This window comes from Delftia sp., from assembly GCF_059499305.1.
Window position 1 is genome coordinate 55,011 of sequence record NZ_JCABYI010000004.1, and the last position, 113,194, is coordinate 168,204.

Below are 113,194 nucleotides of genomic sequence, written 5' to 3' on the forward strand. Positions count from 1 at the left end.
CATGCCTAGCATGGCGGCATGCGAGAGAAGCCCTGTTATGCCTGAAGTTTGCCTCAGGAAGATGCAAAGCCATTTCATTGGCGGTGCGCAGCGCACGGTGCGGGATCTGCCGATCCAGCACAGGGAAGTGGTGCGCAACGGCGGCGAGCGGCCGCTGGACATGAATGGCAGCTACGCCGTGGGCCAGATGTACGCCATGGAGTACCGGCTGGCGCGTCCGCGCAGCCCCCTGCCGGTGCTGCTGTGGCATGGCGGCGGCATGACCGGGGCGCAGTGGGAGTCCACGCCCGATGGCCGCCAGGGCTGGCTGTGGCGGCTGCTGGAGGCCGGCCATGACGTGGTGGTCTGCGATGCCGTGGAGCGCGGCCGCGCGGGCTGGGCGATGTTCCCCGAGATCTATGCCGAGGCGCCCGTGTTCCGCAGTGCCGAGGAGGCGTGGCAGCTGTTTCGCATAGGCCATGGCGCGCCTTCGGGCGACGGTGTGGGCGAGCCCTTCGTTGGCCAGCGGTTTCCACATGAGAATTTTGATGCCCTGGTGCGTCAGATGGTGCCGCGCTGGCTGGGGCATGAGGCCATGGCCATGGCGGCCTATGACGCGCTGCTGGAGCAGTTCGGCCCCTGTGTGGTGATAGGCCACAGCCAGGGCGGCGGCTTTGCCGCGCATGCGGCCGTCCGCAAGCCGCACCTGGTGCGCGCCGTGGTGGGGGTGGAGCCTACGGGCATGCCGGTGGTGCAAGAAGGGCAGCAGGGGCAGGAGGGGCAGGAGGGGGCGGATGCCTTCGCGCCTGCCTCGGCCATCCCCCATCTGGCGGTGTGGGGCGACCATTTCGCGCACAGCCCGCAGTGGCAGAAGTACCGCGCGCAGACCGATGTGTATTGGCAGCTGCTGCGCCGCCTGGGCGGCCGTGCCGAGGTGCTGGACCTGCCGGCCGCAGGCATTACCGGCAATTCGCATTTCTGCATGCTGGACACCAATGGCGACGAGGTGCTGGGCCGGGTGCTGGCCTGGCTGGAGCGCCTGGGCCGATGACTGGCCGGTGACTGGCCGGTGCTGGTCCCGAAGAATTTCAACGAGGAGAAAAATCTCATGCAACGCCGCAATTTCATGATCCGCAGCCTGTCTGCAACCACGGCGGCCCTGGCCCTGGGCGCCCTGGCGCCCGCGCAGTCGGCCCTGGCGGCCGATGCCGGCTGGCCCACGGCCGAGCCCATCCGCCTGATCGTGCCGTTTCCGCCCGGCGGCACGGCCGATGTGGTGAACCGCCTGTTCGCGCAGCAGCTGGGCAAGGTGCTGGGCGCCTCGGTGATCGTGGAGAACAAGGCCGGTGCCGGTGGCTCGCTGGGCACGCGCTTCGTGGCCGATGCCAAGCCGGATGGCTATACGCTGCTGGGCGCCACGTCCAGCACGCACGGCACGAATCCGGCCGTCTACACCAAGCTGCCCTATGACGCGGTGAAGGATTTCACGCCCATCACCCAGGTGATCACGGTGCCGGGCGTGCTCAGCGTGCATCCCTCGGTCAAGGCGGCCAATCTGAAGGAGCTGGTTGCGCTGGCCAAGGCGCAGCCGGGCCATCTGTCGTATGCGTCCTCGGGCGCGGGCGGTCTGGGTCATCTGGCCATGGAGCTTTTCAAGGCCAAGGCGGGCGTGCAGATCATGCATGTGCCCTACCGTGGCGCTGGCCCGGCCTTCACCGATCTGATCGGCGGCCAGGTGTCCATGCTGTGGGAGCCGCTGCCGGCCTCGCTGCCGCACATCAAGTCCGGCAAGATCCGCCCGCTGGCCGTCGCCACGGCCCAGCGCAGCAGCGAGCTGCCCGATGTGCCGACCTTTGCAGAGTCCGGCGTGCCCGGCTACGCCGTGCAGGCCTGGAACGGCCTGCTGGCGCCCAAGGACCTGCCCAAGGACATCCGCGACAAGCTGCACAAGGCCAGCGTGCAGGCCCTGGCCGACCCGCAACTGCGCCAGCGCCTGGCGGAGCTGGGCGGCACGGTGGTGGCCAATACGCCGGAGCAGTTCGGCGCGGTGATCCTCAAGGATGTGACGACCTGGAAGCAGGTGGCCTCTTCGTCGCAGATCAGCCTGGACTGATGCGGCGGGCACCGGGGAAAGCCCTGTGTCCCGGTGCCCACGGGTGGCGGGGCCAGGCGTCGTGACGGTGCCATAGTCCGGGGGTGGCGGTCCGGGCGCGTTGCCTGCGGCCGCGAACAAGGCGGACCGCCTGACCTGCCGCTCTCAAGCCATGGACATCAACCTCATCCGCAATTTCGTAGAGATCGTGGACGCGCGCAGCCTCAGCGCTGCGGCGCGCAAGCGCGACATCACGCGCTCCAAGGTGAGCAAGGAGCTCAAGGCGCTGGAGACGGCGCTGGGCGTGACCCTGCTGCACCGCACGACGCGCAGCTTTTTGCTGACGGCGGCGGGCGAGGTGCTGTACGAGCACGGGCGCAGCATCATCCAGGAGGTGGAGGCGGCGCAGGGCGCCATCGACGCGCTGCAGCATGTGGTGACGGGCTCGGTGCGGCTGAGCATTCCCACGGGCCTGGGCGAGCTGTACCTGGCCGACATGCTGCTGGCGTTCCAGAAGCGGCACCCGCAGGTGCGCATCCGCGTGCTGTTCTCCAACCGGGTCAGCGATCCCATGAGCGCCCAGGTGGATGTGGCCGTGCGCGTGGCGCGCGACGTGCAGGAGCACCTGGTGGCGCGCGATCTGGGGCCGGTGGGCTTTGGCCTGTATGCCAGCAGCGCCTATGCCAAGGCGCGGCCGTTCCACGACCCCGCCGAAATTCCCCACGGCGTGCTGCTGACGCCACCCGGCGACGGCAAGACCTATGCCGTCTCGGTAAAAAAGGGGCAGCAGGAGATTGCGCTCAAGTGCGAGCCCTGCATCACCAGCGAGCATTTCCCCTTCCTCAAGCAGTCCATGCTCCGGGGCAGCGGCGTGGCCACCTTGCCCAACTACATGGTGATGGACGAGCTGCGATCGGGCGCGGTGCAGCGCGTGTGCCCGGACTGGACGGTGTCCGGCCTGGGCGACCGGCTGTACATCATCACGGCCGAGGACCGTCGGCCCTCGCATGCCGTCAAGGTGATGACCGAGTTCCTCAGGGCCAGCCTGCTGCGCTTCGTGGAGCAGGCCGAGGTGTCCGATCCTTAGGCACTTAGTTCATCACCTTTTCGGTCTTCAGTTCTCCAGCGCAATCGCGTTGTCCGCGATCACCTTGCGCCACATCTGGCCGTCAGCGGCCAGGAAGTCGTCAAGCTGGGCCTGGGTCTGGGGCTTCTTGGCGGCCAGGGTCTGGTTGCCCAGGGCACTGGCGAACTCGGGGTTGAGCATGACCTTGTTGACGGCGGCCTGCAGGGTGTTGCGCGCGTCCGCTGGCGTGCCTGCGGGCACGGCAATGCCGAACCAGGTGGAGGCCCTGAAGCCCGGCACGCCCGATTCGGCAATGGTGGGCGTCTGCGGCAGGAACTGCGAGCGCTCCGGCCCGGTGGTGGCAATGGCCACCAGCTTGCCGGCCTTGATGTGGGGCAGGGAGGTGCCGGCCACGTCCACCATGAGCTGGGTGTCGTTGGCCATGAGGGCGGTGAGGGCCGGCGCGCTGCCGTTGAAGGGAATGTGGGTGGCGGCCACGTCCAGGCGGGACTTGATCAGCTCGGTGGTCAGCTGCAACGGGTTGCCCAGGCCGACCGAGCTGTAGTTGAGCTTGCCCGCGTGGGCCTTGGAGTAGGCCTTGAGGTCGGCCACGTTTTTGATGCCGGTCTGGCTGTTGGTGACCAGCACCAGCGGGGCCTCGGCCAGGATGTTGGTGAGCTTCAGCTCCCGGTCGGGGTTGTAGCTCAGCTTCTTGTAGAGCAGGGGGTTGAGGACCATGCTGGCATTGCTGGCCAGCAGCAGGGTGTAGCCGTCGGCCGGCGAGCGCGCCACGGCCGAGGCGGCAATCATGGTGTTGGCGCCCGGCCGGTTCTCCACGACCACGGACTGCTTGAGCTCCGTGGACAGGTGCGTGGCCAGGGTGCGGGCCAGCACGTCGACCGAGCCGCCCGGCGCATACGGGGCGATGAGCTTGATGGGCTTGCTGGGGTAGTCGGACTGGGCGAACCCCGGGGCTGCGGCTGCGGTGGCCGCAGCGGCAAGCAGCAATGCAATGGCCTTGTTCATGCGTTGTCTCCTTCTCTTTCGGTGTTGGCGGGTTCAGATCTTGCGCTGCGTCGCGCCCCAGTGGGCGTCGCGCAGCTTTCTTTTGGCGATCTTTCCGTTGTCGTCGCGGGGCAGGCGCTGGAAGACGAAGCTGCGCGGCAGCTTGTAGGCCGCCAGCCGGCCGCGCAGCCATTCTTTCAGTTCGGCCTCGGGCAGTGTGCCTGACTGGCCGGGCTCGACCAGGGCCAGCAGCCGTTCGCCGTACTCGGCATCGGGCACGCCGATGACGGCGCAGTCTGCTATGCCGGGGTGCCTGAGCAGCTCGTTCTCAATCTCGGCCGGGTAGATGTTCACGCCGCCGGAGATCACCATGTCCGAGTCGCGGTCGCAGACGTAGAGAAAGCCTTCTTCGTCCAGGTAGCCCATGTCGCCCAGGGTGATGAGGCCGCCCTGGTCCATCTTGCGGCGGGCCTCTTCGTTGCCCTTGTAGGTGAAGTCGGCATAGGCGGGCTGGCGCACGTAGATCAGGCCCACCTCGCCCGTGGGCAGGGCCTGGCCCTGCCTGTCGAGGATGCGGACTTCGGCGTCCTGCAGCGGCAGGCCCGCGCTGCCCGGGTGGGTGAGGGCGTCGGCCGAGCCGATGAAGGTGACCAGGCCCGACTCGCTGGAGGCATAGGTCTCGTTGATGATGGGTCCCATCCACTCGATCATGGCCTTCTTGACCTCGGGCGCGCAGGGCGAGCCGGTGGAGGCGATGAAGCGCAGCGAGGAGATGTCGTAGCGCTCGCGCACCTCGCGCGGCAGCCTGAGCAGGCGCACGTACATGATGGGCACCATGTAGGCGGTGTCGATGCGGTGCTCCTGCACCAGCTGCAGGAAGCGCTCGGGGTCGAAGCGCTGCTCCAGCACCACCAGCTCGCTGAGCATGAGCGCGTTCTGGAAATACAGGCTGGGCGCGCTGTGGTAGATGGGCGCGGTCAGCAGGGTGCGCGCGCCGGGCTGCAGGCCGTAGGCGGTGGCGATCAGCGCCTGGTTCACGGCCAGGCGCCGGGGCAGTTCTTCCACGGGAAACGCCTTGCGCAGCACGCCCTTGGGGCGGCCCGTGGTGCCCGATGTATAGGCCATGTGGCCGCGCGGCGCGACCAGCGGGCCGTCGTAGGGTGCCTGGGCGGCCAGCCAGGTTTCGTAGTCCTGCTCCGGCTCGCGTGCGTGGGCGACGCGCCGGGGCAGGTCCGCATAGAGTTCGCCCTTGAGGCCGTCGAGCAGGTCCTGGCTGGTGATGAGGGCGCGGGCGCCGCTGTCGGCCAGGATGTAGTCGATCTCCGTGGCCGTGAAATGCCAGTTGACGGGGCAGTAGTAGATGCCCGCAATGCGGCAGGCATGGACCACGTCGGCGTATTCGATGCCGTTGCGCAGGAAGACGGCCAGCACGTCGCCTTCGGCCAGGCCCAGGCTGCGCAGGCCCTGGGCCAGCTGACGGCCGCGCTGCTGCTGGGCGGCGCCGGTCAGCGTGCGCTGTTCGAAGACCAGGGTGGAATGGGGCGTGGCGGCGGTGCTCATGTGGGCGTGGCCTCCTGCTCCCCATCGTTGACGTTGGGCTGGTTGGCGGCCTTGGCCATCTGCCGGGCGCGCGCCCAGTCGGCATCGTCCCAGGCCTGGTATTCGGTGAAGTAGGCGCCGTTGGCCAGGGCGTCGCCGCCGTCCAGCGTGATGGTCTGGCCGTTGAGCCAGGTGTTGCCCGGGGCCAGGATGAAGGCGGCCATGTTGCCGATGTCCTCGCCCGTGCCCAGGCGGCGCGTGGGGTTGTCCAGGCGGCGGCGGTCGGCCGAGTCCTCGTTGCCGTCGATCCTGGGGCGCAGGCGCTGGCTGGCGCCCTGGGTGGGGATGACGCCCGGTGCAATCGCGTTGAACCGTATGCGCTTGGGACCCCATTCCACGGCCAGCGATTTGGTCATGGCGTCCAGCCCGGCCTTGGACATGGCCGAGGGCACGACGAAGGGCGAACCCGTGTCCACCCAGGTGACGACGATGGACAGCACCGAGCCCGGCAGCCCTTCGGCGATCCAGCGGCGGCCCACGGCCTGGGTGACGTAGAAGGTGCCCCGGAAGACGATGTCCGAGATGGCATGGAAGCCGTTGATGCTCAGGTCCTCGGTGCGGCTGACGAAGTTGCCGGCCGCGTTGTTGACCAGGCTCGTCAGCGGGCCGTGTTCGGCCCAGATGCGGTCGATGACGGTGTGCACGGCCTCGGGCTGGCGAATGTCGAGTTCATGCGCAAAGGCCTGCGCGCCCGTGTCGTTGTTCAGCATCTCGCAGGCCTGCTGCACCACGGAATGCCGCCGGCCGCACAGGTGCAGCTCGGCACCCAGCTCCGCCAGCTTGGCCGCCATGGCCAGGCCCAGCCCCGTGCCGCCCCCGGTGATCAGGACGCGCTGGCCCTGGAATAGATTGGCTTCGAACATGCTTGTCTCCTTTTGCTTTCACTCTAGGGAGACAGGGGCGGCTGGCAAAGGAGGGTGGTGGAACGCGGTTGGTTCCGTGGTGGAAACAATGGGCGGGGTTTCGGGCTGTGATCACAGCCAGTTCACGAAGCAGTCCTGTCCTTCGGCAGGAATGCAACCCCGCAACCGCCGCAAGCTGCAAGACGCAGGCGGGGGCATACGGGGCAGGGTCTGCAGAACCGCCCGGGGGTTCAGGGCGCAGCCCTGTGCCCCGCCTTGCCCGCTGCGCTGCGCAGGTCGGCCACCTGGGCGGCCGTCACGTCGGCGGGCTGGCCGCCCAGGGTGGCGCGGGTGTAGTTGGCCAGGGCGGCGACTTCGCCATCGGTCAGTTCCTGCATGAAGCCGGGCATGCCGGGCAGGGGCGTGGGGCCCTGCTGGGTGGCCGGGTGCTTGGGCAGGCCGACGAGGATGGCCAGCACCAGGTTGCGGGCGTCGGCCTGGCGCACGGTGCTGTTGCCCTTGAGCGGAGGCATGGTGAGGCTGCGGCCCAGGCCCTCGCTGCCGTGGCAGCTGGCGCACAGTGCCATGTACTGGCCCCGGCCTGCGTCCAGCGTGCCCGCGCCGTTGCCGGCGCCATTGCCCGCGCTGTTGCCGGTGCCGGAGTCCGGGGGTGCGGCGGCCGGCAGGGGCTGGGGCGCGGGCGGGTTGTCGCCCAGCAGGAAGGTGGACAGCGCCGTCATGTCCTCGGCCGTGAGGTACCGGGTGCTGTTGGCGATGACCTCGTGCATTTCATCGAAGGCGCTGCCGTGGGCCGAGAAGCCCGTCTGCAGGAACTGGGCCATGCCCTCGCGCGTCCAGCCGCGTGCGGCCAGGGCTTCGGCGGTGATGCCGGGGGCCGTGAACAGCGACAGCGTGCCGCCCTGCAGCCAGCGGTCCTTCTGCATCTGGCCGAACATGCCGCGCGGCGTGTGGCATTCGGCGCAGTGGCCCATGACATTGCCCAGGTACTGCCCGCGCAGCCAGGCCGGGCTCTGGCCCTGCGAGCCCACGGGCAGCGGCGCGCTGGACAGGAACAGCGTCTTCCAGCCGAACATCAGCACGCGAAGGTTGAAGGGGAAGGGCAGGGCGGGCTTGGTGTTGGGCTGGGCCACGGGCCGGATGTTCATCAGGTAGCCGTAGATCAGGTCCGAGTCTTCGCGGCTCATCAGGTGGTAGGAGGCATAGGGCATGGCCGGGTAGAGCTGGCGCCCGCCCGGCGCCGTGCCGCGGGTGACGGCGGCGTGGAATTCCTCGGCCGTCCAGCGGCCTATGCCGTGGTCCGGGTCGGGGGTGATGTTGGTGCCGTAGAGGGTGCCGAAGGGCGTGGGCAGGGGCTTGCCGCCCGCAAAGGGCTGGCCTTCCCGGGCGCCACCTATGCCACCCACCCCGTCGTGGCAGGCCATGCAGTCGGCGGCGCGCGCCAGGTACAGGCCCTGGGCCAGCTGCTGGGGGCTGCGGTGCACGGCCTGGGGCTCGCGCTGCGGCACATGGGGCCGGTTGCCCCAGACGGCGGCAATGGCAAACAGCACGGCCAGCAGCAGGAGGACGAGCAGCAGCCCGCGCCAGCGGCGCCTGGGCCTGCGCGGTGGCGGGGGGCGGGCACCGCTGTAGTCTGCGGGTGGCGCGGCGGTGGCTGCGCTGGGGTCGGCGGCGGACATGGCGCTCATCCTTTCAAGGTCAGCCCGGGCGTGTTCAGGACCAGGTCCTTCACGGCCGCGTAGTAGCGCACATAGCCGGTGCAGCGGCACAGGTGGGGCTGCAGCGCCTCGCCCACGACCTGTTCCACATCGGCCGCGCGGATGGGCGCCTTGGCCAGGCGCTCGACCAGCACCGTGGCCGCGATGACGAAGCCCGGCGTGCAGTAGCCGCACTGGAAGCTGAAATGCTCCAGGTACTTCTGCTGCACGGGGCTGATGGCGATGACCTTGCGCGGCTGGCCCGAGGCGCCGGGCGAGGGCGGGGGCGCGGTGTCCGCGCCGGCCGGGTCGGCAATGCCTTCGATGGTGCGGACCTTGCGGCCCTGGAAGTAGTGGGCGCCGGTGATGCAGGTGCGCATCTCGCGGCTGCCCTCGGGACCGTCCACGATGACGGTGCAGGCCCGGCATTCGCCGATGCCGCAGCCCAGGCGCGAGCCGGTGAGGTTCAGGTATTCGTGCAGGAAGTCGATCATGGGCATGCCTTCGGGCACGTCCATGGGGCCGACGGCCTGGCCGTTGACGGTCAGCGACAAGGGGCGCGGGACAAGGCTCATGGTGCGAGTGCCTCCCTGATCTTTTGCGGGGTCACGGGCAGGTCGTGGAAGCGCTTGCCAATGGCGTGGTGCAGTCCGTTGACGATGGCGGCGACGATGGGAATCATCACCACCTCGGCAATGCCCTTGGGTGGATCGGTGTCCGACAGAGGTGCCAGCAGCTCGGCCGTCTGCTTCCAGACCGCCACCTCGCTGCCGCGCGGCAGGTGGTAGCGGTGGAAGTTCCAGTTGCCGTCGCCGGGGCCGCCCTCGTACAGCGGCATGGTTTCGTACAGGGCGTGGCCTATGCCCATGGCAATGCCGCCTTCGAGCTGGCCATGTACCAGCTCGGGCACGATGGGCCGCCCGCACTCCATGATGGAGTGGTGGGCCAGCAGCTCGACCGCGCCCGTGCCCGTGTCCACCGCTAGCTCTACCAGAGCCGCATTGGCGCTGTAGTAGGTGACGCCCGCGTTGTTGCGCTGCATGGGCGGATAGAACAGGTTGCGCCGCGCAATCATGCGGTAGCCGGCGGCGCTGCGCCGCGCGGTGACAGAGGCCTCGACGGGCGTGGCCGCCTGCGGCGTGTCGCTGGTGTCAGGGGCCGGCGTGACTGCGGCAGCATCGGGCGCGCTGCCCAGGCGCACGGCCAGCGCGTCCAGCGGCCGGCGCGCGCTGGTGCCCAGGATGTCGAAGTCGGCCTCGGCCCATTGCCAGCGGTTGAAGGTATGGCCCACGGCGCCCGTGACCAGCTGCATGGCATGGGCCTTCTGGGCCAGGGCCTGCAGGGACAGCGGCTGCATGCCGTTGGCCGTGAGCATGCCGTTGACCCAGCGCGCGTCCTCGCGGCGCACCACGTAGGGCGCCTTCTGGCCGCCGCCCGTGCCCTGGCTCCAGATGGCCACGGCGGCCGGCCACAGGCCGTGCTCGAAGATTACGCGCGCCGTCTCGCTGGTGGCGTGGCTGTAGTAGTAGGCCGAGTTGCTGGCGCTGGCCGGCGAGGCGTAGACCGGCGTCCACAGCGGCCGGGTGGCGAAGCGGTCCTGGTCGGCCTGGGGCATGGTGTAGTTGTCGCCCTCGGCCTTGAGCGGGAGCTCCGGCCAGTCCAGGCAGGCGGTCTGCAGCTCGTCGGCGGGCTTGCCGAACCATTGAACGCACAGCTGGGCCTGCGAGGTGCCCATGCCCGTGCCGATCTCGGTGCCCGAGTGGTGCAGCAGCACGCGGCCCTGGGGCGATATCTCGATGCGGGCGAAGGCCGCCTCGCCGCCCGTGCCGAAGTCCTTTTGCACGCAGGCAAAGCCCACGCCGTAGCGCTGGCCCGGGTGGCTGGCCTCGTAGGCGGTCTTGCGCTTGGCGCGCTCGGTCCACAGCGGATGGCGGCGGGCGCGCTCCAGCACCTCGTCGGCGCGCAGGGCGCCAGCGGCAATGGCGCCCTGGGTGTTCTTGGCGCCCGAGGTCAGCACGTTGCGCAGGCGCAGCTCGATGGGGTCGATCTGCAGCAGTTCGGCGATTTCGTCCACCATCATCTCGGTGGCCGCCATGCTCTGCAGCGTGCCGTAGCCGCGTGCCGAGCCCGCGTCCAGCGCGCGGCTGGCCAGGGCCACGGCGGTGATGTCGTTCTTGGGAAAGTAGTAGATGGACTGCGCCGCCGTGCCGCCCACCATGGCGACCGAGGGCGAGAAGTTGGCCCGGCCGCCGCCATTGGCCGTCATGTTGGCCACCAGGCTCTGGAAGAGGCCGGTCTTCCTGTCGATGGCCATGGTGTAGTCGATCTCGAAGGCATGGCGCTTGAGCGAGGACTGGAACTGCTCGAACCGGTCATTGGCCAGGCGCACGGGCTTGCCGTCCGCATACAGCGCGCAGACCAGGCCGTAGTAGGGCATGGGCGCGTGGTCCTTGGAGCCGTAGCCCACCGTGTAGCACGGGTGCACGAAAAGGCGCTTGAGCGGGAACCTGCTGGCCTGCACCATCTGCGCTGCCCATTCGGCCACTTCGTGCGGCGATTGCGTGGCCAGCACCATGTGCAGGCTTTGCGTGGCCGCGTCATACCAGCAGTTGGCGTTGTCGGGCTCCAGCGCGGCCGTGTCCACCGATTGCGTGGCGTAGTGGCGCTGCAGCACCAGCCAGTCGGCCGGCGGCGTGGCCAGTTCCTGGGCGATCTGCTCGGCCGCGCGCAGGCCGCGTGCCGTGACCGCGTCGGCCTTGGAGATCTGCGGCCAGACCAGCGGCTTGCGCTCGGCGGGGAACAGCGGGGCATCGCGCAGGCTGGAGAACACGTCGTCGTCAAAGGCCGTGGCGCCGCCCTGGCGCACATAGCGGAACACGCCCCAGGGCGGACGGTCCAGCGCGCCCGTGATGCGGCCGTAGCGGATGACGCCGGCCGTGGCCTGCAGCCTTTCCTTGGCAAAGCGAAAGCGCGCGAAGTCGTGGTAGATGAGGATGGCCACGGCCTGGCCCAGGTAGGCGGGGGTCTTGCCTGCGGGCAGCAGCATGTCTTCGCCATAGAACTCGGGAAAGGCCAGGCCGTCGTGCGCCAGGTCTTCGGCGGTGACCACGCGGTCGGGCGCCAGTTCGCCGTCCAGTGCGGAAAGGTCCATGCCGTCGAACAGCCGGTCGGCCAGCGTGGTGCGCACGATGAAGGCATGGGATTGCTGCTGGGGCCAGTGCGGCATGTCGCGTGCGCGGATGTCGCGGGCGAAGACCTTGGCGCCCATGACCTTGGAGCGGCCATCGAGCCGCATGCGCGGCAGCTGGGTGGCCGGCTCGCGGGCCACGCTGCCGAGCACGCGGTCTTCAAAGAGGGCTGCATAGGCCTGGCTGGCCAGCGGCGCCACCCAGACGCTGACGCCTGCGATGCTGGCGGCCTGCAGAAAGCCGCGCCGCGACAAGGGAGCCGTGCCGGCCTGGCTGCCGGCGCCGGAGTGTTGTTCTGGGCGCATGGCGCTCTTCTCCTGTGGGGTTGAGCCCACTGTAGGAGGGCGCATGCCGCGCGGCCTGTCAGCAAAGGCTGCTTCTGGCGTCAGCGCGGCGGCAGCGGCGGGTGCCTGCCATCGTCAAAAGCAGGAGCGGGCCAGGGCCGCCAGGCCGCGACGGCAGCGTGCCGGCCGCACTGTCAATCAGACGCCGCCGCAAGAAGGGCCTTGCCGCAGTGCTCCGTGGCGCCGCGCATAGCCCGGCAGGGCCAGGGCGTGTCCACATTCAGGCATAGTTGAGGGTTGTGCAGAAAGTAGTGAAGTCCTGGGCATAACCGGAGCTTCTTATTACTTTATTTTTTTATAGTTTGCGTTTTTATACGCACAACCTATATTTGCTCCCACTTCCCAACAATGCGCAGCGGCGTCCCCAGGCCGTCCTGCGCCGCGGCGTTTTTTCATGATCGAGATTCGGGATCTTTCCCTGACCTACAAGGGCCCCACCGGGCCCGTCCATGCCTTGCGGGGCATCAACCTGCAGATCGAGTCGGGCGAGGTGTTCGGCATCATCGGCCGCAGCGGCGCGGGCAAAAGCTCGCTGGTGCGCTGCCTGAACCTGCTCAACCGCCCGACCTCGGGCCAGGTGCTGGTGGGCGGCCGTGACCTGATGCAGCTCAGCGATGCCGAGCTGCGCACGGCGCGCCGCGACATCGGCATGGTGTTCCAGCATTTCAACCTGCTGTCCTCGCGCACGGTGTTCGACAACGCCGCGCTGCCGCTGGAGTTGGCGGGCATGTCGGCCGACGACATCAAGAAGCGCGTGGACCCGCTGCTGGACCTGGTGGGCCTGAGCGCGCTGCGCGACCGCTATCCGGCGCAGATATCGGGCGGGCAAAAGCAGCGCGTGGGCATTGCGCGCGCGCTGGCCAGCCACCCCAAGGTGCTGCTGTCGGACGAAGCCACGTCGGCCCTGGACCCCGAGACCACGCGTTCCATCCTGGACCTGCTGCGCAAGGTCAACCGCGAGCTGGGCCTGACCGTGGTGCTGATCACGCACCAGATGCAGGTGATCAAGCAGATCGCCGACCGCGTGGCCGTGATCGACGGCGGCGAGATTGCCGAGCTGGGCCCCGTGATTGACGTGTTCACGCGCCCGCAGCAGGCCATCACGCGCAGCCTGATCGACGAGATCGTGCCCCAGCAACTGCCCGAGTCGGTGGCCGTGCGCGTGAATGCGCTGGCCGCCCAGCTGGCGCCGGGCCAGCAAGGCCGGCTGCTGCGCCTGTCGTATGCGGGCGAGAGCGCCTACCAGCCCATCCTGTCGCACCTGATCCGCGAGCTGGGGCTGGACCTGTCCATCCTGCATGGCCAGATCGACGAGATCCAGGAGCAGACCTTCGGCTCGCTGGCCGTCTTCGCCAGCGGCGATGCGGCAAAGATCGATGCCGCCGTGGACCATCTGCGCGCCACCGGCGTGCAGGTGCAGATCGTTTCCACCAGGGATTGAGCGATGTTTGAGAATTTTTCGGAAATGATGCTGGAGCTGTTCGTCAGCTCGCTGTGGGAGACCATCATCATGGTCGGCGTCTCGGGCCTGGTGGGCGGCCTGATCGGCATTCCCCTGGGTGTGTTCCTGCGCCTGACCGACCACGGCGGCGTGCTGCAGAACGGCCCGGCCAACAAGATCGTGGGCTGGATCGTCAATGCCCTGCGCTCCACCCCCTTCATCATCCTTTTGGTCGCCATCATCCCGCTGACGCGTCTGATCACGGGCTCGTCCATCGGCACCTGGGCGGCCGTGGTGCCGTTGACCATTGCGGCAGCCCCCTTCGTGGCGCGCCTGGTGGAGACCGCGCTGCGCGAGGTGGACAACGGCCTGGTGGAAGCGGCCCAGTCCATGGGCGCCACCACGGGCCAGATCGTCTGGAAGATCCTGCTGCCCGAGGCGCTGCCCGGCATCGTGGCGGGCCTGACCATCAGCTTCGTGAGCCTGACCGGCTACTCGGCCATGGCCGGCGCCATTGGCGGCGGCGGCCTGGGCGACCTGGGCATCCGCTACGGCTACCAGCGCTTTTTGCCCGACGTGATGCTGGCCGTGGTCATCATCCTGATCTTCTTCGTGCAGGCCATCCAGAGCCTGGGCGACTGGGCGGTGCGCAGGCTCAGCCACCGCTGATCCACACACCCCGGCGGCCGGCGCGGCCGGGGCGGCAAGCTGCCGCGAGATTGTCTGAAAGAGGGATTCCATGAAAAAGCGCGCATTGCTTCAATCGCTGGCCCTGGCCGCCGTCCTGCCCCTGGCGGGAATGGCCGCGCTGCCGGCCCATGCGGCCGACGGCTCGGTCACCATCGGCGTGACCTCGGGCCCGCATGCCCAGATTGCCGAGGTGGCCAGGAAGGTGGCCGAGAAGAACGGCCTGAAGGTGAAGCTGGTCGAGTTCGGCGACTTCATCCAGCCCAATGCGGCGCTGTCGCAGGGTGAGCTGGATGCCAACATCTACCAGCACCAGCCCTTCATGGACGCCCAGAACAAGGACCGTGGCTACAAGCTCGTGCCCGTGGCCCGTGCGGTCAACCAGCAGATGGGCGTGTACTCCAAGAAGATCAAAAGCCTGGCCGACCTCAAGAGCGGTGCGCGCGTGGGCATCCCCAACGACCCCACCAATGGCTCGCGTGCGCTGATGGTGCTGGCCGCGCAAAAGCTGATCGAACTGAAGACCGGCGCGGGCGCCCGTGCCTCGGTGCTGGACATCACGGCCAATCCGAAGAAGCTGAGGTTCGTGGAACTGGAGGCCGCCCAACTGGCGCGCTCGCTGGACGACCTGGACGCCGCCGCCGTCAACAGCAGCTACGCCGTGGCCGCAGGCCTGTCGCCGCAAAAGGATTCGCTGGCGCTGGAAGCCACGGACACGCCCTATGTCACCGTGCTGATCGCCACGCGCGCCGGCCATGAAAAGGACGCCGGCCTGCAGGCCTTCGTCAAGGCCTACCAATCGCCCGAGGTGCGCCAGTTCATCGACACGCAGTTCAAGGGCGCCTACACGGCGGCCTGGTAAGAGCATGGGCAGCCTCGCATCGCACCAAGTTTCCGACGCGGACTTCGTGGCCGCCATCGGCGTGCAATGGCAGCACCGTCCGCTGGCGCCCGAGCCCGGCCTGGCCGCGCTGCTGGCACAGGCCCAGCTGGACGACGGCGGCAAGGCCACCGTGGTCCAGGCCGTGGGCATGCTGGTGGTCGACGAATGCGTGGCCCATGGCTACCACAGCATGGACCTGGTCGTGCTGCACCCAGGCACGCCGGGCCTGGACGAGGCGCTGGAGCGCTTCGACAAGCCCCACACCCATGCCGATGACGAGGTGCGCTACATCCTCGAAGGCGAAGGCCTGTTCGGATTTTTTGATGCCCACGGCCAAGAGCGCGTGCTGCGCGTGCAGCCCGGCGACTACCTGCGCATACCGGCCGGCGTGGAGCACCGCTTCACGCTGACCGCCACGCGGCGCATCAAGGCGCTGCGCCTGTTCGCCGACACGGCGGGCTGGGTGGCGCAATATACCCAGCGGCCCGCCGCTGCCATGGAGGTGCCTGCATGAGCCTGCCTGTCCAGACACTGTTCCAGACACTTGACGAGGCGCTGTTCACGCGCGCCCAGGACCTGCTCGACGAGGAATGGCTGCGCAGGGATGCCGACCTCGCCCCCGTGCTGCCCGTGGTGCTGGCGCGCGGCGTGGGCCAGGACTGGCACAAGGCCGGCACCTTCCGCCACCACTTGGCGGGCGTGGCCCGTTCGCTGGCGCTGTGGCGCCAGCCGCGCGACGTGCGCCTGCTGGGCCTGCTGCACAGCGTCTATGGCAACGCCTTCGTGGACCTGGTCAAGTTCGATGCGGGCAGCGAGCGCGGCCGCCTGCGCGAGCTGGTGGGCGAGGGCGCCGAGCACCTGGTCTACCTGTTCTGCACCATGAGCCGCACGCAGTTCATGCAGAAGATCCTGGCCGGCGACCTGGCCGAAGACGGCTCCATGGCGCTGGAATCCGCCGGCCGCAGCCAGCGCCTGAGCGCCTATGAGGTGGCGGCCTTCACCATCGTGAGCATGGCCGATGCCATGGAGCAGTGGTTCAGCTGGCAGGAAGACATCTACTCGCAGTTTCCGCAGGTGCAGAACCAGCGGCAGCAGGGCGTGCACTGGGCGGCCTCGCTGTGGCCCGGTCCCATGCGGCCTGCCAGCCGCATGCTCAGCCAGATCAGCGACCTGGGCCGTGCGCTGCAGCACCCGGCGCTGCGCGCCCAGCTGCCGCTGCCGCCGGTGTTCGACCATTGCAGCCGGCAGCTGTCGCCCGGCGACGAGGCCGCTGCCGTATCGCTGTACTGGTCGGTGATCCAGCTGGACCAGCCGCTGGTGGATCTGGACGCCGCCACGGCCGTGCTGGAAAGCGCCGTGCGCCTGAACCCCTGGGTGGGCGAGCCGCAGATGGTGCTGGCCCAGCTCTACCTGTCTGCCGGCCGCGCCGACGACGCCGCGCGCGCTGCCACCAGCGCGCTGCAGTGCTTCAGCGGCTGGGGCAATGCCTGGGACAAGCGCGTGCAGTGGGACGCCTGGATCGCCTGGACGCGCATCCTGCTGCAGTCGGCGCAGCAGGGAAGCTGGCCCGAGCGTCTGGACAAGCTCAACAACCTGGCCCTGAAGGGCTGAGATGCAAAAAAGCCTGGCGCGAGAGCCAGGCTTTTTTGTGATGGGAGCGCGCCCGCGCCTTATTTGGCCGGCGCCGTTCCGGCCTTGGCGGCCGGCGCAGCGCTGGCGGGCACGGCGCCATCCTCGATCGCCTCGGGGTGCATGGGCCGGCGTGCATAGCGCTGGGCCAGCACGGCGCAGACCATGAGCTGCAGCTGGTGGAAGATCATCAGCGGCAGCACGATGGCGCCCACGGCGCTGGACTCGAACAGCACCTTGGCCATGGGCACGCCGCTGACCAGGCTCTTCTTGGAGCCGCAGAACACCAGGGTGATCTCGTCCTCCTTGGAAAAGCCCAGACGGCGCGCCGTCCATGACGTGATGACCAGCACCAGGGCCAGCAGTATGGACGATAGCAGCAGCAGGCCCAGCAGCGCGGGCAGGGGCGTCTGCTGCCACAGGCCGCTGATGACGGCGGCGCTGAAGGCCGTGTACACCACCAGCAGGATGGAGCCCTGGTCCACGAACTTCACGCGCTTGGCATGGCGCGAGATGAAGCCGCCGATCACGGGCCGCAGCAGATGGCCCAGCACAAAGGGCAGCAGCAGCTGCAGCGCGATCTTGCCGATGGCCTGCAGCGCGTCGCCCCCTTCGGCGCTCTTGTGCAGCAGCATGCTGACCAGGATGGGCGTGATCACGATGCCCATCAGCGTGGAGGCCGAGGCGCTGCACACGGCAGCGGGCATGTTGCCGCGCGCCATGGCCGTGAAGGCGATGGCCGACTGCACCGTGGCCGGCAGCGTGCACAGGAAGAGCACGCCCATGTACATCTCGGGCGTGACCAGGGGCTCCAGCACGGGGCGCAGCGCCCAGCCCAGCAGGGGAAAGAGCACGAAGGTGGCGGCAAAGATGGTTAGGTGCAGGCGCCAGTGGCCTATGCCGGCAAAGATGGCCTCGCGCGAGAGCTTGGCGCCGTGCAGGAAGAACAGCAGGCTGACCATGAGCGTGGTCGCCACCTCCAGCCATTGCGATACGGCGCCCGAGGCGGGCAGGAAGCTGGCCAGTGCCACGGTGGACAGCAGCATCAGCGTGAAATTGTCAGGGGCGAAGCGGGGGCGTGCCATGGGAAAACTCTCTCCAACTAACTATCGGTTCGTGCAGCCAGGCTGCAAGGCCCCGATTGGACGCCACGGCCATTGAAAAGAGAAATGGATTTATCTGATGGTTTTATAATTTTTCCGTATGAATATCAGCCTGCGCCAGCTGCGCGCCTTCCTGGCCGTGGCGGAAAGCCGCAACTTCAGCCGCGCCGGCGAGCTGATGGCGCTGACCCAGCCCGCCGTCAGCCGCAATGTCACCGAGCTGGAACAGGCCCTGGGCGTGCAGCTTTTGCACCGTACCACGCGCGAGGTGGAGCTGACCGACGCCGGCCGCCTGCTGCAGGGCCATGCCACGCGCGTGCTGGACGCGCTGGATGAATGCCTGCTCGAAGTCAGCGGCTTGGCCACCCAGCGCCTGGGCAAGGTGCGCGTGGCCAGCAGTCCCACGCTGTCGGCCCACCTGATGCCGCGCTGCATTGCGCGCTGCCGCGAGCAGGCGCCGGGCATCGAACTGCTGCTGCTGGACCGCATCCAGAGCGATGTGCTGCAAAGCGTGCGCAGCGGCGAGGTGGACTTCGGCGTGGTCATCGACCCGCAGGGCCGCGACGACCTGCACTGCGAAACCATACTCAGCGAGCCCTTTTGCCTGGTCTGCCCGGCCACGCACCGGCTGGCCCGCAAGCGCCAGGTGGCCTGGAGCGACCTGGCCGGCCAGCCGCTGGTACTGCTGGACCACGCCTCGGGCAGCCGCCGCCTGATCGACGCCGCACTGCAGGCCCACGACGCCGAGGCCGCCGTGGTCCAGGAAGTCGGCCACACCACCACCATCTTCTGCATGCTCCAGGCGGGCCTGGGCCTGAGCGTGGTGCCGGAACTGGCCGTGCCGCAGGCATGGCGAATTCCCGCGAGTGGCGCCGCCCCCGACGCCCTTGCCAGCCGCCCCCTGCTGCCGCGCGTGCAGCGCGACATCATGCTGGTGCGCCGCCGCCAACGCGAACTGTCGCCCGTGGCGCAAAGCGTGTGGGATTTGATCAGGGGGGAGGCGGGGCAGCTGTGAGGCTGTGGTGGGCGAGGATCAATCCATGTGCCAGTTCAAGCACTGCAAGTCGGGTACACGAGAAAACTCCCGGATATTGCGGGTGACCAGCGCTGCCTGATGGCGCAATGCAGTTGCTGCGATCAAGGTGTCATGCGGTCCTATCGGCGTGCCCTTGGCCTCCAGCGCTGCGCGTATGCGGGCGGCATGAGTCGCGCATTCGCTGTCGAATACCAGCAACTGCATGGGGCGCAGGAGTTGCACCAATGCCTCAAGACGGGGCGCGGAGGCGGCTGGTGGCAAGCGTTGCAGTCCATAACGCAGCTCGTACTCCACGATGGCCGGTACGCCGATGTCGGTGGGGCGCAAAGCCTGCAGGCGAGGCACTACCTGCGGGTCTCCGCGAAAGTAGTAGCTGATGGTGTTGCTGTCGAGGATCAGCATGGCCGCATGTCAATAGCCGACTCGAGGCACATCGGTGGCAACTGGAGCGTTATGTTCGTTCGCAAGAGGGAAATCGGCGAAGCGACCTGCCAGCTCAATGCAATCCTGAGGCCATTCATGCGCTGCGTACTTGCGAATGATCTCGGCGACCCAGCGGCTCTTGGACATGCCATTGGCTCTGGCCGCCTCTTCCACCAGAGCTTGGGTGGTGTCGTCCAAATAGAGTGTGATTTGCGACATGGCAGCTACTCCTTGAGCGGGGGAACGGGTTTAAAAAGTATATGTGCAAACATAATTGCCCAGTTCAAGACCCAGTTCCCCTACGGGGCTGGCACATCACACAACACCCCCACAGGCCGCCGCATACGGCCGTATCGCCTCGCGCACGCGGTCCAGCACCAGTGCGTGGGGCGAGGGTGCCAGCCGCCCGGCGCGCACGGCCTGGTATTGGGCTGGGAGGAACTGGCTGAGCATGTTCTCGGGCAGGGCGCAGGCGGACAGGTTGTCCAGCAGCCGCGCCACGGCGGCGTTCACCGTGGGGTCGGCCCAGTAGTAGCGGATGCGGTCGCTGTAGCTGTAGATGCGCAGCAGCCTTTGGGCGCCGGGATCGGGCTGCTCGCCGCGGTAGTAGCGCTCCCAGTTGGCGGGGCGGCCCAGCATGGCGGACTCCAGCACGGCAGGCAGGTGGGAGCGCTGGGGTGCGTCCACAAGCTGCTCCTCGATGGCGGCCAGCGCGAACAGCGCCTCGCGCAGCGCAAAAGTGGCGCCGGGCCCGACCTTGAGGATGGCAAAGCCGTCCTGCACCAGCTGGCGCAGGGCCTCGGGCCGCTGGTAGTCGGTGGAGTGGGCCTCGAAGACCAGTTGCGGATGCTGGCGCAGCAACTGCCGGAGGTCGGCTGCCCCGGCTGGCGCGTAGTCCACCACGCGCGTGTGATCGAACTCCACGCCCGGCTGCACCACCAGCGCGATGATGCGCGGCCAGACAGCGTCCAGCCCCTGCTGCGCGAAGACGTCGCGGTGCACCTGCAGCGTGCGCTGGGCGTCGGCGCGCGCGGTGACTTCCACATGCTCCAGCGCATGCGCGGCGCCGCCGGGCACGGGCACTTCGGTGCCGATCACGTAGGCCGGGCCGGGCGCGGGGCAGGTGCTGGCCTGCTCGGCCGCCTGGCAGAGCAGGGCGGCGCGGCGGGCCACGGTGGCGTCGTCCAGTGCCTGGGGGTCGCCCGCGCAGGCCATGCTGGCGTCCAGGTGCAGCTTCACGAAGCCGGCCGCCGCATAGGCGCGCACCAGATCCTGCGCCAGTTCCATGGCCTCGGCGGCGGGAAGATGGGTCCACGCCGTGGGGCCCAGGTGGTCGCCGCCCAGCAGCACGCGGTCTGGCGGCAGGCCGCAGCGGTCGGCAATGGCCAGCACGAAACGGCGAAAGTCGGCGGGCTGCATGCCGGTGTAGCCGCCGAACTGGTTGACCTGGTTGGCGGTGGCCTCCACGAGCAGCGGCGTGCCGTCGTCCAGCGCCTGGTGCATGGCCGCCTCGATGACCAGGGGATGGGCCGAGCAGATGGAGTAGATGCCGAGTGCGTTGCCTGTAGCGCGCGCATCGCCTGCGGCTGCTGGCGTTTGCCCGGAGCGTGACTGCGCCAGGCGGGTGAGGTGGGTGAGATGGGCGGGCATGGTTTCAGCCCTCCATCACCGCATGCCGCAGGTGCTGCGGCCGTTGTGCCAGCAGCGCGTCGAGCCCGGCAAAGCCGGATGTGCCCTCCATCGGCCCCTTGCTGGAGACTGCCAGCGCGCCGGCCGCATTGGCGTAGCGCAGCGATTGCAGCGCGGTCTTGCCCAGGCGCCGGCAGGCGATGAAGGTGGCGCCAAAGCAGTCGCCCGCGCCCGTGGGGTCGGCCACGTCCACGGCAAGGGCGTCGAGGTCGATGCGCTCGTCGGCACTGAAGTAGCTGCAGCCGTCGGCGCCGCGCTTGACCACGATTTCGCGCACGCCGCGCGCAAAGATCTCGGCGATGGCGCCGGCCTCGTCGGCCGAGCGGGCCAGCTGCGTGACCTCGTGGCCGCTGGGCAGGAAGATGTCGGTGAACTCCAGGATGTAGGCCAGGGCCTCGCGCATTTCGGGGATGCGCAGCATCTCCTTGCGCACGTTCGGGTCGAAGGACACGGTGCCGCCCTGGGCCTTGACGATTTCGATGGCCTTCTTCATGGCATCGATGATGCGAAACGAGAACAGCGACGAGCCCATGACGTGGAAATGCGCGCAGTCCTTGAGCACGGCCTGGTTGACCTGCTCGGGCTGCAGCTGGGCCGAGGCGCTGTTGGTGATGTTGAAGATGAAGTCGCGCTCGCCGTCGTCGCGGTAGGTGACGAAGGCGCTGCCCGTGACGGCGTTCTGGCACACGGCGATGGCGCTGGTGTCCACGCCGTCGCGGCGCAGGCGGTCGATGTTGAGCCAGCCAAAATCGTCGTCGCCCACGCAGCCGATGATGGCGGCTGGATGCCCCAGCCGGGCGACCTGGTCGATGAAGATGGCGGGCGCCCCGCTGGCGTAGGGCCCGGCCAGCGGCCCCGGCGCGCGAAAGCTCTGGCCTTTTCGCTCGGCCATGATTTCGACGAGGATCTCGCCCATGGTCATGATGGATTGCATGCTCTCCCTCCCTTTGGAATCAAACCCCGTGCGCCGTTCGCTGCACCGCCGGCCCATGCGTCAGCGCCTGCGCCTGCTGTGCACATCGATGCACACGGCCACCAGAATCACGCTGCCCTTGACGATGAGCTGATAGAAGTAGGGCACGCTCATCAGGTTCATGCCGTTGTTGATGACGCCGATCATCAGCGCCCCTATCAAGGTGCCCGCAACGCTGCCGTGGCCTCCGGCCAGGCGCGTGCCGCCCAGCACGGCGGCGGCAATGGCGTCCAGCTCCCAGCCCATGGCCGCGTTGGGCTGGGCCGAGTACAGGCGGGAGGTGAGCAGCAGGCCGCCCACGGCCGCCATCAGCCCCGACAGCATGAAGATGGCGATCTTGAGCCGCCCCACCCGTATGCCCGCATAGGTGGCCGCCTCGGCATTGCCGCCTGCCAGATAGGTCTTGCGGCCAAAGACGGTACGGGCCAGCACGAAGTGGTTGGCGGCCAGCAGTGCGGCCAGGATCCAGATGGGCACGGGCATGCCCAGCCATTCGCCGTTGCCGATCCACAGAAAGGCTTCGCTGTCCACCGGCGCCGGCATGCCGCCCGAGACGATATAGGCCAGCCCCCGGAAGATGCCCATGGTCGCCACCGTCACGATGAAGGACGGCAGATGCAGCAGCGCCGACAGCGAGCCGTTGAGCGCGCCCAGCAGCAGGCCGCACAGCAGCACGGCGGGCAGCACCAGGGCAGGTGCCAGGCCCTGGCCCAGCATCAGGCCGGCCGCGCTGCCGGCCAGGGCGACCACCGACCCCACCGAGAGATCGATCTCGCCCAGCAGCAGCACATAGGTCATGCCGAAGGCCACGATGGCGATGATGGACACCTGCAGCAGCACGTTGCGCAGGTTGCCGGCCGTGAGAAAGGCGGGCGACAGCAGGGAAAACAGCGCCACCAGGCCGGCCAGGCCCATGAGCGTGCCGGCATGGCGCCGCAGCGGCTTGCAGGCATGCCGCCAGCCATGCCTGCCGTCATAACGCCGGTCGCCGGGAAGGCGTTCTTCGGGCGCGCCCGTGGCGGGGAGGCCTAGGTCGGAATGGTTCATGGCAGTCCTGCTCCGGTGGCGTGCGCCATCACGGTCTCCTGGCGCAGATGAAGGGTGTCCAGGCTCTGGACCAGGCGCTTGTTGCGCATGACCAGCAGGCGGTCGCTCAGGGCCAGTGCCTCGGGCAGCTCCGACGACACCAGGATGACGGCCGTGCCGGCCGCTGCCAGCTCGCGGATCAGGGCATAGATCTCGAACTTCGCGCCCACGTCGATGCCGCGCGTGGGCTCGTCCAGCACCAGCAGCCGGGGGCGCATGGCCAGCCACTTGGCGAACACGATCTTTTGCTGGTTGCCGCCCGACAGCTGGCGCACGGGCTGGAGCAGGCCGGCAACGCGTATCTTCAGCCGCTGCACGCAGGCGCGGGCCAGCGATTGCTCGGCCGCCTCGTCGGTGAGCAGCGCGCCGCCGCGCCCGCTGTGCACCTGCACCATGCAGATGTTGTGCTGCACGGACTGGTCCAGCACCAGGCCTTGCTCCTTGCGGTTCTCGGTCACGAAGGCCATGCCCTGGCCGATGGCGTCGGCCGGCGAGCGCAGGCGCAGCGGCCGGCCGTGCATGAGGATGCTGCCCGTGCAGCGGTGCATGCCGAACAGCGCATCCATGACATCGGACCGGCCCGAGCCGACCAGCCCGAAAAATCCCACGATCTCGCCCGCGTGGACCTCGAAGTCAATGCCTTCGAAGCGCCCGGCCAGGCCCAGGCCGCGCACCTGGAGCAGGGCGCGCGTGCTGCGGTCAGGGGCGGGGCCGCGCGGCGGATAGATGTCCTGCATCTGGCGCCCCACCATGAGCGCGATCAGCGCCCCGATGTCGGTCTCGTCCCGCGCCAGGGTGCAGATGGAGCTGCCGTCGCGCATGACGGTGATCTCGTCGGAGATGCGCATGATCTCGTCCATGCGGTGCGAGACGTAGATGATGGCGCGCCCCTCGGCCTTGAGGCGGGCGATGAGGGTGAAGAGAATCTGCGCCTCGCTGTCGCTGAGCGAGGAGGTGGGCTCGTCCATGATGACGATGCGCGCGGGCTGGGCCAGCGCCTTGGCGATCTCCACCAGCTGGCGCTGGGCCAGCGACAGTTCGGCCACCTGCGCGTTGGGGTTCAGGTCCATGCCCAGTCTGGCCAGCAGCGCGGCGGCGTCGCGGCGCAGTGCGCGGCGGTCCACGCAGCCGGCCCGCTTCGGGAGCCGCGCGGCAAACAGGTTGTCTGCCACGCTGAGGTTGGGCGCCAGGCTCAGCTCCTGGTGAACGATGGCGATGCCGTGGCGCTGCGCATCGGCGGGGCTGGCCAGCTCGGTGCCGGCACCCTCGATCAGCAGCTGGCCGCCATCGGGCCGGTGCACGCCGGCCAGGATTTTGAGCAGGGTGGATTTGCCGGCCCCGTTCTCGCCCAGCAGCGTGTGCACCGTGCCTGCGTGCAGGCGGAAGGACACGCTTTTGAGCGCCTGCACGGCGCCGAAGGATTTGGCCAGCGCCCGGGCCTCGAGCATGGGGGGCGGCGCAACGGCGTCGAGCATGGCACGGCCTGGGTGGCTGTGTGCAGTGGGGCCTGGCATGGCGGGCTCCGCAGGTCCATTTACCTGGTGGCAGCCGTGTACACGCCGGGCAGCACGGGGTGGAGTTTTTCCACCGGCTTGCCCGACAGCAATTGCGCGGCAAGGGCCACGGATTGCAGTCCCAGCTGGTCGGGGTACTGGCGGATCACGCCCACGAAGGCCGGTTCGCGGTCCACGGCTGCGCGGGCCTCGGCCATGCCGTCAAAGCCCACGATCTTCACCTGCTCCAGCTTTCTGGCGGCCTTGACGCTGGCCAGCGCGGCCAGGGCCGCATCGTCGCCAAAACCGAAGATGCCTGCCAGGTCGGGGTGGGCCTGCAGCATGTTCTGCGATGCGGACAGGGCCTCGGCGCGTGTGATGCCGGGTTGTACCGAGACGATCTTCATGCCGGGGAAGGCCGCGATGGCCGACTTGAAGCCCTCCACGCGATCGACCACGGACTGTATGGACGGGTAGTGCAGCACCCCGATCTGGCCCTTGCCACCCGTGGCGCGGGCCATGAGCTGGCCGGCGAGCACGCCGCCGGCGCGGTTGTCGGTGGCTACGTGCGAGGCCACTTCCACCCCGCTGGCCGCAATGTCCACGGTGATCACGGGTATGCGGGCGGCGGCGGCCTTGAGCACGGCGGCCTTGACGCCGCGTGAATCCACGGGCGACAGGATGATGGCATCGACCTTCTTGCTGACGAAGTCCTCCACATCGGAGATCTGCTTGCCCAGGTCCTGGTTGGCAATGCTCAGGTCCAGCTTCAGCCCCTGCCGCGCGGCTTCCTGCTGCATGGCCTGGGCCAGCTCCAGGTAGAACGGGTGCTGCTGCGTGAGCAGGGACACACCGATGGTGCGCGCGGGGCCGGGGCCCGGCTGTGCAAGCGCCGGGCTGGCCGGCAGGCCGAATGTGAATGCGCCGGCCAGCATGCGCCGGAGAAACGTGTTGCGGTCCATGGCGGTCTCCCTCCCTCTGTCGTTGTGGAAAAACTCAGCTTCTGGCGAACTCGATGCGGCCCTCGGCCTTGTGGGTGGCCTGCAGCCGGTGGCGTGCCAGCAGATCGAAGGCGCCGGGCTCCATGTCCTGGTGTGCGCACAGGCCGTCGAGTTGAGCGATGTCGCAGACCGGGTGTCCGCCCGAGGTGCTGTCCAGATCCAGTGCCAGCGCCACGGCCTTGGCGCTGTGCTCCACGGCTGCCGCGTACAGCCGTGCGGCGCCCGGGTCGCGGCACAGCAGGCGGTTGCGCTCGTCGATGCCACAGATCTCGAAAAGGCAGATGTCCAGCGGCCGGCCGCGCAGGCCCGTTTCAGCGCCGGGGCCGATGAGGCCGGGTTCGTCGCCGGCCAGCGCGCCGCCCGTGACGTGGATGGCGCAATCGAGAAACTGCCGTGCCGTCGCCACCATGGACAGGTCGTGCAGCGTCAGCGCAATGCCCTGGCGGCTGGCCAGCAGCGGCAGCACGCGGTGGGTGATGCGGCCACCGCCAAGAAAGACGGACGCATCGTCTTCAATCCAGCCCAGGGCGCCCTGGGCCACCTGGGCCTGTGCCGGGCCTTGTGCGGCGGCGTGGGCGCCGGGCAGCTCGGCCGCCGTCTTGAGCAGGGCCGGGTTGTAGCGCGCCTTGCCGAAGGCGCGCACCACATAGCCCTGCTGCTCCAGGTAGTGCAGGTCGTTGCGGATGGTGACGGTGGAGACGCCGAAGAGCATGCTCAGCGCCTCCACCCGCACCTCGTCGGTCTTGCGCGCCAGCTCCACGATCTGCAGCCTGCGCTTGAGTGAACTGTTGCCTTGTTCCTGCATGGATTCTTTCGATTCGAAAGTTTTATATTTCGTATCGAAAGTTTCCCTGCACGCAAAAGCTGCGTCAAGCGCACCCAGGGTATTCACCAGGGATTGCCTGGCCTGGAAGGTTTACCGGCTGGCCGCGCTCAGGGGCACGACCACGGGCCGCTGCAGCTGTGACGTCCAGGCCCGGTAGGTGCGGTGGGCCAGGGCGTGCAGCACGGGAATGCGCAGGTCCAGGTGGCGCAGGATCTCGCTCTCGGTCTGCGCCGCGGGGCCGCGTGCGCGCAGCAGCTCGTCATGGCCTTCGGCGCACCAGGCAGCCACGCTGGCGGCAGTCACCTCCATGTGGCCCTGGAAGGCCCAGTGCCGGCCATGTCGAAAACCCTTGTTCAGGCAATGGCTGCCGTACATGGTGCGCACGGCGCCGCGCGGGATCTCGAAGGTGTCGTAGTGCCAATGGAAGATCGTGGCCTCGCGCGGCAGGTCCATGAGCTGCTGGGCGGCGGCGGTCACCCAGATGCGGCTCCAGCCAATGTTGGGGCAGGGGTTGCGCCAGACCCTGGCGCCCATGGCGCGCGCCAGCATCTGTGCGCCGAAGCAGTGGCCGAGCACGGGAACGTCATGCCGCAGCGCGTCGGCCAGCAGGGACTGTTCATCCTCCATCCAGGGCAGGCCCTCGTTGACGCAATGGTTGCTGCCCAGCACCACGATGCCGCTGTAGTCGGCGGCATGCACAGGGGCTCTGCCATCGAGGGCGGGCTGCAACATTCGGTAGGGAATGCACTGCTGCTCCAGGTGTTCACGCAGAACGCCGGGGCCCTGGGTGGATTCGTGCTGGAGGATGGCGACAGGTCTCATGGCGGCGCGGCTTCATCGGGAAGCCATTTGTTGTGAGGCCTTGACTCTAGGGACGGCTGCCTCAAGGGCGGATTGTGTTTGCGCACAACGCCATCAAGGCCGCATCAAGGCAGCACCGGGACAGCACCACGGATGTCGCCCCCGTCCCTCTCAAGCCGTGGATGCTCCAGCCTTGCGCCGGCTCCATTTCAGCTCGCTGACCAGCACCCCGCCCACGATCAGCACTGCCCCCAGGATGGCCAGCCCCGGCAGCCGGTCGCCTGCCATGCGCCCCACGATGCCGGCCCAGACCGGCTCGCTGGCATAGATCACGGTGGCGCGCGTGGGCGACAGGGACTTCTGGGCCCAGTTCATGGTCAGCTGGATCAGGATGCTGGCGCAGGCCATGGCCACGGCGGCCGTCAGCCAGATCCACGAGAAATCCGGCACCGACTCGCCAGCCACGGGCATGGCCAGCAGCGCCATGGTGCCGGCCGCCAGCAACTGCACCGTGGTCACGCGCCGCGCATCGACCTTGCCCGCGAAATGCCCGATCAGGAGCACCTCGGCCGCAATCGCCAGCGTGCTCAGCATGGTCGCCATCTCGCCCACGTTCAACTCCATTCCCCCGGACTCGGGCCCCGCCACCAGCATCAGGCCCGTGAGGGCCAGGCCGATGCCTATCCAGCTCATCAATCGCGGCGGCTTGCCCATCACCAGCCATTGCAGCAGGGGCACGATGGGCACATACAAGGCGGTCAGAAACGCCGACTTGCTGCTGCTGATGGTCTGCAGGCCGAAGGTCTGCAGGCCATAGCCCAGAAAGATGCTGGCGCCGATGGCCGTGCCTGCGACCAGCTCGGTGCGCGTGAGCCCGGCCATAACCTTGCGGAACACCAGCAGCCCGATCAAACCCGCCGTGACAAAACGCAGGCCCACAAAGAACAGCGGTCCGCTGTGCTGCATGGCCAGGTGGACCACGAGAAAGGTGCCGCCCCAGACCATGGTGACGGCGATCAGGGCCAGCTCCTGCCGGCTGAGCAGCGGCGTGCGCGAGCTGTGAGAAGATGACGTGTGCAACATATTGCGCAGATCATATGAGAAATATATTGCACAGCGCTGGCGAGCGCTCCGATGTCCTGGCTTTCGTCAGCGAAAACCTGCGCCGCCTTCGCCAGCGTGCAGGACTGAGCCAGGCGGCCCTGGCCGAGGCCGCAGGCCTGAGCCGGCGCATGGTCGTGCAGCTGGAAGGCGGCGACACCAATATCAGCCTGTCCAGCCTGGATCGGCTGGCCGATGCGCTGGGCGCCAGCTTCATAGAAATCGTCAGCGACCCGGCCGCGCAGCGCCTGCGCATGGACGCCATGGCCTGGCGCGGCACCCGGCCCGAAAGCCAGGCCATGCTGCTGGGCAGCGTGCCCGCCACGCGCGAGGCCCAGCTGTGGTCCTGGTCCCTGGGCCCCGGCGAACGCTACCAGGCCGAACCCGACCCGGAAGGCTGGCACGAGATGATCGTCGTGGTCGAAGGCCGCCTGCTGGTGGACCTGAGCGAAGGCCCCATGACCATCGAGGCCGGCGACTACGCCATCTACGGCAGCGCCCAGGACTACGCCTACGTGAACCTGCACGAAGGCGTAACGCGGTTCATTCGGAATGTGATTTCCTGAGGGGGAGCCTTCTCCTCCCGGTCCATGCTCGCTCCAGCCCGGCCGGCTTCGGCCCGTGCGCTGCGCGCGCCAGCCGTATTGGCGGGTACCTAGAACAGGGGAGGCCGGCCCTTGTTGCACTGCGTACGCCCCACGGGCGACGGAGCCCCTTTCTGGTCGGGCACAAGCGCCTGCAGCGTGCCCACCTGCGTGGCCGACGGCTGGACGGCCATATCGGCATTGGCCGTGGGCGTGCCGCACTGGCGCCGCGCCGCAGCTCAGGAGCAGCCGGCGCATTGGGCAGGAGAGCCGTCGGCCACGATGCCGTCGTACCCATGGGACCGACGCTGCGCCCGCTGTCGCCAGTAGCACTTAAGTAACAGATATTGAAAATAGATACTATTGAATTTTTTGTTTCAATAGTTAAGATGCATCGGTTTTTTGTCAGAACAACGGCCGGTAGCGATCGGGCGTGAAATTCAAACATCGGCATCAGAGGGAGATTTGCGTGCGCCACGTTTTTGCGATTCGGGCGTGGTCGGCGCTCGCGCCTGGACTGCAGGAGCCTGCCCAGTGGCGGCAGTGGGCACGTCAACCCATCCTGCCGCAAGGGCAGGTGCATCCGGATCTTGCCCATGTTTCACCCATCGTCCGCAGGCGCTTCGGGCGATTGGCGCGATGCGTAGTCATCCCTGCCGACGCCGTTCTGGCGCAGGCTGCAGTGGCAGATTTGCCCGTGGTCTGGGCTTCGCGCTACGGCGATGCCGAAAAGTCCCTTGACTTGCTGCAAACGCAGGCCCTGGGGCAGGCTTTGTCTCCCACGGCATTCGGCCTGGCGGTGCATAACGGCATTGGCGCCCAGCATTCCATTTTGCGAGGCATGCGTGCCAATGCCTTGTGCGTGGCGTCCACCGATTGCGCGCCGGAAGCGGGCATGGTCGAAGCATTGGGCTTGCTGCACGAAGGCGCGCCGCAAGTCATGCTGGTCTGCTATGACGCGCCACTGCCTGCTCCGTATGACGGCTTCCACACAGAGCCCCAGGTGGTATTCGCCTGGGCGGTCTTGGTGCAATGGGCAGTACCCGGGGAGTCCGGTTTCCAGTTGAGCAGGCAGCCCGGCATGGACGCCGCGCAGCCGGAACCGGACCACGCGCCGCATTTGCAGCATTTACCGCACGGGTTGCAGGTGTTGCAGTTTCTGTTGCACGACGGCCAGGCATCCCTGACAGGCCCGCAGCGCCCGGCACAGCGCCGTGGCGCAGGTACATGGCGATGGGAGCGCGCTCATGGCTGAGTGGCTCAATCGTCAGTGGCGCCTGGCGGCCACCGGCCTGTGCTTTGCCGTGTTCGGCCTGGGTGGGCTGGTGGTGCGCTGCGTGGTCTATCCGGCCTTGCTGCTGACCGTGCGCCAGCCGCAGTCGCGCCAGTGGGCGGCCCAGTCGGTGATCCATCACAGCCTGCGCTGGTTCGTGGCCCTGATGGCGGGCGTCGGCGTTCTGTCCTATGAAGTGCACGGCCGTGAACGTCTGCAGCGGCGCGGCCTGCTGATTCTTGCCAATCACCCATCGCTGATCGACGTGGTGTTCCTGATCTCCTTCGTTCGCCATGCCGATTGCATCGTCAAGGCGGCGCTGGCAGGCAACCCTTTCACGCGCGGCCCCATCCGGGCGGCCGGCTTCATTGCCAACAGCCGTGGCGAGGGCCTGCTGCAGGACTGCCTGCGCTCGCTGGCATCCGGCAACAACCTGATCATCTTTCCCGAAGGCACGCGAACACCGCTGCACGGCAAAGTCCGGCTGCAGCGCGGCGCGGCCCATGTGGCGGTCAGAGGCCGCATCGATATCACGCCGGTGCACATCCATTGCAGCCTGCCCATGCTGACCAAGGGCGCGCCGTGGTGGCAGGTGCCGCCGCGCAAGCCCCACTTTTTCATCGAAGTCCGTGACGACATCGGTATCGAGGCCTTTTGCCAGGGCGCTGCCAGCGACTCCGTGGCGGCCCGACATGTCACGGACCACCTGTCCGCACAACTATTCAAGGAACCGTCCCGTGCCAGAGCTTGAGCAAGAAATCAAAGAACTCATCATCGAGTCCCTGGCGCTGGAGGACATCACGCCGCAGCAGATCGATGCGGGCGAGCCCCTGTTTGTCGAGGGCCTGGGACTGGACTCCATCGACGCGCTGGAGCTGGGCCTGGCGCTGCAAAAGCGTTTCGGCGTGAGCCTGTCCGGGGACTCGGAACAGACGCGCCAGCATTTCCGCAGCGTCCAGGCGCTTGCTGCCTTCGTGGCGGCCCAGCGCACGCACTGAGTGCGGCCCTCCGCGCAGACCGCAGCAAAGACATTTTCATGAACAAAGAAACCATCTACGAACGCATCGTCGAAATCCTGACGGAAACCTTCGATATCGAGGCGGAGCGCATCACGCCCGAAGCCCGTCTCCATGACGACCTGGACATCGACAGCATTGATGCCGTGGATCTGATCGTCCAACTGAAGCCTCTGGTCGGCAGGCGGCTCAATGCCGAGGCCTTCAAGTCGGTGCGCACCATCCAGGACGTGGTGGATGCGCTGCATCAGCTGATGCAAGAAGACAGCGCCGTCGCCTGAGGAACACGCCTGCCATGCGCAAAACCGCGACAGGCCTTGTGCTGCTGGCCACGGTGCTCTATCCGCTGGCCGTCTATGCCGCGCTGGGGCGTGTGGCTGCGCACTGGATTGCAGCCGCATTGGTGGTGCTGGCGCTGGCGCGTGCCTGCAGCAGCCGCGAAGGATTTTGGTGGGTGGTCGCTGCGGGGGCGGCGGCGCTGTCTGCCGTCTCGTGGTGGCAGGGCAATGGCCTGGCGCTCAAGTTCTATCCGGTGCTGGTCAATGCCGTGCTGCTGGCCGGCTTTGGCTGGAGCCTGTGGTTTCCGCCGTCGGTGGTGGAGCGCCTGGCCCGGCTGCGGCAGCCTGATCTGCCTGCGCCGGCCGTGCGCTACACCGCCCGGGTGACGGCCGTTTGGTGCGTCTTCTTTGTCTGCAATGGCGCAGTGGCGGCCGGTACGGCCCTGTATGGCAGCGACGAGGCCTGGGCTTTGTACAACGGTTTGATCGCCTATGGGGCCATGGGGCTGCTGATGGCGGTGGAGTGGCTGGTGCGCCAGCGTGTGCGCAGGCGCCATGGACATGTGTGAGGCAAGGATGACGGCCACAAAGAGCGAACAAGGTCTGGCACTGGCATGGGTGGCATTGGCGCAGGTGGCACTGCCGCAGTCCAGGGACGCAGGGCATGTGGTGGCAAGGCCGCAGGATGCGGCGGTCACGCACGCGCAATGGGTCGATGCTGTCCGGGCGTGGTGCGCGGCCTTCCAGCGTGTGCAAGGGGCGGAAGTGGCCTTGTACTGTGGCAATCCGCTGACCTTTGCCGCTGCGCTATGGGGTGCATGGCACGCGGGCAAGACGCCGGTGCTGGCCAGTGACCTGCATGCGCACACGCTGTCGGCGCTGCTGCCCCAGGTGGCGGCCTGCGCGGGCGAGTTGCCCCAGGCCCTGGTGCCTGATGCCGCTGGCGCGGACGGCGTGGTACTGCAGCCCCTGGACATGCAAAAGGCGCGCGTCGTGCTGTTCACGTCCGGCTCCACGGGGGTGCCCGAGCGCATTGAAAAGCGGCTGTCGCAGCTGGATGCCGAGGTGCAGGCCCTGCAGGCCGTGTTCGGTGCCGGCATGGCGCAGGAGCCGCACGTGCAGGTGCTCTCCACCGTGGCGCACCATCACATCTACGGCCTGCTGTTCCGCATTCTGTGGCCGCTGGCGGCGGGCCGCGCCATGGGCACGCATCTGGCGCACTATCCCGAGGATCTGGTGCAGCCACTGCAGCAGGCGCCGCGCAGCCTGCTGGTATCGAGCCCCGCCATGCTCGGCCGCTTGCCGACGCACCTGGACTGGTCGCAGGCGATGGAGCGGCTGGGCGGTGTGTTTTCCTCCGGCGGCCCACTGGCCGAGAGCGCCTCGCAGCACACGCTGCAACTGCTGGGCCATTCGCCCACCGAAGTCTTCGGCAGCTCTGAAACGGGCGGTATCGCCTGGCGCCGCCGCGCAGAACACGGCGAATCCTGGCAGGCCCTGCCTGGCGTGGAGCTGCGCCTGTCGGACAGCGGGCTTCTTGCCGTGCGCTCGCGCCATCTGCCTGATGCGCAGCTTTGGTGGGAGACGGCCGACCGTGCCTTGCCCGGCACCGACGGCCTGGGCTTCGTGCTGCAGGGGCGTGCAGACCGCATTGTGAAGATTGCCGAAAAGCGGGTGTCCCTGACCGCCATGGAGCGTGTTCTGGAAACCCATGGTGACGTCCGGCAGGCCAGGGCCGTGGTGCTGGAGCAGCCGCCCGGCGCCAGCGGCATCGCTGGCGGCGCGCCGCAGCGCGTGGGCATGGTGGTGGAGCTGTGCGAAGCGGGCTGGCAGGCGTTGCAGCAGCAGGGCCGTCGCGGCATGGGTCAGGCGCTGCGCTCGCTGCTGCAACCCTGCGTGGACCGCGTGGCCTTGCCGCGCCACTGGCGTTATGTGGAGCGCATGCCCATGAATGCGCAGGGAAAGACCACGCATCACAGCCTGCTGACCTTGTTCAATCCCGTGATTCCCGTGCCGGCATGGCAGGAGCGCAGCGCGCAGCGCGCCACGGCGCAACTGCTGGTGCAGCCCCGGCTGCGCGTGCTGGAGGGGCATTTTCCCGAGGCATCCCTGGTGCCCGGCGTGGCGCAACTGCATTGGGTGGTGAGCCTGGCGACCCAGGCCTTCGGTCTGGAGCACGGATTTGCCGACGCGCAACTGCTCAAATTCCAGCAGCCCATCCTGCCCGGCGATACGGTGCAGATGCAGCTGCAGTGGCAGCCCGAGAAAGGCTGCCTGCAGTTCGAATTGAGTTCCGCGCGGGGCGTGCATGCCAGTGGCCACCTGCTGGAGCGCAGGCCATGAGGGCGCCTGACTTTCGTCCCACGGCCCTGATCCCCGTCTACAACCACCCCGACACGGTGGGCGTGATGGTCCGAGGCTGCCTGCACGCCGGCCTGCCGTGCCTGCTGGTGGACGACGGCTCGGGGCCGCGCTGCGCCGCCGTGCTGGATGCGCTGGCAGAGCAGCACGCAGGGCAGGTCCAGGTGCTGCGCCTGGCAAGCAACCAGGGCAAGGGTGCCGCCGTGATGGCCGGCCTGCGCGCCGCGCTGGCCCAGGGCTGCACGCATGCGCTGCAGATCGATGCCGATGGCCAGCACGCCGTCAGTGACATTCCCGCCTTCCTGGCGCTGGCCCGTGCCCACCCGGGGAGCATGGTCTGCGGGGCACCCGCCTATGACGCCAGCGTGCCCAAGGCGCGTCTTTATGGCCGGTACCTCACCCATGTGTGGGTGTGGATCAACACCTTGTCGTTGGACATTCGCGATTCCATGTGCGGCTACCGCGTGTATCCGCTGAAGACCACGGTGGCGGTGCTGGACCGCTCCCGCATGGGGCGGCGCATGGAATTCGACACCGAAGTGCTGGTGCACCTGCACTGGCGCGGCGTGGCCTTCGTGACCTTGCCCACGCCCGTGACCTATCCCGCCGATGGGCTGTCGCACTTCAGGGTCTGGGGCGACAACCTTCGGATCTCCGGCATGCACGCGCGCCTGTTCGGCGGCATGCTGCTGCGCAGCCCGCAACTGTTGGCGCGCCGACTGCGAACGCGGGGGGCGTCATGAGCGGGCCTTCCACACGCAGCCCGCACCACTGGGCGCAGATCGGTGAAAGCACCTGCGTGGGCGGCATGTGGCTGCTCTACCAGCTTCACCGCTGGCTGGGCCGCTGGCCCTTTCTGCTGTGCCTGTATCCGGTCGTCGGCTACTACTGGCTCACGCGCCCGATGGCGCGGCGCGCTTCCCTGCAGTACCTGCAGCGCCTGCAACAGGCGCATGGCCTGTGGCCGCGCGGGCCGGGCTGGGTGCACGGCCTGCGGCACTTTGGTGTCTTTGCCCAGGTGATCCTGGACAAGCTGCTTGCCGTAACGAACAGCTACCGCACCGAGCACGTGCGTTTGGAGGGGCAACAGCCCTTGCTGGACCTGATGGACCGCGGGCAGGGGGCCGTGCTCGTGACCGCGCACATGGGCTGCGTCGAGCTGTGCCAGACCCTGGCCCGGCAATGCCCTGGCCTGCAACTGACCATCCTGGTGCATACCCGGCATGCCGAGCGTTTCAACCGCCTGCTGCGCCGCATGGCGCCGGACAGCGGGGTGCAGCTGCTGCAGGTCTTGGACTTCAACATGGCCACCGCCATGGCACTGGCCGACCGCGTGGCGCGCGGGGAGTTCATCGCCATTGCCGGTGACCGCGTTCCTGTGCATGAGAGCAAGACCACGCAGGCCCTGTTTCTGGGCCATGAGGCCGCCTTCCCCTGCGGGCCCTACATCCTGTCTGCCCTGCTCAAGTGCCCGCTGTATTTCATGGGCTGCGTGCATGAGGGGCGGGGCTATGCCGTCGAGTTCGTGCCGCTTGCCGCCCAGGTTGAACTGCCGCGCGCGCGGCGCGCGCAGGCGCTGGCCGGCTATGCCCGGCTCTATGCCCGGCAGCTTGAACGCCTGCTGTGCAAGGCGCCTTATGACTGGTTCAACTTCTTCCCGTTCTGGGAGCAGGGCATGCCTGCACCTGCACCCACGCATCCTCTCAACCATGGGTAATTTGCCCTTCACGCGGAGCCTTCATGGCCACTGACCAGGAAATCGCCTCGCGCGAGCGGCTGAGCTACGAGATCGAAGTCACGCCAGCGTTCTACGACATCGACGTGATGGAAATCGTCTACCACGGCCACTACGTGCGCTATCTCGAACTGGCTCGCAGCGCCTTGCTGGCCCACTTCGACTACGACTATCCCCGCATGCGCGACTCCGGCTACGGCTGGCCCGTGGTGGACATGCGTCTCAAATACGTGCGCCCGGCGCTGTTCGGACAAAAGCTCCGGATCAAGGCCACCATCACCGAGTGGGAAAACCGCCTGCGCATCGACTACCTGATCAGCGATGCCGCCACGGGCGAGAAAGTGAACACGGCCCACACCACCCAGGTGGCCGTGGACATGCGCACGCGCGAGATGTGCTTTGTCTGCCCTCCCGTGCTGTGGGAACGGCTGGGGGTGCAGCCATGACTGCCCGAGGGACGCGCCTGGCTGCATGGGGCATGGCCTGCGCCCTGGCCTGCACCTTGTCTCTTCCGGCTGCCTTGCAGGCCGCGCCTGCTGCCGGTGTTTCCGGCGTTGGCGACGGTTCACAGACCTCCCCGGCCTCCCAAGTGTCACAGCAGGCTCTGTTGGCCCAGGTGCGTGAGCGCGTGCAGAGCGCGCCTGTGGTGCGTGGTCAGTTCACGCAGCTCAAGACCGTGCAGGGCTTCAGGCAGCCGCTCAAATCCTCGGGCGACTTCGTCGTGGCACGTGGCAAGGGCATCGCCTGGCAGGTGCGCCAGCCCTTTGCCTCGACGCTGATCGTCAGGCCCGACAGCCTGCTGTCGCGCGGCGCCGATGGCAGCACGGCCGTGCAGATGCGCGCGCAGGACGAGCCCGTGCTGCGCACCATCAATGCCATGCTGTTTGCCGTGGTGTCGGCGGACCTGGCGCAGCTCACCCACTACTTCGATGTCAGCGGCCAGGTGCAGGGTGCCGGCTGGAGGCTCCACCTCGTGCCGCGCGACCCCGTGCTGGCCCAGTGGCTGCAGGCTGTGGACCTGAGCGGCCAGCAGTTTGTGCAGTCCGTGCAATTGCAGGAGGCGCGCGGCGACCGCAGCCAGATCCAGATGGCGAACCCCGTTGCCGAGCAGGCGCTGCGTGCGCAGGATGCCGCCCTGTTTGACTGAGCCAGCGCCATGAGCACCAGTCCATCCCCCGCGCACGACACCGGCAGCCAGGACCGTCCCGGCCTTCTGTGGCGTGCAGCCGCATTGGCCTGGCTGCTGGCCGTGCTGGTGGTGGCCGTGCACCAATGGCATTTCTGGCATGGCCAGCGCATGGACACCGATGTGCTGGCACTGCTGCCGGTCAATGAACAGGCGCCCGAGGTGACGCGCGCCACGCAGCAGCTGGCCGACCAGTTGTCGCGCCAGGTCACCGTGCTGTTGGGTACGCCCGACTGGGCCGGCAGCCGACAGGCTGCACAGCAGTTGCGGCAAAGCCTTTCACGTCAGGCGGCCGCGCCGCTGCGCGAACAGGCGCTGGCGCAGCAGGTCTCCATGCAGGCGGCCCTGGATTTCTACCAGCCCTGGCGCCAGTCCCTGCTTACGCCGCAGCAGCGCGACCGGCTGCAGCAAACGCCGGGTGGGCTCCTGGTGCAGCAGGTCCTGCAGGACCTGTACCAGCCCGGCCTGCAGGCGCGGTTGACCGACTGGATTCGTGATCCCCTGGGCCTGTGGACCCCCTGGTGGACGGCGCGCGCTGCGCAAAGCCATGCGCGGCCGCGCGACGGTGAGTTGTGGGTGTCCGGGCAGGGGCAGCAATGGGTGCTGCTGCAGTACGCGCTGTCGGGCTCGGCGTTTCGCCTGTCAGGCGAACCCGTGCTGCAGGATGCGCTGCAGCAGGCCCTGGCCGATGTGCGCCGGCAATGGCCCGATGCGCAACTGCTGGTGGCCGGCGTACCGCTGCATGCCGAGGCAGCGGCCACGCAGGCGCATGGCGAGATCAACACCATCGGCTGGGGCTCCCTTGCCGCTGTCCTGCTGCTGGCGTGGCTGGCATTTCGAGCCGTGCGTCCGATGGCCCTGGTGGGCCTGTCCCTGCTGATCGGCACGGCGGTGGCGCTGAGCGTGACGGCGGCCCTGTTCGGCCAGGTGCATTTGCTGACCCTGGTGTTCGGCGCCAGCCTGGTGGGTGTGGCCGAGGACTATGGCATTCACTACTTTGCTGCCCGGCAGGGCGCCCCACGGCGCACGCCGCATGCGCTGATGCGTTCCCTGCTGCCGGCACTGTGGCTGGCGCTGGGCACCAGCGTGATTGCCTACCTGGCACTGGGCGTCGCGGCTTTCCCGGGACTGCGGCAGATGGCCGTTTTCTCCGTGGTGGGACTGGCCGCCGCCATGTTGACCGTGGTCTGCTGGTTCCCCTGGCTGGACCGGGGCCATATGCCCGCCAGCCCCGCTGCACGGCGCATAGGCCTGAGCCTGATGGCCTGGCCGCGCTGGCGCGCAGCGCTGCCGGGTTCGGTGGTGCTGTGTGCCGCCATGGCGGCCTGGCTGGCGTGGGGTGGGCGCCTGAACATCCAGGACGATGTGCGCCAGCTGCAAAACGGCGCGCCTGCCCTGGTTGCCCAGCAGCGCCAGGTGGGTGACATGCTGGGCCTGCCCAGCCCGGCCCAGTTCTACCTGCTCGACGGGGCCAGCGACCAGGAGCTGCTGCAGCGCGAGGAGCTGCTCAAGCAGCGGCTTGATGTGCTGGTGCAGCATGGTCAGCTTGCCGGTTACACGGCTGTGTCCGACTGGGTGCCTTCCGCCCGGCGCCAGAGCGAGGATCTGGCCCTGGTGCGCCGTGTCGAGGACCAGGTGCTGCAAGGGATCAATGCCCAATTGGGCGAGTCTTTCAGTGCGCCTGCCGCCGCACCGGTGCAACCCCTGACCGTGCAGGCCTGGCTGGAGCAGTCCATCTCCGCGGCGGCCGGCCCCCTGTGGCTGGGCGAGCGCGATGGCCGTTGGCGCAGCATGCTCATGCTGCGCGGCGTGGCCGGTCAGGCCGCACTGCCGGGGCTGGCGCAGGCAGCGCATGGGCTGGAGGGCGTGGTCTGGGTGGACAAGCCCGCCGAGATCTCCGGCCTGCTGCAGCGCTACCGCCTGTCGATGACGCAACTGCTGGTGCTGGGCCACGGCCTGGTGCTGGCGGCTCTGTGGCTGCGCTTTGGCAGCCAGGCCTGGCGAGCCTGGCTGCCCACCGTGCTGGCCAGTCTGGCGGTGGCGGTGGTCCTGTCCGTCTGGGGCCAGCCCTGGCAGCTTTTCAACGTGCTGGCGCTGATGCTGTTGCTGGGCGTGGGCATCGACTACGGCATCTTCCTGCAGGAGCACGAGGACGATCCCCACGCCTGGCTGGCCGTGGTGATCGGCGCGGCCAGCACCTGGCTGTCATTCGGCCTGCTGGGCCTGTCCCAGACGCCGGCCTTGCGGGCCTTTGGCGTCACGCTGATGCTGGGCCTGCCGCTGGTGCTGGTGCTGGCGCCGCTGTTTCGCGCGCCGCCGCAGGCGCCTGCCGGCACCTCTCTCTGAAAAAGACACCGTACATGCAACGTACCGAACAGACTGAAATCCTGATCATTGGCGCCGGCCCCTCCGGCGCCGTGGCGGCGGGCCTGCTGCGCCGGCAGGGGCGCCGGGTGCTCATCCTGGAGAAGGAAGAGTTCCCGCGCTTTTCCATTGGCGAGAGCCTGCTGCCGCAAGGCATGGCCTACATCGAGCAGGCCGGCATGCTGCAGGACGTGGTGGAGGCGGGCTTCCAGCACAAGAACGGCGCGGCCTTCGCCCGGGGCGATCTGCGCACGGCCTTCGACTTCCGTGACAAGTTCTCCTGCGGATGGGGCACGACGTACCAGGTGCAGCGCGCCCATTTCGACAAGGTGCTTGCCGATGCCGCCCAGAAGGCGGGCGCCGAGATCCGCTATCGCCATACGGTGACCGGCGTGGACGTGGCAGGCGCCCAGCCGCAGGTCACGGCCCGCACGCCGCAAGGCGAGGAATATGTGGTGCAGGCCCGCCATCTGCTGGATGCCAGCGGCTTTGCGCGCATCTTGCCGCGCATGCTGGGGCTGGAGCGGCCCTCCGGTTTTCCCGTGCGTGCGGCCCTGTTCACGCATGTCGAGGATCGCATCGCGGCACAGGACATGGACCGCGACAAGATCCTGATTTCCGTGCATCCCGAGCACCGGCATGTGTGGTTCTGGACCATTCCGTTTTCCAATGGCCGCAGCTCGCAGGGCGTTGTCGCCACGCCCGAATTCCTGGAGCGCCATGCGGGCTCCGAGGTCGAGCGCCTGCGCGCCATCATTGCCGAGACGCCCAGCCTCGCGCAGGTGCTGCGCAATGCCCGGTGGGACACGCCCGGGCGTTCGCTCACGGGCTACTCGGCCAATGTGACGGCGCTGTGGGGCCCGGGCTATGCCTTGCTGGGCAATGCGGGCGAGTTTCTGGACCCGGTGTTCTCCAGCGGCGTGACCATTGCCCTGAAGTCGGCCAGCCTGGCCGCCGACTGCATCGCCCGCAGCTGGCAGGGCGAGGCGGTGGACTGGCAACAGGACTATGCCCAGCCGCTGCAGGCAGGTGTCGATACCTTCCGTGCCTTCGTGCAGGGCTGGTACGACGGCAGCTTCCAGGACGTGATCTTCCACCCGTCGCATGCGCCGGACATCCGCCGCATGATCTCGTCCATCCTCGCCGGCTACGCCTGGGATGGACGCAACCCCTATGTGGCCGAGCCGGAGCGCCGCCTGAACGTGCTGAGCCAGCTTTGCCAGCCGGGGCAGGGGGTGATGGCATGAGGCGGCTGCGTCTTTTCCCGGCCTTTGCGCGCCAGCGTGCGCCAGCCTTGTTTGCGGCGTGCGCTGCCATCATCACGGCCAGCACGCTGGCAGGCTGCTCCACCGCACCAGAGGCGCGTGCACCGCAGGGCAATGCCACGTCGCCGCGGCTGGCATTGCCGCCGGCTGCGCTGGGCTGCGCGCTGGCGCTGCAGCAGCATCTGGTGGTGCAGGCGCCTGGCCAGCCCGCGCAGGAACTGGACGCGCTGCTGGAGGTCGATGCGCAGACGGTGCGCCTGGCGCTGGTCCACCTGGGGCAGCGCGTGGGCGTGATCGTCTGGGATGGGCGGCAGCTGCAGGCCGAGCTGTCACGCTGGTGGCCGGCGCAACTGGCGCCGGCGCAGGTGCTCGGCGACATGCAGCTGGCGCTGTGGCCGGTGGATGCCATTGCGCAGGCCTTGCCTGCATCCTGGGTGTTGGAAGAGGTCGGAATGTCCGGTGGATCGGCCAGACACCTGTCTCACCAAGGGCAGACGCGCGTCGAGATCCGGCCTGCCGGCGGCGACGGGTTCGAGATCGTGTATGCCGCAGGCGCCTGGCAACTGCGCGTTGCCTCGCCCGGCGGCATGCGTCCCTGTGCCAATGCAGGGGAGGGCGCATGACCGCGATCACCCCGACGGCACAGGCCGTGTTTGTGCAAACCCTTTCAGCCACCAGCGCCCTGGGCGCCGATGCGGCCAGCCTGCGCGCCGCATTGTTCGCCACCCAGGTCCCCGACAGCCTGCAGTGCAGCGACCGCTACAGCCCGGGCCGGCACCTGCCGCTGGGCTGCCTGCCGCCCCACATGGTGCTCCCCACGCTGGACTGGGCACCGCCGCCGCAGCGATCGCGCAACAACGCCCTGGCATGGCACACCGCCCAGGGCGTGCGCGGCCCGGTGGAGCAGGCCTTGTCGCGCTGGGGCCCGGCGCGTGTGGGCGTGGTGGTGGGCACCAGCACGGCCGGCGTGCAGGAGGGCGAAGCCGCCGCCGCCCATTGGCAGGCACAGGGCCGGTTCCCGCAGGACTTTGATTACGCCTTGCAGGAAATGGGTAATGTGTCGGAGTTCCTGGCCCAGCACCTGGGCATCCAGGGGCCGGCGCACACCCTCTCCACCGCCTGCTCCTCCGGAGCCAAGGCGTTGGCATCGGCCGCGCGCTGGCTGCAGGCCGGCCTGGTCGATGCCGTGCTGGCCGGCGGGGTGGATGCGCTGTGCGCCTTCACCGTGGCCGGTTTCAGCGCGCTGCAGGCCGTGTCGGACAAGCGCTGCAACCCGCTGTCTGCCCGGCGCAGCGGCATCAACCTGGGCGAGGGCGCGGCGTTCTTCCTGCTGACGCGAGAGCCAGGCCCCGTGCGCCTGGCCGGTTGGGGCGAGACCCAGGATGCCCACCACATGTCGGCCCCCGACCCATCCGGCCAGGGCGCCATCCAGGCCATGGAGCAGGCGCTGCGGCGTGCGGCCATGCGGCCCGGTGACGTGGACTACATCAACCTGCACGGCACGGCCACGGTGCACAACGACGCCATGGAAAGCCTGGCCATACACAGCGTGTTCGGCGAAGCAACGCCCGTGAGCTCCACCAAGCCGCTGACCGGCCACACCCTGGCGGCGGCCGGGGCGCTGGAAGCGGCCATGGCCTGGCACCTGCTGCACGACAACCCGCAGGGCCGGCTTCCTGCGCACTGGTGGGATGGCGAGCAGGCGCCCGAACTGCCCGCCCTGGCCGTGGTCCGCCCGGGCATGGCGCTGGGGCGTGCGCCCCGGGCCGTGCTCAGCAATTCCTTTGCCTTTGGCGGCAGCAACTGCGCCCTGCTGCTGGCCGCTGCCTGAGGAGTCATCGAGATGAACGCATTTCTACCGATTGAAAACTACGTGCCCCATCGCGGCGTGATGCTGCTGCTGGACTGCCTGCTCGATGCATCCGCCGATAGCGCCCATGCGCAGGTCACCGTGCCGCGCGATGGCCTGTTCCTGCAGGACGCCGGCATGCCCGCCTGGGTGGGGCTGGAGTACATGGCCCAGACCGTGGCCGCCTGGGCCGGCTGGCAGGCGGTGCAGGCCGGGCGGCCCGTCAAGCTGGGTTTTTTGCTGGGCACGCGCAAGTTCCAGGCGGCCTGCGCACATTTTTCCCCGGGCAGCGTGCTGCGCGTGAGCGTGCACTGCGAACTGGTGGGCACCAATGGCCTGGGCATGTTCGATTGCCGCATCCAGCCCCTGGGCGAGGACCGCGTGCTCGCCCAGGCCCGCATATCCGTTTACGAACCAGACAATGGCAGCGCATTCATACAGGCGCTGGAGCAAGAAGGAGTTGGACAAGCATGAGTGCAATCGCCCAGCCAGCCACGGTGCTGGTGACAGGGTCGAGCCGGGGCATAGGCCGGGCCATCGCCCTGCGCCTGGCGCGCGATGGTTTCGACATCGTGGTCCATTGCCGCAGCGGCCGCGAGCAGGCCCTGCAGACGGTGGCCGACATTGCCGCGCTGGGCCGCCAGGCCCGCGTGCTGCAGTTCGATGTGGCAGACCGCGCTGCCTGCGCTCTGGCGCTTGAGGCCGACATGGAACAGCATGGCGCCTACTACGGCGTGGTCTGCAATGCCGGCATCGCCCGGGACAATGCCTTCCCTGCCATGACGGGCGAGGAGTGGGATGCCGTGGTGCATACCAACCTGGATGCGTTCTACAACGTGCTGCACCCGGTGGTCATGCCCATGGTGCGCCGCCGCAAGCCGGGGCGCATCGTGACGCTGGCTTCGGTCTCCGCCCTGATGGGCAACCGGGGCCAGGCCAACTACAGCGCGGCCAAGGCCGGGGTGATCGCTGCGACCAAGTCCCTGGCCGTGGAGCTGGCCAAGCGCGAGATCACGGTCAATTGCGTGGCGCCCGGCCTGATCGACACGGAAATGGTCAGCGAGGAAGTGCTCGAACATGCCTTGGCGCTGATTCCCATGCGCCGCATGGGCACGGTGGACGAGGTGGCAGGTGCGGTCTCCTTCCTCATGGGCGGCGAGGCCTCGTACATCACGCGCCAGGTCATCTCCGTCAATGGAGGGATGGTGGGATGAGCGCAGCAAGCAAACGGCGTGTGGTCGTCACGGGCGTGGGTGCCCTGAGTCCGCTGGGCCACGACTGGGCCACGGTGCGGGAGCGACTGCGCACCGGCAAAACCGCTATCCGGGTGATGGACGAGTGGGCTGCCTATGAGGGCCTGAGCACCCGGCTGGGCAGCACCGTGCCGCCCTTCGATCTGCCGCCGCACTACAACCGCAAGTCCATGCGCAGCATGGGCCGCGTCGCCCTGATGGCCACGCGCGCCAGCGAGCTGGCGCTGGCCGATGCCGGCCTGCTGGGCAATGCCTTCGTCAAAAGCGGGCACATGGGCGTGTCCTATGGGTCGTCCGCCGGAACGCCCTCGGCCATCGGCGACTTCGGCCGCATGATGGCCGACAAGAGCACCGAGGGCATCAACGCCAACACCTACATCAAGATGATGTCGCACACGGCGGCGGTGAACATCGGCGTGTTCTTCGGAACCACGGGCCGCGTCATCACGACGTCCAGCGCCTGCACCTCGGGCAGCCAGGGCCTGGGCTATGCCTTCGAGGCCATTCAGAGCGGCAAGCAGCTTGCCATGCTGGCCGGCGGGGCCGAGGAGCTGGATGCCACGCAGGCGGCTGTGTTCGACACCCTGTTTGCGACCAGCGTCAAGAACGACAGCCCCGAGTGCACGCCACGTCCCTTCGACGCCCGGCGCGACGGCCTGGTGCTGGGCGAGGGCGCCTGCACCTTGGTGCTCGAAGAGCTGGAGCATGCACTTGCCCGTGGCGCCTGCATCCGGGCCGAGCTGATCGGCTTTGCCAGCAACTCCGATGGCACCCATGTGACGCAGCCCAACGCCGCCACCATGGCCCAGGCCATGCGCATGGCGCTTGATGACGCGGGGATCGAACCTTCGGAGGTCGGCTACGTCAACGCCCACGGCACGGCCACGGACCAGGGGGACATTGCCGAATCGCAGGCCACCCGCGAAGTGCTCGGCAGCCAGGTGCCCATCAGCAGCCTCAAGGGCTACATGGGCCACACGCTGGGCGCCTGCGGCGCGCTGGAAGCCTGGATGAGCATCGAGATGATGCGTGAAGGCTGGTTTGCAGCCAACGCGAATCTGCAGCAACCCGATCCGCGCTGCGCCGATCTGGACTACGTCATGGGCGAGCCGCGTGCCTTGCACACCGATATCGTCATGAGCAACAACTTTGCCTTTGGCGGCATCAACACCTCATTGATTTTTCGACGTTGGAAGCAACAGGAGCCAGTGAAATGAAACAGACGAGAACCGCCGCCATTGTCCTGGTCCTTGCCCTGGCCGCAGGCAGCGCGGTGGCACGAAGCACGGACATCTATGAACCCCCGGCGGTCATGTGGACCGCCTCGCCCGAGACTACGACGCAGCAGTTGCACGATCGCATCGTGGTGGCGTCGAAGTCGCTGGGCTGGGTGGTGGTCGGCGACGAGCCGGGCCGCCTGGAGCTGCACTACGACAAGCAAGGCAAGCACCAGGTCAACATCGCGGTGCACTACAACACAGATACCTACCGGATCAGCTATCTGCACAGCGTGAATCTGAATTACTCGGAAGGCGATGGCAAGCGGGAGATCCATCCCAACTACAACCGCTGGGTCCGGAATCTGATGAAGAAAATCAGTACCCCGTAATCCATCGCTGTCCCTGTTCCATGCTTTTTTACAGAGAGGGAGTTTCCATGAGAAAGATGATCTTGGCAGCCATGGCGCTGGTGGCCGCAACGGCGGTACATGCCCGCAATGAAGCAGTGATGCTGCCGCTGGCCGACGTGGTGAAGCTCGGCCTGGACCAGGGCAAGCTCGACGGCAGCGTGAGCTTTCACCTGTCCGGTGCCAGCACGCCTGCCATCTCCGAAAAGCTGGGCGATGACGTGTCCAACAAGAAAACCAACGGCGTGGGCAAGGACGATGCCACGGCCTGCAACTGGGCAGCGCTGTCTGCCCTGATAGCCTTCGAGGCCAAGGCCAAGCAAAAGGGCGCCAACGCCGTGGTGGACCTGCACAGCTTCAACAAGAAGCAATCCACCCGGGATCCAGTCAATTTCGAATGCCGCGCAGGCAATGTGATGGCCGGCGTCACCTTCAAGGGCACCTATGCCCGCGTAGGCCGGTGATTTGAGCGCGCCGGCCGCCTGCGCCTTGCTGCTGGGGGCGCAGGCGCCCTTGTGGGCCAATGCGCAGTCGCTGGCTGCGGGCTGGCTGACGGACTCGGAGCGGGAGCGCCATGCCGGCATGCGCGAGGCGCGTCAGCGCGAATTCATCGCCTGCCGCTATGCCATGCGCCTGCTGCTGGCCGGCGGGCATGATGCCGCATCGACCTGGCGGCTGGCAGCGCCCCGCAATGCTGCACCCCACGTGGATCAAGGCGGGGAGGGCGGCATTTTTGGAGCGCAGCCCCGTTTGAGCCTCTCGCACAGCGCCGGCTGGCTGGCCTGCGCCGCCGCACAAGGCCCGGTGGGCGTGGACATTGAGCGGCGGACAGAGCGCCGCCAGCGCGACGTGCATGGCATGGCCGAGATGGTGTGCTCCTCGCCCGAACGCGCGTGGCTGCACGCGCAGGGCGGAGCCCGCCTGCAGCACAGCCTGGTGCAGCTGTGGAGCCTGAAGGAGGCCTATTTCAAGAGCCTGGGCCAGGGCCTGGACTTTGTCCGGATGCGGCAGCTTGCGTGGATACCCGTCTCCGCTGCGCTCGACATGGCTGGGCCGCCCCTGGCCCACGGCCGCCTGTGGCAAGGCCGGGATTGCGATGCACAGGCCGTGTGCCTGGCGCTTTGCATGCCTGGGCCCCTGCCCGAGGTGGCTATATCAGGAAGCGAAGAAGTGCATTGGAAGCCCGCTGTGGATTGGCGACTTGTCGTGCTGGCCTGATGGCACAAGGCACATGTCCAGCTGCAGAAATTCTGACCACTGGGGTGGTTTCGCCGTTAGCTTTGCGTGTTACGTGCTGGTAGTTATGTTGGGTGGTGGCGACAAGGCAACCCAGCAGGTGGACATTGCGGCTGCAATTGCCCTGTCCAAGACCCTGGAGAACTGACCATGACCAAGATTGCTGACCTTCCCACCTTTGACATGGCCGAGCACCTGAAAACCGATGAGGACGTGGCTGCCTATCTGTCCTTGGTGCTGGAAGAAGATGACCCCTCCGAACTGGCCCATGCCCTTGGCGTGATCGCACGCACGCGCGGCATGAGCGAGATAGCCAGTGCCAGCGGTCTGACCCGGGAGGCTTTGTACAAGGCACTGCGGCCGGGTAGCCAGCCTCGGTTTGACACCATCCGTCGCGTCTGTGGCGCTCTTGGCGTGCGTCTGGTGGCTCAGCCTATCCGCACCTGATCATTGTTGCCGGAATGCACTCAGAGTGCCCAACGAAAAAGCCCCAGACTCTTGCGAATCTGGGGCTTCTTGTTTGGTGCCGGAGAAAGGAATCGAACCCTCGACCTTCTCATTACGAATGAGCTGCTCTACCAACTGAGCTACACCGGCGACAGACAAAAATTATAACGGCAAATTTATGCCTCGGAATGGTATTGCGTCACTTTTTCGACTTCGTTCTTCGAGCCGAGGATGACGCTCACACGTTCGTGCAGCTGCGTGGGCTGGATGTCGAGGATGCGCTGCTTGCCGTTGGTGGCGGCGCCGCCGGCCTGCTCGACCAGCCAGGCCATGGGGTTGGCTTCATACATCAGGCGCAGCTTGCCGGGCTTGTTGGGCTCGCGGCGGTCCCAGGGGTACATGAAGATGCCGCCGCGGGTCATGATGCGGTGCACGTCGGCCACCATGGAGGCGATCCAGCGCATGTTGAAGTCCTTGCCGCGCGGGCCTTCCACGCCGGCCAGGCATTCGTCCACGTAGCGCTTGACGGGGGTGTCCCAGTGGCGCATGTTGGACATGTTGATGGCGAATTCCTTGGTGTCCTCTGGGATGCGGATGTTTTCCTGCACCAGCACGAAGGAGCCTTGCTCGCGGTCCAGCGTGAACATGGAGACGCCGTCGCCCACGGTCAGCACCAGGGTGGTCTGCGGGCCGTAGATGCAGTAGCCGGCGGCGACCTGCTGGGTGCCGGGCTGCATGAAGTCCTGCTCGGTCACGCCGGGGTGGCCTTCGGGCTTCTTGAGCACGCTGAAGATGGTGCCGATGGAGACGTTGACGTCGATGTTGGACGAGCCGTCCAGCGGATCGAACATCAGCAGGTACTCGCCGTGCGGGTAGCGGTTGGGCACCAGGTAGATGCCTTCCATTTCCTCGGAGGCCATGGCTGCCAGGTGGCCGCCCCATTCGTTGGCCTCGATCAGCACCTCGTTGGCGATGATGTCCAGCTTCTTCTGGACTTCGCCCTGCACGTTCTCGCTGCCGGCCGTGCCCAGCACGTCGCCGATGGCGCCCTTGTTGACGGATTGGCTGATGCGCTTGCAGGCGCGTGCCACGACTTCCAGCAGCAGGCGCAGCTGGCCGGGGATGAGGCCGTCCACGCGTTGCTGCTCGACCAGGTAGCGGGTCAGGCTGACGTTTTTCTTCATGGGTTCAACTCCTAAAAATCCGGGAGCAGATGCGGCATGGCGTATGCATCTGCTGATGAACAGCATTTCAGTGATTCCTGGCTTGCAGCATAAAACCGGCGCTGCTCAAGCCAGGGACACCGAGGAAGAGCCGCCTCGCACCGAGGGTGTCGTCCCCCTGCAAGGGGGAAGGCGCGAAGCGACTCAGGGGGTGGCTCGTCAATCCGCGAGGGCGCGGGTGACGACTTCACGCACGTCGTTGCTGAGTTCGGCGCGGGCCGCCACGCGGGCGACGGCCTCGCGTGCCGCCGTGCGGTAGGGCTCGGCCAGCTTGCTCCAGCGGTCCAGGGCACGCGCCAGGCGGGCGGCGACCTGGGGGTTGATGGCGTCCAGCTCGATGACGCGCTCGCTCCAGAACACGTAGCCCGCCGCGTCGGCGCGGTGGAAGGCGCCGGGATTGGCGCTGCAGTAGCTGAAGATCAGGCTGCGCGCGCGGTTGGGGTTCTTGATCTGGAAGTCGGGGTGCTTCATCAGCTGCTTGACGGCCGGCAGCACGTTGCCGCCACGGTCGCAGGCGCCGCCCTGCAGCGCGAACCACTTGTCCAGGACCAGTGCATCGTGCTGGAACAGCTTGTGGAAACGTGCCAGGGCCTGGGCGGCCAGCGGATGGCCGCTTTGCACCAGTGCCGTCAGGGCGCTCATGCGGTCGGTCATGTTGCCTGCGTCCTTGAAGCGCTGCAGCGCCTTGCCGGGCCAGACCGTGTCGCCCGAGGCGCGCGCGGCCAGGCACAGCATGGACAGTGCCATGCCGGACAGGGCGCGGCGGCCGGAGCTGACGGGGTCGGGGCGGTAGGCGCCGGTGTCGCTGTGCTCCTGCCAGGCCTGCTGCCAGTCGGCCTGCAGCTCGGTGGCCAGTTGCTGGCGCATGGCTTCGCGCACGGCGTGCACGCGCTGAGGATCGACCACGGCCAGTTGCTCGGCAATGTAGCTTTCGCCGGGCAGGGTCAGCATCAGTTCCTTGAAGGCCGCATCCAGCTGCGGATGGCGCAGCACGCCGCGCATGGCCTCGACGAAGGAGGCCGGCAGCAGGGCAGCAGCGATCTGGCCGCTGGCGTCTGCCGTGATGGAGGTGTCGCCAATGGCCTGCAGCGCGATGCGCAGGCCCAGGCGCTGGCCGGCTTCCCAGCGGTTGAAGGCATCGCTGTCATGGGCCAGCAGGGTCAGCAAGGCGGCATCGCTGTCGCTGTGCTGCAGCACCACGGGGGCGCTGAAGCCGCGCAGCAGCGAGGGCACGGGCTCCTGGTCCACGTCGGTGAAGACGAAGCTGTGGCTGGGTTCGGACAGCACCAGCAGGCGGCTGTCGCCGGCTGCCTGCGCGTCTTCGCCCTGCAGGCGCAGGGTCAGCGCGCGGCCGTCCTGGCCCAGCAGGCCCATCTGCACGGGGATGACGAAGGGCAGCTTCTCTGCCTGGCCGGGCGTGGGTGCGCAGCTTTGGCTCAGGGTCAGCGTGTAGGTGCGGGCGGCCGCGTCATAGCTGCCTTCGGCGCGCAGCTGGGGCGTGCCGGCCTGGCTGTACCAGCGCTTGAACTGGTCCAGGCGCCGGGCCAGTTCGCTGTCGGGGTTGGCGTCGGCCATGGCCTGGGCGAAGTCGTCGCAGGTCACTGCGTGGCCGTCATGGCGCTCGAAATACAGCTTCATGCCCTTGGCGAAGCCTTCGCGGCCCACCAGGTTGTGCTGCATGCGCACGACCTCGGCACCTTTTTCGTAGATGGTGACGGTGTAGAAGTTGTTGATCTCGATGTAGCTGTCGGGCCGCACCGGGTGGGCCATGGGGCCCGCATCCTCGGGGAACTGGGCGGTGCGCAGCACGCGCACGTCCTCGATGCGCTTGACGGCGCGCGCCGAGGGGCTGCCCGCCATGTCCATGCTGAATTCCTGGTCGCGGAAGACGGTCAGGCCTTCCTTGAGCGACAGCTGGAACCAGTCGCGGCAGGTGACGCGGTTGCCGGTCCAGTTGTGGAAGTACTCGTGGCCGACGACGGACTCGATGTTGGCGTAGTCGGTGTCGGTGGCCGTGGACTGGCTGGCCAGGACGTACTTGGTATTGAAGACGTTCAGGCCCTTGTTCTCCATGGCGCCCATGTTGAAGTCGCTGGTGGCGACGATCATGAAGCGGTCCAGGTCCAGCGACAGGCCGAAGCGGGCCTCGTCCCAGGCCACGCTGGCCATGAGGGAGTTCATGGCGTGCTCGGTCTTCTCCAGGTCGCCGGGGCGCACGAAGACCTGCAGCAGGTGGTCGCGGCCCGCGCGGCTCTTGATCTTTTGCTCGCGCGCGACCAGGTTGCCGGCCACCAGGGCGAACAGGTAGCTGGGCTTGCGGTGCGGATCGGCCCACTTGGCGAAGTGGCGGCCGTCTTCCAGCGCGCCTTGCTCGACCAGGTTGCCGTTGGACAGCAGCACCGGGTACGCGGTCTTGTCGGCGCGCAGCGTCACGGTATACATGGCCATCACGTCGGGACGGTCCAGGAAATAGGTGATGCGGCGGAAACCCTCGGCCTCGCACTGGGTGAAGAACGTGCCCTGGCTCACATACAGGCCCATGAGCTTGGTGTTCTTGGCGGGCGCGCAGGTGGTGAAGATTTCCAGATCGACGGGGTCGCCGCCCTCGGGCAGGTTCTCCAGCACGAGCTGGTCGCCGTCCATCTTGAACGAGGTGCCGCCGCCGTTGACCAGCACGCGCGCAAGGTTCAGTTCATCGCCGTCCAGGCGCAGCGGCTGCGCCGGCACCTCGGTGTTGCGGCGCACGCGCATCTTGTTGAGCACGCGGGTCTTGGCCGGATCGAGATCGAAGGTCAGGTCCACGGTGTCGATCCACCAGGCAGGAGCCTGGTAGTCGGCGCGGTGGATGGCGGTGGCAGGGGCCTGCCCGTCACGCAGTTGCAGCATACAGATTCCTTCCTATGCCAATATCAGGGGACAGAGTCCAAGCCCCTGTGCGGCGGGTGCCGCCCAGGGGCTTGGAACTCAGAGGCCTTGCTTGAGCGAGGCTTCGATGAAAGCGTCGAGGTCGCCGTCCAGCACCTTCTGGGTGGCCGAGATTTCGACGTTGGTGCGCAAATCCTTGATGCGGCTGTTGTCCAGCACGTACGAGCGGATCTGGTGGCCCCAGCCCACATCGGTCTTGGTGTCCTCCAGCTTTTGCTGCTCCACCATGCGCTTTTGCATCTCGTGCTCGTAGAGCTTGGAGCGCAGGCGCTGCCATGCGACGTCGCGGTTGCTGTGCTGGCTGCGGCCATCCTGGCATTGCACGACGATGCCGGTCGGGATGTGCGTCAGGCGCACGGCCGAATCGGTCTTGTTGATGTGCTGGCCGCCGGCGCCCGATGCGCGGTAGGTGTCGGTGCGCACGTCCGAGGGGTTGATCTCGATCTGGATCGAGTCGTCGATCTCGGGATAGACGAACAGCGAGGCAAAGCTGGTGTGGCGGCCGCCCGAGCTGTCGAAGGGCGACTTGCGCACCAGGCGGTGCACGCCGGTTTCGGTGCGCAGCAGGCCGTAGGCGTACTCGCCCTCGATGTGGATGGTCGCGCTCTTGATGCCGGCGATGTCGCCCGGCGTCTCTTCCTCGACCGTGGCCTTGAAGCCCTTGCGTTCGGCGTACTTCAGGTACTGGCGCAGCAGCATGCCGGCCCAGTCGCAGGCTTCGGTGCCGCCGGCGCCGGCCTGGATGTCCACGAAGCAGTTCAGCGGATCGGCTTCCTTGCCGAACATGCGGCGGAACTCCAGTTCCTCGATCAGGGGCTGCAGCTTGGCGGTCTCGCCCTCGATGGTGAGCAGGCCGGTCTCATCGCCTTCTTCCTTGCTCATCTCGAACAGCTCGGCGTTGTCGGCCAGCTCGGTGGTGAGCTTTTGCAGCGTCAGCACGACGCCGTCGAGCAGCTTCTTTTCCTTGCCCAGTTCCTGGGCCTTCTTGGGGTCGTTCCAGACGCTGGGATCTTCCAGCGAGGCATTTACCGTGCGCAGTCGTTCGTACTTTGCATCGTAGTCAAAGATACCTCCGTAGATCTGCCGTCCGCTGCGACAGATCTTCGAGGGTGTTGCCGATGAGGTTGATGCGTTCTGCTTCCATGATGTGTTCCGTCTTCTGATGAATGTGTTCTTGGCTGAATCGCCGATTTTCTCATGCTGGGGCACCGTGCCGGGCCAAGCGCCTGTCGCGCGGGGCTGCGGGAGGGCGGCAGACTGGCGATGGCTTTCAAAACAAGGGCTTGCAGCGGTCGATCATGGCAGATTTGAAGGGCTTGGCCATGGCAGGGGCGTGATCCGCCTGCGAGGCGCCCGGAAAAAAGGCCCGGCCAGCAGGAGCTGGTCGGGCCTTGGCCGGTGTGTCCGCCCCCGGCGGGGCGGGCGAAAACCTGGTTCAGAAGGTTTCCCAATCGTCGTCGGAGGCCGTGCTGGCCGCCTTGGCCTTGGCCCTGGCAGGTGCGGTCACGGCAGGCCGGGCCGGCTGCGCCGGCTGGGCCGGGCGCGCGGCGCCTGCCGGAGCAGGGGCTGCACCGGCCGCACCAGTTGCAGAAGGCAGGGCGGCCGATGCGCGTGCGGGCACAGCGCCTTTGGGAGCGGCAGGCGCCAGATGCGGACGGGGCGCCGCCGGTGTCTGGCGGGGCGCTGCCACGGCGGCGGCGTGGCTGACACCGCGGCTGCTGCCCAGCATGCCGGTGGACGGCGAGAGCTTGAACACGCTCACCACCTCGGCCAGCGCCTTGGCCTGGGCCTGCAGGGCGCCGGTGGCCGCCGCCGATTCCTCGACCAGGGCCGCGTTCTGCTGGGTCATCTGGTCCATCTGCGTGACGGCCTGGTTGACCTGCTCGATACCGGCCGTCTGCTCATGGCTGGCGGCCGAGATCTCGCCCATGATGTCGGTCACGCGGCGCACGCTGGCCACGATCTCCTCCATGGTCTTGCCGGCCGAATCGACCTGGGCGCTGCCTTCCTCGACCTTGCCCACCGAGTCGTCGATCAGCTGCTTGATCTCCTTGGCGGCGGCGGCCGAGCGCTGGGCCAGGGTGCGCACTTCCGAGGCGACGACGGCAAAGCCCCGGCCCTGGTCGCCGGCGCGGGCCGCTTCCACGGCGGCATTCAGCGCCAGGATGTTGGTCTGGAAGGCGATGGAGTCGATGACGCCGATGATGTCCACGATCTTGCGCGAGGCATCGTTGATGGCGGACATGGTCTGCACCACCTGGGCCACGGCCGTTCCGCCGCGCACGGCGACCTGGGACGCGGCGGCGGCCAGCTGGTTGGCCTGCTGGGCGTTGGCGCCGTTTTGCTTGACGGTGGAGGTCAGCTCCTCCATGGAGGCGGCGGTCTGCTCCAGCGAGCTGGCCTGCTCCTCGGTGCGGGCCGACAGGTCCTGGTTGCCCGATGCGATCTGGCCGCTGGCCGTGGCGATGGAGTCCGTGCCCTGGCGCACCTGGCCCACGATGCGTTGCAGGCTTTCGTTCATGTGCTGCAGGGCCAGCAGCAGCTGGCCGGTCTCGTCCTTGCCATGCACCTCGATGCGGCTGCCCAGGTCGCCTGCGGCCACGGCCTGCGCCAGGCTCACGGCCTGCTGCAGGGGGCGTGCCACGCTGCGGGCGATCAGCAGGGCCATGGCCAGGCCGAAGACCACGGCGCCCACCAGCAGGGCGATCACCCACCAGCGCGCAGCCGTGAAGATGTCGTCACCGGCCTGGTTGGCATCTTCGATGCCCTGGGCGTTGAGCTTGATCAGTTCATCGAGCTTGCTGTTGATGGCGCGGCTGGTCTTGACCGAATCGCCGCGCAGCAGCTCGGACGCCTCGTCGGTGCGCAGGGCGTGGGACAGGTCCACGATCTTTGCCGTGTGCTGCGCGTACTGGCCCAGGTCGTCCTTGATGCCGGCCATCAGCTCGCGCTCGCGAGCCGTATTGGCATAGCGCTCGAAGGCCTGCTGGTTCTTCAGCAGCTCGGACCACAGCGCGGGCATGTTCTTGTCGTAGACGGCCATCTCTTCCATGGAGGTGGCCAGCACATGCTGCATGGTCTGCGAGCGGTAGCGCTGCAGCTGGTAGCGCATCTCCAGGAGCACGCGCTCGGCAGGCATCCAGTGGTGGGCCAGGTCGGTGGCGGTCTGGTTGACGCGGTCCAGCTGGACCACGGAGAACAGGCCCAGGCCTGCGGTCAGCAGCAGCAGGGCGATGAAGGAGGCCAGCAGCTTGGGGGCCAGCTTCAGATTGCGGAAAAACATCATGGTGGGGGAGTGCCGTATGGCGAAGAGCGAAAGCGGATGAGCGGCTGGGGCTGGGAGTCGGCGGAAACGGTGGCGATCTGTGGCGATCAGCGGGGCCGACACTCAGCCGCCGCCATGCCGCAGATATCGGTCACTTGCCGGCGAGGCTTAGGGAAAAATAGGTCCAGTCCGAATATTTATTGCGGATTGTTACTTTTGCCGGCCAAGGTCTCCGCGCGCATGGCCTGGTCCGCTCACACGTCCGTCGTCAGGCCGGCCTGCGCGCTCAATGCCTGCAGCCACCGCTCCAGATCAGCGGCCGGCAGCGGGCGAGAGAACAGATAGCCCTGTGCCACCGGATAGCCCTGTTCGCGCAGGATGGTGTTCTGCGCTGCCGTCTCCACGCCCTCGGCCACCACGGTCAGGTGCAGGCTGCGGCCTATGCCCAGGATGGCGTTGCTCAGCGCCTGTGCGGCCTCGTCGTGCTCCAGGTCGGCGACGAAGCTGCGGTCCAGCTTGAGTTCGCTGACCGGCAGGCGCCGCAGGTAGCTGAGGCTGGAGTAGCCCGTGCCGAAGTCGTCCATGGACAGGCGCACGCCCTGGGAATGCACGGCCTGCAGCGTGCGCATGGTGCCCGGGTTGGTGTCCAGCAGCAGGCTTTCGGTGATCTCCAGCGTGAGGTCCTGCGGCTTGAGCGCGTTGTGCTCCAGCGTGTCGGCAATCATGCGCGGCAGGTCCAGGTTGTGAAAGCTGGTGGGCGAGAGGTTGACCGACATGGCCGGCACGTCGATGCCCCGGCTGCGCCACTCGCCCAGCTGGCGGCAGGCCTCGCGCAGTGCCCAGGTGCCCAGCTCGCCGATCAGGCCGCATTCCTCGGCCAGCGGAATGAAGCGTGCGGGCGAGATCTCGCCGAATTCCGCATGGCTCCAGCGCGCCAGGGCCTCCACGCCGTAGAGGCGCCCGTCCTTCAGGTCGAGCTGGGGCTGGTAGTGCAGGCGCAGGCCGCCGCTGCGCAGGGCGTCGCGCAGCGCCGTCTCCAGCACCAGCCGCTCCTGCGCCAGGCGGTTCATCTCGGGGCTGAAGAAGCTGTAGAGCCCGCGCCCGCCCGATTTGGCCTGGTACATGGCCATGTCGGCGCGGTGCAGCAGGGTCTCCATGTCGCGCCCGTCGGCGGGAAACACGGCAATGCCGCAACTGGCCGTGCTGGCCAGGGATACGTCGTCGATCATGCAGGGCTCGCCAAGTGCCGACTGCAGCCGCTCTATCACCTCGGCCGCCTGCGCACCGCCACAGTGTGGCAGCACGATGACGAATTCATCGCCCGACAGCCGTCCGGCAATGTCGCCCGTGCGCAGCTCCGCCTGGATGCGCTGGGCCACGCTGCACAGCAGCCGGTCGCCGGCCGGGTGGCCCAGCGAATCGTTGACCTGCTTGAAACGGTCCAGGTCGATGAAGACCACGGCCAGCTCGTGGCCCTCGTGCGAAGCCACGGACAGCGCCTGCTCGGCCTGGGCCAGCAGCAGGCTGCGGTTGGGCAGGGTGGTCAGCCCGTCGTAGAAGGCCAGCTGCCGGATGCGGCGGCGTGCCTGCTCGCGCTCCAGCGCCAGCGCGCACAGGTCGGTGCAGGCCTCCACCAGCCGCTGGTGGAAGGGATCGGGGCCGGGCCGGTTGAAATGGCGGTAGTAGAAGGCAAAGGTGCCGGCCACGCCGCCCTGCAGCCCGCAGATGGGCGTGGACCAGCAGGCCGTATACCCCAGCGGCAGGATGAGGTGCTTGTAGTCGGCCCACAGCGGGTCGGTGGCGATGTCGCCCACCAGCACGGGCCGGTTGTGAAAGGCCGCCGCGCCGCAGGAGCCGACATTGGGGCCGATGGGCACGCCGTCCAGCGCCGCCGAATAGGAGGCCGGCAGGCTGGGCGCGGCCAGCGGATGCAGGCGGTTCTGGTCATCGACTTCCAGCACCGAGACCGCGATATCGGGCGCAATGCGCTCGACCTCGCGGCACACCAGGTCCAGCACCTCGGTCAGCGGCTGGTCGCGGGCCATGGCCTCCAGGGCGCGCCGCTGCAGCACCTCATGCATCTTGGCTTCGGTAATGTCGGTGATCACCGTCACCGTGGTCTGCAGCCGCCCGTCCGGCCCCATCACGGGATTGGCCTGGGCGCTGACCCAGTAGCGCTCGCCGTCCTTGCCCACCAGGATCTCCTCGCGGTACACGGGCTTGCCCGCGTCCAGCTCGGCACGGTAGGCGGCCGTGAACTCGGGCGAGGCATGGGGCACCAGCAGGGCGATGGGCGCACGGCCCACCACTTCCTCGCTGGTCCAGCCGAACATGCGGCTGAAGCCCGCATTCACATAGCTGATGGTCCAGTTGCCATCGGCGATCACCACGGCAGCATCGGTGGCATCGGCCACCAGGGACAGGCGCCGCATGTGCTCCTGCCGCCGGCGGTCGGCCAGCATGCGGGCCGAGACATCGGTGGCAATGCACAGCACATGGCTGAGGGCGCCGGCCGCATCGAGCACGGGCGCATAGGTGGCCTCCAGCCAGCACGTGCTTCCGTCGCGGCGCCGGTGCTCTCCCACGCGCGAAACCGTCTCGCCCGCGCCCCAGCGCTGGCGCCACTGACCGTAGGCGGCCGGGTCGGCCTGGGCCTGCGTGCACAGATCGCTGTGAAGCAGACCTTCAGCGCCCGTGGCCGGATAGCCGAGGATGGCCTCGTAGTTGGCATTGGCGCGCATCAGCCGGCCTTCGGGCGTGAATTCCGCCAGCGCCATGGCCTTGTCCAGCGTGCTCCACAGCGCCTGTTGTCCTGCCGTGCCTGCTACCCGCGTTTCGAACATGGTTCGCTCTCCTGATGGATGCTGAGCTGATGATTGATTGTTTCTAAATGATACCGATCCGGCGCAGCAGCTGGATGTCAGCCACTCTGGTCGCACTTGCTCCCACTGTTCGCCTTTGGATGGTCCGCCTGATGGCACTCTTAGGCAAGTGATTCCGCTGGTTACAATAAGTTGAGAATGATTCTTGTTTGATGGTGCCTCCCGCCTTCAAGCCATCGGGTCCTACCATGCCATCCGCCCCAGCCTCCACCCCCCAGCACCGAGAAGCCGCCTCCCTGTACGCCGCCCACCATGGCTGGCTGCAGGGCTGGCTGCGCCGCAGGTTGGGCAACGGGGCGGATGCGGCCGACCTGGCGCAGGACACCTTTGTGCGCATCCTTGGCGTGCGCGACTTGGACGGTGTGCAGGAGCCGCGTGCCTACCTGACCACGGTGGCCAAGGGCGTGCTCGTCAACTGGTACAAGCGCCAGGCGCTGGAGCGCGCCTACCTCGAAGCCCTGGCCGCCTTGCCCGAGCCCGTGGCGCCGTCGCCCGAGCAACGCGCCCTGGTACTGGAGACCCTGCACGAGATAGACGCCATGCTGGACGCGCTGCCGCCCATCGTGCGGCGCACGTTTTTGCTGTCCCAGCTGGACGGCATGAAGTACGAGGACATCGCGCAGCAGCTGGAGGTCTCGCTCACCAGCGTCAAGCGCTACATGGCCCAGGCGTTTCGCCAATGCCTGGTGGCAATGGCGTGATGGAGACGCCCCTGCAAGCGCGCGTGCTCGACGAGGCCGCCGAATGGCTGATGCGCCTGCACGACAGCGGCGCCACCGACGCCGACCGCGCCGCCTGCGAACGCTGGCGCCAGGCCGACCCCCAGCATGCCCTGGCCTGGGAACGCGCCGAGCGGCTGCTGGGCAAGTTGGGCGGCCTGCCTGCAGCGCTGGCCATGCCGGCGCTGGACCGGCCCCGAAGCCACCGCGCCCAGCGCCGCGCCGCCGTGGCCCGGCTGGCCGCGCTGCTGGCCGTGGCGCCTGCAGGCTGGCTGGCCTGGCAAGCCTGGTATGCGGCGGACCAGCGCGGCTGGGGCGCCGACCTGCGCACCGCCACCGGCGAGCGCCGCACCGAGCATCTGGCCGATGGCAGCCGCCTCCTGCTGGACACGGCCAGCGCGGTGGAAATCCGGTTTGATGGCGCACTGCGCCTGCTCACCTTGCGCCAGGGCGCGATTTCCATAGAAACGGCGGCAGATACCGCCACACCACGCCGCCCCTTTGTCGTGGACACCGCCCATGGCCGGCTGCGCGCCCTGGGCACCCGCTTCACCGTGCGGCAAGAAGGGGGCAGGGCGGACGGCGGCCCCGTGCGCCTGGCCGTGACCGAGGGAGCCGTGGAAGTCACGCTGCGCGGCGCCGCCAGCCCGGCGCTGGTCGTTCAAGCCGGTCAGCAAACGGTATTGCGAGCGGGGGAGGTGACCGCGCCCCAGCCCCTGCAGCCCGAGGCCACGGCCTGGACCCACGGCATGCTGATGGCCGACGCCATGCCGCTGGCCGCGTTCTGCGCCGAACTGTCGCGCTACCGGCCCGGCCTGCTGCAGTGCGCGCCAGAGGTGCGCGCGCTGCGCGTGTCCGGCTCCTTCCCGCTGGGCGATACGGACCGGACGCTGACCATGCTGGCCTCCACCTATCCCGTCGACGTGCAGACGCGCATGCGCGGCTACTGGATCACCGTCGTCGCCAGGAACTAAAAAAATCGAGGCAGGGTGACACCTTTTCGGATCTCGGCTGGCAACGGGGAAAGAGCTTCTTTCTTCACCGCCTCCAAGGACCGATTTCCATGCCTGCCGTACCCATGCCGCATCCCGTCTTCCATCCCCTGGCGCATGCCGCCCGACTGGCCCTGCTGGGCATGGCATTGGCCGCAGGCGCCGTGCAGGCGGCCGAACCGGCCCCCGCAGCCCAGACCTACCAGATTGCGCCCGGGCCGCTGGGCCGCACGCTGGCTGGCGTGGCCACGGCGGCGGGTATTTCGCTGTCCTTCGATCCTGCGCTGACCGAAGGGCTGACCAGCCCGGCCCTGTCCGGCCACTACGCGCCGCAGCAGGCGCTGCAGCGCCTGCTGGCCGGCAGCGGGCTGGACATGTTGGCGCGCAGCGATGGCAGCTACACGCTGCGCAGGCAGGCCGCACCGGCCGGCGCTGCTGCCGGTTCCACCACGGTCCTGAACGAAGTGCAGGTGACGGCCCGCGCCGAGCGCAGCGCCACCAGCGAAGGCACGGGCAGCTACGCGGCCCGCGCGGTCACGGTGGGCAAGGGCGAGCAGGCGATCAAGGACATCCCCCAGTCCATCAGCGTGATCACGCGCCAGCGCATGGACGACCAGAACCTCCACACCGTGGACGACGTGCTGGCCAGCACCACGGGCATCACCATGTACGACAGCCCCATGGGCGGGCGCTATGTCTACTCGCGCGGCTTCCGCGTGGATACCTACCAGTTCGATGGTGTGAACCGCGCCTTCTACTACCCGCAGGCCGACAACTTCACCAGCAACGCCGCCACGCTGGACCGCGTGGAAGTGGTGCGAGGTGCCACGGGGCTGCTGCAGGGGGCGGGCTCGCCCAGCGCCGCCATCAACATGGTGCGCAAGCGCCCCCTGGCAGAGCGCCAGCTGGAGGTATCGGCCAGTGTGGGTTCCTGGAACAACCTGCGCAGCGAGATCGATGCCACGGGCCCGCTCAACGAGGCCGGCACGCTGCGCGGGCGCGTGGTCGCCAGCCTCAACAGCCGCGACTATTTCTACGACGTGGCCAGCAGCCGCACCGGCGTGCTCTACGGCGTGCTGGAGTACGACCTCAGCTCCCAGACCCGGCTGACGGTGGGCGCCACCCACGAGCGGCTGCGGTCCACGCCGTTCTTCCAGGGCCTGCCGCGCTATGCCGACGGGGCGGACTTGCGGCTGCCGCGCTCCACTTTCCTGGGCGCGGACTGGAACCGCTGGGACAGCGAGCAGACATCGCTGTTTGCCGAGTTGCAGCACCGCTTCAACGCGGACTGGACCGTTAAGGCCACGGCGGGCTACACCCGGGAAAAGCACGACATGAAGTACGCCTTTGCCCTGGGGGCCATCAATCCCGCCACGCTGGCGGGCAACGAGATGTATGCCGGCCTGTTCGATGTCACCACCGACAACAAGACCCTGGACGTGGCGGTGGACGGCAAATTCGACGCCTTCGGCCGCCGGCATTCGCTGAGCTTTGGCGCCAACACGGGCCGCATGGTCAACGACAGCGACTATTCGCTGATCCGCATGGGCCTGCCCAACAACGTGTTCGACCCGAGCGCCGCCATCCGCGAGCCGTCCCGCGCGGAATTCCTGGCCAACCGCTATCGTGGCGATGAAAGCCGCACCCGCATGACCCAGTCCGGCGCCTACGGCGTGGCGCGGCTGGGCCTCACCGATGCGCTGACCCTGATCGGCGGCGCCCGCATCACCCGCTTCACGGGCAGCAGCAACTACCGCAACACGGGCGAGGCCTACAACGACCCGTACAAGGAAAGCGGCGTCATCACGCCCTATGGCGGCCTGGTCTATGCGCTCAATGACCAGTGGTCGGCCTATGCCAGCTACTCCGACATCTTCCAGGCCCAGAACGCCGTGACGGCGGCCGGCGACCTGCTGGCTCCCATCAAGGGGCGCAATCTGGAAGTGGGCATGAAGGGCGAATTGCTGGACGGCAGGGTGAACGCGGCCGTGGCCCTGTTCCGCATCGACCAGAAGAACCGCGCCGAAGAGGACCTGGTCAACCCCTGCTCGGCCAGCACCTACTGCTATGTCTCCGTGGGCAAGGTCCGCAGCCAGGGGCTGGATGCCGAGATCAGCGGCGAGGTGGCGCGCGGCTGGCAGCTGTTTGCCGGCTACACCTTCAGCCATTTCAAGTACCTGGACAACACCTCCAATGCCGGCGTGGAGTTCGCCAGCACCTACACGCCCAAGCACATGCTGCGGGTCTGGAGCGACTACCGCCTGCCGGGCGAATGGAGCGCCTGGAACGTGGGCGGCGGCGTCAACTTCCAGACCGCCAGCTCGCGCGCGGTGGGCGCCATCACCGACGTGCAGCCAGCCTATGCCGTGTGGTCTGCCCGCCTGGGCTACCGCATCGACCGCAACTGGTCCGTGGCACTGAGCGTGGCCAACCTGTTCGACAAGACCTACTACCAGACCATAGGCGCGCCGGCCTGGGGCAATGTCTACGGCGCACCGCGCAGCGCGACGCTCACCCTGCGCGGCAAGTTCTGAAACGCGGCCAGGAGGAACGGACTGCAGCAGCAGGCGGCAGAGCAGGGCCGCAAGAGGGGCGCAGTTGCCTATAATTGAGAATTATTCTCAATCTCGGGTCGCCGCGTGTCCAGCCCATCGCCTTCCTTGTCCGCCCATGTCGAATCCCTGTACCTGGCCCACCACGGCTGGCTGCAGGGCTGGCTGCGCAAGAAGGTGGGCAATGCCTTCGACGCGGCCGATCTGGCGCAGAGTACCTTCCTCAAGGTGCTGGGCGCCAAGGGGCTGGACCAGCTCCAGGAGCCGCGCGCCTACCTGACCACCATTGCGCGCAACCTGCTGATCAACCAGGTGCGGCGCCGCGCCATCGAGCAGGCCTATCTCGATGCCCTGGCCGCCATGCCCGAGCCCGTGGCGCCGCCGCCCGAGGTCCGGCTCATGGTGCTGGAGACCCTGGTGGAGATAGACCGGCGCCTGGGCCGCCTGCCCGCGCTGGCCAAGCAGGCCTTCCTGCTGGCCCAGCTCGAAGGGCTCGGCCATGGCGAGATCGCGGCCGAGCTGGGCATCTCCATCTCCACCGTCAAGCGGCATCTGGCCAAGGCGGCCATGCGCTGCTTCTTCCCGGAGTAGGCGGCATGCAGGCGTTCCCTTCCGCTTCTTCCCCCATTTCTGCCGAAGTGGCCCGCCAGGCCGTGCAATGGTGGCTGCAGCTGAACTCCGGCCAGGCCCAGGCCCGGCAGCACGATGGCCTGCAGCGCTGGCGTGCGGCCAGCCCCGAGCATGAGGCCGCCTGGCAGCGCATCGAATCCATGGGCAGCCAGATGGCCGGCATCCCCATGCCGCTGGCGCGGGCCGCATTGGCCGCACCCGGCTCGGCCGGCAGGCGCCGTGCGGTGCAGGCGCTGGCCGTGCTGCTGGTCTCGGGCGCAGGCTCCGCAGCCGTCGTGCGCTCGCAGGCCTGGCGCGGCTGGACGGCCGATCAGGTCGCGGCCGTGGGCGAGCAGCGCCGGCTGCCGCTGCCCGATGGCGGCAGCGTGGTGCTCAACACCGGCAGCGCCCTCAACCTGCGCTACGGCGCGGCCGAGCGCGTGCTGGAGCTGGTGCGTGGCGAAATCCTCGTGCAGACCGCGCCGGACAGCCTGCACCGGCCCTTCATCGTGCAGACCGCCATGGGCGCCGTCCAGGCCCTGGGCACGCGCTTCACGGTGCGCGAGCGCGAGCCCGGCATCGAAGTGGGCGTGCTGCAAGGCGCCGTGCAACTGCGGCCCGCGCATGCCCCGCATGCCGCGCAGCGCATCAATGCGGGAGAGCAGGGCACGTTCACGGCCCAGCAGGCCGTGCACTCCGGCGCGCTGGACACGGCGGCCAGCGCCTGGGCCGAAGGCATGCTGGTGGCCTCGCGCATGCGGCTGGAGGATTTCCTGGCCGAGCTGGGCCGCTACCGGCGCGGGCGACTGGGCTGCGACCCGGCCGTGGCCGGCCTGCACGTCTCCGGCGCCTATCCGCTGGCCGACACCGACCGCGTGCTGGCCGCGCTGACTTCCTCGCTGCCCGTGGAAATCCACTCCTTCTCGCGCTACTGGGTGATGGTGCGGCCTGCCGGGGCGGGCAAGGCATGAGCGGCACGGCCGGCATGAAGGCCTTCGCACTTTCCTGAAAAAATTTGAGCTGATTTGCCGGCGATGGCTGTCAACAGAGACAGGAGCGCACCGCAGCGTGCGCCAACGCTTCTCTACAACCATTGCAACAAGGCCTTTCCATGCGCCCTCAGACCATGCGCCAGAACTCCATGCGGCAGACTGCCGCCCCCACTGTCCGCCCATCCCAGGCGGCCCCGGCGTTGCGGCCCGTGGCGCTGGCGCTGCAGGTGCTGTGCGCGGGCACGCTGGCGGGGCTGGCTGCCGCAGGCGCCCTGGCTCCGGCACAGGCCTGGGCGCAGCCGGCTGCCGGTGCTTCGCAGCAACGCCAGTACGACATTGCTGCCGGCCCGCTCGAAAGCGTGCTCAACCAGCTCGGGCGCGAGGCCGGCGTGCTGGTCACCTTCGGCTCGGCCGTCACCGAAGGCTTGCGCAGCGGCGGTGTGAGCGGGCGCTTCACCGTGGAGCAGGCGCTGGACCGCGCCTTGCTGGGCACGCCGCTGGCGGCCGTGCGCTCGGCCGGTGGCGGCTACACCTTGCGCGAGATGCCCGTGGTGCCGGCCACCTCCGGCGCGGCGGGTGCTGCGGGTGCGGCAGGCGCGCCGTCCTCCCAGACACTCAGGACCGTGCTGGTCACGGCCTCGGCCCAGGCCAGCCCCACCACCGAAGGCTCGGGCTCCTACACCACGCCGGCCACGGCGGCGGCCACGGGCCTGAGCCTGTCGCTGCGCGACACGCCGCAGTCCGTCAGCGTGCTCACGCGCCAGCAGATCGAGGACCAGGGCCTGCTCTCGCTCAACGACGCCATGCGCAGCGTCACCGGCATCCATGTCGTCAGCTCGGACAGCGACCGATCGGACTTCTACTCGCGCGGCTTCTACGTGGACAACCTGCAGTACGACGGCGTGCCCACCTCCATCGGCCTGTCGTTCTACGGCGAATCGGGCAACGACACCACCATCTATGACCGCGTCGAAGTGGTGCGCGGCGCCACGGGGCTGCTCACGGGCGCGGGCAATCCGTCGGCCTCCATCAACATGGTGCGCAAGCACGCCAACAGCAAGGTGTTCACGGGCTCGGCCTCGGCCAGCGTGGGCTCGTGGAACCACCATCGCGGCACGGTGGACCTGTCCATGCCGCTGACGCAGGACGGCCGCATCCGCGCACGCGTCGCCGGCATGGCCGAAGAGCGCGACTCCCATGTGGATCTCTACCACGCGCGCAAGCAGGTCTTCTACGGCGTGATCGATGCCGACCTCACGCCCGACACCACGCTCAGCGTGGGCGCCGACTACCAGGCCAACCGGCCCACCGGCTCGACCTGGGGCGGTCTGCCGCTGGTCTTCATGAACGGCATGCCGGCCGACTGGAGCACCTCCAAGACCACGGCCGCCAACTGGACGCGCTGGAACAGCACCAACAAAAGCATCTTCGCCAACCTGCAGCACCGCTTCGGCAACGACTGGAAGCTCAAGGCCAACTTCGTGCACCGCGACAGCGCCTACGACGCCAAGCTGCTGTACCTCATGCGCCAGCCCGACATCACCACCGGCCTGGGCATGGCGGCCCTGCCCAACTACTCCGAATACAGCTTCCAGCAAAACAGCGCCGACCTGCAGGTGACGGGCGGCTGGGAACTGGGCGGGCGCCGCCATGAGGCCGTGGTGGGCCTGACCAGCAGCCGTGCCCGCGAGCACAAGGCCGGCCATGCGCGCACCAGCCCCCTGCAGGACGTGGGCAACTACTACCAATGGGACGGCTCCTATGCCGAGCCCACCTGGGGGCCGCTGACCACCAGCAGCCTGGACCACACGCGCCAGGACGCGCTGTACGGCGCGCTGCGCCTGTCGCTGGCCGATCCGGTCAAGCTCATCGTGGGCGGGCGCCAGAGCAGCTGGAAGGTGCGCAGCCTCAGCGAGGTGCGCGACCACAACGTCTTCATCCCCTACGCAGGCCTGGTGCTGGACCTGAGCGAAGGCTTCTCGGCCTATGCCAGCTACACCGACATCTTCCAGCCCCAGAACTACCGCGACCGCGGCGGCAGCTACCTGGACCCCGTGGCAGGCAAGAGCTTCGAGATCGGCATCAAGGGCGAGCACCTCAACGGCAGGCTCAACAGCTCGCTGTCCGTCTTCCGCATCCAGCAGGACAACGTGGCCCAGCTGGACGAAGGCCAGGTCGTGCCCGGCACCACCGACTTCGCCTACTACGGCGCCAAGGGCGTGACCAGCAAGGGCTTCGAGGCCCAGGTCTCGGGCGAGCTGGCCACGGGCTGGAACCTGTCGGCCGGCATTGCCCACACCGTCGCGCGTGACGCCCAGGGCCTGTCCATCAACGCCTGGGCGCCCAAGACCCAGGCCCAGCTGTTCACTTCCTACCGCCTGCCCGGTGGATGGAATCAGCTCACCGTGGGCGGCGGCCTGCAATGGCAAAGCCGCACCCGCGCCAGCGTCTTCGTGGCGGGCAATGACCTGGTCTTCGAGCAGAAATCCTTCGCCACCGCCAGCCTCATGGCGCGCTACGCCTTCAGCCCCAGGCTTTCGCTGCAGCTGAACCTGAACAACCTCTTCAACAAGAAGTACTACGTCAACATCGACGGCCAGGGTCAGTTCGGCACGCCGCGCCAGGCCATGGCGGTGTTGAACTACAAGTGGTGAACCTGTCTCTGTGAGGATGGGGTGGAGTTGGCGCGGCAGCATCCGGGCACGGCGGTGCAGGCTGCTGGCGCCCAATTCGGAGCCAGCAGCCCTTGCAGATTCATCGCCGGGTAGGCGGCGGATGGGGGCTACACCACGCGCCGGGCCTCCACCTTCACATGGCCGGCCAGCAGGTCGGCGCTGTCGCGGATGGCACGCAGCGCATGGGCCAGGGCCTGCTGGCTGTGGTGCTCCTGCGGTGCATGCACTGCCGCCAGGGCCAGTTGCGCCAGGGCCGAGATCTCGGTGCAGTTTTCCTGCACGCTGCCGTGGATCTCGGTGATGGCGCTGGTCAACTGGTGCAGGCTGGGGGGTTGTGTCCTGAGGGTGTCCTTGTCCATGGCCATGCCTCAGCCCTGCGGGCGCACCGGCTCATGGGTGCGGCATTCGAGAAGGTGCGCCATGGCTTTGGCGGCTGCCTCGGCCGCTTCGGCGCGGCGCATCTCGGCCGCGTCTTCGAATCCGCAGCCCATGGCCTGGGCCTCGGTCCCTGCGTAGTCGGCCAGCGTCTCGGCGCTGTCGCGGATGCTTTGCAGGGCTCGGGCCACCACGTCCATGTGGCGATGGCCCTTGGGCGTCTCCAGCCATGCCAGGGCGAGCTGGGCGATGGAGGAGATCTCTGCACAGCCTTGCTGCACGAGATGGTCCACCTGGGTGAGGGCATTGGACAGCTGCCGGGTGCTGTGGCTGTCCGTGGCGGATTTGGGCTGGGCGGGGTTCATGCCTGGGCCCTCCGTGTGGAAAGGGCGGCGCCAAAAGAGGGCGCGCAGGCGAGTGCCAGAGAAACGGCAGTCATGTTTCCGTGCTCCTTACTGAGACTGAAACCACCGACTCCGCGTTTTGAAGCACGAAACAGGTGGACGGGATGTTCAAAACACACAGCAAGATGTGCGGACGCCCTTACGGGTAGCCCCATCCCGCCCGAAACCGCAGGGGCGTGGACGAGCGTCCACAGCCCGGAATCCAGACGTGATAAGGCCTCGCTTTCGGGGAGGCAGCACCGCTTACTAATGGGTGTTTTGAAGCACCGGCCCCGTGACAGGGGGCTGGTGCGGATGATAGCGCGTGCGGCGTGCGCAAAGTCGCTTTGCGGCCCGTTGCACCTTGCCATCTCGCCGTTTCAGGAATGGCCCAGGGACCGCTGAAAGAGCCCGGCATGCGTTGCGTTCATTGAGAATGATTCTTCTTTGCGCGGTTATGATCCAGCCCCATGGATTTGTCCGCCTCCTTCACCGCACTCCGCGTGCAGGGTGAGCGCCAGCCCCATGCCGGCCTGCGGGCGGGCACAGCAACACCGGGCGTAGGCCGGCAACCACCCAGGCCGCTGTCCATTGCGGCTGGCCTTTTTTTCAATCTCGTTTGTCATGTATCAGGAGGGCCGTCACGGCCATTGCTTTCGGCATTTGCATTGCCGCTTTTCTGAACAACCCACTACATGTCCCTCTCCCATTCCGGCCAATCCGGCCATTCCGCCAAACCCACCCATCCGGGCCTGCTTGTCCTGTCCCGCCTGCTGGCCGCCGTCTTCGGCGGCTATGCGCTGGCCAGCGCGCTGGCGGCCTTCCTGGCCGCTGCGTTGCCCGGCGCGCGTGTCGATGCCGTGATCGCCGGCATGCAGTGGAGCTTTGCGCTGCACGCGCTGGCGGTGATCTGGGCGTTCTCGCCGGTTTCGGCGGGCCGGGTCTGGCTGGGGTTGCTGGTGCCTGCGGCGCTGATGGGCGGCGCCGCGCTGCTGCTGGCGCGCAATGGCGCGGGAGGCTGAGATGGCAAAGGAGCAGATCAGCAAGGTCCCCGGCAGCGGCGCTGCCACGGGCGGTTTCCGCCAGGCCCAGGCCTGGCTGCATACCTGGTGCGGGCTGTGGTTTTCGTGGCTGCTGTTCGCGGTGTTCCTCACCGGTTCGCTGGCCGTTTTCCAGGAAGCCATCACGCACTGGATGACGCCCGAGCACCATGCCGAGGAGGCGGCCGAGGCGGCAGCGCGCGCCGCCGCGCCGGCCGGGCAGGGTGCGGACCTGGGCCAGCGCCTGGCCTGGGGCGCGGCCTACATGCAAAAGCACCACCAGGGCGCGCAGATGTGGGAGATCTGGCCGTCCGACGACAAGGGCGGCGGCGACCTGCGTGTCTACTGGTTCGACGCCAACCGCCAGTACGCCGATGCCGAGCTGGACACCGCCACGGGCGAGGAAATGGGGGCCGGCCACGGCCATGGCCACGGTGCCACGCGCGCCACCATGGGCGGCAACCATTTCGTGGACTTCCACTATGAACTGCATGCAGGGCAGGTGGGACTGTGGGTGATCGGCATTGCCGCCATGGCCATGCTGGTGGCCCTGGTCAGCGGCGTGATCACGCACAAGCGCATCTTCAAGGACTTCTTCACCTTTCGCGCACGCAAGGGCCAGCGCAGCTGGCTGGACGCGCACAACGCCGTGGCGGTGCTGACGCTGCCCTTCCAGTTCATGATTGCCTATACCGGCATCGCCATCTCCAGCCTGAGCTTCATGCCCGTTGGCGTCTGGACGGTCTATGGCACGGACCAGGCCGCCCGCACGGCCTTCGTCGCCGACATGAACGAGGCCGGGCCGCCCGCGCTATCCGGCAAGCCCCTGGCGGTGCCCGATCTGGAGCCCTTTGCACGGCGCGGCCAGGAGCTGATGGGCCAGGCGGTGCGCGCGGTGGTCATCGACCATCCCGGCGATGCCTCGGCACGCATCGGCGTCTACGGCTGGAACAGCGATGACCGTGCGCATCAGCGCCTGAGCCCCAATTCGGGCATGGCCATGTTCTCGGCCGCCACGGGCGAGGTGCTGCAGGTACGCCTGCCCGGCGGTGCCGACGGCGGCGCCCCCTCGCTGGCCCAGGCGGTCATGGGCGGGCTGCACATGGTCAAGTTCGGCGGGCTGGCCATGAAGTGGCTGTACTTTCTGTGCGGCCTGGCGGGCGCGGCCATGATGGCCACGGGCGCCATCCTCTTCATGGTCAAGCGCCGCAGCCGCCACCAGGGCGAGTTCGGCAGCGCCACGGCGCGCGTGTACCGGCTCATCGAGGGCCTGAACGTGGCGGCCATCGCCGGGCTGGGCCTGGGCTGCATCGGCTACCTGTGGGCCAACCGCCTGGTGCCCGTGGGCCTGGCGCACCGCGATGACTGGGAGCTGGCCGTGTTCTTCGGGCTGTGGGGCCTGGCGCTGGTGCATGCGCTGGCCTGCGCGCCAGCCACGGCCTGGCGCCAGCAGATGGGCCTGCTGGCCATGCTGTGCCTGCTGCTGCCGCTGCTCAACTGGATCACCGTGGGCGAGCCGCTGTCGGCCCACATGCTGGAGGGCGACTGGGAAAGCGCCGGGGTGGAACTGTTCTGCCTGGCCACGGGGCTGGCGGCCGCCTGGGCCTGGCGCTGGCTGGCGCGGCGCGGCGAGGGTGCCGCCACCAGGCAAAAGGCGGCCAAGGGGCAGGCCGCCGTGGCCGGCCCCTCGGAGGTGCAGGCATGAGCACGTTGCACGCATCCCTGGCCGCACTGGCCCTGGCCTTTGCAGGCATGGCGGCCCTGGCCTTTGCCATGGACCGCCACTACGAACAATTGACCGGCGCGCGCGAGCTGCCGGCCCGCCGTGGCCCGCAGTTGCGCGGCCTGGGCACGGCGCTGCTGGCGCTGGCCCTTGTGCCCGTTGTCTCGGGCTGGGGCGGCACGGTGGGCACGGTGGCCTGGCTGGGCTTTGTGTCCGCCGGCGCGCTGATGGCCGTGGCCCTGATCAGCGCCCATGCGCGCTGGGCGGCGCGGCTGGCCTGGTTGGCTGGCGTGCTTGCCGTGGCGGATTTGGCGTGGATTGTTTTCAGTTTCGGCATTACGGGGTTTTTCAGATGAGTTTCCTGCTTTCGTTCCAGTTCGGGGTGTGTGTGGTCGGGAGGCAAGCATGACGCGCACGCAGCAACGCTGGAAAGCCATCGCCGTGGCGGTGGTCCTGTTGGCGGCGGCCGGGGGCGCGGCCGCCTGGTGGTCCAGCCGGCCTGCCGTGGCCTACCAGACCGAGACCGTGGCGCGCACCGATATCGAGTCCACCGTCACGGCCATCGGCACGCTGCAGCCGCGCCGCTATGTGGACGTGGGCGCCCAGGTGTCGGGCCAGGTCACCCGGCTGCGCGTGGAGCCCGGCGCCCAGGTGGAGAAGGGCGCGCTGCTGGTGGAGATCGACCCCAGCGTGCAGCGCGCCACGGTGGATGCGGGGCGTGCCTCGCTGGCGGGCCTGCGCGCACAGCTGGCCGAGCAGCAGGCGCTGCGCAAGCTGGCCGAGCAGCAGCTCACGCGCCAGCGCCAGCTGGCCCGCGACGGGGCCACGCGCGAGGAAGACCTGCAGACCGCAGAAGCCAACCTGGCCGCCGCCGGTGCCCGCATGGAGCATCTGAAGGCCCAGATCGACCAGACCCAGGCCACGCTCAAGGCCGACGAGGCGCGCCTGGGCTATACGCGCATCTACGCGCCCATGGCGGGCACCGTGGTGTCGGTGGAGGCGCGCGAGGGCCAGACGCTGAACGCCACCTACCAGACGCCCAACATCCTGCGCATTGCCGACCTGTCGGCCATGACGGTGTGGACCGAAGTGTCCGAGGCCGACGTGCGCCGCGTGCGCGACGACATGCCGGTGTACTTCACCACGCTGGGCGGCGCCGACCAGGCCAGGCCCCGGCGCTGGTCCAGCAAGGTGCGCCAGGTGCTGCCCTCGCCCTCTACCAGCCAGACGCCGGCCGGCGGCAATGCGGGCCAGGCGCCTGCGCCCGCCACCAAGGCCGTGGCCTATACCGTGCTGTTCGATGTGGACAACGAGGACGCCGAGCTGATGCCCCAGATGACGGCCCAGGTGGTCTTCGTCACCGGCCAGGCCGCGCAGGCACTCACCGTGCCGCTGATGGCCGTGGCCGACAAGGCGGGAACGACTGGCAAGGCGGAAAAGGCAGAGAAGGCAGAGACGGCCGAGAAGGCAGGCAGCACGCAGACCGTGCGCGTGCTGGACGCCAAGGGTCAGCCCGAGCAGCGCACCGTGCGCCTGGGCGTGCGCAGCCGCCACCAGGCCGAGGTGCTGGAGGGCCTGCAGGAAGGCGAGCGCGTCATCGTCGGCGAGACGCCTCTGGACCGTGGCCCGCGGTGGCTGCAATGGTGATGGCGCAGGGCATGCAGGCCGGCGCGCCGCTCACCGCACCGTTGATAGAGCTGCGCGGCATCACCAAGCACTACGGCGGCGGCGACAGCGGCCAGCCCGCCGTCACCGTGCTGCACGGCATCGACCTGGAGATTCGCGCGGGCGAGTTCGTGGCCGTGGTGGGCAGCTCGGGCTCGGGCAAGTCCACGCTGATGAACATCCTGGGCTGCCTGGACCGGCCCAGCGAGGGCAGCTACCACTTCCAGGGCCAGGACGTGGCCACGCTGGACTCGGATGCGCTGGCCTGGCTGCGGCGCGAGGCCTTCGGCTTCGTCTTCCAGGGCTACCACCTGATAGCCAGCGAAAGCGCCAGCGAGAACGTGGAAATGCCCGCCATCTACGCGGGCCTGCCCAAGGAAGAGCGCGTGCGGCGCGCCCGTACGCTGCTGGAGCGCCTGGGCCTGGGCTCGCGCCTGGGCAACCGGCCCAACCAGCTGTCGGGCGGGCAGCAGCAGCGCGTGTCGATTGCGCGCGCGCTGATGAACGGCGGCCAGATCATCCTGGCCGACGAGCCCACGGGCGCGCTGGACTCGCACAGCGGCGCCGAGGTCATGGCCCTGCTGCGCGAGCTGGCCGACGCGGGCCACACCATCATCCTCATCACCCACGACCGCGCGGTGGCCTCCCAGGCGCGCCGCGTGATCGAGATCAGCGACGGCCGCATCACCAGCGACAGCCGGCGCGACGATGCCGCCAACGCGGTGAATGCGGCGAATGCGGGCGCCGCTGCCCTGCCGCTCACGCCGCAGCGCGGCAGCGCCGGCGCGCCCTGGCTGGCCGAGCTGTTCGAGGCCGCGCGCAGCGCCTGGCGCGGCATGCGCATGAACCGCGTGCGCACCAGCCTGACCTTGCTGGGCATCGTCATCGGCGTGGCCTCGGTGATTGTGATGCTGGCCATTGGCGAGGGCGCGCGGCGCAAGGTGGTCGAGCAGATGGGGACCATGGGAACGGCCATCCTCTACATGGGCAGCAAGCCGCCGGCCACGGGCGGGCCGGCCGGGCAGATGACCGAGGAAGACCTGGCCGCCGTGCGCGAACTGCCCGAGATACGGCGCGTCATGCCCGTGATCGGCGACCCCATCACCGTGCGCTACGGCAAGGCCGACAAGCAGATCTACGTCTTCGCTGCCAGCGAGGAGATGCCCCTGGTGCACCACTGGAAGGTGGCCCAGGGCCGCTACTACACCGAGGCCGAGGACCGCGACCTGGCGCCCCTGGTGGTCCTGGGCCACAAGGCGCACCAGCATTTCTTCCCCGACACGCCCAACCCGCTGGGGCGCCAGCTGATCATCGGAACATCGGCCTTCGAGGTCATCGGCGTGATGAGCGAGCGCGGCGCGGACTCGGGCGCGCAGAACTATGACGACATGGTCTTCATTCCCTACCGCTCGGGCCGGGCGCGCGTCTACCAGTCGCAGACCCAGCCCGACTATGTGGTGATCGAGGCCATGTCCTCCGACGTGGTGCACGAGGCGGAGGAGGCCATGCGCAAGCTGCTGCTGGCGCGCCACGGCGGGCGCGAGGACTTCGGCATCGGCAACGCGGCCGCGCGCATCCAGGCCGAGGCGGCCACGCGCCAGAGCATGGCGGTGATGCTGGGCCTGATTGCCGCCGTCTCCCTGGTGGTGGGCGGCATCGGCGTGATGAACGTGATGCTGATGACGGTGCGCGAGCGCACGCGCGAGATCGGCATCCGCATGGCCACGGGCGCGCGCCAGCGCGACATCCTGCGCCAGTTCCTGACCGAGGCCAGCCTGGTCACCTTCGTGGGCGGCACGGTGGGCCTGCTGGCCGGGCTGGCCGTGGGCGTGGTGCTCATCGTGGCGGGCGTGCCCGTGGTGTTTTCGGTGCGCGCCATGCTGGGCGCCTTTGCCTGCGCCGTGGTGACGGGCCTGGTGTTCGGCTACATGCCGGCCAAGACGGCGGCGCGGCTGGACCCGGTGCGTGCGCTGGCGGGAGAGTGAGATGAAGGACATGAACGACAAGACGCTGGGAAATGCGCGCCTGGGCTGCATGGCCCTGGCCCTCGCGGCACTGGGCGGCTGTGCCGCGCAGCAGACGATGCCGGACAGGACAGCGCCTGCGCTGGCCGCTTCGTGGAAGCAGCAGGGCGAAGCCGTCCCTGCCTCCGTCTCACCCCAGTGGTGGCAGGCCTTTGGCAGTGCGGAGCTGGGCGGCATGGTGCAGGCCGCCCAGGACCAGAGCCTGGACATGGCTGCCGCCATGGCCCGCGTGCGCCAGGCCGAGGCGGCCACGCGCCAGGCAGGCGCGGCGCTGCTGCCGTCGCTCAGCGGCGAGCTGCGCGCCCAGCGCATGAACCATGCACAGGTGGCGGGCGGGCAGGCCAGCGTCTACGGCGCCGCGCTGACGGCCTCGTATGAGGTGGACTTCTGGGGCCGCAACCGCGCCACGCGCGATGCGGCGGCGGCGGCCTGGCAGGCCAGCCGGTTCGACCAGGACACGGTGCGCCTCACGGTCACCGCCCAGGTGGCCCATGGCTGGCTGCAGGCCGTGGCGCTGCGCGAGCGCCAGGCCATTGCGGCGCGCAACGTGGCCAATGCCGAGCGGCTGCTGGGCCTGGTGGAGTCCCGCGCGCGCGCAGGCGCCGCCACCCAGCTGGAGCTGGCCCAGCAGCGCGGCCTGGTGGCCAGCCAGCGCCAGGCCCTGGCCACGCTGCGCCGCCAGGGCGAGGATGCCGATGCCACGCTGGCCGTGCTGCTGGGCCAGGCCCGCCGCCCCGCGCTGGCCACGGATTCGCTGCAGGCCCTGCAGCTGCCCGAGATCGGCGCAGGCCTGCCCACGCAGCTGCTGCAGCGCCGCCCTGACATTGCCAGTGCTGAGGCGCAACTGACCGCCGCCAGCGCCAACCTGCAGGCCGCCCGCGCGGCGCTGTGGCCCCGGCTGACCCTCACGGGCAGTGCAGGCACCAGCGCTGGGCGCGCCAGCGACTGGCTGCGCGAGCCGGTCTATTCGCTGCTGGCCGGCCTCGCCGGCCCCATCTTCGACGGCGGTCGTCTGGTGGCCGAGCGCGATGGCGCCCAGGCCCGGCGCGAGGAGCTGCTGGCCGGCTATTACAAGTCCATCGTCGCGGCCTATGGCGATGTGGACCTGGCGCTCAACGCCGTCCACGGCCTGAAGGCCCAGGCCGAGGCCCAGGCCGAGGTGCTGGCCCAGGCCCGCCAGGCCGTGTCGCTGGCCGAGCTGCGGTACAAGGCCGGGGCGGAAAGCCTGCTGTCCCTGCTGCAGGCCCAGACCACGCTGTACGCGGCCCAGGACGAGGCCGTGCTGCAGCGCCTGCTGCAGCTGCAGGCGCGCGTGGCGCTGTACCGCGCGCTGGGCGGGGGGTGGGAGACGCCTGCCATGGGCGCTGAAATGCCGGAAAGGCAGGCACAAAAAAGCCAGGAGGCATTGCCACCTGGCTGAGAGGGAAGGGCCAGGGCCGCCACCCGGTCCTGCCGGGTGTGCGGCCTGAGGCCTCAGGCTTGAAGCCTGCTCAGCTGCCGCGCGTGATGGGCACGCCGGCATCCTTGCCGTAGGCGCCGTACTTGCCCAGCTCCCACTTGGCGATGGCGTTGCGGTGCACTTCGTCCGGGCCGTCGGCAAAGCGCAGCGTGCGCGCGTGGGCGTAGGCGCTGGCCAGCGGGAAGTCGTCGCTCATGCCGCCGCCGCCGTGCACCTGCATGGCCCAGTCGATGACCTGGCAGGCCATGCTGGGGGCCACCACCTTGATCATGGCGATCTCGCTGCGTGCCACCTTGTTGCCGGCGATGTCCATCAGCCAGGCGGCCTTGAGCGTGAGCAGGCGCGCCATGTCGATGCGGCAGCGTGCCTCGGCGATGCGTTCCTGCGTCACGGTCTGCTGCGCCACGCTCTTGCCGAAGGCGATGCGCGAGCTGGCGCGCTTGCACATCAGCTCCAGCGCGCGCTCGGCCAGGCCGATCAGGCGCATGCAGTGGTGGATGCGGCCGGGGCCAAGGCGGCCCTGGGCGATCTCGAAGCCACGGCCCTCGCCCAGCAGGATGTTGCCCACGGGCACGCGCACGTTCTCGAAGTACATCTCCATGTGGCCGTGCGGCGCATCGTCATAGCCCATGACGTTGAGCGGACGCACGATGCGGATGCCGGGCGCGTCGCCGGGCACGATGATCATGCTTTGCTGCGAGTGCTTGGGCGCATCGGGGTCGGTCTTGCCCATGGTGATGAAGACCTGGCAGCGCGGATCGCCGGCACCCGAGATCCACCACTTGTGGCCGTTGATCACGTACTCGTCGCCCTGGCGCTCGATGCGGGTGCAGATGTTGGTGGCGTCGGAGGAGGCCACCTCGGGCTCGGTCATGGCGAAGGCCGAGCGGATCTTGCCGTCCAGCAGCGGCTTGAGCCAGCGCTCCTTGAGTTCGGTGCTGCCGTAGCGCGCAATGGTCTCCATGTTGCCGGTGTCGGGCGCAGAGCAGTTGAACACCTCGCTGGACCATGGCACGCGGCCCATGATCTCGGCCAGCGGCGCGTATTCCTGGTTGGTCAGGCCGCCGCCCTTGTAGCCAGCGGCCTCGGCGCTGTCCACGGGTAGGAACAGGTTCCACAGGCCTTGCTCCCGGGCCTTGACCTTGAGCTTCTCGATGGTCTGCAGCGGCGTCCAGCGCTTGCCTGCGGCGGTGTTGGCTTCCATCTCGGCGGCATAGTCCTTTTCGCCGGGATAGATGTGCTCGTCCATGAACTTCAGCAGGCGTTCCTGCAGGTCCTTGGTCTTGGGCGAATATTCAAAGTCCATGGATGCGCTCCTTCTCTTGGCTTGTCGCTTGTGGTGGAAACGGGGTGATCGGTGAGTGTTGGGGGCTGGTCTGGATGGCTCAGCTGCGCTGGGCGAAGGACCAGGCCAGCTCGGCCATGGGCCGGGCCGTGTCGCCCGAGGCCTTGGCCTGGGCGCTGGAGGCCGTGCCGGCCTCCACGCGCTTGGCGATGCCCTGCAGGATGGCCGCGATGCGGAACATGTTGTAGGCCATGTAGAAGTTCCAGTCGGCGCGCAGCGTGTCCACGTCCTTGAGGCCCGTGCGCTCGCAGTAGCGGCGGATGTATTCCTCTTCGCCGGGAATGCCCAGGGCCGCCAGGTCCTTGCCTGCGATGCCCCGGCCCAGCGTGGCCGGGATGTGCCAGCTCATGCAGTGGTAGCTGAAGTCGGCCAGCGGGTGGCCCAGGGTGGACAGCTCCCAGTCCAGCACGGCGATGACGCGCGGCTCGGTGGGGTGGAACATGAGGTTGTCCAGGCGGAAGTCGCCGTGCACGATGGACACGCGCGAGGCATCCAGCGCGCTGGCCGGCATGTGGGCGGGCAGCCACTGCATGAGCTGGTCCATCTCGGGGATGGGCTGGGTGACCGAGGCCACGTACTGCTTGCTCCAGCGGCCGATCTGGCGCTCGAAGTAGTTGCCGCTCTTGCCGTAGTCGGCCAGACCCTGGGCCGCGAAGTCCACGGTGTGCAGGGCCGAGATCACGCGGTTCATCTCGTCGTAGATGGTGGCGCGCTGGGCCGGCTCCATGCCGGGCAGGGACTGGTCCCAGAGCACGCGGCCTTCCATGCACTCCATGATGTAGAAGGCGCGGCCGATGATGGACTCGTCCTCGCACAGCGCATACATGTGGGGCACGGGCACGTCGGTGCCGGCCAGGCCCTTCATCACGCGGAACTCGCGCTCGATGGCATGGGCCGAGGGCAGCAGCTTGGCCACGGGGCCGGGCTTGGAGCGCATCACGTAGCTGCGACCCGGGGTGATCAGCTTGTAGGTGGGGTTGGACTGGCCGCCCTTGAACATCTCCACCTGCAGCGGGCCGGCAAAGCCCTGCACATGGCCCTGCATCCAGGCGGTGAGCGCGGGCACGTCGAATGCGTGCTGGTCGGAGACGGCGCGTGTGCCTACGAAATGGTCGAAAGTGCTCATGGGGCAGTCAGTCCTGTGATCGGTTCGAGAATCGGTTCAACAAACGGGAACAGCCGCGCAGCACGGGCGCGGCAAGGCACCGGCCGGCGAGAGCGTCCGGTCGGTGCAAGAAAAGGGGAGGGGGCGCGGCGCGAGCCGCGCAGGTTCAGGCGTCGGGCGCGGCGATGCGCAGCAGCGTGTCGCGGTCGCAGACCACCAGGCCGCCCGGCTCGATGCGGATGGCGTTCTCGCGTTCCATGGCCTTGAGTTCCTGGTTCACGCGCTGGCGCGAGGCGCCCAGCAACTGCGCCAGTTCCTCCTGCGCCAGGTGCAGGCCGATGCGGATCTCGCTGCCATCCGACAGGCTGGTCACGCCATAGCTGCGCACCAGGTGCAGCAGCTGCTTGGCCAGGCGCGCGCGCAGCGGCAGGGTGTTGAGGTCCTCGACCAGGCCGTAGAGCTGGCGGATGCGCCGTGCATGCAGGCGCAGCATGGCTTCCGAGAACTCCACATGCATGGACAGGATTTTCTTGAAGTCGGTCTTGGACACGCACAGCAGCGTGGTCTCGCCGTGCGCATAGGCATCGTGCGTGCGCTTGTCCCCGTCCAGGATGGCCACGTCGCCGAACCAGATGCCCGGCTCCACGTAGTCCAGCGTGATCTGCTTGCCCGTGATCGAGGTCGAGCTCACGCGCACCGCACCCCGGGCGCAGGCGATCCATTCCTCGGGCGGTTCTCCGCGTGCGCAGATGAGCGTGCCATCTTTGAACCGTTTGACGTAAGCGCATCGAAGAATGTCGTGCCGAAGCGATGGAGAAAGTGATGAAAACCAGCGACCGGAATTGATCGCTTCACGTTCTTCGATGGTAAGAATCGGGTCGTCCATGGCCTGTCTTTTGCGTGACTGATGACGGTCACATTGTCGCGTGTGGGACCGCCGCGGCGCAGCATGCCGCCGGCGGGCCTGTCACTTCGGTGTCTGGGCCTGCCGAAAACGGGGCAGGGCGGCGAAAAAAAGGCGACCCGTCGTGCATCGGGTCGCCGGCTTTGCAGGGCTTATGGCTCCTCGTGCGTGAGGCTCAGCCCCAGCGCGCCACGGCGGCGCAGCCAGGGGCTGGGGCGGTAGCGCGGATCGCCGTAGACGGTCTGCAGGTTGAACAGGACCTCCAGCATGTTGGTGGGCCCCCAGCGGTCGCCCATGGCCAGCGGGCCCATGGGATAGCCCAGGCCCAGGGTCACGGCCTTTTCCAGGTCGGCCGGGCTGCCGATGCCCTGCTGGCAGATGTCGCTGGCGATGTTGACGATGGAGCCCACCACGCGCTGCGTGACGAAGCCGCCGCTGTCGCGGATCACGCTCACGGCCTTGCCGTCGCTGGCAAAAAGCGCATGGGCGGCGTCGCGCATGTCGGTGCGCGTGGCCGGCGTGGTGGCCAGCACGCGGCGGCGCGTGTCGGCGTCGGCCAGCAGCATGTCGATGCCCATGGTGCGCGTGCAGTCCAGCCGCTCCACGGCAGCCACCGTGGTCACGTCCAGGCCCAGCGGCGCCACCAGGATCAAGGCCTGCTCGGTCGGTGCCTGCGCGGTTTCAATGCGCGCGCCCAGGCTCTTGAGCAACTGGTAGATCTCGTTGCGCCGGGCCGCGCGTGCCGACACCCAGACCGGTGGCAGCGTCTGCACCTGCGGCACGGCAGGCTCGGCAGGCTGCTCGGCGCGGCCTTCGGCATAGCGGTAAAAGCCCTGGCCGGTCTTGCGGCCCAGCAGGCCGGCCGCCACGCGCTGCGCGGCAATGGGGCTGGGGCGGTAGCGCGGCTCCTGGTAGTACTGGTGGTAGATGTGCTCCATCACGGCATGGGTGACATCCAGGCCGGTGAGATCCATCAGCTCGAACGGGCCGAGCTTGAAGCCCACCTGCTCGCGCAGGATGCGGTCGATGGTGGCGAAGTCGGCAATGCCTTCCTGCACGATGCGCAGCGCCTCGGTCACATAGCCGCGGCCCAGGTGGTTGACCAGAAAGCCCGGCGTGTCCTGCGCGCGCACGGGCGTGTGGCCGAAGCTGCGCGCGAACTGCGCCAGCGTGGCGCAGGTGGCCTCGTCCGTGGCCAGGCCGCGCACGATCTCCACCACCTTCATCAGCGGCGCCGGGTTGAAGAAGTGAAAGCCGGCAAAGCGCTGCGGGTGCTTGAGCGCCGTGGCCAGCGTGGTGATGGACAGGGCCGAGGTATTGCTGGCGATGAGGGTCCCGGGCGCAACGATGGCCTCCAGCTCGCGCAGCAGCGCCTGCTTGGCGTCCATGCGCTCGACGATGGCCTCGATCACCAGGTCGCAGTTCCTGAACGCATCGAGACCGTCCGCCACCGTCACCCGGGCCTTGCAATCTGCGGCCTGCTCACTTGTTATTTTTTGTTTCTTCTCAAGCAGGTCCCACAGCGCAAACAGCTGTTGCTGCGCTTGCGCGGCAGCGCCCGGGCGAGCGTCCTGCAGCAGCACGCCGGCGCCTGCCTGGGCGGCCAGCTGGGCAATGCCTTGCCCCATGATGCCTGCGCCTATCAATCCGACGTTCCTGATAGGAGAAATGTTGTTTTGGATCATGTACATAGAGGAGGTGTCCTACAGGTGTCTATGCAAAAATGCAAGCGTTCAAAGAAAGGCTGATGTGAGAATTTGTAGCACCATTCTCGGCGTCGCCCTGTCCTCCATGGCCTGGAACGCGTCCGCATTGTCGTTGGGCAGTCCCCGGGGCAACGTGGTGCTGGGCGCTCCGTTCGACCTGGTGGTGGGCTTGCAGCCCGATAGCGGAAATGACGCCGGCAGCTCCTGCGTGCGCGCCGAGCTGCTGGCCGGTGACAGGCCCATCGAATCCTCGCGTGTGCGCGTCAGCCCGACCACATCGGGCAAGGCCGTTCGTGTGCAGGCCAGCTACACGGTGGACGAGCCCGTGGTGACGCTCAAGCTCTGGGCCGGCTGCGAAGGCGGCGGCATCAGCCGCAGCTATACGCTGCTGGCGCAGCTGCCCGAGTCGGTGGATGCCACGGGCAATCAGCCCATCAATGTGCGGGAACTGGCGGCAGCCCAGCCGGCGCTGGCGGCCGCGGGTGCCGGTGCAGCAGGTGCTGCAGGTGCAGCGGGCGCCGCTTCCGACCCATCTTCGACTTCCTCCCGCCCGGCCGCTGGCCGCAGCGCCCGGGCCGATTCCAGGCCCGCAGCGGTGCCCGTTGCCAAGGAACCGAAACCCCAGTCCAAGCCAAAGACACAGCCAAGGCCCCAGGCCAAACCCAAGGCGGCGGCCGAGAAATCCAGGCCGCCCGTGGGCGTGACCGCCCAGGCCCAGGCCGGGCAGTTGCAGGCGGGCCTGCGCATAGAACCGCGCCTGCGCATGGAGCCGGTGGAGGAATGGCTGGGCACGGGCGGCACCCCGGGCGCCGCTGGCGCAGCCGGAACACCCGGGACACCCGAAGGCGGCGCCGCATCTGCGGCTCCCATGTTCGATGCGGGCAGCGAGCAGCTGGCCGAGGCCAACAAGCGCGTGCAGGCGCTGGAGGCCGAAATGGCGGCCTTCAAGAAGCGCGACACCGCCGACCGTGGGCAACTGGCCCAGCTACGGGCCGAACTGGAGGCCATGCGCCAGGAGTCGGGCGGCTCGTCGTGGCTGTTCAATGCGCTGCTGCTGGCGCTGATCGCCGCCGTGGCCGTGATCGCATGGATGGCCTGGAAAATGCGCTCGGGCGCCTCGCTGTTCTCGCGCGAGCCGGATGCCTGGCGGGAATCGGTGGAGCGTTCGTCGCAGGACCCCGTGCCGTCGAGCCCGCCGCATTCGCACGATGACGGGATCAACACCCTGCCGCATTCCCTGGACCCCCATCGGCCCACGCGGCCCATGGCACCCAGCCTGCGTGAACACCGGCCTGCGCCGTCGCCGGATGATCGCCGTGGCCCGGATACCCTGGCCTCGCCCTATGTGCAGCGCGGCGCGCAGATGCGCCCTGGCGTGACGTACGAGCTGCATGAGGACGTGGACCCCGGCGATTTCGGCCCGGCCACCATTCCCGTGCCTGTGTCCGTGCAGGCCGAGCTGCCCGAGCCAGAGGGCGAGAAGACCGCAGCGCGCTCGCCTGCGCCCGAGGCCATCAAGGCCCGGCGCATGGTGCAGCCCGGCGAAATGTTCGACGTGCAGCAGCAGGCGGAATTCTTCATCTCGGTGGGCGAGCACCAGCAGGCCATCGAGCTGCTGCGCTCGCACATCGCCACGCATGAGGATTCCTCGCCGCTGGCCTATCTGGAGCTGCTGCACCTGTACTACACGCTGAGCCGCCGAGACGACTTCGACCAGCTGCGCGCCCGCTTTGCCAAGCATTTCAACGCCCGCGTGCCGGCCATGCCGGGCTTCACCGACAAAGGCAGCAGCCTGCTGCAGGGCTATCCCGAGCAGCTGGCACGCATCGAGGCGCTGTGGCCTGTGGACGAAGTCGAGGACTGCCTGGCGCACTACCTGTTCAAGCAGGACGGTGCACCCGACCCCGATGCGCCAGCCCCCTTCGACCTGGCCGCTTTCGATGACCTGCTGCTGCTGCTGTCCATCGCGCGCACCTCGCCCGCCGGAACGCGCGGCGAGCCCGGCCCGCGCGAGCGCACCACGCCGCGCATGGTGGCGGGCACGGCCGCAGCCGGCGCAGCCACGGCCGGCGCAGCCGTCCTCGCATCGGCCGCGGAACCCGCTCCCGCACCGGCCGCCGCTGCCGCCTTCATGGATGTGGATTGGATGGCCGAGCTGCAACCGCCTCCGGTAGAGGCCGCACCGCAGCAGGCTGCCTCTTCCCTGTCGCCGCAGGATCCGGGCCTGGAGTTCACGCCCATGGACACACAGGCGCTGTCCACGGTCTCCGGTACAGCCGGTGAGAAGGCTGCCGACAGCCGCGCGCCGGACTCCCTGTCCGCGCCGCTGCAGTTTGAAATGCAGCCGCTGGACTTCGACCTGGATCAGGCAGGCCAGCTGCCTGCCGGCCAGGTGCGTGCCGTTCCGCTGAGCGAGACGCCGTCCTTCATCCACGATGCGGCGGCACCGCTGCTGGACATAGACCTCACCGCGCTGGGCGAGGATGAACTGCCCACGGTGGACGTGCCTTCGCGCTTTCCGCCCGTGGTGCTGTCGGCGCCCGGCTCAGGCCCCGTGGGCTTCAGCGAGCACAATCTCAAGGCGCCGCTGAGCATGGATCTGGCGCTGGAGAACTGGGAGCTGCAACCGCCCGAAACCCTTCGCGATCACCGCGGCCTGGACGAGCCCTTGAGCCGCTCGGTGGACATGCTGCTGTCGCGCGAGACCGACCCGGCCTTTCGGACCACGCCACAGGCTCCGTCGCCGCAGGGTGAAGGCAAGGAGCCGTCCAAGGACTGAGCCAGGTGCACATGCAAAAAAGGGAGCAGATGCTCCCTTTTTTGATGTGTGGTCCCGCAAAGGCTCAGTTCGCAGCCTGCATGCTGGCAAGCAACTGCTGCGCCGCCGCTTCCGGGTCCTCGGCATTGACCAGTGCCCGCACCACGGCCACCGAGCCCACGCCCGTGGCGCGCACGGCCGGGAACTGGTCGGCCGAGATGCCGCCGATGGCCACCAGCGGATAGCGCTGCATCAGCCGCACATAGGCGCCCAGGCGCGCCAGGCCCTGCGGAGCCGTGGCCATTTTCTTGAGCGTGGTGGGAAAGACGGCGCCCAGCGCGATGTAGCTGGGCTGCACGGCATGGGCGCGCACCATTTCGGCATAGCCATGCGTGCTCACGCCCAGGCGCAGGCCCGAGGCGTGGATGGCCTGCAGGTCGGCGCCGGCCAGCGCGTCCAGGTCTTCCTGGCCCACATGCACGCCATAGGCGCCGGCATCGATGGCCTCGCGCCAGTGGTCGTTGATGAAGAGCAGGGCGCCCGTGCCTTCCACGGCGGCCACGGCGGCGCGCACTTCGCGCGCGATGGCGTCGCGGTCCTCGGACTTGAAGCGCAGCTGCACGGTGGGCACACCGGCGCGGGCCATGCGGCCCACCCATTGCGCATCGGGCAGCACGCCGTAAAGGCCCAGGGACCTTGGGCACTCCGGGAAGGCCAGTGCGGGATCGGCGCCCTCCAGGCCGAAGTCGCGCGGATCGTCGGGCCATAGCGTGGCCTCGAAGCGGCCCCTGCGCAGCGTCTGCGCCTGCCAGGCGCTGGCCAGCGTCTCGGCATCGATGGCGATGAAACCCAGGGCGCTGCAGGCCTGCAGCGCCGCAAGATAGGCCGGCTCCTGGCGCTGTGCCTGCGGCACGGGCTGCGAGGGCAGGGCGGAGCCTTCAGGGGCAAAGGTGGCGCCGTGCAGGCGCACGATGGCATCTGCCCAGGATTGGATGGAGTCGTTGCTCATGGCCGGTCTCCTCAGCCGTGGTGCCAGAACGGCGTGCCCAGCACGGGCGTGCTGGGCTGGGCGGCCGATTGCTCGGCCATGGCGCCGGCGCGGTGGGCGGCGTGGCCGGCGTTCACGGCGTCGGCGAAGGCGCCGGCCATGGCGACGGGATCTTCGGACAAGGCCACGGCCGTGTTCAGCAGCACGGCGTCATAGCCCCATTCCATGACCTGGCAGGCGTGCGAGGGGCGGCCCAGGCCCGCATCCACGATCAGCGGCACCTTCAGGCGCTCGCGCAGTGTCTGCATGGCATAGGGGTTGACGGGGCCGCGGCCCGTGCCGATGGGCGCTGCCCAGGGCATGACGGCCTGGCAGCCCACATCCACCAGGCGCTGGCACAGCACCAGGTCCTCGGTGGTGTAGGGCAGGACCTGGAAGCCGTCCTTGATGAGGATGGAGGCGGCCTCGACCAGGTTCAGCGTGTCGGGCTGCAGGGTGTAGTCGTCGCCGATCAGCTCCAGCTTGATCCAGGGGGTCTCGAAGACTTCGCGTGCCATCTGGGCCGTGGTCACGGCTTCCTGCACGGTCATGCAGCCGGCCGTGTTGGGCAGCACGGGCACGGCCAGCTTCTTGAGCAATTCCCAGAAGCTGGCACCGGTCTCGGCGGCATTGCTGCCCTGGCGGCGCAGCGAGGCCGTGACCATGGCGGGGCGGGCACGCTGCACGGCAGCTTCCAGCACGGCGGGCGAGGGGTAGCGGGAGGTGCCCAGCAGCAGGCGGCTGTCAAAGCGCTGGCCGTACAGGACCAAGCTGTCGTCGGAGGAAGGGGCGGAAGTCGTCATGGCGTGAGGCAATGGGAGAGTCGGATGGGGCATCAGCCGCCGGTCACCGGCGAGATCACTTCGAGGCGGTCGCCGTCGTTCAGCGCCTGTTCGGCATAGCGGGCCTTGGGCACGAAGACGGTGTTGATGGCCACGGCAAAGGGCGGGCGCGGCGCAAGCTGGGCCAGCGCGTCGGCCACGGTGGCTCCGTCGCTCAGTTCGGTCGCTTGCTGGTTGATAGTGATGTTCATGGCGGCTGAGGGGAAACGAAAGGCGGGTACGGAGGCTTGTTCGATCTTAGGCAGGGCCGGGGCTGGCGGCCCTGCATGCATGTCCGGTCTGTTGTGCGTGAAAGTGCCGTGCGTGCCGTTCAGGCGGCTGCCTTGTGCTGCGATGGCGCATGCTCGACGGCAACATCGAAGCGGCGGGCCAGTTCGGAATCACCGCTGTCGAGCAGCTCCAGCACCACGTCCAGCATGGCCGGCGCGATCATGAAGCCATGGCGGTACAGGCCGTTGACCTCCATCACGCGCGGCGCGCTCCAGCGCACGGCCGGCAGATTGTCGGGCAGGGTGGGGCGGCACTGGGTGGCGATCTCGACGATACGGCCCTCGGCAAAACCCGGATGCACGGTGTAGGCGGCACTCAGCAGCTCCAGCGTGGAGCGCACGCTGGCCGGCGACATGTCGTCGGACTCGATCTCGGTAGCGCCGATGACGAAGAGGTGGTCCTCCTTGGGCGCAATGTAGATCGGATAGCGCGGATGGATCAGGCGCGTGGGCCGCTGCAGCGTGACCTCGGGCGCATGGATGCGCACCACCTCGCCGCGCACGCCGCGCAGCGCAGGCCACTGGCCGCGTGCGCCCAGGCCCCGGCAGTCCAGCACCCAGTCGGGCTGGCCCGGCGTGCCGGGACGGAAGTCGGCCAGCTCGCGCGGCTGGTTCCAGTGCTGCTCCACGCCCAGGCGGGTCAGCGTGGCGTGGAGCGCGGCCAGCAGCTGGCGGTTGTCGAGCTGGCCTTCGCCCTGCAGGTACATGGCCTGGGCGAAGCGCCGCTCAAGCGCGGGCTCGCAGTCGTGCAGGGCCTGGTCGGCCAGCGGCTGCAGCGCGGGAAGGCTGGGGTTGATGCGGCGGTTTTTCTCCAGCAGGCCGAAAAAGCGCTGGGCATCGCCCGCGTCCTGGCGGTGCCAGAGGATAAGGGTGCCGTTTTGCTGGAAGAACACGGGCGCATCGAGCTGGGCCAGCAGTTCGGGCCAGCGCGTCAGGCCGTGCTGGCCCATGCGCACCACGCCGGGCTCGGTGATGGCCGATTCGGCCAGGGGCGCGAGCATGGCGGCTGCCACGCGGGCCGCTGCGCCATCGCCTTCGGGGCCGTGGGCGTCGTATACGGCAATGCCGTGGCCGCGACGGGCCAGCGCCAATGCCAGCAGCCGGCCCATGAGGCCGCCGCCCAGAATGGCGATGCGGGAAGAAGCTTGTAGAACGGACATGTGCATCTGGTGGTCAAGTGCGCCCATGCCCGTGGGACTGCCGGCCGGCTGTCCGCGCACAGGGCATGTGCTGGACAAAACGCGGCGTACCACCCCGATTGATTGAAACTCCCCACGCCAGCATGACCTGGATCGGGTGCAGGGGCGCTGCGCGGCAAGGTGCCTGTGGTGCAGGCTTGTGCGGCAGGGGGCTGGTCGCCCCGGGGCCCCAGGGTGTTTCTCAGTCACGCATCGATGAGGCGGGCCAGGCCCTGTTTCACCGACGGGACACCCCTGTTTCGTCCGTCAGCAGGCATTACAGCACATCCCGCAGCTGCCGGTATTGACCATGCGCATGGGTGATAATTTTCGCCCATGACTGCCGACCACTCCCCTTCGACCGCCGCATCCCCCGAACCGGCTCCCGCCGCGCGCAAGCGCTATGCCCGCGTGCTCATCATCGCGGGCTCCGACAGCGGTGGCGGCGCCGGCATACAGGCCGACCTCAAGACCTGCAGCGCCCTGGGCTGCTACGGCATGACGGCAATCACGGCCATCACCGTGCAGAACACGCTGGGCGTCAGCGGCATCCACGGCATTCCCGTGGACATACTGCGCGGCCAGATCGACGCCGTGGTCGAGGACATCGGCGCCGACGCCGTCAAGATCGGCATGCTGGCCACGCCCGAGGTGGTGCAGGTGGTGGCCGATGCCATCCGCCGCCACCAGCTGCGCAACGTGGTGCTCGACCCCGTGATGGTGGCCACCAGCGGCGACCGGCTGATCGCGCCGGAAACCGCCTCCGTGCTGGTGCGCGAACTGTTCCCCCTGGCCACCGTGGTCACGCCCAATCTGGACGAGGCGGCGCTGCTGCTGGGCCACTCCATTGATGGCATAGACGCACTGGACGGCGCCGTGCAGGAACTCCTGGCGCTGGGCGCGCCGGCCGCATTGCTCAAGGGCGGGCATCTGTCCGGCGATCTGGTGGTAGACCTGCTGGGCCATGGCAACGGCCAGCGGCTGCGCCTGCAGTCGCAGCGCATTGCCACGCACAACGGGCACGGCACGGGCTGCACGCTGTCTTCGGCGATTGCCTCGCACCTGGCGCTGGGCCTGCCGCTGGAGACGGCCGTGGCCCAGGCGCGCGAGTACATCCTGGGCGCGATTGCGGCCGGTGCCGATGTGTTCACGGGCGCCGGCCACGGTCCGCTGAACCACGGCTATGCGCCGCGCGCGCAGGTCGTGGTCAACGGCTGAACGTCCAGCCAGACGTCCAGGTAATCAGCCCAGGTCACCAGCCCCAGGTCAGGCTGCGCGCCACCCAGCCCTTTTGGCCGTTGTCGCGCTGGACATGGGCCCAGGAGCCCTGCTTCTTGAGCGTGCGCACCACCTCCAGCTCAGCCAGCTTGCCCACCACGCGGTGTTTCTGGCCCGGGCCTGCGCGCAGATTGGCGGTGCGCCCGGTCACCACCATGTGCGGGGTCTTGCCGGTCAGCGGCGCATGCACCCAGCCCAGCGTGCTCTCGTTGTCCCTGACGCGCAGCCACTGGCCCTTGCGCTGCACCACCTGCAGCGGATAGCCCTTGCCCAGTTCCCACAGCGTGGCCGAGCGCGTGGTGGGCTGCTGCCGCACATTGACGCTGGATCCCTTGACGCTGACGAACTCGCGCGCATGGGCGGCGGCAGGGGCCAGGGTGGTGGTGAGGACGGCGAGGGCGGTGGCGGCTGTGGCCAGCCAGCGGGCGGCACGGCTTTTGTTGCAAGACACGGGAACAGGTCTCCTTTCGTTTGAGAAAGGCTGGCGCGCGGAGACTTTCCGGCGCGAGCCCGGGGAAAGCGCGTGGGATCAGGCGATGTAGCTATAGTTCCTGAATGAAACTGACGTGCGACGCCCCGGCTTCATGCGCAACCGGGCAAGCTTGCCTTACGCTTGCCGCACAACCGTGTTTTCCAGGAGGGCTTGTATGCACCATGCTGTTTCCCGATCCGGCGCCCATGTCCGGCACGCTGCAATCCTGACGGCCTGTCTTGCCGCGGGACTGGCGGATGCGCAGGGACAAGAGACGCAGGCGCAGGAGGCGCAGGCTGTGGCCACAGCCGCTGAGGGCCGCGATGCGGCCAGGGCGCAGGAGGGTGCGGTGAATCGCCCGGAATTCGGCCCCGCGCTGCTGGCGGCCGCCCAGGCCGGCGAGGCGCTGCAGGTACGCGACTGGCTCAAGCGCGGCGCACCTGTCGATGTGCGTGACCGGCAGGGCAATACGCCGCTGCTGCTGGCCGTGCGCGGCAACCATGTCGAGGTCGCGCGCTCGCTGCTGGTCCATGGGGCCAACCCCAATCTCAAGAATGACCTGCAGGACAGTGCCTATCTGCTGGCCGGTGCCCTGGGCCGCCTGGAGATACTGCGCATGACGCTGTCGTACGGCGCCGATCTGCAAAGCACCAACCGCTACGGCGGCACGGCGCTGATCCCGGCCTGCGAGCGCGGCCATGTCGATACCGTGCAGGCCCTGCTGGCCGCCGGTGTACGGGCCGACCATGTGAACCGGCTGGGCTGGACCTGCCTGCTCGAAGCCGTTTTGCTGGGCGACGGAGGCCCGCGCTACCAGGACATCGTCCGCCAGCTGATCGCGGCCAGGGCCGATCTCAATCTGCCCGACAAGGATGGCGTGACCGCCGTCGTCCACGCCCGCCAGCGCAGCCAGCATGAGGTGGAGCGCCTGTTGCAGGAGGCTGGAGCGCGCTGATCGGCGCAAGCGAAAACGCCTGAAACCAGGGGTGATGCGCCAGATTCAGACGGGTCTGATTGCTTTGGAAAGGCTGCGTTGCAAATGATTCCCATTTTCAACGTGGATCTTTGCCATGCGCACAGCACATTTGCTATCTCGACCCTTCGTCTCCGGCCCCCAGTCGTGCCTTTTTTCGGTGTTCGCTGCGGCGCTGGTCACGCCCGCTTATGCGCAGGACGCCACTGCCGATGAGCGTCAGGTGCAGTTGGCGCCCTTGACCGTCTCCGGGCAGCGCTCCACCGGCTCGCGCACCGAGGCATCCGAATCGGCCAAATACGCCAAGCCGCTGCTGGATGTGCCGCAGACCATCACCGTGGTGCCCGGGCAGGTGCTGCAGGAGCAAAACGCCCTGAGCCTGCAGCAGGCGCTGTCCAATGTATCCGGCATCACCTTCAATGCGGGCGAGGGCGGTGCAGGCTCGGGCGACAGCATCAACATCCGCGGCTTCAGCGCCAACGCCAACCTGCAGATCGACGGGCTGCGCGACAGCGGGCAGAAGAGCCGAAGCGATCTCTTCAACACGCAATCCGTCGAGGTCATCAAGGGACCCAACTCGGTCTTCGGCGGCGCGGGCACCTCGGGCGGCAGCATCAACATGATCAGCAAGCAGCCCAAGGCCCATGACTTCACCGAGGCCGACGCTGGCCTGGGCACGGGCAGCTACCGGCGCGTCACGCTCGACGCCAACAGGGTGCTGGCTGGCGGCAAGGCCGCCATGCGCCTGAACCTCATGGGCCATGACAGCGACGTGGCCGGGCGCGACACCATCTTCAAGCGGCGCTGGGGCGTGGCGCCCTCGCTGGCCCTGGGGCTGAATTCGCCCACGCGCCTGACCCTCGGCTTCTTCCATCAGAGCGATGACAATCTTCCCGACTATGGCGTGCCGGCCTTTCGCGGCAAGATGCTCGATGGCGTCTCGCGCAATGCCTATTTCGGCTGGCGCAACCTTGATCGGGAAAAGATCGGCCAGGATGCCCTGACCGCGAAGATCGAGCATGACTTCGCCTCGGGCGCCAAGCTGCAGAACCTCTCGCGCTACTCGCGGCTTAGCCGCGATACCGTGATCTCTGCCTCGCATGTCGATCTCCGGGGCATGCAGCCTGGCTACTACCGGCCCGCAGGGCCCCAGGCCTATGGCCGCGATGCGGCCACCACCCTGTGGATCAACCAGACCAACCTGACCCAGCGCTTCGACACAGGCGTGCTGGGGCATACGCTGATCACGGGCTTCGAGATCGCACGCGAGACCTATGACCGCACCACCTCTTCCTACAACATCAACCGGCAGTTCCCGGCCGGCGGCTATCCGCTGGCCCGTCCGCCCGGATACTGGACGGGCACGACGGACTTGCAAAACAGCGGAAGGAACGAGACCCGCCTGGACACCCGCGCGCTGTATGCCACCGACTCCATTGCGCTGGGTCCGCGCTGGGATCTGAACCTGGGCCTGCGCTATGACTGGATCGACGGGCGCTCCAACGCCACAACGGCCGCTGGCGTGCGCACCGCGGTGGACAGCTCCGACGGCCGGCTCAGCGGCCGCACGGCCCTGAGCTTCAAGCCCGCCGACAACGGCCGCATCTACCTGGCCTACGGCACGGCCTTCAACCCTTCCGCCGAATTCCTGGTCTCCACGGGCTCGGGCCTGGATGCGGCCACGGCCTCGCTGGCGCCCGAGAAGAACACCAGTCTGGAGCTGGGAACCAAGTGGGATGTGCGAGACGGCCAGCTGGCGCTGACAGCCGCGCTGTTCCAGGTGGACAAGACCAATGCCCGAGAGCAGATGGCCGATGGCAGCTATCTGCTGGCCGGTGAGCAGCGCGTGCGGGGGCTGGAACTCGGGGCTGCAGGCAAGGTGACTCCGCAATGGGACCTCTTCGCCAACTACACCTTCATGGCCAGCAAGACCCTCAAGTCATTGAACGAGCCTGCGCGTGTGGGCCAGGCGCTGGGCAATACGCCGCGCCATTCGCTGAACCTGTGGACCACCTATGCGTTGCCGCAGGGCTGGACGGTGGGCTATGGCGCGCGCTTCGTCGGCACGCGCAATGTCACCTCGGCCGGCGACGGCAAGCTGTCCGCTTACTGGGTGCACAGCGCCATGGTCGGCTATGAACTCAACCGCCAATGGAAGCTCCGGCTCAATCTCGACAACATCGGCAACAAGGCCTATGTGGCCGGCGTGCGCCAGCGCCTGGGCGAGCAGTCGCGTTCCTCGGCCGTGGAGTACGGAGAGGGTCGCACGGTCAGATTGACCGCGCTCTACCAGTTCTGAGAAGCACGATGGCCTGGTCTCCGGTGCCGTGGGCGCCGGGACGCCGGGACGCCGGGACAGGATGAATCAGGCTTGAATCGGGCTGCCCCCAGGGGCAGCTTTTTTCTTTGGCGGCCACCTTGCCTGGGGCAAAAAAAGAGCCCGCACAAGGCGGGCTGGTGATGGTCAGGCCGACGGCAAAAACCGCCGACACGCAAGCATCTTACTGGATCTTGGCCTTTTCGCGCAGCGATTCCTGGAATTGCGCCAGCTTTTGCTGTTGCAGCTGCTGCACGATCTGGGGCTTGACTTCCTCGAACTTGGGCAGTTCGGCCTGGCGCACGTCGTCCTGGCGGATGATGTGGTAGCCGAACTGGCTCTTGACCGGCTCCTGTGTCATGCCGCCCTTTTCGAGCTTGATCAGGGCTTCGGAGAACTCGGGCACGTAGTTGCCGGGGTTGGCCCAGTCGAGGTCACCGCCACGAGCGCCGGATCCGGGGTCCTTGGACTCCTTCTTGGCGATGTCTTCGAACTTCTTGCCGGCCTTGATCTCGGCAATGATGGCCTTGGCGCGGTCTTCCGACTCGACCAGGATGTGGCTGGCCTTGTATTCCTTGCCGCTGTTGGCAGCGACGGCCTTGTCGTACTCGGCCTTGGCTTCGGCGTCGGTCACGGGGTTCTTCTTCTGGAAGTCTTCGAACAGCGAACGGATCAGGATGGTCTGGCGGGCCAGTTCCAACTGCTGCTTGTAGGCTTCGCTGTTGGCCAGGCCGCGCTTGTTGGCTTCCTGCATGAAGATCTCGCGGGCGATGACTTCTTCCTTGATCTGCCCTTCCATCTCGGGCGTGACGGGGCGGCCGCTTTGCTCGATCTGCTGCTTGAGCACTTCGGCGCGTGCCTTGGGCACAGCCTTGCCGTTGACGACGGCGATGTTCTGGGCCGAGGCGGACAGGGCTGCGGTGCTCAGCACGGCGGCAGTCACCAGGCTGGTCAGAAGCTGTTTTTTCATGCGAATTCCAGAGATGAAGGAAAAATTGATTCTATAGCGTGGATACGCAACAGGCTCCGAATCTTCGGAGCCTGTAAAAGTTCAAAGAACCTCGATGGCGATGGCGTGAGCGCCCTGGTCAATGAATTCTTGCAGCGCATCATACACAAGGCGGTGGCGTGCCACGCGCGGCTTGCCTTGAAACAAAGGTGACGCAATGCGCACGCGGAAATGCGTGCCGAAGCCGGTGCCGTTGGCTCCCACATGGCCGGCGTGCTGGTGGCTTTCGTCGATCACTTCCAGGTGATCGGGGGCGAGGCGCTCGCGCAGCACGGCCTGCATGGCTTCGGCGGTGATGGGCAGCGGATGGGCGGGTGCGCTCATGGCTGCTTGTCCTGTTGCACGCCGGACGGGGGCAGGGCGTCGGGCGTGGCGGTGGCTGCCTCGCCCTTGTCTTCCTGCATGAAGCGGCTCATGTAGATGGCCTGTCCGATCACGAAGACCAGCATCAGCCCCATGCCGCCGAACAGCTTGAAGTTGACCCAGGTGTCGGTGTCGAAGCGGTAGGCGATGACCAGGTTGAGCGCGCCCATCACCGCGAAGAAGGCTGCCCAGCTCCAGTTCATGGTGCGCCAGGCGTTGTCCGGCAGTTGCAGTTGCGCGCCCATGACGGAGCGCAGCAGGTTCTTGCGAAATACCAGCTGGCCAATCACCAGGGCGCCGCCCATGAGCCAGTACAGCACCGTGGGCTTCCACTTGATGAAGGTGTCGTTGTGGGCGAGCAAGGTGGCGCCGCCGAACAGCACGATCACGCCCAGGCTGACCCATTGCATGGGCTCGACCTTGCCATGGCGCACGCGCAGGTAGGCGATCTGCGCGATGGTGGCGACGATGGCCACGGCCGTGGCCGTGTAGATGCCCCAGACCTTGAAGGCGACGAAGAACAGGATGATGGGGAAAAAGTCGATCAGTAACTTCATTGGAAGATTTCGATGGGCTTGGAGTCAGGCATGGTGCCTGAGCGCTTGGCAGGCGCATTGTGGCGCAGCCGGCGCGGCCCGGCATCGATGCAGGGCCGCGCCGGCTGGGGTTTTTGCGGGCCTGGGGCCTAGGCCTTGGGTGGCTCGAATTCCAGCGACGCGGAATTCATGCAGTAGCGCAGCCCTGTGTCGGAGGGACCATCGGGGAACACATGGCCGAGGTGGGCGCCGCACTGGCTGCAGACAGTCTCGGTGCGCACCATGCCATGGCTGCGGTCCACGATTTCGGTGATGGCGCCTGGGATGGCGCGGTCGAAGCTGGGCCAGCCGCAGCCGGCGTCGAACTTGCTATCGGAGTCGAACAGCTTGGCGCCGCAGCAGATGCAGTGGTAGCTGCCATCGGCCCAGAACTGCTCATAGCGGCCTGTGAAGGGGCGCTCGGTGGCCGCGTGGCGCGTCACCTGGAAGGCGGCGGGCTCGGCGCCCTTGGCCTGCAGCTCGGCCTGCCATTCCTGCTCGGTCTTGTGGATGGGAAAGCTCATGATGAACAGCTGATCTCGATGGAGGAAGCCCAGTCGGGCGGGAAGCCTGCCCATTCGGCATGCTCGGCGTGGGGTGCGAACGGGGTCTGCAGCACGGCCAGCAGCTGGCGCACCGCGGTGAAGTCGCCCGCCTTGGCTGCGCGGATGGTGATTTCTCCCAGGTGGTTGCGCAGCACGAAGCGCGGATTCGATTCTTGCATCAGCGCGGCCGCTGCCGTGCCATCCACGGTCGCAAGCTGCCGTACGTAGCCTGCCGCCCAGGCGTCGAAGGCGGGCCGGTCCAGCACCAGGTCGCGCACGGGCTCCAGGTCGGGCTCGGTGCCGCCGGCAGTGGCCACGGCATCGGTCAGGCGGCTGAAGAAGATGGTGTAGTCCACGGCGTTGTCGGCCATGAGCTGCAGCAGCGGGTTCACCAGGGCGGCAAAGCGCGCCTCGGCAGGCGGCGTGCCGGGAGCATCTTCGGGCAGGCCCAGCTTGCGCAGCATGAGAGAGCCATAGGCCTGCGGAAACACCTGCTTGTACGACTCCAGCGCCGCAATGGTCAGCTCCTCTTCGCCGATCAGCGGCAGCAGGGCCTGGCCCAGGCAGTACAGGTTCCAGTACGCGACCTGGGGCTGGCGGTTGAAGGCGTAGCGGCCCTGGGTGTCGCTGTGGTTGCAGATATGGCCGGGGTCGAAGGCATCGAGGAACTGGAAGGGACCGTAGTCGATGGTCAGTCCCAGGATGCTCATGTTGTCCGTGTTCATCACGCCATGGCAAAAGCCCACCGCCTGCCAGTGCGCCAGCAGCCGCGCCGTGCGCTCGCTCACGGCCTGCAGGAAGTTGGCGTAGGCGTTGCCGGCCAGTGCCTCGGCCGTGCGGCATTCGGGGTAGTAGCGGTCGATCACGTAGTCGGCCAGCTGGCGCAGCGGCGCCATCTGGTCGCGCGCCGCAAAGTGCTCGAAGTGGCCAAAGCGTATGAAGCTGGGCGCCACGCGCGCCACCACGGCGGCGGTCTCGATCTCTTCGCGGCGAATGGGGGCGGGCGATCCGGTCACGCTCAGCGCGCGCGTGGTGGGAATGCCCAGGGCGTGCATGGCCTCGCTGCACAGGAACTCGCGGATGGAAGAGCGCAGCACGGCGCGCCCGTCGCCCATGCGCGAGTAGGGCGTGCGGCCCGCGCCCTTGAGCTGGATTTCCTGGCCCGAGGCGGTCTCGCCCAGCAAGATGGCACGGCCGTCGCCGAGCTGGCCGGCCCAGACACCGAACTGGTGGCCGCTGTAGACGCTGGCCAGCGGATGGCTGCCGGGCAGCACGGCATTGCCGGTGAGCGCCTGCAGGGCCTCATCGCAGGCCAGCCATTGCGGGTCCAGGCCCAGCAGCTCGGCAGTGCCGGTGCTGGTGGCGATCCAGTGCGGCTCGGGCAGCGGCGTGGGGCGCAGATGGGTGAAGAAGTCGGGGCCCAGGGCGGCAAAGCCATCCTGCCAGGAGATGGGAAGGCGCGGGGAGGTCGCCGGAGCCCGGCCTTCGGCGGCAGCGTGCAGGTTCATGCGGGAATTGTCCCCCAGCGCCTATGCCCCGTGGGACGCAAGGTTCATGCGCGCATTCACCGCATGCATTCACGCACGCAGTTGCTGCCGGTACTGGCCCGGCGGCATGCCGAACCATCGGCGGCAGGCGCGAAAGAGGTTGCTCTGGTCCACGAAGCCCAGCAGGTCGGCCACCTCGGCCAGGCTGTGGCGCGGCTCGCCCAGGTACTGCCGGGCCAGCTCGCGGCGGGTGTCATCCAGCAATTGCTGGTAGCTGGTGCTCTCGGCCTGCAGGCGGCGCTGCAAGGTACGGTCGGTCAGGCCCAGCACTGCGGCCACTTCCTCGCGGCGCGGCTCGCCCTGGGGCAGCAGGCGCGCAATCTCATGGCGCACGCGGGCGCCCACGCCGGCCTGGCCCAGCTGATCCAGCTCGGACTCGACCAGTTTTTCGTGCAGGGCCAGCAGTTCGGGGTTGTGCGTCGGGATGGGCGCGAGCAGGTCGTCTTGCGACAGCAGGAAGCGGTTGGCGCGCTCGCCAAAGCGCGGCAGCAGGCCGAAGGCCTGTCGGTAGCGGGCCTCGTGCAGAGGCGAGGGCGCCTGGGCCATGAATTCCACGGCCAGCGGCTGGACTTCGCGCCGCGTCAGCCAGCTGCACAGCACCAGCAGCGTGAGCACGGCGAACTCCACGCGCTGGCGCGGCACGGCGCGCGTGGCGCCGATGTGGTGTATGGACAGCCAGTGGCCGCGCGCATCGCGCTCCAGCGTGAAGGCGGTGGCGTCCGAGATCACGGCCATGTGGCGCTCCAGGTCACGAAAGCCCGCCAGCAGGTGCGGGCTCGAAGCCAGCGAGTAGCCCACCAGGTCGATGTTGCCGTGGCGCGCGGCCAGCTGCCGGTCCAGGCCCAGCGTGGGATTGGCCGACTGCGCCACTGCCAGCTCCCACAGCCGGCTCACGCGGTCCACATCGATGCGGGTCTGCGAATGCTGCAGTGCGGCAAGGTCGATGTTGGCCTCCTCACTCAGCCTTTCCACGGCCAGCCCCTCGGCGGCCATCATGTCCAGGATGCCCCGCACCCATGCGGCGGAGCTGCTGCGCTGCGTTGTCATGGCCGGGTTTTCCTGGGCCGTCCGGGGCGCCTTTTGCGTTCTGAAGTCACTTTTTTGGCTTGGTTGCGATAGCGGCGTGCGGGCGCGCTGTTCCTAGAATTTTTGCAGCGCGGCGAACGACTGCGCAGTGTGGCCCAAGGGCCGGGCACGGCCCATACGGGAAACCCCAAAATCATAGGAGACAAGCATGTGCACAGGACAGCGGTGGATGGCTGGCGGCATACGCCTGGCCGTGGCTTCAATGGCTTTGTGGCTCGCGGCCTGCGGCGGCTCGGGCGGCGGCGGCCCCGAGTTGCGCGAGACGGCCTACGGCCCCTTGCGTGGCGTGGACGACGGCGCCGCCACGGGCACCTATTACTGGAAGGGCGTGCCCTTTGCCCAGGCGCCCGTGGGCGCGCTGCGCTGGCAGCCGCCGGCCGAGCCCAAGGCCTGGGAGGGCGTGCGCGAGGCGCGCCAGTTCGGCAACGCCTGCCTGCAGATCGGGCGCATGTACGGCCCGGGCGCCAACAACCGCTTCGACGACACCATTGCCTCCACCCTGGGCCAGCCCGTGGGCAGCGAGGACTGCCTGACGCTCAACATCTGGCGCCCGGCCAGCGGCGCCGAGAAGCTGCCGGTGCTGGTGTTCATCCACGGCGGCAGCGCCATCTCGGGCTATACGGCCGATCCGCTGTATGACGGCGCGGCCCTGGCACGCGCCGCCAATGCCGTGGTGGTCACGGCCAACTACCGGCTGGACATCCTGGGCTACATGCACATGCCGCAGATGCAGGTCGGCGCGCCGGCCACGGGCAACTTCGCGCTGCTGGACAATCTGCAGGCGTTGCGTTTTGTGCAGCGCAATATCGCGGGCTTTGGCGGTGATCCGGGCAATGTCACGCTCATGGGCCAGTCGGCGGGTGCCACCAATGTGCTGGCGCTGCTGGCGGCCGAGTCGGCGCGCGGCCTGTTCCACAGGCTGGTGCCCATCAGCGGCGGGCTGTCGCTGCCGTCCAACCTGCCGGCCGGCGTGCTGGCCACGCTCAAGCCGGCTTCGGCCTACGCCACCCAGTCCGCGCTGCTGCTGGCCCATCTGATGGTGGCCGATGGGCTGGCTGCCGATGTGGCGGCTGCGGCCACGGTGGCTGCCGGCTGGACACCGGCGCAGATCGCGGCCTACCTGCGCGGCAAGGACGCCCGCGTGCTGCTGCAGACCCTGGTGGCCAAGGGCCTGACGGGCGCGGGGCCGATTCCCGACGGCCTGCTGCTGCCCCCCGACCCCATGGCCGCGCTGGCTGCGGGCCAGTACAACCGCATGCCTGTGATGGCCGGCTACACGGCCGAGGAGGGCAAGCTGTTCGCGCCCCTGCTGGCTGCGCTGGGCGGCAAGCCGGGCTTCAGGATCGATGATGCGGCGCGCTTTCGCATGATGCAGTCCTTCGACGCGCAGTCGCCCAACGCGCCGGGCCTGGCCGACATCATCGATGCCGCCTACCTGCCCGTCGATACGCCGGTCACCGGCTACAACGCCCGCATGGCGCAATTGACCCATCTGTTCGCCGATCCCAGCCGCGACCAGTTGCTCAATACGCTGCGCACCCGGCAGGCCGAGGTCTGGAGCTACCGCTTCGACTGGGCGCGCCAGCCCGCGCCCTGGAACACGGTCTACGGTGCGGCCCATGCGTTCGATCTGCCGTTTCTCTTCGGCAACTTCGGGCCATCCGTGTTCTCCCGCGTGACCAACAGCACGGCCAATGCACCGGGGCGGCTGGCGCTGTCGAACGCCATGATGGCCAGCCTCAAGGCCTTCATGCAGACGGGCGACCCGCAGAACGCGGCCCTGGGCCAGACATGGAAGCCCTGGCCGTCCAGCCTGGTTTTCGACGCCGAGCTGGGCGCGACCAGTATCCGGCTGCAGTGAGCGAGCAGATGAGCGAGTAGATGAGCGAGCAGGGGCTTGCCGCGGCAAGCCCCGAGAGATAGCCAACAACAACGAAGGAGACAGGTACCCATGACAGCCAAGACCGTTTTCACACAGGCCTGGCGCTGGCCGCTGGCGGGGGCCATTGCGGCCGCCGCCGTGGGCCTGGCCGCCTGCGGAGGGGGATCGTCCGGCATGCCCGCGCCCATGGGGCCGGGCCAGCAATCGGGCTACATCACCCTGCCGGACGGCAGCAGGATGCGCTACTCGCTGCTGCTGCCCGAGGGACAGGGTCCGTTCCCGCTGCTGGTCGAGTACGACGGCTATATCTCGGGCTCGTACCCCAACATCAGCAGTCCCTGGACCAAGGAAGGCTATGCGGTCATGGGGCTGAACGTGCCGGGCACGGGCTGCTCCACGGGGGAAGACCGGGTGTTTGACGCCAGCGTAGGTGCGGCCGGAGCCTTCGCCATCGAGTGGGCCGGGCGGCAGGCCTGGTCCAACGGCCGCATCGGCATGATCGGCTACTCGTACTCGGGCTACAACCAGCTGTGGGTGGCGGCGCACCGGCCCAAGGGGCTGATGGCCATCACGCCCAGCAAGAATGTGGGCGATCCCTACCGCGACGTGGGCTATCCGGGCGGCATTGCCAACATCGGTTTTCCGGCGCAGTGGTGGAACGGCTTCCCGCGCATCTGGCGCACGGCCGCCGACCTGGCCGTGAAGAACGGCGGCGACACGGAATGCGCCAAGACCGTGGCCGACAACATCGAGAAGATCAAGCGGCCCGAGCTGGACCTCATCAAGTGGCTGGACAACCCCTATGCCGATGGCCTGTACCTGGAGCGCAGCGCCATGCTGCAAAGCGGCAAGATCAATATCCCCACGCTGGGCACGCAGTCCTGGCAGGACGAGCAGATCGGCCCGCGCTCGGGCTACTACGAGGACACCATTGCGCCCGACAGGATGTGGCTGGTCAGCTCCAACGGCGACCACCACACGAACATCACCTCGGACCATATCGACCAGACGCTGAAGCGCTTCCTGGCGCGCTTCGTCAAGGGCGAGGACAACGGCTTCGACAAGGAGCCGCGCGTGCGCCTGCTGCAGGAGATGCAGACCACGGACGCCAAGGCCCCCAATGGCGGCGCCAAGCTCATGCCCACGGGCGAGGCACGGTTTGACCGGCTGCCTGTCCAGGTCAAGCCCCTGCGCCTGTGGATGCAGCCCGGCCAGGCGCTGGGCGACAGCGCACCCGCCTCAGGCACGGCTTCGTCCAGCTACCGCTATCCGGCCCTGAGTCCGCAGGTGAACAACCCGGCGGCCGAAGGCTGGCCCGCCGTGCCCGCGTCGGAAAAGGATGGCCAACTGGTCTTCACCACGGCAGCCCTGCCGCAGGACCTGAGCTTCTATGGCGAAGGCTCGGCCGACCTGTGGCTCAGCGCCACGGCAGCCAATACCGACATCCAGGTCACCGTGTCCGAGGTGCGGCCGGACGGGCAGGAGATGTTCGTGCAGCGTGGCTGGCTGCGTGCGTCCAAGCGTGCTCTGGACACGGCGCGCTCCACGACGCTGAGGGCGTGGGGCGCGTTCACGCGGGACAAGGACGTGCCCATGGTGCCGGGCAAGCCCGAACTGTTGCGCGTAGAGATCCAGAAATTCGCGCATGTGTTTCGCGCCGGCTCAAGCATTCGCGTGACAGTGGATTCGCCATCGCAGACCGGATACTGGATCTTCGGCAACGACAAGTCGCCGTCCACGAACACGCTGTGGCATGACGCAGCGCATGCCTCCAGCATCGTCCTAGGGTATATCCCATACGAGCATGCGAAGACGCTGCCGAGTTGCGACAAGACAATGCGTCAACCATGCCGGAAAAACGATGCGCCTGTCCCTGCGGGGATCGGACCCAGGGCGCCGGCCTGAGCCACCCTCCATGCGGGCAGCGGCATCGCGCACCAGGGCCTTGGCCTTGCGCGAATCCGCGGTCCGCAGTTCACGACGTTCACGAAGTTCAATCACCTTAGGAGCCTATAGATGCTGGGTCTGATGCAAAGCCAACCACTGTTGATCTCGTCGCTGATCGATTTCGCCGACCGCCACCATGGCGATGCGCAGATCGTCTCGCGCAGGGTGGAGGGCGATATCCATCGCTATACGTACCGCGACCTGGCACGGCGCTCGCGCCAGCTGGCGAACACGCTGGACGGCCTGGGCCTGCAGCCTGGCGACCGCGTGGCGTCGCTGGCCTGGAACGGCTACCGCCACATGGAGATGTACTTCGGCGTCAGCGGCTCGGGCCGCGTGCTGCACACGGTCAATCCTCGCCTGCACCCCGACCAGGTGGCGTGGATCATCAACCACGCGGAAGACCGCGTCATGTGCTTTGACCTGACCTTCCTGCCCATCATCCAGGCCGTGCATGCCAAGTGCCCCACGGTGCGCCAGTGGGTGGCGCTGTGCGATGCGGACCGCCTGCCTGCCGACAGCGGCGTTCCGGGCCTGGTCAGCTACGAGGCCTGGATTGCCGGCCAGTCCGACCAGTACCAGTGGCCCGAATTCGACGAGAACACGGCCTCCAGCATGTGCTACACCAGCGGCACCACGGGTAACCCGAAGGCGGTGCTCTACAGCCACCGCTCCACCACGCTACACGCCTACGCGGCCGCGCTGCCCGATGTGATGTGCATATCGGCGCGCGACTCGGTGCTGCCCGTCGTGCCCATGTTCCACGTCAACGCCTGGGGCATTCCCTACTCGGCCGCGCTCACGGGCTGCAAGCTGGTGTTCCCCGGCCCGGCGCTGGACGGCAAGTCGCTGTACGAGCTGATCGAGGCCGAGGGCGTCACCTACGCGGCCGGCGTGCCCACGGTCTGGCAGATGCTGCTGGGCCACATCAGGCCGGGCGGCCTGCGGTTTTCCACGCTCAAGCGCACGGTCATCGGCGGCTCCGCCTGCCCGCCGGCCATGATCACGGCCTTCCAGGACGAGTTCGGCGTGGAGGTGCTGCATGCCTGGGGCATGACCGAGATGAGCCCGCTGGGCACGCTGTGCACGCTCAAGAACAAGCAGCTGCAGCTGCCCAAGGACGAGCAGATGAAGATCCTGCAAAAGCAGGGCCGCGCCATCTACGGCGTGGACATGCGCATCGTGGGCAGCGATGGAACGGACCAGCCCTGGGACGGCAAGAGCTACGGCGACCTGCTGGTGCGCGGCCCCTGGATCGTGGACAGCTACTTCAAGGGCGAAAGCCCGCTCATCAAGGACGCGCAGGGCCGCGGCTGGTTCCCCACGGGTGACGTGGCCACCATCGACCCGGACGGCTTCATGCAGATCACCGACCGCAGCAAGGACGTGATCAAGTCCGGCGGCGAATGGATCAGTTCCATCGACATCGAGAACATCGCCATGGCCCATCCGGCCGTGGCCATGGCCGCCTGCATCGGCATGCCGCATCCCAAGTGGGACGAGCGCCCCATCGTCGCCGTGGCGAAGAGGCCCGGTGCCGAGGTCACGCGCGAGGAACTGCTCAAGTTCTACGAGGGCAAGACCGCCAAGTGGCAGATCCCCGACGACGTGGTCTTCGTCGATGCCATTCCGCTGGGCGCCACCGGAAAAATGCTCAAGACCCGGTTGCGCGAGCAACTGGCCGGCTATCGGCTGCCGGGGTTGTGAGCCGCTGCGGGCCAGCCGCCGTGCCAGGGCATGCGGGGGCATGTGCTGATAGGGGCGGCCGGTCCGAGTCTCGTCGGCGATAGCCGCTAGGGGCAATCACCGATCGGTGCGGGGCAAGGGGACCATTACCCTGAGCCTCGCCCAGAAACCACCACAAGAGGAGACGCTTCATGAAGTTTGCGATCAAGGCATTGACGGCATCCCTGGCCCTGGCTTGCGCCACGGGCGCCATGGCCCAGAAGGGCGAGACGGTGAAGGTGGCGTGGATCGACCCGCTGTCCGGCCTCATGGCCGCGCTGGGCTCCAACCAGCTCAAGAGCCTGCAGTACATCGCCGAGGAGCTCAACAAGGGCACGGCCTCGGGTGTGAAGTTCGAGATCATCGGCATCGACAACAAGCTCAGCCCGCAGGAAACCACGGCGGCCCTGCGCTCGGCCATGGACCAGGGCGTGCGCTACGTCTTCCAGGGCAATGGCTCGGGCCCGGCCCTGGCCATCATGGACGCACTGGAAAAGCACAACGCGCGCAACAAGGGCAAGGAAGTCGTCTACCTGAACTATGCGGCGGTGGACCCGGACCTGACCAACAGCAAGTGCAGCTACTGGCACTTCCGCCTGGATGCGGACACCTCCATGAAGATGGAAGCGCTGACGACCTATATGAAGGACGTGCCCGAGGTCAAGAAGGTCTACCTGATCAACCAGAACTACTCGCATGGCCAGCAGGTCTCCAAATACGCCAAGGAGATGCTCAAGCGCAAGCGCCCCGATGTGGAGATCGTGGGCGACGACTTCTCGCCGCTGGCCCAGGTGCGCGACTTCGCCCCCTACATCGCCAAGATCAAGCAATCGGGCGCCGACTCGGTGATCACGGGCAACTGGGGCTCGGACCTGGCGCTGCTGATCAAGGCCGCCAGCGACGCGGGCCTGAACAACGTCAAGTTCTACACCTACTACGCCATTGCCACGGGCGCGCCCACGGCCATGGGCGCGGCCGCCGCCGACAAGGTCTACATGGTGGGCTACGGCCACCTGAACCTGCCCGGCCCGCTGGACCGCATCACCAAGGGCTACAAGGCCAAGTTCAACGACGACATGTACACCGGCTCGCTGTACTCGGGCCTGACCATGCTGGACCAGGCCTTCCTGCGCGCCAAGACCACGGACCCGGCCAAGGTGGCGGCCACCATGGAGGGCATGAAGTTCAACAGCCTCAACGGCGAAGTGGAGATGCGCAAGACCGACCACCAGCTGCAGCAGGGCCTGTTCATCTCGCGCTGGGAAAAGGCCGGCGGCAAGTACCCGATGGACTCGGAGAACACCGGCTACACCTTTGTGCCCGTGAAATATTACGAGCCCTATGTGGCCAGTACCCCCACCTCATGCCAGATGAAGCGTCCTTCATGACGCCCTGGCAGGCAGGCTGACTTCGCAAGGGGCGCGAGGCGCCCCTTTCTTTTGCCTGAAATCGGTCAAAACACGGGTTCATGGGCTGATCGATGGCGATCTGTCGCCAATGTGTCCCGGACTGCGGCGAAGTCGCATGCGCGATAGTTTCTAAGGCATTCCCCGAAGGGAAATTGTCATTCAGGCGTTAGTCTGGCGCCAATACAGATATCCGAATCAACCGGAAAAAGGAGACAGAAAAATGAAGTGGATCGTGCATTCGGTGGCCGCCTCGGCCATGCTGGCCTGTGCCTCGGGCGCCTGGGCGCAAAAAGGCGAGACGGTGAAGATCGGCTGGATCGACCCGCTGTCGGGCCTGATGGCCGCCGTGGGCACGAACCAGCTCAAGACCTTCCAGCTGATGGCCGAGGAGTTCAACAAGAAAAATGCCTCGGGCGTGAAGTTCGAGATCATCCCGCTGGACAACAAGCTCAGCCCGCAGGAGACCACGGCCGTGCTGCGCTCGGCCATGGACCAGGGCGCACGCTACGTGGTGCAGGGCAACGGCTCGGGCCCGGCCCTGGCCATCATGGATGCGCTGGAAAAGCACAACGCGCGCAACAAGGGCAAGGAAGTCGTCTACCTCAACTACGCGGCCGTGGACCCGGACCTGACCAACAGCAAGTGCAGCTACTGGCACTTCCGCCTGGATGCGGACACCTCCATGAAGATGGAAGCGCTGACGACCTATATGAAGGACGTGCCCGAGGTCAAGAAGGTCTACCTGATCAACCAGAACTACTCGCACGGCCAGCAGGTCTCCAAGTACGCCAAGGAAATGCTCAAGGCCAAGCGGCCCGACGTGCAGGTGGTGGGCGATGACTTCGCGCCGCTGGCCCAGGTGCGCGACTTCGCACCCTACATCGCCAAGATCAAGCAATCGGGCGCCGACACGGTGATCACGGGCAACTGGGGCTCTGACCTGTCGCTGCTGCTCAAGGCGGCCAATGACGCGGGCCTGAACAACGTCAAGTTCTACACCTACTACGCCTTCGGCTCGGGCTCGCCCACGGCCATGGGCGCGGCGTCCGACGGCAAGGTCTACACCGTGGGCTACGGCCACTACAACATGGGGGGGGCCATCCAGCCGCTGATGGCCGAGTTCAAGAAGAAGATGAACGACGACCTCACGCAAAGCTCGATCTACCACGTGTTCGCGCTGCTGGATGCGGCCTTTGCCAAGACCGGCGGCACCGACCCCGTCAAGGTGGCAGCCGCGCTGGAGGGCATGAAGCTCAAGAGCTTCAACGGCGAAGTGGAGATGCGCAAGACCGACCACCAGCTGCAGCAGGGCCTGTACATCACGCGCTGGGAAAAGGCCGGCGGCAAGAACCCCTATGACGCCGAGAACACGGGCTACACCTTCGCCCCGGTGAAGTACTACGAGCCCTACGTGGCCAGCACGCCCACGTCCTGCCAGATGAAGCGCCCGTCCTGAGACCGGCACGCACCGCTTCCTGTCCCCAACGCACCGAAACCAAGGCCTTTCGATGACGCTTGAGTTCTTCACCATATCGCTGCTCAACGGCGTGAGCTATGGACTGCTGCTGTTCATGCTCAGCTCGGGGCTGACGCTGATCTTCAGCATGATGGGCGTGCTCAACTTCGCCCACACCAGCTTCTACATGCTGGGCGCGTACTTCGGATACACGCTCAGCGGCATCATCGGCTTCTGGGGCGCGCTGTTCGTCGCGCCCCTGCTGGTGGGCGCGCTGGGCGCCATGTTCGAGCGCTACAGCCTGCGCCGCGTGCACAAGTACGGCCATGTGCCAGAACTGCTCGTGACCTTCGGCCTGTCCTACCTCATCCTCGAGGTGGTGCAGCTGGTCTGGGGCCGGGGCACCGTGCCCTACGGCCTGCCGCCCGCGCTGCAGGGCCCGCTGTTCACGCTGTACGGCACGCAGTTCCCGCGCTCGCGCTCCTTCGTGATGCTGGTGGCAATGCTGATGCTGGTGGCCGTCTGGCTGCTGCTGACGCGCACGCGCATCGGCCTGGTCATCCAGGCCGCGCTCAAGAACCCCGAGATGGTGGAGGCGCTGGGCCACAACGTGCCGCGCGTGTTCATGATGGTGTTCGGCGGCGGCTGCGCGCTGGCGGGGCTGGCCGGCGTCATCGGCGGCAACACCTATGTGACCGAGCCGGCCATGGCCATGTCGGTCGGCTCCATCATCTTCGTGGTGGTGGTGGTCGGCGGCATGGGCTCGCTGGCGGGGGCCTTCGTGGCCTCGCTGCTGATCGGCGTCGTGCAGACCTTTGCCGTGGCCATCGACTGGTCGCTGGCCAGCCTGCTGGCCTCGCTGGGCAGCCCGGTCGGCGAACAGACCTTCGGCTGGCCGCTGCTCAAGCTCACCATTTCCCAGGTCGCGCCCATCCTGCCCTACCTGTTCCTGGTGCTGATCCTCATCTTCCGGCCCAAGGGCCTCCTGGGCACGCGGGGAGATTGACACCATGTCCTCGATCACCAAAACGACCATGACATCCACTGCCGCAAAAGGCGCTTCGGGCGCTTCAGGGGCTGCGGGCGCGGGGCGCCACTACAGCTTCCAGCCGCTCAACATCGGCCGCATCCTGATCTGGGGCGCCTTCGCCCTGGCGCTGATCGTCGCGCCGCTGGTGTTCACCAGCAGCCTGGCGCTGACCATGCTCAGCCAGATCGGCTATCTCATCATCATCTGCCTGTCCTACAACATCCTGCTGGGGCAGGGCGGCATGCTGAGCTTCGGCCATGCGGTCTACACGGGGCTGGGCTCGTTCATCGCCATCCATGCGATGAACCGGGCCAGCTCCGGCGACTGGGGCATTCCGCTGGTGCTGATTCCCGTCATCGGCGGCCTGGGCGGCATGTTCTTCGCGGCCCTGCTGGGCTATGTGACCACCAAGAAGTCGGGCACCACCTTCGCCATGATCACCATGGGCATCGGCGAGCTGGTGGCGTCCATGGCGCTGATGTTCCCCGAGTTCTTCGGGGGCGAGGGCGGCATCACCACCGACCGCGTCTACGGCAAGCCCTTCTTCGGGCTGACCTTCGGCTCGGGCATGGAGGTGTACTACCTGATCGCCGCCTACTGCTTCGTCTGCACGGCCGCCATGTTCGCCTTCACGGGCACGCCGCTGGGGCGCATGCTCAACGCCGTGCGCGACAACCCCGAGCGCGTGGAGTTCGTGGGCTACAACACGCAGCGCGTGCGCTACTTCGCCTTCATCATCGCGGGCTTCTTCGCGGGCGTGGGCGGGGGGCTTGCGGCCATCAACTTCGAGATCATCACGGCCATGGACAGCGTGAGCGTCATGCGCTCGGGCTCGTACCTGCTGTTCACCTTCCTGGGCGGCGCCACCTTCTTCTTCGGACCCATCATCGGCGCCGTGCTGCTGGTGCTGGCCTCGGTGCTGCTGTCGGAGCTGACCAAGGCCTGGCTGCTGTACCTGGGTCTGGTGTTCCTGCTGATGGTGATGTATGCGCCCGGTGGCGTTGCCAGCCTGATCATGATGAACCTGCGCGTGGCGCGCTTCGGCAAGTGGCGCCGGCTGGCCCAGCCCTACCTGGCCATCGCCGCCAGCGCCCTGGTCATGATCGTGGGCGGCGCCGCCATCGTCGAGATGATCTACCACCTGCAGCTCAACGCGGCCCTGGGTTCCCAGGTCTCGTTCATGGGCGTGCAGCTCGATACCAGCTCGGCCTCCACCTGGACCGTGGCCGTTGCCGTCTTCGTCGTGGGCCTGGGCCTGCTGGAAGTGGCCCGGCGCTGGTGCCTGCGGCGCTGGGAGCGTATCCAGGAAGAGATCGAAGAAGCCATCAAGCGCGGGGAGGGCTGAACCATGTCCAGCATTGCAATCGAACGACCAGGCACTGCCGCCGCTGCCGCGACCGGCGAGGCCACCTACGCGCTGGAGCTGCGCGACCTGTACAAGCGCTTCGGCAAGGCCGAGATCATCCGCGGCGCCCAACTGGCCGTGAAGCCCGGCGAGCGCGTGGCCATCATCGGCCCCAACGGCGCGGGCAAGAGCACGCTGTTCAACCTGATCAGCGGCCGCTTCGAGCCCACCAGCGGCCAGGTGCTGCTCAACGGCCAGCGCATCGACGGCAAGAAGCCCTATGAAATCAACCGCATGGGGCTGTCGCGCAGTTTCCAGATCACCAACATCTTTCCCAAGCTCAGCGTGTTCGAGAACCTGCGCTGCAGCGTGCTGTGGAGCCTGGGCTACCGCTACAGCTGCTGGCGCTTCCTGTCCAAGCTGCGCGATGCCAACGCCCGCGCCGATGAGCTGATGGAGATGATCGGCCTGCACAGAAAGCGCGATACGCTGGCGGTGAACCTCACCTATGCCGAACAGCGCGCGCTGGAGATCGGCATCACCATCGGCGGCGGCGCCGGCGTCATCCTGCTGGACGAACCCACGGCCGGCATGAGCAACAGCGAAACGGCCCACTTCATCCAGCTGATCAAGAAGGTCACCGAAGGCAAGACGCTGCTGACCGTGGAGCACGACATGGGCGTGGTCTTCGGCCTGGCCGACAAGATCGCCGTCGTGGTCTACGGCGAAGTCATCGCCTACGACACGCCCGAGGCCGTGCGTGCCAATCCACGCGTGCAGGAGGCATATCTGGGCTCGTCCGTGGCGGATCAACAAGCTGGTGCACATTGAGGGAGCGCGGATGCTGAACATCAACAACCTGCATGCCTACTACGGCAAAAGCCATGTGCTGCATGGCGTGGAATTTTCCGTACAGCCCGGCGAGATCGTCGCGCTGCTGGGGCGCAATGGCTCGGGCCGCTCCACCACGGCCAAGGCCATCATGGGACTGGTGCACTGGGAGGGCGCGCTGGAGTGGAAGGGCCAGAGCCTGACTGGCAGAAAGGCCTACGAGATCGCTCACCTGGGCCTGGGCTACGTGCCCGAGAGCCGCGACGTGTTCCCTAATCTCACCGTGCACCAGAACCTGCTGCTGGGACAGAAGGGCAAGGGCCGGGACAGCCGCTGGGGCTTCGACGACATGTACGCCATGTTCCCGCGCCTGAAGGAGCGCCAGCACACCGAGGCCGGCGTGATGTCGGGCGGCGAGCAGCAGATGCTGACCTTGTGCCGCACGCTGATGGGCGACCCGGACCTGATCATCATCGACGAGCCCACCGAGGGCCTGGCTCCCAAGATCGTCGAGCTGGTGGGCGAGTACCTGCAAAAGATCAAGCAGCGCGGCGTGTCCGTGCTGCTGATCGAGCAAAAGCTCACCATTGCCATGAGCATCTCGGACCGGGCCCTGGTCATGGGTCATGGGCGCATCGTCTTCGACGGCACGCCCGACGGGCTGCGCGCCGATCAGAAGGTGCGCAAGGAGTGGCTGGAGGTCTGATGCCGTACAAGGCTGGGCCTGCTGCCCGGCAGGCGGCCCGGGCCACGGCGCTTGTCCCGCTTGGGACAAACCGCAGTGGCGCCGGCCCGCGTTTTTTTTACAATCAAAATCGCACGATCGTTCTTTTTCTATCGCATAGGGGACAACAGCATGACTGCTGAATACAAAGTGGACGGTGCCATCGCCGTCATCACCTTGAACAATCCGCCGGTCAACGGCCTGGGACTATCCACGCGGCGGGGCATCGTCGAGGGGCTGGACAAGGCCTATTCCGACCCGGCCGTCAAGGCCATCGTCATCACGGGTGCCGGCAAGGCTTTTTCGGGCGGTGCCGATATCAACGAGTTCGGCAAGGAAGAGGCGTATCGCGAGCCGCACCTGGTCTCGCTGATCAACTCCCTGGACCAGGGCAGCAAGCCCGTGGTGGCCGCCATCCATACCGTCTGCATGGGCGGCGGGCTGGAGCTGGCGCTGGGCTGCAACTACCGCGTGGCCGCTCCCGGCACCCTGGTGGCCCTGCCTGAAGTCAAGCTGGGCCTGTTGCCCGGTGCAGGCGGCACGCAGCGCCTGCCGCGCGTGCTGGGCGTGGAGACCGCGCTGAACATGATCGTCAGCGGCGAGCCGGTCAAGAGCGAGCTGCTGGCCTCCATCCCCGGCCAGAAGCTGTTCGACAAGATGGCCGCCTCGCCCGAGTCCCTGCTGGACGAGGCCAAGGCCTTTGCGCTGGAAGTGGCCGACAAGCACGCGGCGGGTGGTCCGCTGCCGCGCGTGCGCGACCTGCCTTGCAAGCATCCTCAGGGCGACGCCTACTTCCAGTTCGCACGCAACATGGTCAAGGGCATGGCCAAGAACTACCCGGCCCCGGCCCGCTGCGTGGACACGGTGGAGAACGCCGCGCGCAAGAAGTTCGACGAAGGCATGGCCCTGGAGCGCGAAGCCTTCATGCAACTGATGTGGTCGCCCGAGTCGCGCGCACTGCGCCACCTGTTCATGGCCGAGCGCGCGGCCTCCAAGATCGCCGACGTGCCCTCGGACACGCCAGTGCGCGAGATCAAGACCGTGGGCGTCATCGGTGCCGGCACCATGGGCGGCGGCATCTCCATGAACTTCCTGAACGCGGGCATCCCCGTGACCATCCTGGAGACCAAGCAGGAAGCGCTGGACCGTGGCGTGGCCACCATCCGCAAGAACTACGAAGCCCAGGTCAAGAAGGGCAAGCTCACCCAGGAAAAGTACGACCAGCGCATGGCCCTGCTGAGCACCACGCTGTCGTATGACGCGCTCAAGAACGCTGACCTCATCATCGAGGCGGTGTTCGAGGAACTGGGCGTCAAGGAAACCGTGTTCAAGCAACTGGACGAGGTGGCCAAGCCTGGTGCCATCCTGGCCTCCAACACCTCCACGCTGGACGTGGACAAGATCGCCGCCTTCACCAAGCGCCCGCAGGACGTGGTGGGCATGCACTTCTTCAGCCCCGCCAACGTGATGAAGCTGCTGGAAGTGGTGCGCGGCAAGCACACCGCCAAGGACGTGCTGGCCACCGTGATGAAGCTGGCCAAGAAGATCAAGAAGACCGCCGTGGTCTCGGGCGTGTGCGACGGCTTCATCGGCAACCGCATGATCGAGCAGTACTCGCGCCAGGCCGGCTTCCTGCTGGACGAAGGCGCCACGCCCGCCCAGGTGGACAAGGCCATCGAGAAGTTCGGCTTCGCCATGGGCCCGTTCCGCATGGGCGATCTGGCCGGCAACGACATCGGCTGGGCCATCCGCAAGCGCCGCGCTGTCGAGCGCGCCGACATGAAGTACAGCCGCACGGCCGACAAGCTGTGCGAGCTGGGCCGCTTCGGCCAGAAGACCGGTGCGGGCTGGTACGACTACCAGGCGGGCAAGCGCGACGCCATCCCGTCCGAGCTGGTCAACCAGATGATCGAGTCGCATCGCAAGGAGCTGGGCATCACCCCGCGCAAGATCTCCGATGAGGAAATCGTCCAGCGCCTGGTCTTCGCCCTGGTCAACGAAGGCGCCCACATCCTGGAAGACGGCATCGCCGGCAAGTCGGGCGATATCGACATGGTCTACCTGACCGGCTACGGCTTTCCCATCTGGCGCGGCGGCCCCATGCACTACGCGGGCGAGGTCGGGCTGTTCAACGTGGTCCAGGCCATGAACCGCTTCGCCAGGAACCCCAACGACGACGCCGATTTCTGGCAGCCGGCCCCGCTGCTGGCGAAGCTGGCGGCCGAAGGCAAGCAATTCAGCTGAGACGTGCGGCGCACGAACTTTTTGCGAACCACCGCAAACCCGCCATACAAGGAATATCCATGACATCCGCCGTGATCGTTTCCACCGCCCGCACCCCCCTGGCCAAGAGCTGGAAGGGTGCCTTCAACATGACCCATGGCGCCACGCTGGGCGGCCATGCCGTGCAGCACGCCGTGCAGCGCGCAGGCGTTGACCCCGCCGCCGTCGATGACGTGATCATGGGCTGCGCCAACCCCGAAGGCGCCACCGGCATGAACATCGCGCGCCAGATCGCGCTCAAGGCCGGCCTGCCCATCACCGCGTCGGGCATGACCATCAACCGCTTCTGCTCCTCGGGCCTGCAGACCATTGCCACCGCATCGCAGCGCATCATCGCGGGCGAGGGCGATGTTTACGTGGCCGGCGGCGTGGAATCCATCTCCTGCGTGCAGCAGGAAATGAACCTGCACATGATCCAGGACCTGGCCCTGGCCAAGCAAAAGCCCGAGATCTACTGGAGCATGCTGCAGACCGCCGAACAGGTCGCCAAGCGCTACGGCATCGGCCGTGACGCCATGGACGAGTACGGCGCCGCCAGCCAGCAAAAGGCCTGCGCGGCCCAGGCGGCCGGCCTGCTGGATGCCGAGATCGCCCCCATCACCGTGACCATGGGCGTGGCCGACAAGGTGCGCGGCCTGATCACCAAGGAAGTGACCTGCAGCAAGGACGAGGGCGTGCGCGAGGGCACGACCAAGGAAGGCATCTCGGGCATCCGCCCCGCGCTGCCCGGCGGTGTGATCTCGGCCGGCAATGCCAGCCAGTTCTCCGACGGCGCAGGCGCCTGCGTGGTGGTGAGCGAGGACTATGCATCGCGCAACAACCTCAAGCCCATCGGCCGCTTCCTGGGCTTTGCCGTGGCCGGCTGCGAGCCCGACGAAATGGGCATCGGCCCCGTCTTCGCGGTGCCCAAGGTGCTCAAGAAGCTGGGCCTGACGGTGCAGGACATCGACCTGTGGGAGCTCAATGAAGCCTTTGCCGTGCAGGTGCTGTACTGCCGGGACAAGCTGGGCATCCCCAACGATCGCCTCAATGTCAACGGCGGCGCCATTGCCCTGGGCCATCCCTATGGCGTCTCGGGCCAGCGCCTGACCGGCCATGCCCTGATCGAAGGCAAGCGCCGCGGTGCCAAGCGTGTCTGCGTGACCATGTGCATCGGCGGCGGCATGGGTGCCGCCGGCGTGTTCGAAGTGCTGTAAGTACAGGTGGCGGCTGCGGCCGCCACCGCCTGTTCCCGTTACTCCTGTTGGCCGCACGCGCTCCCTCTGGCGGCGCCTGCGGCTTCTTTTTTGATTCCGGACCCCACCATGCGCCTGCGTTCCACCATCGATTTCCTGCTCTATGAATGGCTGCGCGCCGATGCGCTGGGCGAGCGCGAGCGCTTTACCGACCATTCGCGCGACACCTTCGATGCCGTGCTCGACACCTGCGAGCGCATCGCCCGCGAGAAATACGCCCCCTTCAACCGCACCGTGGACACGCAGGAGCCGCAGTTCGACGGCGAGAAAGTCATCCTGCCCCGGTGCACCCACGATGCGCGCCAGGCCTATGCCGACTCGGGCATGCTCAGCGCCTCCCAGGACTACGACATCGGCGGCATGCAGCTGCCCTATACCGTGGAGGCGGCCGCCAACAGCTTCTTCGCGGCGGCCTCCATCAGCATCGGCTCCAACATGCTGACCTCGGGCAATGCCAACGCCATCATGGCCCACGGCACGGACATGCAAAAACAGGTCTTCGCCGCCAACGAATTCAACGGCCGCTGGGCCGGCACCATGTGCCTGTCCGAGCCCCAGGCCGGTTCCTCGCTGAGCGATATCGCCACCCGCGCCGAGCCCGATGGCGCCGACTTCGAGAGCGATGCGCTGGGCCCGCGCTACCGCCTCAAGGGCAACAAGATGTGGATCAGCGCGGGCGATCATGAGCTGACCGAGAACATCGTTCACCTCGTGCTGGCCAAGATCCCGGGGCCGGACGGCAAGCCCGTGCCCGGCGTCAAGGGCATCTCGCTGTTCATCGTGCCCAAGAAGCTCGTGGACACCGAAGGCCAGCTGACCGGCGAGCGCAACGACGTGGCCCTGGCCGGCCTCAACCACAAGCTGGGCTGGCGCGGCACCACCAACACGCTGCTGAACTTCGGGGAAGGGCGCTTTCCCGTGCGCGGCGGCGCCGGGGCCGTGGGCTACCTGGTCGGCAAGCCCGGCGAGGGCCTCAAATGCATGTTCCACATGATGAACGAGGCCCGCATCTCCATCGGCATGGCCGCCACCATGCTGGGCATGGCGGGCTACCACGCCAGCCTGGACTACGCGCAGAACCGCCCGCAGGGCCGGCCGATCAAGGGGGCGCCGGGTGCAGCCGGCAAGGATGCCACGCGGCCCCAGTCGCGCATCATCGAGCACGCCGACGTCAAGCGCATGCTGCTGGCGCAGAAGTCCTATTGCGAAGGCGCGCTGGCGCTGAACCTGTTCTGCGCGCGCCTGGTCGATGAGCAGCACACCGGCACGCCCGAATCCGTGGCCGAGGCCCGGCTGCTGCTGGAAGTGCTGACCCCCATCTCCAAGAGCTGGCCCAGCGAGTTCTGCCTGGAGGCCAACTCCCTGGCCATCCAGATCCACGGCGGCTACGGCTATACGCGCGACTTCCCCGTGGAGCAATACTGGCGCGACAACCGCCTGAACATGATCCACGAAGGCACGCACGGCATCCAGGCCATGGACCTGCTGGGCCGCAAGGTGCTCATGGAAGGCGGCAAGGGCCTGCAGCTGCTGGCCACGCGCATCAACGACACCATCCAGCGCGCCATGGCCCGGCCCGAACTGGCCGGCCATGCCAATGAACTGGCCAAGGCGCTGCAGGAAGTCGGCGCCACCACCAAGGCCGCATGGGCCACCGACGATCCTCAGCAGGCCCTGGCCAATGCCGTGCCCTACATGCAGGCCTTTGGCCACACGGTGCTGGCCTGGACCTGGCTGGACGTGTCCCTGGCCGTACTCGCCAAGGACGCCACCCTGGCCGAACCCGCCAACGCTGGCCGCATGGCCGCCATGCGCTACTTCTTCGGCTACGAGCTGCCGAAGATCGGCGCCTGGCTCAAAGTCGTGCGTGAGCGCGACATGACTTGCGCGCAGATGAGTGAAGAGGCGTTCTGAGGGAGTTGGCAGCACGGCTGCCGGAGGATGCAAAAAAAGCGCGGACCATGTGGTCTGCGCTTTTTTATTTCAGGGATTTTCAAGGTTGCCGGAGAGCCTGGCCTGCTCCTTGACCCATTCCCTGGTTTTTCCGCG

The 113,194-nt window shown here is 67.8% G+C and carries 99 protein-coding genes and 1 tRNA gene (1 of these 100 running past the window's edge); 59 read left to right on the top strand and 41 right to left on the bottom strand.

Features of this window, described 5'->3' with window-relative positions:
• Positions 1-61 precede the first annotated feature (61 nt).
• The 3 genes from AC5I49_RS02145 to AC5I49_RS02155 all read left to right on the top strand — a co-directional run bounded on the left by AC5I49_RS02145 (position 62) and on the right by AC5I49_RS02155 (position 3,158).
• The gene (locus tag AC5I49_RS02145; protein WP_017407665.1) at positions 62-1,030 is read left to right on the top strand and encodes an alpha/beta fold hydrolase; all 969 of its coding nucleotides are present in this window, start codon (positions 62-64) and stop codon (positions 1,028-1,030) included.
• 57 nt (positions 1,031-1,087) lie between these two features.
• The gene (locus AC5I49_RS02150; protein ID WP_495788769.1) at positions 1,088-2,092 is read left to right on the top strand and encodes a tripartite tricarboxylate transporter substrate binding protein BugE; all 1,005 of its coding nucleotides are present in this window, start codon (positions 1,088-1,090) and stop codon (positions 2,090-2,092) included.
• Positions 2,093-2,243: 151 nt separating this feature from the next.
• A complete protein-coding gene (locus AC5I49_RS02155; RefSeq protein WP_017407664.1) occupies positions 2,244-3,158 on the top strand; it encodes a LysR family transcriptional regulator in 915 nt (304 codons plus the stop codon).
• 27 nt (positions 3,159-3,185) lie between these two features.
• Here AC5I49_RS02155 and AC5I49_RS02160 read toward each other — a convergent pair whose 3' ends face one another.
• The 6 genes from AC5I49_RS02160 to AC5I49_RS02185 all read right to left on the bottom strand — a co-directional run bounded on the left by AC5I49_RS02160 (position 3,186) and on the right by AC5I49_RS02185 (position 11,791).
• The gene (locus AC5I49_RS02160) at positions 3,186-4,163 is read right to left on the bottom strand and encodes a Bug family tripartite tricarboxylate transporter substrate binding protein (RefSeq protein ID WP_017407663.1); all 978 of its coding nucleotides are present in this window, start codon (positions 4,161-4,163) and stop codon (positions 3,186-3,188) included.
• Between the two features lie 33 nt (positions 4,164-4,196).
• A complete protein-coding gene (locus AC5I49_RS02165) occupies positions 4,197-5,702 on the bottom strand; it encodes an acyl-CoA synthetase (RefSeq protein ID WP_016448093.1) in 1,506 nt (501 codons plus the stop codon).
• On the bottom strand, positions 5,699-6,604 hold the full coding sequence (locus AC5I49_RS02170) for an SDR family oxidoreductase (protein ID WP_016448092.1): 906 nt from the start codon (positions 6,602-6,604) through the stop codon (positions 5,699-5,701). Before AC5I49_RS02170 ends, AC5I49_RS02165 begins: the two co-directional genes overlap by 4 nt.
• Positions 6,605-6,834: 230 nt before the next feature.
• On the bottom strand, positions 6,835-8,280 hold the full coding sequence (locus tag AC5I49_RS02175) for a c-type cytochrome (protein ID WP_209672887.1): 1,446 nt from the start codon (positions 8,278-8,280) through the stop codon (positions 6,835-6,837).
• 5 nt (positions 8,281-8,285) lie between these two features.
• Positions 8,286-8,873 (bottom strand): (2Fe-2S)-binding protein, encoded by a 588-nt coding sequence (locus tag AC5I49_RS02180; RefSeq protein ID WP_016448090.1) that lies wholly within the window; start codon positions 8,871-8,873, stop codon positions 8,286-8,288.
• Positions 8,870-11,791 carry a xanthine dehydrogenase family protein molybdopterin-binding subunit gene (locus AC5I49_RS02185; RefSeq protein WP_495788770.1) on the bottom strand — a complete coding sequence of 974 codons (2,922 nt, stop codon included), beginning with the start codon at positions 11,789-11,791 and terminating at the stop codon, positions 8,870-8,872. Before AC5I49_RS02185 ends, AC5I49_RS02180 begins: the two co-directional genes overlap by 4 nt.
• Positions 11,792-12,224: 433 nt before the next feature.
• On the opposite strand from AC5I49_RS02185, the gene AC5I49_RS02190 reads away from it, so the two are divergent.
• From AC5I49_RS02190 to AC5I49_RS02210, 5 genes are all read left to right on the top strand, one after another.
• On the top strand, positions 12,225-13,271 hold the full coding sequence (locus AC5I49_RS02190) for a methionine ABC transporter ATP-binding protein (RefSeq protein ID WP_016448088.1): 1,047 nt from the start codon (positions 12,225-12,227) through the stop codon (positions 13,269-13,271).
• A 3-nt stretch (positions 13,272-13,274) separates the two neighbouring features.
• Positions 13,275-13,940 (top strand): methionine ABC transporter permease, encoded by a 666-nt coding sequence (locus AC5I49_RS02195; RefSeq protein ID WP_012205011.1) that lies wholly within the window; start codon positions 13,275-13,277, stop codon positions 13,938-13,940.
• Between the two features lie 70 nt (positions 13,941-14,010).
• Positions 14,011-14,820, top strand: a complete 810-nt coding sequence (locus AC5I49_RS02200) for a MetQ/NlpA family ABC transporter substrate-binding protein (protein WP_012205012.1) — start codon at positions 14,011-14,013, stop codon at positions 14,818-14,820.
• A gap of 4 nt (positions 14,821-14,824) precedes the next feature.
• Positions 14,825-15,355 (top strand): cupin domain-containing protein, encoded by a 531-nt coding sequence (locus tag AC5I49_RS02205; protein ID WP_061287599.1) that lies wholly within the window; start codon positions 14,825-14,827, stop codon positions 15,353-15,355.
• Positions 15,352-16,452 carry a DUF6817 domain-containing protein gene (locus AC5I49_RS02210; RefSeq protein ID WP_495788771.1) on the top strand — a complete coding sequence of 367 codons (1,101 nt, stop codon included), beginning with the start codon at positions 15,352-15,354 and terminating at the stop codon, positions 16,450-16,452. The genes AC5I49_RS02205 and AC5I49_RS02210 overlap by 4 nt, the downstream gene beginning before the upstream one ends.
• Positions 16,453-16,511: 59 nt before the next feature.
• On the opposite strand, the gene AC5I49_RS02215 is transcribed toward AC5I49_RS02210, so the two are convergent.
• Entirely contained in the window at positions 16,512-17,555 is a 1,044-nt protein-coding gene (locus tag AC5I49_RS02215; RefSeq protein WP_043791305.1) for a bile acid:sodium symporter family protein, read from the bottom strand.
• 118 nt (positions 17,556-17,673) lie between these two features.
• Here AC5I49_RS02215 and AC5I49_RS02220 point away from each other — a divergent pair, with 118 nt between their 5' ends.
• Positions 17,674-18,588, top strand: coding sequence for a LysR family transcriptional regulator (locus AC5I49_RS02220; RefSeq protein ID WP_495788772.1), 915 nt, complete (start codon positions 17,674-17,676; stop codon positions 18,586-18,588).
• An 18-nt stretch (positions 18,589-18,606) separates the two neighbouring features.
• On the opposite strand, the gene AC5I49_RS02225 is transcribed toward AC5I49_RS02220, so the two are convergent.
• From AC5I49_RS02225 to AC5I49_RS02270, 10 genes are all read right to left on the bottom strand, one after another.
• Positions 18,607-19,011, bottom strand: a complete 405-nt coding sequence (locus AC5I49_RS02225; protein WP_495788773.1) for a type II toxin-antitoxin system VapC family toxin — start codon at positions 19,009-19,011, stop codon at positions 18,607-18,609.
• 9 nt (positions 19,012-19,020) lie between these two features.
• A complete protein-coding gene (locus tag AC5I49_RS02230; protein WP_212646306.1) occupies positions 19,021-19,251 on the bottom strand; it encodes a ribbon-helix-helix domain-containing protein in 231 nt (76 codons plus the stop codon).
• Positions 19,252-19,347: 96 nt separating this feature from the next.
• A complete protein-coding gene (locus tag AC5I49_RS02235; RefSeq protein ID WP_495788774.1) occupies positions 19,348-20,682 on the bottom strand; it encodes a D-tagatose-bisphosphate aldolase, class II, non-catalytic subunit in 1,335 nt (444 codons plus the stop codon).
• 4 nt (positions 20,683-20,686) lie between these two features.
• A complete protein-coding gene (locus tag AC5I49_RS02240; RefSeq protein WP_495788775.1) occupies positions 20,687-21,655 on the bottom strand; it encodes a tagatose kinase in 969 nt (322 codons plus the stop codon).
• A 60-nt stretch (positions 21,656-21,715) separates the two neighbouring features.
• The gene (locus tag AC5I49_RS02245; RefSeq protein ID WP_495788776.1) at positions 21,716-22,741 is read right to left on the bottom strand and encodes an ABC transporter permease; all 1,026 of its coding nucleotides are present in this window, start codon (positions 22,739-22,741) and stop codon (positions 21,716-21,718) included.
• Positions 22,738-24,255, bottom strand: coding sequence for a sugar ABC transporter ATP-binding protein (locus AC5I49_RS02250; RefSeq protein WP_495788777.1), 1,518 nt, complete (start codon positions 24,253-24,255; stop codon positions 22,738-22,740). The genes AC5I49_RS02245 and AC5I49_RS02250 overlap by 4 nt, the downstream gene beginning before the upstream one ends.
• A 59-nt stretch (positions 24,256-24,314) precedes the next feature.
• On the bottom strand, positions 24,315-25,235 hold the full coding sequence (locus tag AC5I49_RS02255; RefSeq protein WP_495788778.1) for a substrate-binding domain-containing protein: 921 nt from the start codon (positions 25,233-25,235) through the stop codon (positions 24,315-24,317).
• Between the two features lie 34 nt (positions 25,236-25,269).
• A complete protein-coding gene (locus AC5I49_RS02260) occupies positions 25,270-26,079 on the bottom strand; it encodes a DeoR family transcriptional regulator (protein ID WP_495788779.1) in 810 nt (269 codons plus the stop codon).
• Between the two features lie 111 nt (positions 26,080-26,190).
• Entirely contained in the window at positions 26,191-26,922 is a 732-nt protein-coding gene (locus tag AC5I49_RS02265) for a type 1 glutamine amidotransferase (protein WP_016448076.1), read from the bottom strand.
• Positions 26,923-27,072: 150 nt separating this feature from the next.
• Positions 27,073-27,984 (bottom strand): DMT family transporter, encoded by a 912-nt coding sequence (locus AC5I49_RS02270; protein WP_495788780.1) that lies wholly within the window; start codon positions 27,982-27,984, stop codon positions 27,073-27,075.
• Positions 27,985-27,998: 14 nt separating this feature from the next.
• Here AC5I49_RS02270 and AC5I49_RS02275 point away from each other — a divergent pair, with 14 nt between their 5' ends.
• From AC5I49_RS02275 to AC5I49_RS02380, 22 genes are all read left to right on the top strand, one after another.
• On the top strand, positions 27,999-28,568 hold the full coding sequence (locus tag AC5I49_RS02275) for a helix-turn-helix domain-containing protein (protein WP_026062195.1): 570 nt from the start codon (positions 27,999-28,001) through the stop codon (positions 28,566-28,568).
• A 451-nt stretch (positions 28,569-29,019) separates the two neighbouring features.
• Positions 29,020-29,841, top strand: coding sequence for a beta-ketoacyl synthase chain length factor (locus tag AC5I49_RS02280; protein ID WP_392451539.1), 822 nt, complete (start codon positions 29,020-29,022; stop codon positions 29,839-29,841).
• Entirely contained in the window at positions 29,834-30,610 is a 777-nt protein-coding gene (locus AC5I49_RS02285; RefSeq protein WP_209672874.1) for a lysophospholipid acyltransferase family protein, read from the top strand. Before AC5I49_RS02280 ends, AC5I49_RS02285 begins: the two co-directional genes overlap by 8 nt.
• A complete protein-coding gene (locus tag AC5I49_RS02290) occupies positions 30,597-30,857 on the top strand; it encodes a phosphopantetheine-binding protein (RefSeq protein ID WP_128422704.1) in 261 nt (86 codons plus the stop codon). Before AC5I49_RS02285 ends, AC5I49_RS02290 begins: the two co-directional genes overlap by 14 nt.
• A 38-nt stretch (positions 30,858-30,895) precedes the next feature.
• Positions 30,896-31,156, top strand: coding sequence for an acyl carrier protein (locus AC5I49_RS02295; RefSeq protein ID WP_017406831.1), 261 nt, complete (start codon positions 30,896-30,898; stop codon positions 31,154-31,156).
• Between the two features lie 14 nt (positions 31,157-31,170).
• Positions 31,171-31,722, top strand: a complete 552-nt coding sequence (locus AC5I49_RS02300) for a COG4648 family protein (protein ID WP_071955332.1) — start codon at positions 31,171-31,173, stop codon at positions 31,720-31,722.
• A 7-nt stretch (positions 31,723-31,729) separates the two neighbouring features.
• Positions 31,730-33,496 (top strand): ApeI family dehydratase, encoded by a 1,767-nt coding sequence (locus AC5I49_RS02305; protein WP_277848563.1) that lies wholly within the window; start codon positions 31,730-31,732, stop codon positions 33,494-33,496.
• Positions 33,493-34,257 (top strand): glycosyltransferase family 2 protein, encoded by a 765-nt coding sequence (locus AC5I49_RS02310; RefSeq protein WP_277848562.1) that lies wholly within the window; start codon positions 33,493-33,495, stop codon positions 34,255-34,257. Before AC5I49_RS02305 ends, AC5I49_RS02310 begins: the two co-directional genes overlap by 4 nt.
• Positions 34,254-35,231 (top strand): lysophospholipid acyltransferase family protein, encoded by a 978-nt coding sequence (locus AC5I49_RS02315; RefSeq protein WP_277848561.1) that lies wholly within the window; start codon positions 34,254-34,256, stop codon positions 35,229-35,231. Before AC5I49_RS02310 ends, AC5I49_RS02315 begins: the two co-directional genes overlap by 4 nt.
• A gap of 23 nt (positions 35,232-35,254) precedes the next feature.
• Positions 35,255-35,695, top strand: a complete 441-nt coding sequence (locus AC5I49_RS02320; RefSeq protein WP_017406826.1) for an acyl-CoA thioesterase — start codon at positions 35,255-35,257, stop codon at positions 35,693-35,695.
• 170 nt (positions 35,696-35,865) lie between these two features.
• Positions 35,866-36,396 carry an outer membrane lipoprotein carrier protein LolA gene (locus tag AC5I49_RS02325; protein WP_495788925.1) on the top strand — a complete coding sequence of 177 codons (531 nt, stop codon included), beginning with the start codon at positions 35,866-35,868 and terminating at the stop codon, positions 36,394-36,396.
• A 9-nt stretch (positions 36,397-36,405) separates the two neighbouring features.
• Positions 36,406-38,781 (top strand): MMPL family transporter, encoded by a 2,376-nt coding sequence (locus AC5I49_RS02330; protein ID WP_209800543.1) that lies wholly within the window; start codon positions 36,406-36,408, stop codon positions 38,779-38,781.
• Positions 38,782-38,795: 14 nt separating this feature from the next.
• A complete protein-coding gene (locus tag AC5I49_RS02335; RefSeq protein ID WP_209800545.1) occupies positions 38,796-40,046 on the top strand; it encodes an NAD(P)/FAD-dependent oxidoreductase in 1,251 nt (416 codons plus the stop codon).
• Positions 40,043-40,687: a DUF3261 domain-containing protein gene (locus tag AC5I49_RS02340; RefSeq protein ID WP_209800547.1), complete on the top strand. Its 645-nt coding sequence runs from the start codon at positions 40,043-40,045 to the stop codon at positions 40,685-40,687. The genes AC5I49_RS02335 and AC5I49_RS02340 overlap by 4 nt, the downstream gene beginning before the upstream one ends.
• Entirely contained in the window at positions 40,684-41,895 is a 1,212-nt protein-coding gene (locus AC5I49_RS02345; protein ID WP_070080338.1) for a beta-ketoacyl-ACP synthase, read from the top strand. Before AC5I49_RS02340 ends, AC5I49_RS02345 begins: the two co-directional genes overlap by 4 nt.
• Positions 41,896-41,907: 12 nt before the next feature.
• On the top strand, positions 41,908-42,387 hold the full coding sequence (locus AC5I49_RS02350; RefSeq protein WP_061287592.1) for a hotdog family protein: 480 nt from the start codon (positions 41,908-41,910) through the stop codon (positions 42,385-42,387).
• Positions 42,384-43,127, top strand: coding sequence for a 3-ketoacyl-ACP reductase FabG2 (locus AC5I49_RS02355; protein WP_209800549.1), 744 nt, complete (start codon positions 42,384-42,386; stop codon positions 43,125-43,127). Before AC5I49_RS02350 ends, AC5I49_RS02355 begins: the two co-directional genes overlap by 4 nt.
• Positions 43,124-44,383, top strand: coding sequence for a beta-ketoacyl-ACP synthase (locus tag AC5I49_RS02360; RefSeq protein WP_160854386.1), 1,260 nt, complete (start codon positions 43,124-43,126; stop codon positions 44,381-44,383). The genes AC5I49_RS02355 and AC5I49_RS02360 overlap by 4 nt, the downstream gene beginning before the upstream one ends.
• Positions 44,380-44,775 carry a hypothetical protein gene (locus AC5I49_RS02365; RefSeq protein ID WP_209672864.1) on the top strand — a complete coding sequence of 132 codons (396 nt, stop codon included), beginning with the start codon at positions 44,380-44,382 and terminating at the stop codon, positions 44,773-44,775. Before AC5I49_RS02360 ends, AC5I49_RS02365 begins: the two co-directional genes overlap by 4 nt.
• A 47-nt stretch (positions 44,776-44,822) precedes the next feature.
• Complete coding sequence (locus AC5I49_RS02370; protein ID WP_495788781.1) at positions 44,823-45,257, top strand: excinuclease ATPase subunit; 435 nt, start codon at positions 44,823-44,825, stop codon at positions 45,255-45,257.
• A gap of 1 nt (position 45,258) precedes the next feature.
• Positions 45,259-46,011: a 4'-phosphopantetheinyl transferase family protein gene (locus tag AC5I49_RS02375; RefSeq protein WP_495788782.1), complete on the top strand. Its 753-nt coding sequence runs from the start codon at positions 45,259-45,261 to the stop codon at positions 46,009-46,011.
• A 168-nt stretch (positions 46,012-46,179) separates the two neighbouring features.
• Complete coding sequence (locus AC5I49_RS02380) at positions 46,180-46,476, top strand: addiction module antidote protein (RefSeq protein ID WP_017406814.1); 297 nt, start codon at positions 46,180-46,182, stop codon at positions 46,474-46,476.
• Positions 46,477-46,550: 74 nt separating this feature from the next.
• Here AC5I49_RS02380 and AC5I49_RS02385 read toward each other — a convergent pair.
• The 6 genes from AC5I49_RS02385 to AC5I49_RS02410 all read right to left on the bottom strand — a co-directional run bounded on the left by AC5I49_RS02385 (position 46,551) and on the right by AC5I49_RS02410 (position 56,732).
• Positions 46,551-46,626, bottom strand: a tRNA-Thr gene (locus AC5I49_RS02385).
• Positions 46,627-46,652: 26 nt separating this feature from the next.
• On the bottom strand, positions 46,653-47,660 hold the full coding sequence (locus AC5I49_RS02390; protein WP_012205101.1) for a class 1 fructose-bisphosphatase: 1,008 nt from the start codon (positions 47,658-47,660) through the stop codon (positions 46,653-46,655).
• A gap of 198 nt (positions 47,661-47,858) precedes the next feature.
• On the bottom strand, positions 47,859-50,585 hold the full coding sequence (pepN, locus tag AC5I49_RS02395; protein WP_126312228.1) for an aminopeptidase N: 2,727 nt from the start codon (positions 50,583-50,585) through the stop codon (positions 47,859-47,861).
• Between the two features lie 78 nt (positions 50,586-50,663).
• A protein-coding gene (prfB, locus tag AC5I49_RS02400; protein WP_126312227.1) for a peptide chain release factor 2 occupies positions 50,664-51,768 on the bottom strand; the annotation gives its coding sequence in 2 pieces (ribosomal slippage) (positions 50,664-51,686 and positions 51,688-51,768; 1,104 coding nt in all).
• Between the two features lie 291 nt (positions 51,769-52,059).
• Positions 52,060-53,910 (bottom strand): methyl-accepting chemotaxis protein, encoded by a 1,851-nt coding sequence (locus AC5I49_RS02405; protein ID WP_279492674.1) that lies wholly within the window; start codon positions 53,908-53,910, stop codon positions 52,060-52,062.
• Positions 53,911-54,143: 233 nt separating this feature from the next.
• On the bottom strand, positions 54,144-56,732 hold the full coding sequence (locus tag AC5I49_RS02410) for a sensor domain-containing protein (protein ID WP_017406813.1): 2,589 nt from the start codon (positions 56,730-56,732) through the stop codon (positions 54,144-54,146).
• A gap of 227 nt (positions 56,733-56,959) precedes the next feature.
• Between AC5I49_RS02410 and AC5I49_RS02415 the strand changes: the two genes are divergently transcribed.
• The 6 genes from AC5I49_RS02415 to AC5I49_RS02440 all read left to right on the top strand — a co-directional run bounded on the left by AC5I49_RS02415 (position 56,960) and on the right by AC5I49_RS02440 (position 65,289).
• Positions 56,960-57,472, top strand: coding sequence for a sigma-70 family RNA polymerase sigma factor (locus tag AC5I49_RS02415; RefSeq protein ID WP_495788783.1), 513 nt, complete (start codon positions 56,960-56,962; stop codon positions 57,470-57,472).
• Positions 57,451-58,464 (top strand): FecR domain-containing protein, encoded by a 1,014-nt coding sequence (locus AC5I49_RS02420; protein WP_495788784.1) that lies wholly within the window; start codon positions 57,451-57,453, stop codon positions 58,462-58,464. Before AC5I49_RS02415 ends, AC5I49_RS02420 begins: the two co-directional genes overlap by 22 nt.
• A gap of 89 nt (positions 58,465-58,553) precedes the next feature.
• Positions 58,554-61,016, top strand: a complete 2,463-nt coding sequence (locus AC5I49_RS02425; RefSeq protein ID WP_495788785.1) for a TonB-dependent siderophore receptor — start codon at positions 58,554-58,556, stop codon at positions 61,014-61,016.
• A gap of 126 nt (positions 61,017-61,142) precedes the next feature.
• Positions 61,143-61,625: a sigma-70 family RNA polymerase sigma factor gene (locus tag AC5I49_RS02430; RefSeq protein ID WP_016450750.1), complete on the top strand. Its 483-nt coding sequence runs from the start codon at positions 61,143-61,145 to the stop codon at positions 61,623-61,625.
• A gap of 5 nt (positions 61,626-61,630) precedes the next feature.
• The gene (locus tag AC5I49_RS02435) at positions 61,631-62,614 is read left to right on the top strand and encodes a FecR domain-containing protein (RefSeq protein WP_495788786.1); all 984 of its coding nucleotides are present in this window, start codon (positions 61,631-61,633) and stop codon (positions 62,612-62,614) included.
• A gap of 140 nt (positions 62,615-62,754) precedes the next feature.
• Positions 62,755-65,289: a TonB-dependent receptor gene (locus AC5I49_RS02440; RefSeq protein WP_070080343.1), complete on the top strand. Its 2,535-nt coding sequence runs from the start codon at positions 62,755-62,757 to the stop codon at positions 65,287-65,289.
• Between the two features lie 128 nt (positions 65,290-65,417).
• Here AC5I49_RS02440 and AC5I49_RS02445 read toward each other — a convergent pair whose 3' ends face one another.
• The gene (locus AC5I49_RS02445; protein WP_034400160.1) at positions 65,418-65,675 is read right to left on the bottom strand and encodes a hypothetical protein; all 258 of its coding nucleotides are present in this window, start codon (positions 65,673-65,675) and stop codon (positions 65,418-65,420) included.
• Between the two features lie 3 nt (positions 65,676-65,678).
• Positions 65,679-66,050, bottom strand: a complete 372-nt coding sequence (locus AC5I49_RS02450) for a hypothetical protein (protein ID WP_310039960.1) — start codon at positions 66,048-66,050, stop codon at positions 65,679-65,681.
• 713 nt (positions 66,051-66,763) lie between these two features.
• On the opposite strand from AC5I49_RS02450, the gene AC5I49_RS02455 reads away from it, so the two are divergent.
• From AC5I49_RS02455 to AC5I49_RS02480, 6 genes are read left to right on the top strand one after another with little or no spacing between them, the layout of a single operon-like run.
• On the top strand, positions 66,764-67,090 hold the full coding sequence (locus AC5I49_RS02455; protein WP_016452933.1) for a DUF3649 domain-containing protein: 327 nt from the start codon (positions 66,764-66,766) through the stop codon (positions 67,088-67,090).
• 1 nt (position 67,091) lies between these two features.
• Positions 67,092-68,813, top strand: a complete 1,722-nt coding sequence (locus AC5I49_RS02460; protein WP_495788787.1) for a PepSY-associated TM helix domain-containing protein — start codon at positions 67,092-67,094, stop codon at positions 68,811-68,813.
• Positions 68,810-69,187 carry a DUF3325 domain-containing protein gene (locus tag AC5I49_RS02465; RefSeq protein ID WP_016450743.1) on the top strand — a complete coding sequence of 126 codons (378 nt, stop codon included), beginning with the start codon at positions 68,810-68,812 and terminating at the stop codon, positions 69,185-69,187. Before AC5I49_RS02460 ends, AC5I49_RS02465 begins: the two co-directional genes overlap by 4 nt.
• 49 nt (positions 69,188-69,236) lie before the next feature.
• On the top strand, positions 69,237-70,478 hold the full coding sequence (locus AC5I49_RS02470) for an efflux RND transporter periplasmic adaptor subunit (protein WP_312839917.1): 1,242 nt from the start codon (positions 69,237-69,239) through the stop codon (positions 70,476-70,478).
• Positions 70,478-72,481 (top strand): ABC transporter permease, encoded by a 2,004-nt coding sequence (locus AC5I49_RS02475; RefSeq protein WP_495788788.1) that lies wholly within the window; start codon positions 70,478-70,480, stop codon positions 72,479-72,481. The genes AC5I49_RS02470 and AC5I49_RS02475 overlap by 1 nt, the downstream gene beginning before the upstream one ends.
• Before the next feature lies 1 nt (position 72,482).
• Positions 72,483-73,940: an efflux transporter outer membrane subunit gene (locus AC5I49_RS02480; protein ID WP_312839916.1), complete on the top strand. Its 1,458-nt coding sequence runs from the start codon at positions 72,483-72,485 to the stop codon at positions 73,938-73,940.
• A 70-nt stretch (positions 73,941-74,010) separates the two neighbouring features.
• On the opposite strand, the gene AC5I49_RS02485 is transcribed toward AC5I49_RS02480, so the two are convergent.
• The 4 genes from AC5I49_RS02485 to AC5I49_RS02500 all read right to left on the bottom strand — a co-directional run bounded on the left by AC5I49_RS02485 (position 74,011) and on the right by AC5I49_RS02500 (position 79,024).
• Positions 74,011-75,285, bottom strand: coding sequence for an acyl-CoA dehydrogenase family protein (locus AC5I49_RS02485; RefSeq protein WP_016446718.1), 1,275 nt, complete (start codon positions 75,283-75,285; stop codon positions 74,011-74,013).
• Positions 75,286-75,364: 79 nt separating this feature from the next.
• On the bottom strand, positions 75,365-76,450 hold the full coding sequence (locus AC5I49_RS02490) for a phosphotransferase (RefSeq protein ID WP_046238236.1): 1,086 nt from the start codon (positions 76,448-76,450) through the stop codon (positions 75,365-75,367).
• A gap of 145 nt (positions 76,451-76,595) precedes the next feature.
• A complete protein-coding gene (locus tag AC5I49_RS02495) occupies positions 76,596-77,315 on the bottom strand; it encodes a Crp/Fnr family transcriptional regulator (protein ID WP_012205125.1) in 720 nt (239 codons plus the stop codon).
• A 170-nt stretch (positions 77,316-77,485) separates the two neighbouring features.
• Entirely contained in the window at positions 77,486-79,024 is a 1,539-nt protein-coding gene (locus AC5I49_RS02500; protein ID WP_495788789.1) for a 3-hydroxyacyl-CoA dehydrogenase, read from the bottom strand.
• Between the two features lie 121 nt (positions 79,025-79,145).
• On the opposite strand from AC5I49_RS02500, the gene AC5I49_RS02505 reads away from it, so the two are divergent.
• Positions 79,146-81,818, top strand: coding sequence for a type IV pilus assembly protein FimV (locus AC5I49_RS02505; protein WP_495788790.1), 2,673 nt, complete (start codon positions 79,146-79,148; stop codon positions 81,816-81,818).
• A gap of 64 nt (positions 81,819-81,882) precedes the next feature.
• On the opposite strand, the gene thiE is transcribed toward AC5I49_RS02505, so the two are convergent.
• The 4 genes from thiE to AC5I49_RS02525 all read right to left on the bottom strand — a co-directional run bounded on the left by thiE (position 81,883) and on the right by AC5I49_RS02525 (position 85,095).
• Entirely contained in the window at positions 81,883-82,806 is a 924-nt protein-coding gene (gene thiE, locus AC5I49_RS02510) for a thiamine phosphate synthase (protein WP_495788791.1), read from the bottom strand.
• An 11-nt stretch (positions 82,807-82,817) separates the two neighbouring features.
• Positions 82,818-83,627, bottom strand: a complete 810-nt coding sequence (locus AC5I49_RS02515) for a thiazole synthase (protein ID WP_016452920.1) — start codon at positions 83,625-83,627, stop codon at positions 82,818-82,820.
• 32 nt (positions 83,628-83,659) lie between these two features.
• Complete coding sequence (gene thiS, locus AC5I49_RS02520) at positions 83,660-83,857, bottom strand: sulfur carrier protein ThiS (protein ID WP_012205130.1); 198 nt, start codon at positions 83,855-83,857, stop codon at positions 83,660-83,662.
• A gap of 119 nt (positions 83,858-83,976) precedes the next feature.
• Positions 83,977-85,095 carry an FAD-dependent oxidoreductase gene (locus AC5I49_RS02525; RefSeq protein WP_074922885.1) on the bottom strand — a complete coding sequence of 373 codons (1,119 nt, stop codon included), beginning with the start codon at positions 85,093-85,095 and terminating at the stop codon, positions 83,977-83,979.
• Between the two features lie 354 nt (positions 85,096-85,449).
• On the opposite strand from AC5I49_RS02525, the gene thiD reads away from it, so the two are divergent.
• Positions 85,450-86,331, top strand: coding sequence for a bifunctional hydroxymethylpyrimidine kinase/phosphomethylpyrimidine kinase (thiD, locus tag AC5I49_RS02530; RefSeq protein WP_126312205.1), 882 nt, complete (start codon positions 85,450-85,452; stop codon positions 86,329-86,331).
• A 34-nt stretch (positions 86,332-86,365) separates the two neighbouring features.
• Here thiD and AC5I49_RS02535 read toward each other — a convergent pair whose 3' ends face one another.
• A complete protein-coding gene (locus AC5I49_RS02535; RefSeq protein WP_061287580.1) occupies positions 86,366-86,842 on the bottom strand; it encodes an SH3 domain-containing protein in 477 nt (158 codons plus the stop codon).
• A 196-nt stretch (positions 86,843-87,038) separates the two neighbouring features.
• Between AC5I49_RS02535 and AC5I49_RS02540 the strand changes: the two genes are divergently transcribed.
• Together AC5I49_RS02540 and AC5I49_RS02545 are read left to right on the top strand one after the other, a co-directional pair.
• Positions 87,039-87,818 carry an ankyrin repeat domain-containing protein gene (locus tag AC5I49_RS02540; protein ID WP_017406456.1) on the top strand — a complete coding sequence of 260 codons (780 nt, stop codon included), beginning with the start codon at positions 87,039-87,041 and terminating at the stop codon, positions 87,816-87,818.
• Positions 87,819-87,933: 115 nt separating this feature from the next.
• Complete coding sequence (locus AC5I49_RS02545) at positions 87,934-90,135, top strand: TonB-dependent receptor (RefSeq protein ID WP_495788792.1); 2,202 nt, start codon at positions 87,934-87,936, stop codon at positions 90,133-90,135.
• A 202-nt stretch (positions 90,136-90,337) separates the two neighbouring features.
• On the opposite strand, the gene AC5I49_RS02550 is transcribed toward AC5I49_RS02545, so the two are convergent.
• The 6 genes from AC5I49_RS02550 to AC5I49_RS02575 all read right to left on the bottom strand — a co-directional run bounded on the left by AC5I49_RS02550 (position 90,338) and on the right by AC5I49_RS02575 (position 95,239).
• Positions 90,338-91,123, bottom strand: coding sequence for a foldase protein PrsA (locus AC5I49_RS02550; protein WP_154834514.1), 786 nt, complete (start codon positions 91,121-91,123; stop codon positions 90,338-90,340).
• Between the two features lie 81 nt (positions 91,124-91,204).
• On the bottom strand, positions 91,205-91,486 hold the full coding sequence (locus AC5I49_RS02555) for a BolA family protein (protein WP_013802780.1): 282 nt from the start codon (positions 91,484-91,486) through the stop codon (positions 91,205-91,207).
• Complete coding sequence (locus AC5I49_RS02560) at positions 91,483-92,082, bottom strand: septation protein A (RefSeq protein ID WP_495788793.1); 600 nt, start codon at positions 92,080-92,082, stop codon at positions 91,483-91,485. Before AC5I49_RS02560 ends, AC5I49_RS02555 begins: the two co-directional genes overlap by 4 nt.
• A gap of 128 nt (positions 92,083-92,210) precedes the next feature.
• Complete coding sequence (gene msrB / locus AC5I49_RS02565; RefSeq protein WP_034363982.1) at positions 92,211-92,624, bottom strand: peptide-methionine (R)-S-oxide reductase MsrB; 414 nt, start codon at positions 92,622-92,624, stop codon at positions 92,211-92,213.
• Positions 92,621-94,153, bottom strand: a complete 1,533-nt coding sequence (locus AC5I49_RS02570) for a protein adenylyltransferase SelO (protein ID WP_016446745.1) — start codon at positions 94,151-94,153, stop codon at positions 92,621-92,623. Before AC5I49_RS02570 ends, msrB begins: the two co-directional genes overlap by 4 nt.
• A gap of 69 nt (positions 94,154-94,222) precedes the next feature.
• On the bottom strand, positions 94,223-95,239 hold the full coding sequence (locus AC5I49_RS02575) for an AraC family transcriptional regulator (RefSeq protein WP_047327614.1): 1,017 nt from the start codon (positions 95,237-95,239) through the stop codon (positions 94,223-94,225).
• Between the two features lie 187 nt (positions 95,240-95,426).
• Here AC5I49_RS02575 and AC5I49_RS02580 point away from each other — a divergent pair, with 187 nt between their 5' ends.
• From AC5I49_RS02580 to AC5I49_RS02635, 12 genes are all read left to right on the top strand, one after another.
• Entirely contained in the window at positions 95,427-97,139 is a 1,713-nt protein-coding gene (locus AC5I49_RS02580; protein ID WP_495788794.1) for a carboxylesterase/lipase family protein, read from the top strand.
• Between the two features lie 90 nt (positions 97,140-97,229).
• On the top strand, positions 97,230-99,065 hold the full coding sequence (locus tag AC5I49_RS02585; protein ID WP_495788795.1) for a CocE/NonD family hydrolase: 1,836 nt from the start codon (positions 97,230-97,232) through the stop codon (positions 99,063-99,065).
• A gap of 111 nt (positions 99,066-99,176) precedes the next feature.
• A complete protein-coding gene (locus tag AC5I49_RS02590; protein WP_016446749.1) occupies positions 99,177-100,814 on the top strand; it encodes a 3-(methylthio)propionyl-CoA ligase in 1,638 nt (545 codons plus the stop codon).
• 170 nt (positions 100,815-100,984) lie between these two features.
• Positions 100,985-102,220, top strand: coding sequence for a branched-chain amino acid ABC transporter substrate-binding protein (locus AC5I49_RS02595; protein ID WP_016452910.1), 1,236 nt, complete (start codon positions 100,985-100,987; stop codon positions 102,218-102,220).
• A 241-nt stretch (positions 102,221-102,461) separates the two neighbouring features.
• Entirely contained in the window at positions 102,462-103,697 is a 1,236-nt protein-coding gene (locus AC5I49_RS02600; protein ID WP_043790376.1) for a branched-chain amino acid ABC transporter substrate-binding protein, read from the top strand.
• A 52-nt stretch (positions 103,698-103,749) separates the two neighbouring features.
• A complete protein-coding gene (locus AC5I49_RS02605) occupies positions 103,750-104,703 on the top strand; it encodes a branched-chain amino acid ABC transporter permease (RefSeq protein WP_016446751.1) in 954 nt (317 codons plus the stop codon).
• A gap of 4 nt (positions 104,704-104,707) precedes the next feature.
• Positions 104,708-106,072, top strand: coding sequence for a branched-chain amino acid ABC transporter permease (locus AC5I49_RS02610; protein ID WP_017405243.1), 1,365 nt, complete (start codon positions 104,708-104,710; stop codon positions 106,070-106,072).
• 3 nt (positions 106,073-106,075) lie between these two features.
• Entirely contained in the window at positions 106,076-106,903 is an 828-nt protein-coding gene (locus AC5I49_RS02615) for an ABC transporter ATP-binding protein (protein ID WP_013802770.1), read from the top strand.
• A gap of 10 nt (positions 106,904-106,913) precedes the next feature.
• Positions 106,914-107,609 carry an ABC transporter ATP-binding protein gene (locus AC5I49_RS02620; RefSeq protein ID WP_016446753.1) on the top strand — a complete coding sequence of 232 codons (696 nt, stop codon included), beginning with the start codon at positions 106,914-106,916 and terminating at the stop codon, positions 107,607-107,609.
• 150 nt (positions 107,610-107,759) lie between these two features.
• Positions 107,760-109,871, top strand: a complete 2,112-nt coding sequence (locus tag AC5I49_RS02625; protein WP_392407224.1) for a 3-hydroxyacyl-CoA dehydrogenase NAD-binding domain-containing protein — start codon at positions 107,760-107,762, stop codon at positions 109,869-109,871.
• 59 nt (positions 109,872-109,930) lie between these two features.
• Positions 109,931-111,106: an acetyl-CoA C-acyltransferase gene (locus AC5I49_RS02630; protein WP_016446755.1), complete on the top strand. Its 1,176-nt coding sequence runs from the start codon at positions 109,931-109,933 to the stop codon at positions 111,104-111,106.
• 108 nt (positions 111,107-111,214) lie between these two features.
• Positions 111,215-113,059 (top strand): acyl-CoA dehydrogenase, encoded by a 1,845-nt coding sequence (locus tag AC5I49_RS02635; RefSeq protein ID WP_495788796.1) that lies wholly within the window; start codon positions 111,215-111,217, stop codon positions 113,057-113,059.
• Positions 113,060-113,128: 69 nt separating this feature from the next.
• Here AC5I49_RS02635 and AC5I49_RS02640 read toward each other — a convergent pair whose 3' ends face one another.
• Positions 113,129-113,194 carry the 3' end of a hypothetical protein gene (locus AC5I49_RS02640; protein ID WP_495788797.1) on the bottom strand. It continues 405 nt past the right edge of the window, so 66 of the gene's 471 nt are visible here — the last part of the coding sequence; its start codon lies beyond the right edge, outside the window — the gene reads right to left on this strand; the stop codon is at positions 113,129-113,131.

What these genes read in the sequence shown, in the direction of transcription:
- AC5I49_RS02445 (WP_034400160.1), bottom strand. Translation starts at nt 65,675, where the DNA reads ATGGCCATGGACAAGGACACCCTCAGGACACAACCCCCCAGCCTGCAC.
- AC5I49_RS02260 (WP_495788779.1), bottom strand. Translation starts at nt 26,079, where the DNA reads ATGCAGGAACAAGGCAACAGTTCACTCAAGCGCAGGCTGCAGATCGTG.
- msrB (WP_034363982.1), bottom strand. Translation starts at nt 92,624, where the DNA reads ATGAGCTTTCCCATCCACAAGACCGAGCAGGAATGGCAGGCCGAGCTG.
- AC5I49_RS02600 (WP_043790376.1), top strand. Translation starts at nt 102,462, where the DNA reads ATGAAGTGGATCGTGCATTCGGTGGCCGCCTCGGCCATGCTGGCCTGT.
- AC5I49_RS02425 (WP_495788785.1), top strand. Translation starts at nt 58,554, where the DNA reads ATGCCTGCCGTACCCATGCCGCATCCCGTCTTCCATCCCCTGGCGCAT.
- AC5I49_RS02440 (WP_070080343.1), top strand. Translation starts at nt 62,755, where the DNA reads ATGCGCCCTCAGACCATGCGCCAGAACTCCATGCGGCAGACTGCCGCC.
- AC5I49_RS02470 (WP_312839917.1), top strand. Translation starts at nt 69,237, where the DNA reads ATGACGCGCACGCAGCAACGCTGGAAAGCCATCGCCGTGGCGGTGGTC.
- AC5I49_RS02335 (WP_209800545.1), top strand. Translation starts at nt 38,796, where the DNA reads ATGCAACGTACCGAACAGACTGAAATCCTGATCATTGGCGCCGGCCCC.
- AC5I49_RS02515 (WP_016452920.1), bottom strand. Translation starts at nt 83,627, where the DNA reads ATGACGACTTCCGCCCCTTCCTCCGACGACAGCTTGGTCCTGTACGGC.
- AC5I49_RS02270 (WP_495788780.1), bottom strand. Translation starts at nt 27,984, where the DNA reads ATGTTGCACACGTCATCTTCTCACAGCTCGCGCACGCCGCTGCTCAGC.
- AC5I49_RS02630 (WP_016446755.1), top strand. Translation starts at nt 109,931, where the DNA reads ATGACATCCGCCGTGATCGTTTCCACCGCCCGCACCCCCCTGGCCAAG.
- AC5I49_RS02310 (WP_277848562.1), top strand. Translation starts at nt 33,493, where the DNA reads ATGAGGGCGCCTGACTTTCGTCCCACGGCCCTGATCCCCGTCTACAAC.
- AC5I49_RS02465 (WP_016450743.1), top strand. Translation starts at nt 68,810, where the DNA reads ATGAGCACGTTGCACGCATCCCTGGCCGCACTGGCCCTGGCCTTTGCA.
- AC5I49_RS02615 (WP_013802770.1), top strand. Translation starts at nt 106,076, where the DNA reads ATGTCCAGCATTGCAATCGAACGACCAGGCACTGCCGCCGCTGCCGCG.
- AC5I49_RS02435 (WP_495788786.1), top strand. Translation starts at nt 61,631, where the DNA reads ATGCAGGCGTTCCCTTCCGCTTCTTCCCCCATTTCTGCCGAAGTGGCC.
- AC5I49_RS02460 (WP_495788787.1), top strand. Translation starts at nt 67,092, where the DNA reads ATGGCAAAGGAGCAGATCAGCAAGGTCCCCGGCAGCGGCGCTGCCACG.
- AC5I49_RS02405 (WP_279492674.1), bottom strand. Translation starts at nt 53,910, where the DNA reads ATGATGTTTTTCCGCAATCTGAAGCTGGCCCCCAAGCTGCTGGCCTCC.
- AC5I49_RS02265 (WP_016448076.1), bottom strand. Translation starts at nt 26,922, where the DNA reads ATGAGACCTGTCGCCATCCTCCAGCACGAATCCACCCAGGGCCCCGGC.
- AC5I49_RS02330 (WP_209800543.1), top strand. Translation starts at nt 36,406, where the DNA reads ATGAGCACCAGTCCATCCCCCGCGCACGACACCGGCAGCCAGGACCGT.
- pepN (WP_126312228.1), bottom strand. Translation starts at nt 50,585, where the DNA reads ATGCTGCAACTGCGTGACGGGCAGGCCCCTGCCACCGCCATCCACCGC.
- AC5I49_RS02540 (WP_017406456.1), top strand. Translation starts at nt 87,039, where the DNA reads ATGCACCATGCTGTTTCCCGATCCGGCGCCCATGTCCGGCACGCTGCA.
- AC5I49_RS02160 (WP_017407663.1), bottom strand. Translation starts at nt 4,163, where the DNA reads ATGAACAAGGCCATTGCATTGCTGCTTGCCGCTGCGGCCACCGCAGCC.
- AC5I49_RS02180 (WP_016448090.1), bottom strand. Translation starts at nt 8,873, where the DNA reads ATGAGCCTTGTCCCGCGCCCCTTGTCGCTGACCGTCAACGGCCAGGCC.
- AC5I49_RS02185 (WP_495788770.1), bottom strand. Translation starts at nt 11,791, where the DNA reads ATGCGCCCAGAACAACACTCCGGCGCCGGCAGCCAGGCCGGCACGGCT.
- AC5I49_RS02295 (WP_017406831.1), top strand. Translation starts at nt 30,896, where the DNA reads ATGAACAAAGAAACCATCTACGAACGCATCGTCGAAATCCTGACGGAA.
- AC5I49_RS02210 (WP_495788771.1), top strand. Translation starts at nt 15,352, where the DNA reads ATGAGCCTGCCTGTCCAGACACTGTTCCAGACACTTGACGAGGCGCTG.
- AC5I49_RS02500 (WP_495788789.1), bottom strand. Translation starts at nt 79,024, where the DNA reads ATGTACATGATCCAAAACAACATTTCTCCTATCAGGAACGTCGGATTG.
- AC5I49_RS02305 (WP_277848563.1), top strand. Translation starts at nt 31,730, where the DNA reads ATGACGGCCACAAAGAGCGAACAAGGTCTGGCACTGGCATGGGTGGCA.
- AC5I49_RS02575 (WP_047327614.1), bottom strand. Translation starts at nt 95,239, where the DNA reads ATGACAACGCAGCGCAGCAGCTCCGCCGCATGGGTGCGGGGCATCCTG.
- AC5I49_RS02315 (WP_277848561.1), top strand. Translation starts at nt 34,254, where the DNA reads ATGAGCGGGCCTTCCACACGCAGCCCGCACCACTGGGCGCAGATCGGT.
- AC5I49_RS02555 (WP_013802780.1), bottom strand. Translation starts at nt 91,486, where the DNA reads ATGAGCGCACCCGCCCATCCGCTGCCCATCACCGCCGAAGCCATGCAG.
- AC5I49_RS02380 (WP_017406814.1), top strand. Translation starts at nt 46,180, where the DNA reads ATGACCAAGATTGCTGACCTTCCCACCTTTGACATGGCCGAGCACCTG.
- AC5I49_RS02175 (WP_209672887.1), bottom strand. Translation starts at nt 8,280, where the DNA reads ATGTCCGCCGCCGACCCCAGCGCAGCCACCGCCGCGCCACCCGCAGAC.
- AC5I49_RS02195 (WP_012205011.1), top strand. Translation starts at nt 13,275, where the DNA reads ATGTTTGAGAATTTTTCGGAAATGATGCTGGAGCTGTTCGTCAGCTCG.
- AC5I49_RS02170 (WP_016448092.1), bottom strand. Translation starts at nt 6,604, where the DNA reads ATGTTCGAAGCCAATCTATTCCAGGGCCAGCGCGTCCTGATCACCGGG.
- AC5I49_RS02570 (WP_016446745.1), bottom strand. Translation starts at nt 94,153, where the DNA reads ATGAACCTGCACGCTGCCGCCGAAGGCCGGGCTCCGGCGACCTCCCCG.
- AC5I49_RS02450 (WP_310039960.1), bottom strand. Translation starts at nt 66,050, where the DNA reads ATGAACCCCGCCCAGCCCAAATCCGCCACGGACAGCCACAGCACCCGG.
- AC5I49_RS02550 (WP_154834514.1), bottom strand. Translation starts at nt 91,123, where the DNA reads ATGAAAAAACAGCTTCTGACCAGCCTGGTGACTGCCGCCGTGCTGAGC.
- AC5I49_RS02545 (WP_495788792.1), top strand. Translation starts at nt 87,934, where the DNA reads ATGCGCACAGCACATTTGCTATCTCGACCCTTCGTCTCCGGCCCCCAG.
- AC5I49_RS02635 (WP_495788796.1), top strand. Translation starts at nt 111,215, where the DNA reads ATGCGCCTGCGTTCCACCATCGATTTCCTGCTCTATGAATGGCTGCGC.
- AC5I49_RS02585 (WP_495788795.1), top strand. Translation starts at nt 97,230, where the DNA reads ATGACAGCCAAGACCGTTTTCACACAGGCCTGGCGCTGGCCGCTGGCG.
- AC5I49_RS02190 (WP_016448088.1), top strand. Translation starts at nt 12,225, where the DNA reads ATGATCGAGATTCGGGATCTTTCCCTGACCTACAAGGGCCCCACCGGG.
- AC5I49_RS02495 (WP_012205125.1), bottom strand. Translation starts at nt 77,315, where the DNA reads ATGGACGACCCGATTCTTACCATCGAAGAACGTGAAGCGATCAATTCC.
- AC5I49_RS02415 (WP_495788783.1), top strand. Translation starts at nt 56,960, where the DNA reads ATGCCATCCGCCCCAGCCTCCACCCCCCAGCACCGAGAAGCCGCCTCC.
- AC5I49_RS02620 (WP_016446753.1), top strand. Translation starts at nt 106,914, where the DNA reads ATGCTGAACATCAACAACCTGCATGCCTACTACGGCAAAAGCCATGTG.
- AC5I49_RS02350 (WP_061287592.1), top strand. Translation starts at nt 41,908, where the DNA reads ATGAACGCATTTCTACCGATTGAAAACTACGTGCCCCATCGCGGCGTG.
- AC5I49_RS02275 (WP_026062195.1), top strand. Translation starts at nt 27,999, where the DNA reads ATGAGAAATATATTGCACAGCGCTGGCGAGCGCTCCGATGTCCTGGCT.
- AC5I49_RS02285 (WP_209672874.1), top strand. Translation starts at nt 29,834, where the DNA reads ATGGCTGAGTGGCTCAATCGTCAGTGGCGCCTGGCGGCCACCGGCCTG.
- thiS (WP_012205130.1), bottom strand. Translation starts at nt 83,857, where the DNA reads ATGAACATCACTATCAACCAGCAAGCGACCGAACTGAGCGACGGAGCC.
- AC5I49_RS02480 (WP_312839916.1), top strand. Translation starts at nt 72,483, where the DNA reads ATGAAGGACATGAACGACAAGACGCTGGGAAATGCGCGCCTGGGCTGC.
- AC5I49_RS02250 (WP_495788777.1), bottom strand. Translation starts at nt 24,255, where the DNA reads ATGCTCGACGCCGTTGCGCCGCCCCCCATGCTCGAGGCCCGGGCGCTG.
- thiD (WP_126312205.1), top strand. Translation starts at nt 85,450, where the DNA reads ATGACTGCCGACCACTCCCCTTCGACCGCCGCATCCCCCGAACCGGCT.
- AC5I49_RS02390 (WP_012205101.1), bottom strand. Translation starts at nt 47,660, where the DNA reads ATGAAGAAAAACGTCAGCCTGACCCGCTACCTGGTCGAGCAGCAACGC.
- AC5I49_RS02240 (WP_495788775.1), bottom strand. Translation starts at nt 21,655, where the DNA reads ATGCAATCCATCATGACCATGGGCGAGATCCTCGTCGAAATCATGGCC.
- AC5I49_RS02320 (WP_017406826.1), top strand. Translation starts at nt 35,255, where the DNA reads ATGGCCACTGACCAGGAAATCGCCTCGCGCGAGCGGCTGAGCTACGAG.
- AC5I49_RS02625 (WP_392407224.1), top strand. Translation starts at nt 107,760, where the DNA reads ATGACTGCTGAATACAAAGTGGACGGTGCCATCGCCGTCATCACCTTG.
- AC5I49_RS02165 (WP_016448093.1), bottom strand. Translation starts at nt 5,702, where the DNA reads ATGAGCACCGCCGCCACGCCCCATTCCACCCTGGTCTTCGAACAGCGC.
- AC5I49_RS02485 (WP_016446718.1), bottom strand. Translation starts at nt 75,285, where the DNA reads ATGGACTTTGAATATTCGCCCAAGACCAAGGACCTGCAGGAACGCCTG.
- AC5I49_RS02580 (WP_495788794.1), top strand. Translation starts at nt 95,427, where the DNA reads ATGTGCACAGGACAGCGGTGGATGGCTGGCGGCATACGCCTGGCCGTG.
- AC5I49_RS02490 (WP_046238236.1), bottom strand. Translation starts at nt 76,450, where the DNA reads ATGAGCACTTTCGACCATTTCGTAGGCACACGCGCCGTCTCCGACCAG.
- AC5I49_RS02145 (WP_017407665.1), top strand. Translation starts at nt 62, where the DNA reads ATGCAAAGCCATTTCATTGGCGGTGCGCAGCGCACGGTGCGGGATCTG.
- AC5I49_RS02235 (WP_495788774.1), bottom strand. Translation starts at nt 20,682, where the DNA reads ATGCCCGCCCATCTCACCCACCTCACCCGCCTGGCGCAGTCACGCTCC.
- AC5I49_RS02205 (WP_061287599.1), top strand. Translation starts at nt 14,825, where the DNA reads ATGGGCAGCCTCGCATCGCACCAAGTTTCCGACGCGGACTTCGTGGCC.
- thiE (WP_495788791.1), bottom strand. Translation starts at nt 82,806, where the DNA reads ATGAGCAACGACTCCATCCAATCCTGGGCAGATGCCATCGTGCGCCTG.
- AC5I49_RS02455 (WP_016452933.1), top strand. Translation starts at nt 66,764, where the DNA reads ATGTCCCTCTCCCATTCCGGCCAATCCGGCCATTCCGCCAAACCCACC.
- AC5I49_RS02365 (WP_209672864.1), top strand. Translation starts at nt 44,380, where the DNA reads ATGAAACAGACGAGAACCGCCGCCATTGTCCTGGTCCTTGCCCTGGCC.
- AC5I49_RS02605 (WP_016446751.1), top strand. Translation starts at nt 103,750, where the DNA reads ATGACGCTTGAGTTCTTCACCATATCGCTGCTCAACGGCGTGAGCTAT.
- AC5I49_RS02560 (WP_495788793.1), bottom strand. Translation starts at nt 92,082, where the DNA reads ATGAAGTTACTGATCGACTTTTTCCCCATCATCCTGTTCTTCGTCGCC.
- AC5I49_RS02230 (WP_212646306.1), bottom strand. Translation starts at nt 19,251, where the DNA reads ATGTCGCAAATCACACTCTATTTGGACGACACCACCCAAGCTCTGGTG.
- AC5I49_RS02225 (WP_495788773.1), bottom strand. Translation starts at nt 19,011, where the DNA reads ATGCTGATCCTCGACAGCAACACCATCAGCTACTACTTTCGCGGAGAC.
- AC5I49_RS02200 (WP_012205012.1), top strand. Translation starts at nt 14,011, where the DNA reads ATGAAAAAGCGCGCATTGCTTCAATCGCTGGCCCTGGCCGCCGTCCTG.
- AC5I49_RS02610 (WP_017405243.1), top strand. Translation starts at nt 104,708, where the DNA reads ATGTCCTCGATCACCAAAACGACCATGACATCCACTGCCGCAAAAGGC.
- AC5I49_RS02475 (WP_495788788.1), top strand. Translation starts at nt 70,478, where the DNA reads ATGGCGCAGGGCATGCAGGCCGGCGCGCCGCTCACCGCACCGTTGATA.
- AC5I49_RS02410 (WP_017406813.1), bottom strand. Translation starts at nt 56,732, where the DNA reads ATGTTCGAAACGCGGGTAGCAGGCACGGCAGGACAACAGGCGCTGTGG.
- AC5I49_RS02525 (WP_074922885.1), bottom strand. Translation starts at nt 85,095, where the DNA reads ATGTCCGTTCTACAAGCTTCTTCCCGCATCGCCATTCTGGGCGGCGGC.
- AC5I49_RS02595 (WP_016452910.1), top strand. Translation starts at nt 100,985, where the DNA reads ATGAAGTTTGCGATCAAGGCATTGACGGCATCCCTGGCCCTGGCTTGC.
- AC5I49_RS02355 (WP_209800549.1), top strand. Translation starts at nt 42,384, where the DNA reads ATGAGTGCAATCGCCCAGCCAGCCACGGTGCTGGTGACAGGGTCGAGC.
- AC5I49_RS02590 (WP_016446749.1), top strand. Translation starts at nt 99,177, where the DNA reads ATGCTGGGTCTGATGCAAAGCCAACCACTGTTGATCTCGTCGCTGATC.
- AC5I49_RS02340 (WP_209800547.1), top strand. Translation starts at nt 40,043, where the DNA reads ATGAGGCGGCTGCGTCTTTTCCCGGCCTTTGCGCGCCAGCGTGCGCCA.
- AC5I49_RS02155 (WP_017407664.1), top strand. Translation starts at nt 2,244, where the DNA reads ATGGACATCAACCTCATCCGCAATTTCGTAGAGATCGTGGACGCGCGC.
- AC5I49_RS02150 (WP_495788769.1), top strand. Translation starts at nt 1,088, where the DNA reads ATGCAACGCCGCAATTTCATGATCCGCAGCCTGTCTGCAACCACGGCG.
- AC5I49_RS02220 (WP_495788772.1), top strand. Translation starts at nt 17,674, where the DNA reads ATGAATATCAGCCTGCGCCAGCTGCGCGCCTTCCTGGCCGTGGCGGAA.
- AC5I49_RS02360 (WP_160854386.1), top strand. Translation starts at nt 43,124, where the DNA reads ATGAGCGCAGCAAGCAAACGGCGTGTGGTCGTCACGGGCGTGGGTGCC.
- AC5I49_RS02370 (WP_495788781.1), top strand. Translation starts at nt 44,823, where the DNA reads ATGAGAAAGATGATCTTGGCAGCCATGGCGCTGGTGGCCGCAACGGCG.
- AC5I49_RS02345 (WP_070080338.1), top strand. Translation starts at nt 40,684, where the DNA reads ATGACCGCGATCACCCCGACGGCACAGGCCGTGTTTGTGCAAACCCTT.
- AC5I49_RS02215 (WP_043791305.1), bottom strand. Translation starts at nt 17,555, where the DNA reads ATGGCACGCCCCCGCTTCGCCCCTGACAATTTCACGCTGATGCTGCTG.
- AC5I49_RS02300 (WP_071955332.1), top strand. Translation starts at nt 31,171, where the DNA reads ATGCGCAAAACCGCGACAGGCCTTGTGCTGCTGGCCACGGTGCTCTAT.
- AC5I49_RS02255 (WP_495788778.1), bottom strand. Translation starts at nt 25,235, where the DNA reads ATGGACCGCAACACGTTTCTCCGGCGCATGCTGGCCGGCGCATTCACA.
- AC5I49_RS02420 (WP_495788784.1), top strand. Translation starts at nt 57,451, where the DNA reads ATGCCTGGTGGCAATGGCGTGATGGAGACGCCCCTGCAAGCGCGCGTG.
- AC5I49_RS02245 (WP_495788776.1), bottom strand. Translation starts at nt 22,741, where the DNA reads ATGAACCATTCCGACCTAGGCCTCCCCGCCACGGGCGCGCCCGAAGAA.